The organism is Streptomyces sp. PA03-5A, assembly GCF_033792725.1.
Taxonomy (GTDB): Bacteria; Actinomycetota; Actinomycetes; order Streptomycetales; family Streptomycetaceae; genus Actinacidiphila.
Map to the genome: position 1 here is coordinate 1 of NZ_JARAVL010000006.1, position 113,319 is coordinate 113,319.

Genomic DNA, 113,319 nt, shown 5'->3' on the forward strand with positions numbered 1-113,319 from the left:
CGGGCCGCATGTGGTGGTGCCGCCGTACTGGCCGGCGATGGCGAGTGAGGCGTTGCACTACATCCGTCAGGAGGGGTACGACGGTGTGGTGGCGAAGCGGTTGACCAGTACGTACCTTCCGGGTCGCCGCAGCCGTGACTGGATCAAGGTCAAGAACCTCCACGCCGACGACTCCTGACCCCCACCCGGGCCGCCGCGACCGGTGACCGCCGGGCCCGGGGCGCCCCACACACCTCCCGGGCCCGGCCCGTCCGCGGTCACCGCCGACGGGTGATCGTCTTGTGCTCGACGTAGCCGGTCAGGCCCACCGACCCGTACTCGCGGCCGACGCCGCTGGCCTTGTAGCCGCCGAACGGGCCGTCGAAGCTCATCGGGGAGCCGTTCAGGGTGACGGTCCCGGTGCGCAGCCGGCGGGCGACCGCCAGCGCACGCTCGGGGCTCGTGGTCCAGACGCCCCCCGACAGGCCGTAGTCGGAGTCGTTGGCGATCCGCACCGCGTCGTCCTCGTCGTCGTAGGCGATCACGACCAGCACGGGGCCGAAGATTTCCTCCCGGGCGATCCGCATGCCGTTGTCGACGTCGGCGAAGACGGTGGGAGTGACGTAGTTGCCCGCCTCCAGCCCGCGCGGCACCTCGGGGCCGCCGGTCACCAGGCGGGCGCCCTCCTCGATGCCCAGCTTGATGTAGTCGATCACGCGCTGCTGCTGGTCACGACGGATCATGGGGCCGATGAAGGTGTCCGGCTCGGAGGGGTCGCCGACCTTCAGCGACTCCACCATCTCCTTCAGGGCCGTGACGACCTCCTCGTAGCGGCTGCGCGGCGCCAAGATCCGGGTCTGCAGGATGCAGGCCTCGCCGTTGTTCGCCAGCGACCCGAAGCGCAGCCCCTGCATCACGGCGGGGAGGTCGGCGTCGTCGAGGATGACGGCCGCGGACTTGCCGCCCAGTTCGAGGCTGACCCGCTTGAGCTGCTCGCCGGCGATCGAGGCGATGCGCCGTCCGGCGCGGGTCGAGCCGGTGAAGGCGATCTTGTCGACGTCCGGGTGCGAGACGAGGTGCTCGCTGGTCTCCCGGTCCGCCGGGAGGACGCTGAGCACGCCCTCGGGCAGGCCCGCCTCGTGGAAGAGGTCCGCCAGCAGCATCATGCTCAGCGAGTTCTCCGGGGAGACCTTCAGCACCACGGTGTTGCCGGCCAGCAGGGCCGGGGTCAGTTTGGCCGTGGCCGCGGAGAAGGGCGAGTTCCACGGGATGACCGCGGCGACCACGCCGATCGCCTCGCGCCTGACCACGGTGTCGAAGTCCACCGAGGGGTCGGAGGGTTCGATGACCTCCTCCCAGCCGAGCTCGGCGGCGGCCTTGAGGTAGGCGTCGACCTGGCGGGTCAGGAACGGCTGACCGGCCCGGGTGAACCAGCCCGCCGAACCGTTCTCGGCGGATATGGCCGCGGCGATCTCGTCGGCACGGGCCTCGCGCAGCGCGTTGACCCGGCGGATCACCTCCTGCCGCTCCTTGGGGTCGGTGCGCGGCCACGGCCCGTTGTCGAAGGCCTCACGCGCCGCGGCGACGGCCGCGTCCACGTCCGCGTCGGCCGCCTGGGCCACCCGGCCGAGGACCGACTGGTCGTGGGGGGAGCGGATCTCGAGGATGAGGTCAGGGTCGCTGGGGGTCACCCAGGAGCCGCCGATGAAGAGCCTGTCGCGAAGGGTCATCAGTCACGTCTTCCAGTTGCGGGGGCAAGGCGAGGGCAAGGGCAAAGCCGGGGCGGAGTACGGGGGGCGGGGGGTCACGCGGAGCCGGAAGTGACCGGGTGGTCCGTGGAGCGGCTGAGGTGCGCCCACGTCCTGGCCTCCGTCAGACGTGCCTCCTCGGCGTCCAGCGCGATCTCCAGCGCGTCGCTGCCGAGCAGCAGGCGGCGCGGGGGCTCCTCGGCGCCGACGACGTCGACGATCGCCCGGGCCATGCGGGCCGGGTCGCCGGGCTCGTTGCCGCTGTAGGCCGCGAACCGCTCCTGCCACTGCCCGACGGTCTGCTCGTAGTCGGCGCCGATCGGGCCCGAGGTCAGCGCGGCGCCGGCGGCCCAGCCGGTGCGGATGCCGCCCGGCTCCACGATGGTCACCTTGATGCCGAGCGGGGCCACCTCGTTCGCCAGGACCTCGGAGAAGCCCGCGACCGCGAACTTGGCGGTCTGGTAAGCGCTGAGGCCGGGCGTGCCGCCGACCCTGCCGCCGATGGACGAGATCTGCACGAAGTGCCCGGTGCGCCGGCCGCGCAGGACCGGCAGCGCCGCCCGCGTCACGTTGACGACCCCGAAGAGGTTCGCCTCGATCTGGGCCCGGAACTCGTCCTCCGGGAAGTCCTCCACCGAGCCGTTGGTCGCGTAGCCCGCGTTGTTGACCACGACGTCGAGGCCGCCGAAGCGCTCGACCACCGACGCGACCACGCGCCGGGCCTCCGCGGGCGAGGTGACGTCCAGCGCGAGGCTCTGGAACCGCTCGGGGTGCGCCGCCGCCAGTTCCGCGAGCGCCTCTGGCTTGCGCGAGGTCACCGCGACCCGGTCGCCCGCCTCCAGCGCCGCGACCGCGAGGGCCTTCCCGAGGCCCTGGGAACCACCGGTGATCAGCCATGTACGTGCCATGGGACGTTCCTCCTGTCCTGCGACGAGCGCTCTCGGGCCGGGGGACGGATCCGAGGTCACTGTCGAAGCTCTTCGAATAATTGCAACACCAATGTAGCACTATGCGGGCCCGATGCAGCGGGCGTGATGGTGATGTGCGTCTAACTGCGACTCGCTGTTACCATGACGCCATCATGAGAGCCGATGCCGCACGTAACCTCGCCGTGGTCCTGCGCACCGGGGCCCGGCTGCTGGCCGAGGACCCCGGCACGTCGATGTCGGCCATCGCCAGCGCGGCGGGGGTGGACCGGACGACCGTCCACCGCCGCTTCGCCACGCGCGAAGCCCTGCTCAACGCCGTCTTCCATGCGAAACTCGACTCCGCCGAGCGCGTCCTCGACGAGGCGCGGCTCATGGAGGCGCCCGTGGGTGTGGCCCTCCACCGCTACGTGGAGGGGATCGTCCCCGTCAGCCGTGAGTGGCCCGTCGACACGCGCCGCATGATGCGGCAGGATCCGGAGGCCGACCGCCGGCGTGCGGAGCAGAGTGCGCGGCTGGACGCCTTCCTGCGGCGCGCCGCGGACGAGGGCCATCTGCGCCCCGACGCCTCCCCGGAGTGGGTGAGGGCGGTCCTCGACCAACTGGTGGACACCGTCGCCCACCGCTTTCCCGACGTGGAGCCCCCGCGGGCTGCCGACCTCGTGGTGGAGACGTTCCTCAACGGCTTCGGCCGCTCCTGATCCTCCGGGCGGCCGGAAACGCGGAGGTCACAGTCCGAGGGCGATGGCGGTGCGGGTGAGTTCGGCGGTGCTGTAGATGCCGAGCTTGGCGCGGATGCGGCGGAGGTAGGCGTCGACGGTGTGCTTGGACAGTCCCATGTGGCGGGCGGTCTGGAGGTAGGTGCGGCCCGCGGCGATGTGGCGGAGGGTCTCGCGTTCGCGGGGGGCGAGTTCGGGGACGTCGCCGCCGGTCCCGGCGGTGTCGGCGTCGGGGCTGGTGTCGGCCTGGGGCGTGGTGGGTGCGGAGCTCATGGTGGTGTCCTTCGGCGGTTCGGCGGCTGCGGTCCCTGCTCACGCCCTCGGTAGCAGGAGATGAATGTCCGATTGGGGCGTTTTGCCCTCTATGAACCACCTTCGCGCTGCGACGTCATGACCCCGTCCGCCGACTGTCACAGACGTGTCACACCATGCCCCATGAGGCCGGCCCGGGCGGCCACCTACCCACCGACACCGCCGCCCACGGGGGGAGTTGGAGGGCCGGTCAGTCGAGGGGCGGAACGGCGTCCACGTCGAACGGCTCCGGGAGCGGCACGCCGGCGTCGGGATCCGGCAGCTGCTGCGCCGTCCAGATGCACTTGCCGTTCGGGGTGTAGCGGGTGCCCCACCGCTGGGACAGGGAGGCGACGAGCTGGAGGCCCCGGCCCCCTTCGTCCGTCTCGGAGGCGTGGCGGATGCGGGGCATCGTCAGGCTGTCGTCGGAGACCTCGCAGACCAGGTCGATGTCCCGCAGCAGCCGTAGCGTCATCGGGCCCTTCCCGTGGCGGACGACGTTCCCCACCAGCTCACTGGCGAGCAGCTCCGTCGTCGGCGTCAGCTCCTCCAGACCCCACGCGGACAACTGCTCCCGCACGTGCCCGCGGGCCATCCCCGCCGCCCGCGGGTCCTCGGGGAGCGGCCAGCAGGCGATCCGCTCGGGGTCGAGCGCGTGGACGCGGGCGACGAGGAGCGCGATGTCGTCGCTTGTGGTCCGCCCGACCGGGAGCAGCCTGGAAATGAGGGCGTCGCAGAGCGCCCCCAGGTCCTCGGCGTCCGCGTCGGCCAGCAGGCGCGCCAGATCGCCCAGGCCCTCGTCGATCTCGCGCTCGGAGGACTCGACCAGCCCGTCGGTGAACAGCACGAGCAGGCTCTCCCGGGGGACCTGCAGCTCGACGCTCTCGAACGGCTGCTCCGCGGCCCCCAGGGGCGGGTTCGGCGCCGCCTTCGGGAAGCGCACGGTCCCGTCCGGATGGACGACCGCGGGCGGGGGGTGCCCGGCGCGTGTGACCGAACAGGTGCCGGTGGTCGAGTCGTAGAGCACGTAGAGACAGGTGGCGTAGGAGTCCGCGCCGAGTCCGCCGACGATGTCGTTGAGGTGCCCCATGATCTCGTCGGGGGGCAGTTCGAGACCGGCCAGCGTGTGGACGGCCGTGCGCAGGCGTCCCATGGTGACCGCCTCGGACAGGCCGTGGCCCATCACGTCGCCGATGACGAAGGCGACCCGGCCGGCGGACAGCGGGATCACGTCGTACCAGTCGCCGCCGACGTCCGCGCCCTGCTCGGTCGGCAGGTAGCGGGCGGCGAGGGTGCACGACGGCAGCGCGGGCAGCTCCTGGGGGAGCAGCGCGCTCTGCAGTTCCCGGGAACGGGTGTGTTCGGCGTCGTACAGGCGCGCGCGTTCCAGGGCGTGGGCCACCAGGGCGCTGATGGCGCTCAGCAGGGTGCGCTCCTCGTCCGTCAGGCGCCGCGGCTGGTCGAAGGCGACCACGCAGACGCCGAAGGTGAGCCCGGAGGCGGTCAGCGGCAGGAAGGCCCAGGACCCCTTCCCGGTCAGGTGCGGGCGGTCGGCCATGGCCGGGTACCGCGCCGCGTACTCCTCGGCGGAGGAGACGAACACCGGTCCACTGGTCGAGATGGCGTCCCACACCGGGTCCTTGGCACCCCGGGGGCGGCCTTGGAGGTTGTCGAGGAAGGCCTGCGGGTAGCCGACGGACCCCACGTTGTAGGCCCTGCCGTCCTCGAGCGCCTGCACCAGCAGCCCGGTGGCGCCGAACGGCGGCAGGACGCGCTGGGCGACGGCGTCCACCACGTCGCGCGAGGTCGTCGCCTTGGCGAGGGCCGCGGTCAGTTCGGCGATCCGGGTCGCGCGTTCGCCCGCCGCGCGCTCGGCGGCGGCGCGCTCGGCTTCGTGCCTGCGCCGGTCGGTGACGTCGGTGAAGTAGAGCGTCACCCCGTCGGGCAGCGGGACCAGCCGGACCTGGTAGCAGGAGCCCGTGTCCGGCATCCGTACGTCGAAGCTCGTGGGCGCCGCCTTGGCCGCGGCCTCCCGGCAGCGCGACTCCAGGCCGGGGATCTGCCGCAGCGACGGCAGCGTCCAGAGCACCCGGCCGAACAGCTCCTCCTCGGAGGAGCCGAGCACGTCCTCGGCCTCCAGGTTGACGAAGGTGATGCGCCATTCCTCGTCCGCGGAGAGGAAGCCGTCGCTCATGTACCGCAGGGCGCGGCTCAGCGCGTCACGCGCGGACCGCGACTCGTTGCTCTCCCACGCCGTGCCGATCATCCGGTACGGCTCGCCCCTGTCGTCCAGGACCACCTTGGCGCGGGTCTCGGTCCAGCCGTAGCTCCCGTCGGGGCGGCGCACCCGGTACTCGGCCTCGAACACACCCCGGTCCCGGATCGCCCTCTCGGCGGTGGCGAGCGTCCACCGCAGGTCGTCGGGGTGGACGACCTTCATCCAGCTCTCGACCCGGGGCACGAACTCGGAGGGGTCGGTCCCGTAGACGGCCATGGCCGCGTCGTCCCAGGCGAGTTCGCCGGTGCGGATGTTCCAGTCCCACGTGCCCACCTCGACGGCCTTCAGCGCCTGCCGCAGCCGGCTGCCGCTGGGTTCCTCGTGCGTGGGGCGGGTCGGGGGCGGCGCCTGGTCCACGCGTTCCTGGGCCCAGGCGGTCACCGCCTCGAGGAACCGCCACTGCTCCTCGGTGGGCTCCCCGGCCGAGCCGGTGACGACGGTCAGTGACCCCACCGAACTCACCCCGTCGGACAGGGCCACGGAGGCCAGCCCGGTGCCGGGCCATCCCTTCGCCGTCCCGGGCCGTCCTGCGTCGGCCGATCCGTCGGCCGCCCACACGCGGCCGTGCCGGCGTACGGCGCGCGCCGGGACCGCCGGGCTCTCCTGGTCGATGATCTCCCAGGGGCGTACGTACCCCGGTGACAGCCCGACCGTGGACACCAGGCGCAGCGCCGACATCGGCCCGCACAGGTGGACCGCGCCGCCCAGCCCGTCCAGCTCGGCGACCGCGTGCTGCAGCGCGAGCCGGAGCACCTCGCCCTCACCGATGCCCTTCTCCACATCGGCGAGGAGCGCCAATCGGTCGTTCACGATGTAAATGTACATTTATGGAGCAAAGCTGGCAGGCGAGGCAGGCCTTACTCCGTGGTGGTCCGGTTCCGCTCGGGCTCCCCGGGGCCGCCAGGGCGCGGGGCGTGGCCCGGGGCCTCCTGGACGTGCAGGAGGAAGAGGGCGTTCAGCACGTCGTCCGGCATGCCGGCGAGGAGGGCCTCCGGTGTCGTGGCCATCGCGTGCGCGAGGTCGTCGACCAGGTGCGCCAGACCGTCGATGCCGGACTCCAGCGGGCCGGAGGCGGCGTCGGGGCCGGCGGGGCCGTGGGGAACGGCGGCGTGGCGACGGGAGGTCGTCTGGTTGCTCATGGGCGTCTTCCGAACGGGGCGGGGGTGACCGCGGAGCGCGGCCGTGCGAAGTGTGCCGGACACGGCCAAGGTTGCGTCACCGCGGCCGCGCCGGCCACGGAACGCTGTTCCTATGCCTCCCGGTACCAGGCAGGGGCGGGGGAGCCGTGTCCCGCCCGGTGCGGGCAGGACACGGCCCGGGGTCAGGCGGCTGCGACGCGCTGCGCGACTTCCTTGCCCTTGGTGGTCGCGTCCTCCAGTGCCCGGGTCCACGAGGCCTCGGCCAGCGGGACGAGCTCGGCCATGGCGGGGTTCGAGGCCGCAGCGGTCAGTTCGGGGACGATGAAGTCCAGGTCCAGGCCCATGTACTCGCCGAGGATGGACCGCAGGTAGTTCTGCACGTACTCGGAGGACTCCCGCGGGGTGCCCGGAGCGTAGGAGCCGCCGCGGCTGGCGATGACGGTCACCGGCACGCCCTTCACGCTGGAGGTGTCACCGGTCGTGCGTCCGACCATGAGCACGTGGTCGATCCAGCTCTTGAGCGTCGACGGGATCGTGAAGTTGTACATCGGGGCGCCGAGGAGCACGGCGTCGGCCTTCTCCAGTTCCTCGATCAGGGCCAGACGGCCCGCGAAGGCCGCCGCCTGTTCGGGGGTGTGCGACGGGGCGTCGACGAAGGCGGCGGAGAAGCCGTGCACGTCGAGGTGGGGGAGCGGGTCCGCGGCGAGGTCGCGGTAGACCACGGTGCCGTCCGGGTGCTGCTCCTGCCATGCGTCGCGGAAGGTCAGCGCGACGGTGCGGGAGCGGGAGTCGGAGCCCGGGTGGAGGGAGGAGTCGAGGTGCAGCAGGGTTGCCATGTGAGTTCCAGGTGCGTCAGACGTGTGCGTGTCCCCGTGGGGCGGCTCCCCGGCGTCATGGCGCCGGGGAGCCCGGTGGCCCGCGTCGCCGGGGGGTGCGAGGTGCGGGTCCCACGGCTCCACCGTGATGCACCCTGGCCCCGCGGGCCAAAGAGGGGATTAGCCGCTAACTTTTGGTAAGTACCCGGCCATGGGGCGGTGAAGTGCCTTCGGTGGAAGGGGAGTCGAACCGCGAGTGCGGCGGCACGCCGAAGGCTCCCCGGTCCGGAGGAGTCAGGACGGGGAGCCTGGGCGGTTTTCCATGGAGGGGTGCCGGGGCGCGCGGTGTGCGCGGCGGACGCGCGGCCAACTCATCTCCGGGGCAGCGGAGTTGGTTGTTCCCTCTGGGGTCGATCCGGCGCAGGTGCAGGTGCAGGTGCAGGTGCAGGCGGGTTGGTGAGGTCTTGGGTGGGGCGGCGCCGGCTGTGTTCAGGCCTGGGCGGCCGTGTCGCCGGAGTCGGGGGCATCGAGCGGGCGGCGGTGGGCGCCCATGCCCCGGACGCCGATGGAGGTGATGCGCTCACCGGCGGGCCGGCCGCGGTGCCGTCCGGTACCGGAGGTGGTGGCCGGGGTCTGCAGGCGCCGTACCGCCACGAAGGCGTTGTTGAGCAGGCCGCCGGACTTCGTCGTCGGGATGGGCATGGTGGTCTCCGGGTCTTTCGGTGTGCCGCTGGCGGCACGGGTGGGGGAGGGGCGGGGGCCGGTGCCGGTGCCGGGCCGTGCGAGGACGGGGCGGCTCGGCACCGGCGTGGCTTCCTGCCTGTCGGCGGGGCGTGCGCGGCCCGGCGGGGTGCGCCGGATCCGGTCGCGCCTCAGCGGACGGGCCCGTGGCCGTGGGACTGCCAGACGGTCACCCAGTGACCGTGGGACCAGCGGGCCAGGCGGTGGCCGTCGTACCGGTAGAGCTTGCCGTCGTACCCGTACCAGTACTGCACCTGGTGGTGGCCGTAGTCGTAGTGGTGGCGGGTGATCTCGTCGTTCCAGCGCCGGTCGTCGTTCCCGGTGCGGTCGGCGTACCTGTCCCACGCCGTGCTGCTGACGCTCACGGCGTGCTGGTCCCCGGCGGGCCGGGGGGCGGCGGAGGCGGAGCCCGTGGCTCCGAGCAGGGCGGTGCCGGCGAGTGCCACCGAGGCGGTGGAGGTGGCGATGATGCGCGTCCACTTGTTCATGACTGGTGTCTCCTAGCTGTGCCCCGGTGTGCGGGGCGTCGGACGACGGTCCGGCCGGGTGGGCCGGTCCCCGTCGTGCGGGGGCGATTCCGTGGTGCCGCCGGGGCGGGGCGCCTGGTTCGCAGGTGCTGGTTCCGCGGGGCCGGCGTCGCTGTGGATCGCTGGTGAATGGAACCTAACAGATGATTGAGGAGGGTCAATCATTTATGGGATGTGACCATCGCCTCGCGCAAGGAATCGGGAGAAGTGGAATAACGGGGCACGAACGACCGCTGGGAGCGACCTCGTCCGTGGGGGTCGTGGTGGGGTCGTGGTCGCGAAATCGTTGAAGGTCATGGATTACCCATCGATCACGATGGTTGGTGGCGCGCTATCATGCAGGCATGGCAGTGAACGAGATCGCGGTTGAGGGTGCTGCCGGCGGCGACCCGCTGGAGCAGCTCGGTTTCCTGCTGGCCCGGCACGGCGCCATCGCGAACGGCCGCGTCCAGCGCGCCTTCGCCTCCTGCGGCCTGGCGCCGCGGGCCGGAGCCACGCTGATGCTGCTCGGCGGGTGCGGATCCATGGGGCAGCAGGGTCTCGTCGCGGCGCTCGAGGTGGATCCCAGCATCATGGTCGCGATCCTCAACGACCTCGAGTCCGCGGAGCTCGTCGAGCGCCGTCGCGACCCGTCCGACCGCCGTCGGCACATCGTCGCCATCACGGACCGGGGGCGGGGCGTGCTGGCCGAGGCCCAGGCGGCGGTGGAAGAGGTCGAGCGGGGGCTCTTCGGGGACTTGTCCCCGGAGGAGGTCACGGCGCTCCGCGGTCTCCTGGCCCGGGTGCGCACCTCGCCGGGCGACGAGCTCTGCGCCGAGGAGTGACCCGTGGGCCCGGCCGGCGCCTGTCCGTGCACGGGGACGGGAACAGCACCCCCGGTGGCCGGAGGTGCTGGTGGTTTCGGGTCGGCGGGACGGACGCGACGCTCAGTCGAAGATCACGCCGTTGTTGACGGTGCCGTTGTTGATGTTGGTGGAGTTGTTGTCACCGACGACGATGATGATGCTGCCGTTGCCATTGGCGTTCGGGCGGTTGCCGCCCTGGTCCCAGCCGCCGCGACCCCAGCCATCGTCGTCGTGGCCCCGGCCTCCGCCGTGACCGCCACCCCGGCCGGACTCCTTCGCGGTGGCCGCGTGCGCCTCGGCCGGCGCGGTGGCGGCGAACGCGGTGGTGGGGAGCAGCGCCCCTCCCGCGGCCAGGGTGGCCACGGCGGTGAGGGTGACGAGGCGCTTCGTGCGGAGGGTGGGGGTCATGGTTGTCGTCCTTCGTGAGCGGGTGTGGAGGGGGTTCCGGTGGTGGTCCGGTGGGCCGCCCCTGGGGGGTGGAACCCGATGTCTCCAGTAAGCCGGGTACGGCCTCCGGCGTCATGTCGCTGCAATTCGGGACTTGACAGGAATTTTCGGCTCGGGATATAAGCTGCACGCCCGGTCCGCTCTCAGCCCGTGACCATCCCGGCGACCAGGTTGATGGTCGTGGCCAGGATGCTGGTGCCGAAGACGTACGACAGCAGCGAGTGCCGCAGCACCGTCGCACGGATCGCCGGGCTCGAGACGTCCGTGTCGGAGACCTGGTAGGTCATGCCCAGGTTGTAGCTGAAGTAGAAGAAGTCCCGGTACGTCGGCGGGTGCGGGGAGTTGAAGTCGATCCCGCCCGCCGCGGCCGCATAGTAGAGGTACCCGTAGCGCGCGGCGTACATCAGGTGGAGCGCCGCCCAGGCCATGAACACCCCGCCCAGCGCGGTCGCCGCCGCGGCGTGATCCTTGTCGGTGCCACCGCGCAGGAGCAGGACGACGATGGCCAGCAGCCCGCACAGGGCCGCGGCGACGACGACCAGCTCCTCGACGACGGGCCGGAAGTCCTCCCGCCGGGCGTTGCGGTGGGTGGCGGTCGCGTCCATCGGCCACAGCACGAGCCAGCCCGTCACGACGAAGACCGTCTCCGTCGCCGCGATCCCGGCGAGGACGCCCAGCGACGCGTCGGTCAGGACACCGACGACCACGCCGGTCACCGCGCCGACGACGATCGCGCCTGACAGCCGGGGGACCGCGGAGAGCGGCGAACTGGTCCTCATGCCGCATCACGCTACAACCCGGCGTCCGCGGCCCGTGGCAGCGGCACTTGGGATCGCCCGGAGGGTGCAGCGGCGCCCCGGCCCGTGGGCACGGGCCGGGGCGCCCGCCCTCAGCCGAACTGGCCGGGCCGGTAGTCGCCCGCGGGTTGGCGGTTGATGACGTTGACCCGGTTGTAGGCGTTGATGACGGCGATGAGGCCGATCAGGGCGACGAGCTGGTCCTCGTCGTAGTGCTTGGCGGCGTTCGCCCAGACCTCGTCCGTGACGCCCCCGGCGGCGTCCGCGATGCGCGTGCCCTGCTCGGTGAGTTCGAGGGCGGCGCGCTCGGCCTCGGAGAAGACCGTGGCCTCGCGCCAGGTGGCGACGAGGTTCAGGCGCACCGAGGTCTCACCGGCCGCGGCGGCCTCCTTGGTGTGCATGTCGGCGCAGAAGGCACAGCCGTTGATCTGACTGGCGCGGATCTTCACCAGCTCCTGCGTCGCGGTCGGCAGCCCCGACTCTGCGGGCACCTTGCCCGCCGAGTTGAGGTGCTTGAAGAACCTGAGCGCGAGGTCGTTGCCGAACAGGTTCACGCGGGCTTCCATGATGGGCTCCTCTTGCGTGGTGACGGATACGCAGCCATGACGGACGGGCCGGTGGAAACGTGACGCGGGTACGGATGTGACGTGGGTCCCACCGCGGGTAGCGTCGCCCCCATGGCTGACGAGGAATTCCGGGACCCGCGGCTCGCCGCGCTGTACGACGCCCTCGACGATCCCGGTCGCGGCGACCTCGACGCGTACACCGCGTTGGTGCGGGAGTACGACGCGCGCCGGGTCCTGGACATCGGCTGCGGAACGGGGGTGTTCGCCCTGCGCCTGGCCGGCCTCGGCATCGAGGTCGTCGCCGTCGACCCGGCTGGGGCGGCCCTCGACGTCGCCCGGGCCAAGCCGGGGGGTGGGCGGGTCCGGTGGATCCGCGGTGACGCGACGGCGCTACCGCCGCTGCGCGTGGACCTGGCGACGATGACGGCCAACGTCGCCCAGGCGATCGACGACCCCGCGGCGTGGCGGGACACCCTGCGGGGGGCGTACGAGGCGCTGCGGCCGGGCGGCCGCCTGGTGTTCGAGACCCGGGACCCGGCGAAGCGCGCATGGGAGGGCTGGAACCGCGAGGCCTCGCACCGGGTGGTGGACGTGCCGGGCACAGGACCGGTCGAGCACTGGGTCGACCTGCTCGACGTCAGCGGGCCGCTGGTGACGTTCCGTTGGACCTACGTCCTGGCCGCCGGCCGGGAGGTGCTGACCTCGACCTCCACCCTCCGGTTCCGGGAGCGGGAGGAGGTCGAGGCGGCGCTCACCGCGCAGGGGTACGACCTCGACGAGGTGCGGGACGCCCCGGACCGGCCCGGCCGGGAGTTCGTCTTCCTCGCGCGCCGTCCGGAGGCGTGACCGGCCGGGCTCGCACGGGCCCGATGCGTACGGGCCCGCCCCGTACGGCCGCCGGCGGACCGGCGGCCGTACGGGGGAGGGCGTCGCGGAGGATCAGCGCTGCCCGAAGACCTTCCTGCCGGAACCGAGGTCCAGGAAGACCGTCTCGCCGGTGGCGTCGGCCAGGGCGTCGTTGTCGGTCACGGCGTAGACGTGGCCGTCACCGCCCACGGTGAGCCCCTCGAGCTTCTCCTGGGTCCACCCGTTCGTCGACCGGAGGTCGGGCAGCACGTCGTGGGCGAGCTTCTTGGGCAGCACCTGGAGCGGGCCCGACGGGGCGGCGGACTTCGGCATGTCGACCGTGTACACCCGCTTGAGCTTCGCGGCCGGGCCGTTCAGCTTGTCCCGCTCGATCAGGGCGAGCTTGTCGCCGACCGCCGTGATCTCGGACAGGCCGATCCAGTCGCCCGGGGTGTCCGTGGTGCCGATCCGGTAGCCGAACCAGCTCCAGGTGCCCGACTGGACGTCGTAGCGGCCGATCCGGACGACCCCGGCAGGGTCGCCCTTGACCTCGCGCTGCAGTGTGGCCCACACGACCTCGCGGCCGCCCCGGTCGGTGGTGGCGGTGACACCCTCGAAGCCCTGCTTCGCCAGGCCCGCGGCGACGTCCGCCGGGAGCGTGACGACCTGGCGGGTCACGCCGTCGCGGTCGAGCCGGACGAGCTTGTTGCCGTCGCCGGTCGCACCCTCGACGGCGAGCCAGAAGCCGCCCTGGGGACGGGCGTGGATGCCCTCGGCGTCGTAGCCGACCGGCTTGCCGTCGGCGCCCTTGACGGTCAGGGCCCGGGTGATGACCGCAGGCTTCCGCGAGGTGTCGATGGTCATGATCTTGGTGACGGAGTACGCCGCGTCGGTGACCGTGTACAGCTCGTGCGGCCGGCCGGGGACGGCGGACAGCGCGCCGAGCGCGCCCCAGCCGATCGGCGCGCCGGTGGAGTCCGAGGCCGAGACGATGCCGGGGAAGGACGGGGTGCCCTTGCTCAGCTGGAACAGGCTCACCGAGGCCCGCACGTTGACCGAGGCGTCGTCCTCCTCGCTGGAGACCGCGAGCAGGTCGCGCGACGGGATCGGCAGCAGTCCCTCGGGGCCGTTGGTGGTGGCCAGCATCTGGCGGAAGACCGGGGCGGTCGGCCGGCTGACGTCGTAGACGGCGACGAAGTTGCTGCGCTCGGAGCCGACGAAGGCGTACCGCACGCCGTGGAAGGAGGCGACGACCACGCCCTCCGGCTCGGTGCCCTTCTTGCCCGCGCGGTCCTCGTTGTGCAGGCCGTAGCGGACGGCGAGGCGCTCGAAGCTGTTGCCCGCGTCCCACACGACCTTGCCGGTGCGGCTGTCGAAGACGGTCCAGCCGCGCGTGCCGCCCTTCCAGTCGCCCTCGTTGGCGGTGGCGAAGTAGCGGTCGTCGATCCAGTTGACGGCGTCGGGCTCGCGCCGCACGTCGGTGATCGAGCCGGTCTGGTCGATGACGCCGTCCTTGACGGTGTCGATGCCGTGCACGGTGGCCGTGCCGGCGCTGAAGGCCTTGGTGATGCGGCCCGTCGGCAGGTCCACCAGGACGAGCCCGTTGTTCTCCTGCAGCGTCACGACCAGCTGGTTGCGGCCGTTGACGGCGACGTACTCCGGCTCCGGGTCGGTGGGCTCCACGATCCCGGCGGCGGTCAGCACGGGCAGCGCGCCGCCGTCGGGCCGGGTCAGCGGTACGGGCCGGGTGCGCCAGTGCTGCGGCGAGCTGCCCTTGAGGTCGACGATCTGCACGAAGCCGGCCGGGGCCTGGGGCAGGTCGCCCTCCTCGCCGCCGGGCGGGGTCGCCTCCTCGTCGCGCTCGTTCTCGATCGCGATTGCGGCGTACCGCTTGTCCTTGGTGATGGCGATGGAGTCCGGCTGGCCGCCCAGGTCGATGCTGGTGACCCGCTTGCGGTCGCGCAGGGATATGACGTCGAGACGTCCGGAGGGGGTGGAGTAGCCGCTGCTGGTGTTGACCACGACCAGCACGTACCGGCCGACCACGGCCACGGAGGTGGGCTCGTCCTCGGCGTCGCCGAGCCCGGCCAGCGACAGGGTGCCGAGGCCGCGCGGGCTGCCCGGCCTGCTGATGTCGAGGAAGCCGATCCGGCGCGCCAGGGCGTCGGTGTAGACCAGGGTGCGGCCGTCCTCGCTGACCGCCGAGATCTCGGCGACGGTCGCCGTTGCCGGGTCCTCGCCCGCCGGGCGGTTCTGGAAGACCGGGTAGGTGGCGGTGCGCTGGAAGGCCGGCGTCACGTGCGGGTGGTGGGCACTCGCGGGGCTCGCGGCCACCAGCGTGCCGGCAGCGACAGCCGCGGTCGTGAGCGCGGCGTAGGTTCTCTTGGGGAGCATCGTCTCTCCGTTGCGCTACGGTCGGAATGCCGATCATCTCGCCGCCGGACCAGCGTAATCGGGCGCGCAGATGAACAAACGACGAAGATCGTCCGGACGTAGTGACCGGATCGCCCCGGTCCGTACGGGTGCGGGTGCGGGGCCGGCCCCGATGCGGCGCGATCCGCACGGTGATGACGCACCGTCAGGTCCGGCCGCGCGCCGGTGCGGTGGGAGCCGCGGCGGCGGTGGCACGCGGTGACATCGGCCGGAGAACGGGACCGGCTCGCATCGTACGGCGGACCGGTCCTCCGTTCCGGGCGTGGCGTCCGATGCCGCGCGAGAGGGCGTGAAGCTGTCCGGGAGGCGGTCTGGCCTGGTCCGTGGCGCTGTGCTTCCCTGGGAGGGACACTTCAGCAGTCAGCACGGGGGAGCCGGCGGTGACACCCGAGGGCTCCAGCCACGTCCGATCACGCACGCGTCGGCAGGGTCGAGCCACCGTGGGCGGCAAGGGGTACCGGGGGCATTGGTCGATGGAAACGGCACCACGTGACGCGCACGGCGATGTCATGCACCTGCGCATCGAGCCGGAGCGCCTCCGCGCGCTCCCACCGTGCGCACTGGTGGAATCGCTGCTCCGCGTCGCGGAGGACCGGTCGGAGCACGTTCCCGACCCGCACACCGGATTCGATTCCTCGTTGTGACCCCGGGACGGGGGTGAGGGCCCGGCGGGAGGTCGGTGATGGAGGGGACGCGGCCCATCCACGAGTTCGTGGTGAAGGTGCACGGCCTGTGCAACCTCGCCTGCTCGTACTGCTACGTCTACGAACTCCGCGACAGCAGCTGGCAGCGCAAGCCCGCCGTGCTCTCGCGTGCCCTCGCCGAGCGCCTGGCCACACGGATAGCCGAGCACGCCGGGCGTCACCGGCTGCCGTCCGTCCGGGTCGTCCTGCACGGCGGTGAGCCCCTGCTGGCGGGACGGCGACGGGTCGAGCACCTGCTGCAATCGGTGCGCGAGGCGGCGCACGGAATCACGTCCGTGGAATTTGCCGCACAGACCAACGGGACGCTGCTGAACCCTGGTTGGATGGACCTGTTCCGCCGCTACGGTGTGCGCGTGGGGGTGAGCCTCGACGGAGGCAGGGACGCCAGCGACCGCCACCGGCGCACACGTGGGGGGCAGAGCAGCCACGTTGCTGCCGAGAGGGGGATCGGGCTGTTGCGGCGCGCGGAGAACGCCGGCTTATACGGCGGCCTGCTGTGTACGGTCGACCTCGCCAATGAACCCCTCGGTGTCTACGAATCGCTGCTGAGCCACCGGCCCCCGGTCATCGACCTGCTGCTCCCGCACGCGACCTGGGAGTTCCCGCCACCGGGCCACGACCCCGCGACGGCCCCCTACGGCCGGTGGCTGCTCGCGGTCTTCGACCGCTGGTACGCGGCGCCGGTCCGCGAGACCCGGATCCGGCTGTTCGAGACGATCATGGATCTGGTGCTCGGCGGCAAGGCGACCGCCGAAGCCGTCGGGCTCGACCGCCCGCCGTTTGTGGTCGTCGACACCGATGGGTCGATCGAACAGCCGGACTCGCTCAAGGCGGCGTACGAAGGCGCCACCGCCATGGGCCTGGACATCGGCGCGGACGACTTCGACACCGCCGCCGACCATCCGCTGCTGCGGGAGCAGGGCCGCGGGCTGAGCTCCCTCTCCCCGGAGTGCCGGGCCTGCGGCGTGGTGCGGCTGTGCGGGGGCGGGCTGCGGGCGCACCGCTACCGCCCCTCGAGCGGGTTCGCCAATCCGAGCGTCTACTGCGCCGATCTCAAACTGCTGACCGAGCACATCAGGGACCGGGTGACCGCCGACGTCCGCGCTCTGATCGGAGGGGCGTCATGAGCGCCCCTCCACCGTCCGCCGGGATGGCCGAACGGTCCATGGCGGGTACCCGTCCGGATGAACCTCCGGCGCACCGCGCCGGTGGTCGCGCGCCCCGCAGCCCCCGCGGCCGGCCGGGCCGCCCGCCGGGTGTGTTCCCCTTGTCCCCGCAGCGCACGGGCACGCCGAGCAGGCTCCCCGACGGACGGTGCGGAAAGCCTGATCAGGAAGGGGTGACGGTCCCGATGCGCGCCCGTCTGCGGTGCCCGGATGTGGTATTTATCCGCTATTGCTCGAATAGTGATGCCTACGGCGAGCCGTTGGTCCCTATCGAGTCGTCCCCGCTGCCGCGCTCGTTGCGGGGCGTCCCGACACGCGCGACGGAGTCACCATGAGCCGGTTCTACATGAGCCATATCCGCGGGGTCGACGACGAGTGGACGGCGACCTTATTCCGGGACCTCCGCAACGCGGTCGCCGCCCGGACCGGTGAGTCGCCCGAGTCGGTCGGAGTGAGCGGCACACCCCGGTCACCCGAGGCCACGGTGGAGCGCATGCGCGGTGCGACCACCATGGTGGCGCTCTATACACCGGCGTATTTCGGCCAGTCCTACTGCGCCACCGAATGGTCCTACTTCGAACACCGGGCCGAGGTGCTGTGGTCCCGGACGGGACGCAGCGCGGACGCCATCATCCCGGTGGTCTGGGCGCCGGCCACCGAGCCGCTGCCGCCCGTCGTCCGGCGGAAGGGTCCGCTGACCGCCGACTCGGCCGCCTACGCCCGTGAAGGACTGCTCCACCTCCTGCGGCTGAAGGCCCGGTACGCCGAGGACTACCGGCTGGTGGTGGCGGCCCTCGCGGACCGGGTGGCGGCCGCCCTCGGGCAGCACCTCCCGGACGCCGCCGGTTTCGACGCCACCGGCAGGCGACAGGGTGCCCCGCCGCTCCCGCCGTACCCGGGACACCAGACGGTGAGCTTCGTCGTGGCCGCAGCGGCCGCCGACGACCTGCCGGGCGAGCGGACCGCTCGCGAGTACTACGGCACCACGCCCGTCGACTGGTCCCCGTACGCACCCGGGCGGCCCGGTGAGCTGGCCTCCCTGCTCTGCGACACGGCGGCGGAACTGGACCTCGCCCCCGACGTCCTGGCGCTCGAGGAGAGCACCGTGGAACAGGTGGGCTCAGGACCGCGGCCGGAGGAACTGGTCGTCCTGCTGGTCGACGCCTGGGCGGCCAAGGCCGAGCGGCAGCAGCGCCTGCTGACCTCGCTCGACGCCGCCGTGCCCGAGGGCACGGCCGTGCTGGAACCGCGCAACCAGGACGACACCCAGTCGTGGCAGCACGCCGAGGATCTGGACGCCGCCCTCGACGAGGTGCTGCCCACGCTGCGCGGCCAGGCCACGGAACTGGAGCGCTGGGGACTGCCCGACGAGGAGAAGTTCACCGCCGCGCTCCGCAAGGCCCTGGTCCGCGCCCAGAACGACGCCATGAAGTCCGCACAGGTCGCTCAGCGCCTGCCCACGCCCACAGGTGGCCTCGACTCGTTCCCCCTGCTCGGAAGGTCTTCCTCATGACGCACGACTCGGGCGGTCCCGGCGCCCAGGGGCCCGGCACCGTAGTGACGTTCTACTCGTTCAAGGGCGGTACGGGCCGCACCATGGCCATGGCGAACGTCGCCTGGATCCTGGCCACGAACGGCAAACGGGTCCTGGTCATGGACTGGGACCTGGAGGCGCCGGGTCTGCACCGCTACTTCGCCCCCTTCCTGCGGGACCCCGAACTGAGCTCCACGCCGGGCGTGATCGACCTCGTCCGCGAATTCGAGCGGATGAGCCCGCACCTGACGGACGGCCTGCGGACGTACGCACGCGTCGACCGTCACGCGCACTCGCTGGAGTGCTCCTTCCCCGGCGGCGGCTTCATCGAGTTCGTCTCCTCGGGCCGCCGCACCCCGGAGTACTCCGAGAACGTCAACACCTACGACTGGCGCGGCTTCTACGAGAACCGGAACGGGAAGGCGTTCCTGCACGCCCTGCGCGAGGACATGCAGGCGGGCTACGACTACGCGCTGATCGACAGCCGTACGGGCTTCAGCGACACCTCGGGCATCACCACGCTCCTGCTGCCCGACGTCCTCGTGAACTGCTTCACCTTCAACGTCCAGTCCGTAGACGGCGGCGCGAACGTCGCGCGCGACGTCCGCAGGTTCGCCCCCCATGTGACGATCCTGCCGGTGCCGATGCGCGTCGACCCCGCCGAGCAGGACCGGCTGGACACCGCCCGGCAGCACGCGCGCAGCCGCTTCCAGGAGTTCCTCGACGAATCCGCGCACCCGGACCCGGACCGGTACTGGGGTGACATCGAGATCCCCTACCGCCCCTACTACGCCTACGAAGAGGTCCTGGCGACCCTGAAGGACCCGATCCGCAACCAGGGCACGCTGCTCGCCGCCTACGAACGCCTCACGTCCGTCATCACGCGCGGCGAGGTGACCGCGATCGGGCACATGGCGGAGGAACAGCGGGCGTCGCTGGTCAAGCGGTTCGACCGGGTGCCCGTGGCCGGCGCGGCCACCCCGCGGGTCCGCATCGACCACGCCCTGCGCGACCGGCTGTGGGCCGAGTGGATCGCCGACCAGCTCAAGGCGGCGGGCGTGGCGGTGACACTGCGCCCCAGCAGCGCCACCGCGCTGGCGCCCGTCCCCGCGACCGCCGCGGACACCGTCCTGGCGCTGCTGTCACCGGACTTCGTGAACACCAACGTCGCCGAGGAACTGGTCACCCTGGTCGAGGCCGCCGACCGTCGCGGCGACGGTCCGCGGATCCTCGGCCTGCGGACTCGCGAGTTCCAGACCCCGACGGCGCTGGCGAGCCTCCCCGGGTTCTCCCTGGTCGGCATGACGGCCGCGACGGCGCTGGAGCGGGTGACCGCGCTCATCGGGGTGCCGGCCCTCAACGAGCCCGTCGCGGGCCGCACCCGGTACCCGGGCGAAGCCCCCTCGACGTTCAAGGCCCCGCCCCGGTACAACCTGTTCACGGGCCGGGACCAGGAGCTCGACAAGTTCTGGGACGACCTCGGCCAGGACTCCCTGGACGACGTGCACACGCCGGCGGACCGGCTCTTCCTCTACGGGCTCGGCGGCATGGGCAAGACGCAGATCGCCCTGGAGTACGTCCACCGCTTCGGTGCCCAGTACGACCTGGTGCACTGGATCCCGGCGGAGCAGACCGACCTGATCCCGCAGAGCCTGGCGAACCTGGGCGTCCAGCTGGGCGTCCAGGGCGAGACCGCCGAGGACCTGGCCATGGCGACCCTGGCCGAGCTGGAGAGCGGCAGGCGGGGCAAGTGGCTGCTGGTCTACGACAATGCGGCGAACGACGAGGAGACCCGCCAGAGCGGCCGCCGGCTCGAGGACTACCTGCCCTCCAACGGGCCGGGGCACGTCATCATCACCGCACGTGAGTCCGACAGCGGCCCCGCCACCGTCGAAGTGGGCGTCTTCCGGCGGGCGGAGAGCGTCGCGCTGCTCCGGCGCCGCGTGGAGAACCTGACCCGTCAGGACGCGGACCGGATCGCCGAGGAACTCGGCGACCTGCCCATGGCCGTGGAACTCGCCGCGGCGTGGCTCCGGGAGACCGGGATGCCGGTGGACACCTACCTGGAACAGGTGCGCAGCCGCGTCGGTGAGGTGCTGAGCGCCGGCCCCGCGGGGGAGTTCGAGCGGCAGACCCAACTGCCCGCCGTCTGGCGGCTGTCCGTGGAGCGGCTGCGCGCGGAGCGGCCCGCGGCCGTCCGCCTGCTGGAACTGTGCTCGTTCTTCTCACCCGAGCCGATCGCGGACTCGCTGCTCTACAGCGACGGCATGCGGAACGAGCTGGCCCAGTCCGACTCCGCGCTCCGCGACCCGATGATCATGGGCTACCTCATCCGCGATCTGAGCAGGTACGCCCTCGCCCGCCTGGAGGGACGCTCGCTGCAGGTGCACCGGCTCCTGCAGGCCCTCGTCCGCGAGTGGATGGCGGTGGACCCCGACGCCCTGGCGCGTACCAGGAGCCAGGCCCACCTCGTGCTGGCCAGCGCGCTCCCCTCGCCCTCGCAGGGGGAGGACCACCCGGCGTCGCTCCAGCGTTTCGCGGAGCTCCGCCCGCACCTCGAGCCGTCCGGAGCCATCGAGAGCGTCGACCCGCAGGTCGGTGAGTGGGTGGTGAGCCAGGTCCGCAACCTGTGGCTGGTCAAGGACCACCTGGCGGCGATCGGTCTGGGGCGCCGGGCCCTGGACGCGTGGACCGCGAACCGTGGCGCCGACGACCCGCTCACCCTGCGCCTGGCGGCGCAGCTGGCCAACCCGCTCCGTTCGATGGGCCGTTACGCCGAGGCCTTCGAACTGGACTCGGACACCCTGCGCAGGCAGCGTGAGCACCCGGCGCTGGGTCTCGCCCACCCGCACACCCTCATCACCGCCCGCAACGTCGGCGCCGACCTGAACGGACTTGGCCGCTACGCGGAGGCCTGCGAGTCCGACGCGGACACCCTGGACCGGTACCGCCGGTCGGTGGGGAACGACCACCCGGACACGCTCCGCGCCATCAACAACTACGGCGTGTCGCTGAACCTCATCGGACGCCCCCGTGAGGCGCTGGCACTCGCCGAGGAGGCCTACCAGACGGCCCGTCAGGTGCTGGGGGTCAGGAGCCCCGCCTGCTCGCGCTACGCGCTCGGTGCCGCGCTGGACCGCCGCGAGATGGGCGACTACCAGGGCTCGCTCGAACTGCTGCTGGAGACCAGGCAGCACTACGTCGCCCTGTCCGGGGAGCACTCTCCCGAGGTGATGCGCACCGACGCCTCGCTCTCCGTGACCCGTCGCCGGCTCGGCGAGTTCCGGGCGGCGGAGGCCCTGTCCCGCACGACGTACGACCAGTACCGGCGCCGGTACGGCGATCGGCACCCGGAGACGCTGGCCTGCGCGGCGAACCTCAGTTGCGACCTGCTCGCGCTGGCCGGCACGCAGAGCGACCCGTCCTTCGACGAGGGCCGGGAGATCGCCGAGCGCAACCATGCGAACTACCACACGACGCTGGGCGCCGAGCACCCGTTCACGCTCGCCGCGGCGACCAACCTGATCATCGCCCGCAGGCTGGGCGGAGAACCGCTGGCCGCCCTCGACCTGGGACGTCCGACGCTCGCCGCGCTCGAACGGCGCGTGAGCGGCGGGCATCCGGCGGCGGTCGCCTGCCGGGCCGACGTGGCGGGGGTCCTCGCCCAGCTGGAGCGGTACGACGAGGCGGTGGCGGAGGACGAGCGTGCGCACCGGGAGTTCCTGTCCCTCTTCGGCGACCGGCACCCCCGCGTGCTCTGCGGTGAGTACAACCTCGCGGTCGACCGGATGCGCCTCGGCGACCCCGGTGCGGAGGACCGCGTGCGGGAGATCACGCGCCGGTCCGCCGCCCGGTTCGGGGACACCCACCCCACGACCGTCGCCATGAGGGAACAGCGGCGCATCGACTTCGAGTTGGAGATGCCGCCGATCTGACCCGGCGGCCGGACCGCCGCCACGACGAGCCGCTCCCGGATCCCGGGGGCGGCTCGTCGTCAGTTGCGGCCCGCGTAGCGGCGCACGAAGGTGCGTATGGTGCGGTTCATCTCCTCCTCGTGCGGGCGGGGCAGCCCCTGCAGCCGCGGCAGCGGATCGGGCGCGGTGCCGAGCAGGTCGCCGTCCACCACGAAGAGGAAGAGCACGCCCGCCGGGAACTCCTCGCCGAGCCGCGCCACGAGGTCGGGGTCCGGGGGATGCGGCACGATCACCACCACCGGGCCGAAGTCGTGCTCGTGCTGCAGCAGGGTCTCCAGGTCGTGGACGTCGACCTCGGTCAGGTGGTCCCGGACTCCGGCGATGAGGCTCTCCGCGACGCCGGAACCCACGTCGATGGGCACGACGAAGTGGTCCCAGGCCACGGGCTGTCCGCTGGCGCGGTGGACGAAGCGCCGGGCGGTCTCGGTGGAGTGTGCGGGCAGGACCGCGGCCCGCGGGGCGGCCGGGGCCGTGAGCACCTCGTTGATGCGCCGGGAGTCCGATGCGGGGACCCGGGCATGGGTGACGCTGAGTTCGATCACCTCGCGCGATCCGGAGGTCGCCTGGAGCGGCAGGAGTTCGGTGAGGGCCGCGCGCAGCGGATCGTCCTGGGGCTCACTGCGGCGTTCCGTGAGCAGCCCCTCGGCGACGCGGTGGTGCATCAGGGGCAGCAGGATCTCCCGCGAGACACCGAGCCGGTCCCCGGCACGGCTGAGGACGGGCCCGTCGACCTCGCGCAGGTGCTGGACGACCCGCTGGTGCACCCGGTCCTCGTTGACCTGGGCCCGCATCAGCTCCAGTTGGGGAGTGATGTCCCTGACGACGTCGGCCAGGTCCCCGTCGACGGGCCAGTCGATGTTCTGCCGCCGGGTGGGACTGAGCGAACCGAGCCTGCTGGCCTCCAGGCCCTCCCGGTCGACCTCGGGGAGCAGCACGAGGATGATCGGGAAGCCGTCGTGCCGGTTGCGCAGCTCCGCCATGGCCAGTTCGTTCTGGACGTGCGGTGACTCGACGGCGTGCGGCGACGCGAGCAGCACCATGCCGTGGGCGTTGCCCATGCCGTCGGATATGGCCTCCATCCAGTCCTGGCCCGGCACCAGGGTCTGCCGGTCGATCACGATCGGTTCGCAGCCGGCGGCCTCGAGCAGGCCGATCACCGATCTCCTGGCCGGCCAGCAGGTGCAGGTGCAGCCGGGCGGTTCGCTGCGGCTGAGGAAGACCAGCGGGCGCGACGTCGTCCCGTTCATGCGCCCGGCCGCCATCCGGGGTCGGTGCTCTCCCACAGGCTCAGCCAGTGGGTCGCACCGGGGGCCACGGTGATCGTGTACCCGCCGGCCGACGGGCGTACGGTGGAGAGCGGCCGCGGCTCCCCCGCGGCGGCGCCGAGCGTCGCGATCCCGACCAGCTCGGGCCCGTCGGGCGGCGCCGGTACGGTGACCGTGACCGGCGCGTCGCCGGCGTTGCCCAGGCACAGGATGGCCTCGCTGCCGTGGCGCCGCCACAACGCCGTCACCCCGGGCACCGGTTCGGGCAGCGCCGCGTCGACGGAACCGTGGACCAGGGCCTGCTGCCGTGCCCGGACGGAGAGCAGGACGCGCAGCGCCTCCGCCCGGTGCCCCGTGGCCGTCAGCAGACCGGCGGGGACCTCGTGGCAGCCGGGCAGGGCCAGCAGGACCCCCGGATCGGCCGGCGGCCGATCCGGGAGCACCCAGGCCGTGCCCGGCGGGACCGTCCAGGCCCCGGGTCGCGGGAGCGGCGCAGGGCCCACGGTCAGATGGACGGCGCTTCGCGGGGCCGCTTCCTCCGGCCCGCCGGTGGTCCCCGGGCCGGCGATGCCGATCAGGCCCGCACCGGTGTAGGCGTCCGTCAGGTGCCGCAGGTCGTCCAGCAGGTGGGCGGGCCAGGCCGCCAGGTCCTCCAGCAGCAGTGCGTCGACGCGGGCGTCGAGGAGACGCTGCGCGTCGAGCAGCACGTCGGCGGGCGCGGCTTCCGGTGGGGGAGCGGGAAGGCCGGCGACGACGCGCAGTCCGGCCTCCCCGGCCCGCTCGACCACGAGGTCCGTGCGACGGGGGTCATGCGGGTGCGGCCCGGAGAGCCGGATGTGGCCGATGCCGCAGCGGCGGGCGGCTCGCAGCACATCCTCGGGCGGCGCCTCCGGACCGGGGCCGGGAAGCGCGACGCCGACCGATGCGCGCAGCCAGGAGGGCCCCGGCCCCGGCGCCTGCGACGCGGAAGTGGACGCGGCGGCGGGGTAGGGCAGGACGAGGTGCACCCTGCCGTCTTCGGACCGTATCTCGACCGGCCCGCCGGTTCCGGTGAGCATCAGGCGGCCCCGGCCGGCCGCGAACACCTCGCGCACCTGGAACGGCAGCCGGGCGCCGGGGAGCGGCGCGGAGCCGGGGTCCTCCGGGTCGCCGGCCGCGGGACGACGCAGTCGCAGCAGGTGGCGTCCCCCGTCCGCGGCGACCACCGTGGCGTCGGAGGAGGAGACGGCCAGTGAGGTGGCCGGCCGGGGCAGCCGGCCGAGCGGCACCGGATCGCGCGCGTCGTCCTCCGGGCTCCGGGCCAGCCACACCCGGCCGTCCTCGGTGGCCCAGACGACGTCCCCGGTCAGCGGGTCGCCCGCGAGCGCGGTCACCGGGGACCCCCCGGTGGCGAACCGGCGGGAGACCATGCCGTTCCCGGGAGCGGCGTGACGTGCCACGACCCTTCCCTCGGCGTCCGCGACCGCGATCAGGGCCGCCGAGACCGAGGTCCACATGTGGGTGACGTCGGCGGGGTGATCGAGGGTCAGCACCACGCGCCGCGGATCGCCGTCGTCCAGCAGGTGCACCTTCCGGCCCTCCGCCACGCAGAGGACCGCCGGGCCGCTGCCCGGCCCGCCCGGCGCCGCCCAGCCCAGGGCCGTCGGCGCCGGGGACCACGGATGGGCGGTCACCTCGCCCGAGGCGTCGAGGGCCGCTCCGACCACCTGGAGCCCGGAGCCGCCGGCCGCGGCCGCCCTCGGCGGGCCCGCGTCGGCGACCGCGAGCAGGTCGGGGGGCACCGGGAGGTCCGCGACCAGCACCCGTCCGGCCGCGTCGACCCGGATCTCGGTACGGCCCGCCGCGCTGACCGCGAGCGCTCCGTGCTCCCCGGCCCAGACGCAGCGCACCACGTCCCCCAGTTCGGCCCGGGCGCCGTCCAGGCTGCCGTCGAGCCGGGCCGCAGCCACCACGTCCAGGGGCGCGGCGGCCCGTCTGCGGTCGTGCAGGTCCAGTTCGTGCCAGGCCGCTCCGGGGAGCGCGGCGCGCAGGCGCAGCCTGACCCGGGCGGCCCCGCTCACCTGGCACACCTGGGCGTCGCGTTCGGGAGGTCTGGTCAGCACGATGCCGCCGGGCTCGGCTCGGATCCCGACGTCGACGTCACGGTGGACCATCCGGCGGACGGCCGTCACCTCCTCCGGGAGCAGGCCCGCCGCGGCGGGCGTCAGCTCCAGGCCCAGGCGCTCGGCCGCGGCGATGCGCAGGCGCCTCGCGGGTGCCGAGTCCCGTACGGCGTCGGGCAGCCGGGGCAGGTGACGGATCGCCCACCGGCCGGCCTCCAGGGCCTCGGGGCCGTCGGAGAGCACCTGGGCGAGGAAGGGTTCGAGCTCCCGCCGGATGTCGCCCTCCGCCGGCACGGCCTGCGCCGTGCCGGCCCACAGGAGGGTCTCGAAGGTGCGCACCGCCAGCGGCGCGTCGTGGTGGGCGCGTTCGGTGAAGCTGCGGACGGAGGCCAGCAGGGCGCGGTCGTTCGTGGCGAGGTCCCGGCGCAGGACCGCAGCCACCGCGGGGTCGAGCACCATGGTCAGGCCGCCTGCGGCCTCGACCAGGGGCGAGAACCACAGCTGGGCCTCCAGCCCGGCGCTGCTGCGCGGCACGAACCGCAGGCGCGCGGCACGCACGACGTACGGTTCGGCCTGGGCCGCCAGGCTCAGCGACTGGGCCAGCCGGACCACGTCCGGTTCCTCCTGGCGCTGTTCGTGGATCAGCCTGGCCGCGGAGGTCCGTCCGGCCGCCGCCGTCACCATGCCTGCCTCCGGCGGCGCAGCCGTCTGATCTGGGAGCGCGCCGACCACACCGAGGTACGGCGGTCCAGCGGGACGAGGGCCACCAACCGGCGGACGGCGGGCGGGTAGAGGTCAGGACTGAACGGGGTCAGGCAGGTCACCGGGTGGCCGGCGTGCTTCAGCCGGCCGAGGAAGGCGAGCCAGTCGGCCGGTGACGCCTGGTTGCGCACCGCCACCGGAGGGCGCAGCCGGCCGAGGTCGGACACGAGCAGCACCGGAGTGCCGGGTGCCGGGCGGACCGCCGCACCCCAGGTGCGGCCGCCGTCCGCGCTGGCGCCCTGGGGCAGCCGGAAGTCGAGTATCCGCAGCTGGTCGGGGGCGAGTACCTGCCGCGCCAGCCGGGCGACCCACTGGTGGTCGTGGCGGAACGGCCGCATGGAAGGGCTCCGGTCCAGCAGCACGTGCAGCCCTGCCCGGGTGGTGGGGCGGGGCCGGTAGGGGAGGCGAAGGCCGGACGACGGCCTGCCGCCCAGGCGCCGGACCATCAGGTCGATCAGCCTGCGGTGGTCCAGATCCCTGCCGAGCGCCTCGGTGGCCGCCACCGTGAGCATGATCGCCTGCTGGGTGCGCGGATTCCACGGCGGCGACGGCGGCTGCTCGGTGACCTCCCCGCGGTCGGCGAAGAGCGGCTCCTCAGGACCCGCCGGCTCACCGGCCGGTCGCCCGGGTCCCGGCGGGGTCCGCGGAGGCGCGAAGGTGATGACCGACCGGCCCGCGGGGTCGGCGCCGGTGGCGGTCCGCGGGGACGGCTCCGGCACGCCGCCGCCGTCCCCGGGCACCGTCCGGCCGACGGGACGGGCCGGCGGCGCGGGTTCGGTGCCCCGCCGGGGTTCCGTCGCCGGGCCGTCCGGTTCCGGGGGCCGGGGTCCGGGGCCGGGCAGACCCATGGCGCGCACCAGGGAGAGGACGCCGGCGGGGTCGGCGATGCCCAGCGCGGCGGCGGCGCGCACGACGTCGCCGGCGTGCACCGGACCGCGGCTCACGCGAAGGCCGTCGGCTCGTAGGTGTCCTTGACCATGGCGAACCGCGCGACGCTGCGCCACAGTTCGGAATCGGCGGTCAGCCCCATCTCGTGGCACGCCCGCAGCGTGTCCAGGTATTCCGCGGTGCTCGCCGCCGCGAGACGTCCCGTACCGGAGCCCTGGGCGAGGAAGAGGTCGGCCACCTCGGCGCCGAGTTCCGGATCGAAGTCCGATCCCATGTGCAGCCGGGCGACCTCCAGCAGGTGGGCGCGCCCGGGGACCTGCAGCCGCAGCGGGATGCAGCGCCGCCGGAACGCGGCCGACAACTCGCGTTCCTCGTTGCTGGTGATGACGACCAGCGGCGGCCCGATCTCGGGGCGCACCGTGACCCGGGAGCGGTCCGGGCCCTCGAAGCGCAGGTTGTCCAGCGGGTCGAGGAGCGCGTTGGGGAGGTCGGGGTCCGCCTTGTCGATCTCGTCGATGAGGACCACGGCGGGACGGTCGCGCAGACCGTCGGGCGCCGTGTCGTCCTGGGCGGGGTCCAGTGCCTTCCACAAGGGGCCGGGCCGGTGGTACGGCTGGTCGCCGGGCGAGCCGAGTTGGCCCCGGGAGGCGTCGTTGAGCTGACGGAACGCCTCCTCGCGCCAGAGCAGGTCGGGTGCCTCCGTGCGGGCGGTGACGACCTCCGCGTAGAAGCGGTAGCGCAGGACGCGTGCCACGTTGGGGGCGAGCGTGGACTTGCCGGAGCCGGGCGGGCCGAGGACGAGCAGCGGACGGCGCGTCACCAGCGCGACGTTGACGGCGAGCACCGTGTCCTCGTCGAACAGGTACACCTGGTCGTCCTGACGCCCCGAGGATGCGTCGGCGCCGGTCTCCCCGACGGCGCCGGGCGCCTGCGGGTCGAAGACCTTGGTGTACCGCATGTGCCCCCCGAGAACGTCATGCCACCACACGCTGTGGCGCCACTGTAACGGACCGCGTCGCGGCTGATCTACAGGCCGGGAGGCCCTCCCGGGGGCCCCGGCGGCGCGAGCACGCGCACGTCGGCCCGCCCGACGCGCGGGGCGCGGACGGCGTCGTCGCCGCCCCGCGGAGCGGCGGTCACCAGGTCGATCCTCCGTAGCCAGGGCGCACGCCGAAGCGGGCTCAGGTCCAGGGACGGGAGCCAGGGCGCGATGGTCAGGAACATCACCGGGGAGGCGCCGAGGGAGGTCAGGTCGTGCAGCCGGGGGCAGTTCGACAGGCGCAGCGACCGGAGCGCGGCGCAGCGGCTCAGGTCCGGCACCGCGGTCATCTCCGGGTGGTCCAGGATCACCAGGTTCCGCAGTCCGGGGATCCCGGGCAGCACGGCCTCCAGTTCCCCGAGCGGCCCCTGGCACCAGACCTCGGGCGCGGCGTCCCGCCGCGCCGCCAGGCCCGAGAGTTCCTCCGCGGACCGTACGACGACGGGACCGGTGGCCCGCATCCCCGGCGCCGCCGATGCCGTCAGGCGCCGGCCGGTGGCACCGTGCTCCAGGAGACCGGGGACGTCCGGGAGCGACTTGCGGACCGCGCTCAGTTCGGCGACCAGACGGGCGAGCCCGGCGGACCCCGTCCGTTCGAGGTGCTCGGCGAGGATCCGGTCGCCGTCGGGGCCGGGGTGGGTGGCAAGGTGCTCCGCCGCGAGGTACTGCCGTACGGACTCGCCGGCGAAGGCGATCGTCGCGGGAGCCGGCGCGTACAGGATGCCCGCCTCGTCGGCCAGTTGCGACAGCAGCCGGGCGGGGGGAACGCTGCCGGTGAGGCCGGGCGCGTTGAGTCCGTACAGCGCGTCGAGCGCCGTGTCGGCCGGGAGCGGGGCGTCGCCGGACCCGAGCGTCGCGGCGGCCAGGCCGCCGGCCGCCGCCCGCAGGACGCTGTCGCGCACTCTGGTACGCGCGTTGGCGGCCTCCCGGTCGGGACGCCAGACGGCGGCCACCGCGGCGCGCAGCAGATCCATGCGGTCCGGCCCGCGGTCCCCGGCGGCTCGGGCCGCGTGCCGGACCGCGACCGCGGCGGACGGCCAGCGCACGGCGTCGGCGAGCAGCGGGTCGTCGGCCAGGGCCGTGAGCGCGGAACTGCCGCCGGGGGCGCCGGCGAGGGAATCGCCCCCGGCGAGGAGGGCTTCGCGTTCCGCGGGGTCGAGGGGGTCGAGGAGGACCGGGGTGAAGACACCGTCGATCCGGTGCCAGGGCACCGAACTGCCGTTGGCCTCCACCAGGATCACGGCGTCGGGGTAGTGCTCGGCCGTGCGCAGCAGCCATTCCCAGGCCGCGGGGCGCATGTGGACCGGCGCGCGGTCCAGGCCGTGGACGGCCAGCAGCGCGCGCCCGCCGCGCAGTTGCCGGGCGGTCCAGCCCGCGGGCTCCCGGGCGGCCAGCGAGGGGGCGGCCGCCTGGACGATCCCGTCGGGGGAGGGCAGGCCGCCGGTGTCCGCCCGCAGGGTGAACGCCACCTGGCAGCCCCAGGGCGCTCCGCTCGGGCCGGCCGCGACGCGGTCCGCCAGGTGCCCGAGCACGGCGCTGCGCCCGGAACCCGCCGGGCCGACCAGCAGCAGCCGCCGTCCCGCGGCCGCCGGCTCCCCGGACGGGGTGTGCCGTCGCGACGGACCGTCCTGCCAGCTCAGTCGCCGGCCCAGGGGGCGCCCGCCGGTGAGTCCGGGCGCGGTGCCGGTCAGCTGGCCGCGGTACAGGGCGGTGAACCGGGTGTCGTCCGAGGTCAGGGCCGGGGGGAGTTCGGCGGGGATGTCCTGCGGGGCGGGGCCGCTTCCGGTGGGGGGAGCGGTGGTGAGCCATCGGGTGAGGTTGCCGAGAACCTCGTCGAGGGCGGCCCGGTGGCGCGCGGCCTGCATCGTCATCAACGCGAGTCCGTGGGTCCGGTACTCGGGCGGCTGCCCCGCCGTGAACGTGTCCGCCTCGGCGACCACCGCCGGCATCCGCTGGAGCACGGGTTCCCAGAGCAGGGGCAGCACGATGCCGTTCTCCGCCGCTCCGCGGGCCCGGTCCAGGCTCGTGCGGTGGGCCAGCATCGCCCAGTCCGCGTCCGCGGGGCCCTCGCTGAAGTAGGCCGGTGAGCACAGGACGAGGACGCGGTCCGCCGTCGCCACCCCGGGCGAGGCCGGGCCCCGGCCGCCGTCGGTGGCCGCCCTGACGAAACGGACCGGGGAGGTGCCCAGCCGCCGGTCCAGGTCGTCCAGGAAGCGCGCCACCCAGGCCTCGTCCCTGCCATGCAGGTAACTCACGGCGTAGGTGTACGTATTCTTCATCCCCCACCCGTCCGAACCGGTACGAACGGGCGCGGTCACGGACGCCCGCACTGGCGTCATCATGGAAGAATCCGCTGACGTCTCGTCATGACCCGTTCCGCAGCACACGTATGACTGGCTATCACTTTATATGTACGACTCATTGATGGGTGGGGTCGACCCCGCGACGCTCTCCCGTCCCGGCCCGCGGCCGGCGCCCTCCCCTTCCGCGCCCCCGGGCCTGGGCAAGCGGCAGGAGAACCTGCTGACCGCGGTCCTGCGCGGAATCCCGCTGATGGGACAGGACACCATGGTCCCGTTCGCCGAGGCGGACGTCCGTTCGTGCCTGGCCCGGTTCCGGCCCTCGGAGTACGGAGCCGCCGCGGGGGTGGTCAACCGGGTGCGCCCGGCCCTCCTCGACGCCGTCGTCGGCCGTACGGCCCGGCTGCAGGGGTACGTCCGCGGGCTGCCGGAGGGGGGAGTGGAGCCGCTCCTGGACGTGGTGGGCAAGGCCGCCGTGTACGGACCTCCGGCCCTGCGGGTGGTGTTCGGTGCGTCGGTGCGCATGCCGCTGCGTGCCCTGAGCTACGTGCTGCCCGCCGTGCTCATGGCGGAACGGGTCCAGGCGGTCACGGGCCGGCTGCCCTACCTGCAGGTGCTCTACGTGGGCGAACTGGGCGCGCGGATCAACGCCCTGCCCGCCGCGGTCGTCGCGGAGGAGGGCCGGCTCCTCGCCGAGCACCTGTGCCGCGTCCTGGACCGGGGGCCGATGGCGGGCCACTACGGGCTGTTCGCCGACCTCCCCCTGCCCGCGGGCGAGGATCCGATCGAGGACACCATCGCCCGGCTCGGGGAGGAGCCGCGCGAGGAGATCGCCCGGCGGCTCCAGGGGAAGGGCGGCAGCCTCTCCGACCGGCAGACCCTCGCGTACGCGGCCGCCCACGTGCTGCTGCACGACCTCGGCCGGCTGCCGCTGCGAAGAATCGGCGGCACGACGCCCTCCGACGCGGAAGCCGTCGGCGTCATCGACATCGGCGGCGTCCAGGAACGTCATTTCCACCGGGTGCGCGCGATCTTCGCCGAGGCGCTCGGGCACGCCGGACCAGGGCCCCTCGTGCTCACCCGGCACTCCGTTCCGCCGTACACGATGTCGCGCGTGGGCGACGTCGGCCTGCGCGACTTCCTGGACGGCGTGCCGTACGACGAGGCCGCGCTCCCCGCGGCCGTACGGCACGACCTGCACCTCCTGCGGGCCGGCAGGGTCCTCGACCGCGTCAGGTGAGCCCGGGCCCGGCACCGGGACCGGTCCGGGCCCCGGTGCCCGCCCGTCGCGGCCGGTTCACAGGCATCCAGCGCACCGCGAAGTCGACGGCCTCCCGCAGGTCGAGCAACCGGCACCGGAGCCCGCTCACGGTGCCGGTCCTGGTCGTGCCCTCGGCCTCGTACGCCGCGCCCAGGGCGGCGAAGTCCGAGTCGTCCAGGGCCACGTCCTCGTAGCTCCACCAGGAACGCCGCCCGCCCCTGACGACCACGCAGCGGTAGGTGCGCAGGGGCGGCCGGGGCACCCGGTACTCGGCCAGGTGGAACGCGCTGCACACGTCGAACCCGACACCGAGGAGCAGGACCCGGGCACGGGCCCGGTAGAGCGCCGCCAAGGGGGACCGCTCGCCGAGGTGGCAGTCGGCGCCGTGCTCCGCCGTGATGGCGTCCCCGGCCGGGCCGTACGCCACGAAGGAGGTCTGCGGATGGGCGCTGCGCACCGCACCCTCCACGGTGCGCAGGGTCTCCGAGAGCACCCCCATCCCGGGCGCTGGTGTGGACGCCGGATCGAAGGGCGGCATCGCGCCCCGCACGGCGGCGGCCTCCCGCGGGTCCAGCCCCGCCACACGCGCCCGGTGGGCGGAGGAGGAGTCGGAGTTCTCGGGTGTGAAACTGGGCGTCACCAGCGTGCCGCGCGGTCCCAGCACCCGTAGCAGCGCGTCGAGCATCGTTCCCGCGCGGGTGCCGCCCGCGCCGCGCAGCGAGGCGTGCACCAGGACGACCCCGCCCGCTTCCAGGCCGAGTGCCGTCAGGGATCCCGCCAGAGCCGTCACCTCGGTGGAGCCGACCGCCATCCCGTCCCCCTTCCCCCTCCGCGCCGCGGGACCCACCCGCCCCCCGCCCGGCACGACCGCGCAGTCAGTGTCCCGCCCGGGCCCGGCCGCCCGGTAGGGGGCCGGATCCGCTCAGGGAGCTCCACGCACGGGCCGGGGTTCCGTATCGCCCCACCCAGCACATCCGTGAACTGGGCACGCTGCTCTGCATGGTCGAGGCCGGCCTCGGCGTCGCGGTCGTCCCCTCCCTGGCGGGGAGCATGCTGCCCGGCGGCCTCACCCTCGTCCCCGTACTGCCGCGCGTGGAACGGCGGTTGCTCCTCACCGGGCCGGCCACGCGCCCCTGGCACCCGCACGTGACCGCGATCCGGGACCTGTGCCAGGGGACCGGCCCCGTGATGTGACCCCGCGCGCGGCGTACGGCGGACAGGGGCTCACCCCGTGGGCGCGAGCACGGTCGTACGGCCTCCCAACGCGGCGGAGAAGCGGTCGGTGACCTGTGTCAGGGCCTCGGCCGTGGCGGGCGCGACGGTCAGCGTGCCGTCGTCGGCCACGGTGAGGTCCTTGTCGAGCGTGAACCACCCCGGGACGATGTGGGCGGCGCCCATGGAGCTCAGCACCGGGCGCAGCGCGTAGTCGATGGCCAGGACGTGGGCCGTGGTGCCGCCGGTGGCCAGCGGCAGCACGGTCTTGTCGGCGAGGGCGAACTGCGGGAGCAGGTCGAGCAGCGACTTCAGCAGGCCCGAGTAGGCGGCCTTGTAGACGGGCGTGCCGATCACCACCCCGTCCGCCCGCTGGAACAGGGCCGCGGCCCCGGTGATGGCCGGGTGGTGGACGTCGGCGCCGAGCAGGGCGTCGGCGGGCAGCGTACGCACGTCCAGGGGGACCACCTCGTGGCCCTGGAGCCGCAGCCGGTCGTCCAGGTGGCGCAGCAGCCGTGCGGTGCGGGAGGTGGCGGAGGGGCTTCCGGAGACGGACAGGATGACGGCCATGGGGACCTTCCGGGTTCGGGCGGGCGGGGTGGGGGCGAGCGGGGACCTCGGCGCGGTCACCAGGTGCTGGATTCGACGGCCACGACGGGCACCAGACCGTTGCGCAGCGTCTCCAGGAAGGTGACGACCTCGGCTGCCACCGAGCGGTGCTGTACGTCGTTGAGCACGTCGTGGTGGGCGCCTCGGACGACCGAAAGCCGGGCGCGGCGCTGGGACTTGGCGGCGCGTGCGAGCGCGTCGTGATCGGCGAGCGGGTCGGCGTCACCGGCGAGGAAGAGCGCGGGCGGGGCGAGTTCGGCCTCGTACGCGGCTGTGAGCAGGGCGTCGGGCACCGCCTCGCCCAGCGAGCCCCGGCGTACGCGCGGGTCCCGGGTGAGCGTGTCGCGGTGGGTGGGGCAGGACGTGCGCACGTCGAGCTCCCCGTCCCAGCCGCTGTCCTCGGCAGGGGCCGCACGGCCGGGAAGCCCTGCGAGGACGACGCCGTCCGGCCGGACGCCGGCCCGGCCGGGGCGGCCCAGGAGCGCGGCGACGGCGACGGCGCCGGAGTCGGCGCCCACCAGGACGACGGGGGTGGCCGGCGCGCCCTCGGCGGCGGTGCCCTCGACGGCGTGCGCGAGGCGCTCGTCGAACCGGGTCAGGGAACCGGCCGGGTCGTCCGCGTCCGGCTCCGGGGGGTCGACGACCCGTACGCGGTAGGCGTCGGCGGCCAGCCGCCGCGCGAAGCGGGCGTAGGTCGCCCGTGTCTCGCCGCGGCCCGGCACCACGACGACCGTGCCGCGGACGAGCAGGCCCTCGGGGCCGTGGTGGTCGGTGTGGTCGGCGTGGTCGATGCGGTCGGTCTGCTCGGTCATCTCAGACTCCTGCCGGCTCGGGCCGGGGCTCGGGTTCGGACGCGCGCCGCCAGCCCAGCGCCGGCGCCACTTCGGTCGCGATGAGCTCCAGGGCGCGCAACGCCGCGTCGTGGTCGGGGACGGCGGGGTTGAACTGGGTGATCAGGTCGGTCGCGACCGGCAGGACCCGCTCCCGCCGCAGCGCCGCGACGATCTCCTCGGGATGCCCGAAGAAGGAGTGGAAGCGGCGTAGCGCCTCGTCCAGCTGCAGGCCCTTCGGGAAGGCGCCGCCCTCCGCCATGCGCAGCGCCGCCCGGTGGACGTCCTCGCCGATCTGCCCCAGCGCCGTCCGCCGGTCCTTGGCCGGGAACACGAACCGTGACAGCCCGATCCGCGGGCGGCGCGGCCGGTCCCAGGCGTCGAGGTACGCGTCCGCCCATGGGCGCTGCACCGCGTCGGTCGGGGAGTCGAAGCCGTACGCCGCCCGGTTGAGCAGGAGGTTCGACCCGGCGGCCGCCGCGTACGCGGCGCCCTGCGTGCTGAAGGCGCCCTGCCAGATGCGGTCGCCGAAGTCGCCGGCGGCCGGCTGGATGCGGAAGCCGGGCGCGCCGACCTCCTCACGTGCCAGCGCGCTGCGCAGTACGTCGAGGTGTTCGCTGGTCAGTTCGCGCTTGCGGGCGACGTCCCGGCCGAAGGCGGCGTACTCCAGGCCGTTGTAGCCGCTGCCCACGCCGATCTCGACGCGGCCGCCGCTGAGGGTGTCGACGGTGGCGACGTCCTCGGCGAGCCGGATCGGGTCCTCCAGCGGGAGGATCGTGACGGCGGTGCCGAGCCGGATCCGGGTGGTGCGTGCCGCGGCGTGGGCGAGGAACGTCCAGGGCGAGGACAGCCCCCCGCCGCCCAGGGAGACGTGGTGCTGGGCCACCCAGCCGGCGTCGAAGCCGAGTTCGTCGGCGGCGACGAAGAGTTCCAGGGCGTTGCGGTAGGTGCGGACCGGGTCGTCGTCGCGGCCCTGCACGTGGGTGAGGAAGCCGAGTCGCAGGCGCGGGTGCTCGGTGGTCATGGCCTTGTCCGTCCCGTCCCGTGCTCAGTCTGCCACGAGCAGGCGCTCGTGGGTGTGGCGGTTGGCGGGGACCGGCAGGCCGAGGTTGCCGCGCAGGGTGTCGGCCTCGTACGCGGTGCGGAACAGGCCGCGCTGCTGGAGGAGGGGCACGACGCCGTCCACGAAGAGTTCGAGCTCGTCGGTGGTGCGGAAGGCGAGGTTGATGCCGTCGAAGGTGCCGGCGTCGAACCACTGCTCGATGGTGCCGGCGACGGTCCGCGGCGACCCGACGAAGGGGGAGGTGCGGAACTCGTTGGCCGACTGGGCGACCTGGCGCAGGGTCAGGTTCTCCGCCCGGGCCCGCTCGATGATCCTGGCCGCGCCCGTGCGTCCGCCCTTCTCGGCGAGGTGCGCGACGTCGGGGAAGGGCGCGTCCAGGTCGTGCACGCTGAAGTCGTAGGCGCCGAAGGAACGTCCCAGCAGCGCGAGGTTGCGGTCGAAGTCGTTGTCCTCCTCGAAGATCTCCCGCTCGCGGCGCCGGGCCGCCTCGTCCGTGGCGGCGACCACCGGACCGCCGTGGATGAAGATCTTGATGTGGTCGGGGTCGCGGCCGTAGGAAGCGGTGCGCTGCTTGATGTCGGCGTAGTACTCCTGCGCCTGCCGGAGGGTGCCCCCGGGCGCGTAGATGCCCTCGGCCACCTGGGCGGCCAGGTCGCGGCCCTCCTCGGAGACGCCGGCCTGGAAGATCACGGGCTGGCCCTGCGGGGACCGGGACAGGTTGAGGGGGCCGGCGACCCTGAAGTGCTCGCCCTCGTGGTCGAGCGCGTGCAGCTTGGCCGGGTCGAGGAAGACGCCCCGTTCCACGTCGGCCGGGAAGGCGTCGTCCTCGTAGGAGTCCCACAGGCCGCGGGCGACCTTGACGAACTCCAGGGCGCGGCCGTAACGGGAGGCGTAGTCCAGGTGCTCGTCGAACCCGAAGTTCCTGGAGGTGCCCGTGTCGAAGCTGGTCACGACGTTCCAGCCGGCGCGGCCGCCGCTGATGTGGTCCAGCGAGGCGAAGCGGCGGGCGAGGTTGAACGGCGAGTTGTACGTCGAACTGGCCGTGCCGACCAGCCCGACGTGACGGGTGTGCGTGGCGACCGCCGACAGCAGGGTCAGCGGCTCCAGCCGGTTGAGGTAGTGGGCGGGGTAGGTGGCGTTGATGAACTGGCTGTCGACGATGAACAGGGCGTCGAAGAGGGCGTGTTCGGCCGCCTTGGCCTGAGCAATGTAGTAGTTGATGTCGGTGCTGGCGTTCTTGGCGACGCGGGCGTCCTTCCACAGGCCGTGCTGGCCGGGGCCGCCGACGCCGTAGGGGTGGAGCGCGAGGTGGATCCTGCGGGACATGGTGGCTGTTCCTGTCTGTCGTGGGGTCAGGTACGCAGCAGCGCGCGCAGCGCTTCGCGTTCGGCCCGGTCCGCCGGGGCGGAACGCAGGGTGGGCGCCGAGCCGACGAGCAGGCGCGTGTAGGGATGGCGGGGGTGGTTGACGACGTCGTGCGTGGTGCCGACCTCGACCAGTTCGCCCTGGTAGAGCACGGCGAGGCGGTCGCAGACCCCGGCCACGGAGCCGAGGTCGTGGGAGATGAAGACCAGGGCCACTCCGGAAGCGCGCAGCTCCTTGAGGATCTCCAGGACCTGCACGCGGTTGGCCGCGTCGAGGGCGCTCACCGGTTCGTCGAGGATGACCAGGCGCGGTCCGGTGACCAGCGCCCGGGCCACCGAGACCCGTTGGCGCTGCCCGCCGGAGAGCTCCCCGGGCAGCCGGCCGAGGAGCTCCTCGTGCAGGCGGACGCGGGGGAGGAACGCCCGCGCCCGGTCGGCCGCCTCCTCGCGTGGGACGCCCTGCAGGAGCAGCGGTTCGGTGAGGGACTCCTCGACGGTGAGGTCCGGGTCGAGGCTGCGCAGGGGGTCCTGGAAGACGTACTGGACGACGCCTCGGCGGCGCAGGGCGCGCCACCGGCGTGGGCCGTGCCGGGCGACGTCCTCCCCGCCGACGACGACCGACCCGGCCGAGGCGCGCACCAGGCCCAGCACGGCCCGGGCCAGGGTGGACTTCCCGGATCCCGTCTCGCCGATGAGGCCGACGGCCTCGCCGGGCGCGACGGTCAGGGACACCCCGCGCAGTGCCTGGCGGCGCCGGCGGCGCAGGCCGTAGTGCACGTCGAGGCCGGTGATCTCCAGCACGGGACCGGCGGGGTCCGCACCGTCGGCCGGCGCCGTCCGCGGCGGTTCGCCGGTCGTCATGCGTCCTCCTTCACGGTGAGGAACGTGTCCAGGCCGTACTGCTCGTGTTCGGCGATCAGCAGACGGGTGTACTCGTGCCGCGGGTCGTGCAGCACCGCGCGGGTCGGGCCCTGCTCGACCACCACGCCCTCCCGCAGGACGACGACCTCGTCGCAGAGCTGGGCGACGACCGCGAGGTCGTGGGAGACGACGACGAGGGCCAGCCCCGCCTGTTCGCGCAGTTCGGCGAGCATGTCGAGGATCCCGGCCTGGACGGTGACGTCGAGGGCGGTGGTGGCCTCGTCGGCGATGAGGATCCGCGGGCCGGCGGCGATCGCCGCCGCGATCAGGACGCGCTGGAGCATGCCCCCGGACAGCTCGTGGGGGTAACTGCCGTAGACCAGCTCCGGATCGCGCAGTTGCACCGTCCGCAGCAGCTCGACGGCCCGCCGGCGGGCCTCGCGGCGCCGCTGCCCCTTCTTGGCGCGCACGACCTCGGCGATCTGCGGGCCGACCCGGATCGAGGGGTTGAGGTAGGAGGCCGGGTCCTGGAAGACCGCGCTGATCGTGGCGCCCCGCAGGGCCGTCCACCGAGCCCGTGTCAGGGTGGCGATGTCGGTGCCGTCGATCTCGATCGACCCACCGGTGACCTCGAAGTGCGCGGGCAGGATGCCGAGTGCCGCGCGGCAGGTGAGGGTCTTGCCGCTGCCGGACTCCCCGACGATGCCGACCGCCTTACCGGGTGCGAGCTCGAAGCTCACCCCGTGGACGATCTCGCGGTCGCCCGCGCGGTCGCCGATGCGCACGCCGCGGAGGGACAGCACCGGCGGTGCCGGGGTGCCCGGCGCGGCGTCCGGGGCAGGCAAGGGGAGCAGTCCTTCGGACACGGTCGTCATCACGCACCTCCGGCGGGGGCGGGGTCGGGCTTGTCGAGGCGGTTGGCGCGGGCCCTGCGGCGGTCGAGCAGTGCGCGTCCCGCCTCGCCGGAGACGTCGCGGATCGCGTCGGCGAGCAGGTTGCTCGCCCAGACGGTGGCCATGATGAGCAGGGCGGGGGCCACCGGGGCCCACGGCTGGTGGCTGAGGTAGCCCAGGTCCGAGGCGAGCAGGCCGCCCCAGGTGGGCGCCGGCGGCTGCACGCCGATGCCGAGGAAGGTCAGGCTGGAGACGATCACGAAACCCACGCCGATGGTCTGGGCGAGCGCGACCGCGACCGGCGGGAGGATCTTGCCCCACACGTGGCGGCGTACGATCCAGCCCGTCGAGGCACCGGAGACGAGCGCCGCCTCCACGTACGGCGAGCGCGCCACGGCCAGGGTGGCGGCGCGGGCCACCCGGTAGAACAGCGGTGACACCAGCACGCCGGTGACCAGCATGGCCTGGGTGAGGCCGTTGCCGAGGAGCGCGACCACGGCGACGGCGAACAGCAGGAAGGGCAGGGCGACCAGCGTGTCGGCCAGGCGCAGGGTCGCCCACTCGAAGACCCGGCCCCAGTAGACGGACAGGATGCCGGGCACCGCGCCGACGACCAGGGCCGTCAGGGCGACTTCGAGCGAACCGAGCACGCTGACGCGCGAGCCGTCCAGGAGCCGGCTGAGGACGTCACGGCCGAGGTAGTCCGTGCCCAGCCAGTGCGAGCCCGAGGCGGCGGCCAGGGTGTTGTCGCTGGTGGCCAGGGGATCGTGCGGTGCGAGCCAGGGACCGAGCAGCGCCAGCAGCGCGATCACGGTCAGGACGACCGCGGCGATCCGGCCGGAGGTGAGGGAGAGGACGCGGCGCACCATGGTCAGACCCCCCGCTGGGACGCCGGCGTCACGCGCGCCAGCACCAGGTTGACGATCAGGTTGAAGGAGACGACCAGGACGATCGACACCACGAGGACGCCCTGGACGGCGGGTACGTCCCCGGCCTGGGCGGCGTCGTTGGCGAACCTGCCGAAGCCCTGCAGACCGAAGATCCATTCGGTGACGACGGAGGCACCCACCAGGGCCGGGAACTTCAGTCCGAGGGTGGCGAGCGCCGGTCCGAGGCCGTTGCGCAGGACGTGACCGAAGAAGATCCGCCGCGGGCTCAGGCCGCGCACCACCGCGCCCGTGACGTAGTTCTCGCGGTGGGCCGCCACGAGGCCCGCGCGCAGCTGGCGGGCGACGTCGGCGACCACGTCGAAGCTCAGCGCGATCGCCGGGAGGGTGATGTGCGCCAGCCACGGCCCGACGCCCTGCTCCGCCGGGACGTAGCCGCCGGAGGGGAACCAGTGGAGACCGACGGCGAAGACGACGACCAGCACGATGCCCACCACGAACGCCGGCATCACCGAGATGACCGTGACGAATCCGGTGATCGCACGGTCGATCCAGGTGGTGCTGCGCAGCGCCGCCACCGTGCCCAGCGCGAAGCCCACGACCACCCCGATGAGCAGGGCCAGCGTCGCGACCGAGAGGCTGACGCCCAGGCCGAGCCCGATGAGGGTGGAGATGTCGGCGCCGTTGGCCCAGCTGGTGCCGAGCCGCCCGTGCAGGATGCCGTCGAGCCAGTCCCCGTACTGGACCAGGAACGGCCGGTCGAGCCCCCACTGGGCCTCGACCCGGGCGATGGCCTGCGGTGTCGCGTCCTCGCCCAGCTGGATCCGTGCGGGGCTGAGCCCGCTCAGCGCCCGCAGCGCGAAAGTCACGAAGGTCGCGACCAGGAACACGGGCACGATGATCGCGACGGACCGGGCGAGGGCGGCCAGGACCCGGCCCGCGGCGTGCCGGGCCCTGGCCGCGGCGACGCCGCGACGGGGGGTGAGGGCGACCGGCGCGGCGGTCGTCGTCATGAGGTTGCCTCCCCTTCGGTGGTGGACGGTGGTCAGCTGCCGCCGGCGATGGTCACGCCGGTCCAGTCGATGTGGGCCGGGTTCTTCGGCAGGTCCGAGATCGCCTTGCTCTTGGCGAAGAGGTTGGGCGAGGAGTAGGTGAAGACCAGGGCCTTGCTCTTCAGCCCGGCGCGGGTCGCCGCCTGGAGGTTCCCCACGTAGTCGGGGGAGTCCAGCGGCGTGCGGCGGACCTTCGCCACTGCAGTGTCGAAGCCGGCCGGCTCGTACGGAGTGCTCAGGTTCAGCGGGCCGTTGGGGCCGAAGTGCGCGGTGAGGGTCTGCACCGCTGAGTCCCGCCCCGTGGTGCCGTAGAGCGAGAACGTCAGGTCCTTGGCGAAGAACGGGGTGGCCCAGTTCTTGTCGACCTTGATGCGGACGGTGATGCCGACCGCGGCCAGCTGCGCCTGCACGATCTCGGCCTGCGGGTCCTCCGCCGGGATGACGAGGTCGAGCTTGACGTCGCCCGCCTTGTGGCCGGCCTCGGCGAGCAGCTTGCGGGACGTCGCCGGGTCGTACGGGTACGGGTCCCGGGACGTCGGGTCGTAGGCCAGGTACCCCGGCGGGAAGGGCTGGTCGGTCGCCTCGCCGTAGCCGAAGGTCAGCTTGTCGACGAACTCCTTGCGGTCGACCGCGTGGCGGACGGCGTCGACGACCCTGTCGTCGTCGAACGGCGCCTTGTTGACGTTGAGGCTGAGGTTCGAGGCGTTGAAGCCGGGTTGCACGAAGACGTCCAGGCCGGCCTTCTCGGCGGCCTCCGCCTGACTCGGTTCGAGGTCGGCGAAGTTGTAGACGCCGGTCTGGAGGCCGGAGACGACCGTCGACGCGTCGGGGGCGGAGGTGAGCTCCACGTCGTCGATGTGGATGTTCTTCGCGTCCCAGTAGTCCGGGTTCTTCTTGAGCAGCACCTTGGTGCCGGGGATCAGCTGCTCCACCACGAACGGACCGGCGCCGACGGGGTGCTGGTCCAGCTTCTGCGGGGCCGCGGCCGCCTTGGGGCTGGCGATCTGCAGGACGCGCTCACCGAGCAACTGGGGTATCTGGTAGTCGACCTGGGTCAGGTGGACGACCGCGTCCAGACCGTTGGCGTCCACCGACGCGATCGAGGTCAGGTCGCCGAAGAGCGCCGAGTTCTTCTGCTTCTTGGCCCGCTCGATCGCCGCCTTGACCGCCGCCGCGTCGACCGGCTCGCCGTCGCTGAACTTCAGGCCGGGGCGGAGGTGGAAGGTGATCTCGTCACCCTTGTCGTTGTACTCCCAGCTCTTCGCGAGGTCGGGGACGGCCTTGCCGTTCTCGTCGGTACGCGTCAACGAGGCATAGACCAGGGCGAGTTCGCGGAACTGGGCGCCGCTGCCGGAGACCACCGGGTCCCAGTGGGCGGGGAAGTAGGAGGAGGCCCACTTCAGTGTGGCGCTCCCCGTCGACGCGCCGGCGCCGCCGCCGCACGCGCCGAGGGCGGGGACGAGGACGGAGGCGAGGGCGGTTCCGAGGGCCGCGGTGCGCAGCCGGCCCGGGCGCCGGGCGGCAGGGGAGGCGGGTCCGGGGCGGCTGGGCGTGAGTCGTCCGGGCATGTGAGTGCTTTCTTCGAGGGCCCCCGGACCGGCTCAGGGCAGGCGGGGGCGTGGCGGCGGGCACGGCGCGCACCCGCGCCCGAGGCCGTCCCGTGCCGGTACGGCCGTGCCGACGGGGTCTGGCGGGCAGACGCCGGGCACGCCGCGCTCAGGGCAGGGCGTTCGGGGGTACGCGGGGGCTCACCGGGATGCGGTGGGAGAAGGCGGCGAAGCGCGGAAGGGGCGGCGCGGACGGCGGGCGCGGCTCGACGGGGCGGCGGCGCGGCCGGTGCTGACGGATGCGGTCAGGCGCCTGTGGGCCGTGGTGGGCGGCCGGTCAGCGACAGAGGGCGCTGCAGGTGCGCCGCAGGTCCACGTAGCGGCACACCACACCGGGGTGCGTCGTGAGCATGCTGCTCATCCTGGCGAGCGCCGCGAGCGGCTGTCAATAGACACCAATTGGTGTCTCATTTGGCGGGACGGGTCCGTGACGGCGGATCAGAGCCCCGTCAGCGCACGGCGCGAGCACCGCGAGCGGTGGCCGGGTGCGTCGCGGCCTCCTCGGGGTGCAGCCACAGGGGGCCGCTCCCGGTGTCCACCCGGACCGCCTCCGGTGGCGGCCAGGCCCCGGTGACCAGCAGGGCCCGCTCGGGATCGGTGAGGCTCCGGTAGCGCCGCAGCGCCTCGTCCGGCGGCAGCGGATCCGGGGTCCGCAGCAGTCCCGGGCACAACTCCTCGACGGCGGAGGCGTACTCCTCGTAGGGCCGCCAGCCGGGCACCACGCGCTGCCCGGCCGGGGCGCGTACGAGCAGCGTCGGCAGCGCGTACCGGTACCCGCCGCCGCCGGTCTCCTTCGCCGCTCCGGGGTGCGGCGACGGGCCGCGCGCCGCCAGCGCCTCGCGCACAGGGCGCCGTGCCTCCGCCCGGTCGGCCCGTACCCGCGCCAGGACGTCGTCGGCCGCCGCGTCGGCCGCGAGCCGTACCGGGTCCAGTCCCGGCGCGCCCCGTACCGCGGCCAGTGCGAGCGCGGGCGTGTCGGCCGGCTCCCCGAGCACGAACACGGTCTCCCGGAGCCGGCGCAGCACCCGCCCGGCCACCTCCTCGCCCTGCAGCTCGGCCGCCTTGGCGGCCAGCGAGGCGGGCCAGGAGCTGGCCGCCACCCGGCTCAGCCGCCGCGCCCGCGGCGCCCGGGTGTGCGCGCTGATCTCCTCGACGTGCCGCGCGTACCAGGCGGTCTCCGCGGCCGGGTCGGGGGCTGGGTCGTCGTCGGCGTCGAACAGGACGCCGTGCACGCGGCGCCAGCGCACCCGGCCGCCCAGCGCGGCCCGCAGCCTGCGGAACACCGGTTCCGAACCCCAGGCCCAGGGGCACAGCGGATCGGTGTACTCCACCACCTCCACGGCGGGCGGGGCAGGCGGGGCCGTCACGCGGCTCCCTTCCGGTCCAGCCGCTCCGCGGCGGCCGCGGGCAGGAGCGAGGCGAGGGTCACCCCGCCGAGGACCGCCGCCGCGCCCGCCTCGACCTGGCGCCACACCCCGGGTAGTCCGGCGGCCGGACCGGGGTATCCGAGCCCGGCCAGCGACTCCCCCCGCAGGGTGATCAACTCGCCGTCCACCGCGCGCGCCACGTCCAGCAGGGTGATCTCGCCGGCGGGCCGGCCGAGCCAGTAGCCGCCCTCGCAGCCGCGCTGACTGCGCACCAGGCCGGCCTTGCGCAGTTCGCTCACCACGGACTTCAGGAAGCGGAACGGGATCTGCTGCGCGGAGGCGATGGCCTCGCAGGTCAGGGGGCGGGCAGGCTCACAGGCGAGCTCCAGCAGAGCCCGCGTGGCGTAGTCCGCCTTCGCGGAGATATGCATGGGCCCATCATGCCCCAACCGGCCCGCCCGGCCCGGGGGTTCGGCCGCCGTGCTCCGTACATTGCGGCAGCATTGCCGCAGGTGAAGCACAAAGGACACTTCTTGACATCCTTTTCGGGGCCGCTCTAGCGTCCCGGCCATGAGCGAGCCCCTGACGAACCCCGGTGAAGGCTTCCACCCCCATCTCCACGACGCGCCCGGGCAGGCGGCTGCGCCCCTGCGGACCCGGCTGCACCACATCCGCGCGGGGGCCCTGGACGGCGGGACGGCGCAGACCGGCGGGATGCGCAGGTTCGCCGCCGTCAGCGGACGGACCGTGGGCTCCGAGAAGCTGTGGATGGGCCAGACCCACGTGGCCCCGGCGACGGCGTCCTCCGACCACCACCACGGCGCGTCCGAGACCGCGATCTACGTGGTGAGCGGGCACCCCGAGTTCGTCTTCCTGGACGACTCGGGCGACGCGCCCGAGGAGGTGCGCCTGCGCACCTCGCCCGGCGACTACGTCTTCGTCCCCCCGTTCGTGCCGCACCGCGAGGAGAACCCGGACCCCGCGCAGGAGGCCGTGGTCGTCATCGCCCGCAGCACCCAGGAGGCCGTCGTGGTCAACCTCCCCGGTCTGTACGCCCTTCCGGCCGAGGACGCCTGAGCGGCCGGACCCGCGGACGCACGCAGCCGTCCCCGACCTCCGCCCCCGTGGCGAGGGCGGGGACGGCTGTGTGCGTCAGGGTGCGGACGCGAGATCGGCGGCCGTCCGCTGCGCACGGAACGCCGGGTGCCCGCCGAGACGGGCGACGTACGCCGTGAGGCGGCCGTAGGAGCAGAGCAGACCGCTCGCGAGGTGGGAGAGGGCCACCCACACGTCGACGTCGGCGGCGGTCAGGTGGCCACCCAGGACGTAGGGCCCGCAGGCCAGCCGGCGGTCCAGCAGGTCGAGGGTGGCGTGCAGGGTCCGCAGGGTTGCGTCACGGTCGGCCGGTGCCCCGTCCGCGGCCAGTTGGGCGGCTCTCGTCACGCCCGTGTCGACCGTGTGCCGGAGGGCCTCGATGTCGGGCAGGAGGGCCGGGGAACACAGCGGGGGTACGGAGGCGCAGCCCTCGGCGCCGAGGCGGCCCGCGAGGTCGCCGAGGATGTCCGGGGTGTGGTTGCTGACGACCCGCCCGGTCCACCGGTCGCACAGCGCGGGCACGGTGAGCGGTCCGTCGTAGTGGTGCCACGTGGCCTCGTAGGCCGCGCGCAGCGCGGCGAGGGCGGTGTCGCCGGCGGCCCCCGCGGGGACGGGCGTCGTGACGACGGAGTCGCGCAGCCCCAGCAGGTCGAGGGTGATGGCGACCCGTTGCGAGAGCGGGCACCCCGGCGACAGGAACAGCTCGTACCGGCGTGGCGCGGGGTAGAAGCCGCCGGCGAGGTCGACACCGATGCGGCTGCGGAAGCGGTCGGGACGGGACGCGCGCGGCAGCGCCGAACAGGAGACGTGGAGTGCGGGGTCGAGCGGGATCGTCTCGGTCATGCCCTCTCCAAGGCGTGGCGGGCCGCCGGTCGACCCCTGGGGGCACCGGCGGCGGGACGGCTGAAGGTCCTGGGTGGAGGTCAGCCGGCCGCGCCGAACGAGCTGCAGACGCGCAGGAAGTCGATGTGCAGACGTCGGGTGAGGAGGAGGGCGCGTGCCCTGGGCATGTCCACCTCCCCGGCTCGGGGCCCGCAGGACGCGGGACCGCGCTTGCCCCGCCGCGCCGGCGGGACCAGGTCGTCACCCGGGGCACCCCACCGCGATGTGAGGGTTGCCGGTCAGCGGGCCGGGGCCGATGACCCACCGTGCCGCGGGGCGGTGTGGTGGGCGCTGACGATCGTGACCTGCCCATCAGTGTCGAGTCGTCAAACCCCGTGCGTCAAGGGACGCGTACGCGTCTCATCGGACCGTTCACGATGTGAGACGGCGTCGTTGACATTCCCAGTGGGCCGTGCCTAACTTACGCCGCAGATCGGTCATGAGCTCCGGCGCGAGCCCGGCTCGCCGGCCGGCGGCCCCCGTGTCGCGGTGGGACGCCCCGGATGACGACCGGACCGGACGGTCCGATGACGACGGCGGACGCGAGGCCCCGCGGGGCGGAACGGTGACGACGATGCACGCAGCCCCGGGGACGGCCGCACAGCGGCCCCACGGCCGCGTCCCGTCGCACCCGCGGCTCCCCGTCGCCGCGCACCACGTCCCCGGCGCCTCCTGTTGCGCGTGTACCGCGCACTGTCGCGCCCTCTGTCAAGGCTGACGGCTTCCTGAACCCCGGCCCCCGCCGCTGACGCGGGGGCGTGCCCTCCCGCCCGGGCCCGCCCGGGCCCGCTCCGCCCGCCTCCCCGTCCCATCGCCACGCCCGCCGGACACCCGATCCCGGCGGGGCCGCTGCCGCGTGCGCGACCGGGGCGTACCGAACCGCTGGAGTCCCCCATGACCGAACCATCCGGCATCGCCGTGTCCTCCCGGCCGGCGCCGCCCCCGCCCGGAACGCCCGCCGGCGGAACGCTCCCCGCACCACGACCCCCCACCGCACAGCGGGTGTTGCCGCTGCGGCGGCGCGGACGCTGGATCGCCACCGCGGTCGTGCTCGTGTTCGTCGCCCAGATCGCCCACGGCCTGGTGACCAACCCCTTCTACCAGTGGGACCGCTTCGCGTACTGGTTCGTCCGGCCGGTGATCCTGGACGGGCTGCTCATCACCCTGGAGGTGGCCGCGTACAGCGCTGTGCTCGGCCTGCTCGGCGGGATCGCGCTCGCACTGGCCAGGCTCTCCGGCAGCCCCGTGCTGCGCGCCGTCAGCTGGACGTACACCTGGCTGTTCCGCTCGGTGCCGCTCATCGTCGTGCTGCTGTTCCTGTACAACTTCAGTGCGCTGTACCGGACGTTGAGCCTGGGCGTGCCCTTCGGGCCGGCCTTCCTCACCTTCGACGAGTCCAGGCTCGCCACCGACCTGGTGGTGGCCGTCGTGGGTCTGAGCCTGAACGAGGCGGCCTACGCCTCCGAGGTGGTGAGGGCCGGAATCCTCTCGGTGGACCAGGGCCAGCACGAGGCGGCCGCCGCACTCGGCCTGCCGAAGCGCTACCAGTTCGCCAGGATCGTGCTTCCGCAGGCATTGCGGTCCGTCGTCCCCAACTACGTCAACCAGCTCATCGGGCTGATCAAGGGGACCTCGCTGGTCTTCTACGTCTCGCTGCTCGACCTGTTCGGCTCGGTCCAGAGCATGGGCAGCACCTACCCCGGCGACATCGTGCCGCTGCTGCTGGTCGCCACCGTCTGGTACGTGATCCTCACCAGCGTCGTCTCCGTCGTCCAGTTTTACGTCGAGCGGCACTACTCGCGCGGCGCGCTGCGCACCGTCCCGCCGACCCCCCTGCAGAAACTGCGGATCGCCCTGGGCGACCTGCGGGCCCGCGTCCGGACGGAGACCGCGACATGACCACCGACATACGGCCGGCCGCCGTCGAGGTCCACGACGTGCACAAGTGGTACGGCGCCCACCGGGTGCTGGACGGGATCAGCCTGACGGTCCGGCCCGGGGAGGTCACCGTCGTCATCGGGCCGTCCGGTTCCGGCAAGTCCACGCTGCTGCGGGTCATCAACCACCTGGAGAAGCCCGAGGCCGGTCACGTCAGCCTGGACGGGGAGCTCATCGGCGTACGCCGGCACGGCACCCGCCTCAGGGAACTGAGCGAGCGGGTGATCCTCATCCAGCGCAGCCGGATCGGCTTCGTCTTCCAGAACTTCAACCTCTTCCCGCACCTCACCGTGCTCGACAACGTGGCCGCCGCCCCGGTGGCGACCGGCCGGTTGCGCAAGCCGGAGGCGCGCGAGCTGGCCCGCACCCTGCTTGGCCGGGTGGGGCTGGCCGACCGGACCGCGGCCTATCCCCGGCAGTTGTCCGGTGGCCAGCAGCAGCGCGTGGCCATCGCCCGGGCCCTCGCCCTGCGCCCCGGCGTGATCCTCTTCGACGAACCCACCTCCGCCCTCGACCCGGAGCTCGTCGGCGAGGTGCTGTCCGTCATCAAGGACCTGGCCACCAGCGGCACCACCCTCGTGATCGTCACCCACGAGATCGGCTTCGCCCGGGAGGTCGCCGACCGCGTCGTCTTCCTCGACGAGGGCCGGATCGTCGAACAGGGCCTGCCCGACCGGGTGCTGAACCACCCCGAACACGAGCGGACGAAGGAATTCCTCAGCAAGGTCCTCTGACCGCTTCCCCGCGCTCCACGGACCACCGAACGACGAACGACGAACGACGAACGACGAACGACAGACAACGGACAAGGACGGCCATGCGCACTCTTCGCCCTCGCGGCAGACTCATCCGTACCCTGACGGCCACCGCCGCCCTCACCCTCCTCGCCGGCGGACTCGCCGCCTGCGGGAGCGACAGCGAGGCCTCCGCCACCATCGGCGCGGGATCCTCCACCGGAACGGTCACCGTGGGCAGCCTGTCCAACGGCGCGGCCAAGGAGACCACGCTGAAGGTGACGGAGGTGAAGTCCATCAGCGCCGGACTGCCCAAGGCCGTCGCCGACAAAGGTGAGCTGGTCATCGGCGTCGGCGCGCTGCCCGCCGGCTTCGCGCCGCTGGCGTACGTCGGCAGCGACCAGAAGACCCTCACCGGCGCCGAGCCCGACCTCGGCCGTCTGGTCGCGGCGGTGCTGGGGCTCAAGCCCCGGCTCAAGAACTCGACGTGGGAGAACCTCTTCGTCGGCATCGACAGCGGCAAGGTCGACGTGGCCTTCTCCAACGTCACCGACACCGAGGAACGCAAGCGGAAGTACGAGTTCGCCTCCTACCGGGAGGACAACCTGGCCTTCGAGGTCCTCAAGGACAGCACCTGGAACTTCGCCGACGACTACCGGAACCTCGCCGGGAAGACCGTCGCGGTCGGGTCCGGCACCAACCAGGAGAAGATCCTCCTGGAGTGGCGGAAGAAGCTCCAGACGGAGGGCAAGGAGCTGACCGTCAAGTACTTCCCCGACAACAACAGCACCTATCTGGCGCTCAGCGGCGGGAAGATCGACGCCTACTTCGGCCCCAACCCCGGCATCGCCTACCACGTCACCCAGGTCGCCACGACCCCCCACCCCACCCGCAACGCGGGCAAGTTCTCCGGCGCCGGTGCGAGCCTGCAGGGCCTGATCGCCGCGACCGCGAAGAAGGACAGCGGGCTCGCGAAGCCGGTCGCGGCCGCGGTCAACCACCTGATCGAGAACGGGCAGTACGCCAAGTGGCTCGCCGCCTGGAACCTGTCCAACGAGGCCGTCGGCACCTCGGAGGTCAACCCGCCCGGACTGCCGCTCGACAACTCCTGACGCCCCGTCCGCCGCACGACCGTACGGAGATCCGGCAGCCATGTCCCTCAGCATCCCCGCGGACCGCCCGCACAGCCCGGCGGCACCGCACGTCCTGGACAACCCCGCCTGGGCGGCGCTCACCGGTCCGCACGCCCGGTTCGCCGAGCGCGTCGGCCTCGCCGCCCGCTACCCCGCCGACGTCTCCCCGTTCACCGCGCTGTCCGACCCGGCCGATCCGCGGGCCTGGGCGGACCTGACCGTGCTCGCCGGGCCGGGGGCGGCCGTCGCGGTCACCGGCGCCCAGCAGCCGCCGGACGGATGGGAACTCGTCGAGGGCGGGATGGGGGTGCAGCTCGTCGACACCTCACTGCGCGCCGAACACGCCCCGGAGGCGGTGCGACTGGGCGCCGCCGAGGTCCCCGAGATCCTGGAACTCATCGCCCTCACCAAGCCGGGCCCCTTCCTCCCCAGGACCGTCGAACTCGGCACCTACCTCGGCATCCGGGACGGCGGACGCCTGGTCGCCATGGCCGGGGAACGACTGCGGACCCCGGGATGGACGGAGATCAGCGCGGTGTGCACCCACCCCGGTCACCGTGGCCGGGGCCTGGCGACCCGGCTGGTACGGGCCGTAGCCGCGGGGATCAGGGACCGCCGGGAGACCCCGTTCCTGCATGCCGCCGCCGTCAACACCGGTGCGATCCGGCTCTACGAGTCGATCGGGTTCACCCTGCGCCGCCGGACGACCTTCCTCTTCCTGCGAACCCCGGGCGGCCCGGGGGAACAGACCGGCTAGGGAAGGCGTTTCCGTCGACAGGAGAAGTACGGGCGCGCCGTGCCGCCCGCCGCATCCGGACAGAGCGGAGGTGAGGTCCGTGCCGACGCCGTCCCGCGTGTCCCTCGTGGTCCCCGCCCCACACCGCGCTCCCCTGCTCTACTCCCGCGCGCACATCGACCTGCAGCGCGTGGCCGCCTCCCTCTGTCGTTCCTGACCCCCGTTCCCGCCGCCGGCCCTCCCGACGAGGGCCGCTGAGACCCGTGGTCGATCAGGAAGGCCCCTCCCATGTCCTCGGACATCCCTTCGCCGTACCCTCTTCCCGCTTCCTCGCCGAACGCCCCGCTGCACCTGGCCGTGGCCCTCGACGGGGCCGGCTGGCACCCGGCCGCCTGGCGCGAGCCGACGGCCCGGCCCCGTGAACTGCTCACCGCCCGCTACTGGCAGGACGTGGTCACCGAGGCCGAGCGGGGGCTGCTCGACTTCGTGACGATCGAGGACTCCCTCGGTCCGCAGTCGTCCCACTTCACCGAACCCGACGGACGCACCGACCAGGTGCGCGGTCGTCTCGACGCCGTCCTGATCGCCGCGCGCGTGGCCCCGCTGACCCGGCACATCGGTCTCGTGCCGACGGTGGTCGCCACCCACACCGAGCCGTTCCACCTCTCCAAGGCCATCGCCACCCTCGACTACGTGAGCACCGGCCGGGCCGGACTGCGCGTCCAGGTCTCGGCCCGGCGGAACGAGGCCGCGCACTTCGGCAGGCGCGCCATCCCCCCGTTCGGCATCGAGGACCTGGACACCCCGGCGGTACGGGAGCTGGTCACCGACCTCTTCGACGAGGCGGCCGACTACGTCGAGGTGGTGCGCCGCCTCTGGGACAGCTGGGAGGACGACGCCGAGATCCGCGACGTCGCCACCGGCCGCTTCATCGACCGCGACAAGCTCCACTACGTCGACTTCGAGGGCCGGCACTTCAGCGTCAAGGGCCCCTCCATCACGCCGCGGCCGCCCCAGGGCCAGCCCGTCGTCAGCGCCCTCGCCCACAGCGACGTGCCGTTCCGGCTCGTGGCCCGCTCCGCGGACATCGGATACGTGACCCCGCACGACGGCGACCAGGCCCGCTCGATCGTCACCGGGATACGTGCCGCCCAGGAGGCGGCCGGCCGGGAGCGCGAGCCCCTGCACATCTTCGGCGACCTCGTGGTCCTCCTCGACGACGACGCCGGAGCGGCGCGGGCCCGCCTGGAGCGACTGGACGGCCTCGCCGGCACGTCGTACACCAGCGACGCGAAGGTCTTCGCCGGCACGCCCGCAGGCCTCGCGGACCTCCTGCTGGAGTGGCGGCGGGCCGGGCTCACGGGCTTCCGGCTGCGCCCGGGGGTGATCGGCCACGACCTGCCGGCCATCACCCGGGGGCTCGTGCCCGAACTGCGGCGCCGCGGCGCGTTCCGGGACGCCTACGAGGCCCGCACCCTGCGCGGCCTGCTCGGTCTGGCCCGCCCCGCCAACCGCTACGCCGCCACCAGCGCGACCGCCTGAGCCGGAGGAACCGTACGCCATGAGCAAGCCGCGCAAGCAGATCCACCTGGCCGCCCACTTCCCCGGTGTCAACAACACCACCGTGTGGAGTGACCCGCAGGCCGGCAGCCACATCGAGTTCGGCTCCTTCGCGCACTTCGCCCGGACCGCCGAACGCGCCAAGTTCGACTTCCTGTTCCTCGCCGAGGGCCTGCGCCTGCGCGAACAGGGCGGCAGGATCTACGACCTGGACGTGGTCGGCCGCCCCGACACCTTCACCGTCCTCGCCGCGCTCGCCGCCGTCACCGAGCGCATCGGGCTCACCGGCACCATCAACTCCACCTTCAACGAGCCCTACGAGGTGGCCCGGCAGTTCGCCAGCCTCGACCACCTCTCCGGCGGGCGCTCCGCCTGGAACGTCGTCACCTCCTGGGACGCCTTCACCGGGGAGAACTTCCGCCGCGGCGGCTTCCTCCCGCAGGAGGAGCGCTACTCCCGCGCGAAGGAGTTCCTGGCCACCGCGGGCGAGCTCCTCGACTCCTGGCGGGGCGACGAGATCGTCGCCGACCGGGCGACCGGCACCTTCCTGCGCGACGCGCGGGCCGGATCCTTCGTGCACAAGGGGCACCACTTCGACATCCACGGGCAGTTCAACGTCCCGCGCAGCCCGCAGGGGCGCCCCGTGATCTTCCAGGCCGGCGACTCCGAGGAGGGCCGGGAGTTCGCGGCAGCCGACGCCGACGCCATCTTCAGCCGGTACAGCACCTTCGAGGAGGGCCGGGCCTTCTACCGCGACGTCAAGGGCCGCCTGCCCAAGTACGGCCGCAGTCCCGGCCAGTTGCTCATCCTGCCCGCCGCGACCTTCGTCCTCGGCGACACCGACGCCGAGGCCGCCGAACTGGCCCGCGAGGTGCGGCGGCAGCAGGTCAGCGGGGCCACCGCGATCAAGCACCTGGAGTTCGTCTGGAACCGCGACCTGTCCGCCTACGACCCGGACGGCCCGCTCCCGGACGTCGACCCCGATCCCGGAGAGCACACCGTCGCCCGCGGCCGTGCCCAGGTGCGCATGTACCGCGACCCGCTGACCACCGCCCGCGAGTGGCGGGAGCTCGCCGCCGCCAACAAGTGGTCGATCCGCGACCTGGTCATCGAGACCGGCAACCGCCAGTCCTTCGTGGGATCCCCGGCCACCGTCGCCGCGACCATCGACGACTTCGTACAGGGCGACGCCGCCGACGGCTTCATCCTCGTCCCGCACGTCACCCCGGGTGGCCTGGACGGCTTCGCCGACACCGTCGTCCCGCTGCTCCAGGAGCGGGGTGCGTTCCGCGCCGACTACGAGGGGACGACGCTGCGCGACCACCTCGGTCTCGCCCACCCCGACGCCGGCGCCGCGGCGGAGCGGGACGCGTCGTGAGGTTCCTGGCCATCACCCTGATCGTGCACGCCCCGGACCCGGTGACCGGGGCGCTGAAGCCGACCGCCGCGCGGTTCCGCGAGGTGCTCGACAACGCGCTGCTGGCCGAGGAACTGGGCTTCGACGGCTTCGGCGTGGGGGAGCGCCACGAGCGGCCGTTCCTCTCCTCCTCACCGCCCGTCGTGCTCAGCCACATCGCCGCCCTCACCTCCCGGATCCGGCTGTTCACCGCGGTGACCACGCTCAGCCTCCTCGACCCGGTGCGGGCCTACGAGGACTACGCGACGCTGGACCACCTGTCCGGCGGCCGCCTGGAGCTGATCATCGGCAAGGGCAACGGCACGGCGCAGCGCGAGCTGTTCCACGTCACCCCCGAGGACCAGTGGGACCGCAACGCCGAGAGCTACGAGGTGTTCCGCCGGCTCTGGCGGGAGGGGAAGGTGACCGCCGACACCCGGTTCCGTCCCGCGCTGAAGGACGCGCAGGCATGGCCGCGGCCGCTGCAGCAGCCGATCCGGGTGTGGCACGGCAGCGCCACCAGCAAGGAGTCGGTGGACCTCGCCGCGCGCTACGGGGACCCCCTGTTCTCGGCGAACGTCACCCACCCCGTCGAGCCGTACGCGGAACTGATCCGCCACTACCGCGAACGCTGGGCCCACCACGGCCACGACCCGGCCCGCATCGCGGTCGGCGCCGGGACGGCCGGCCTGTACGTCGCCCGCACCTCCCAGGAGGCGGTCGCCGCCTACCGCCGGGTGTTCGAGGCGCAGTCGGCGTTCCAGAAGCGGCTCGGCCTGGAACCGGTCTTCCCGACGCTGGAGGACTTCGTGGCGCGCAGTTCGGCGCTGGTCGGCAGCCCGCAGCAGGTCGTCGACAAGGTCCACCGTTACCACGAGCGGTTCGGCCACACGGTGCTGCACGTCCACGCGGACGCGGGCGGGCTGTCCCCCGACCGGCACCGCCGCTCGCTCGAGCTCTTCCAGTCCGAGGTCGCCCCGGTGCTGCGGCGCGCCATCCCGGACCCGCCGTTCGCCTGGGGCCCGGCCCCGGCCCCGGCCCCGGCCCCGGCCCCGTCCTCGCCCGAACCCGCCCATCGCTGAGGAGAACGCCCATCGTGTCCCGCACACCGCTCGGAGTCCTCGACCTCGTCCCGATATCGTCCGGCTCCACCGCCGCCGACGCCCTGCGTAACAGCATCGACCTCGCGCGGCGGGCCGAGGAGTCCGGCTACGCCCGCTACTGGTTCGCCGAGCACCACCTCAACCCCGGTGTCGCCGGCACCTCGCCCGCCGTCCTGCTGGCCCTCACCGCGGCCGCGACCTCCACGATCCGGCTCGGCTCGGGGGCCGTCCAGCTCGGCCACCGCACCGCCCTGTCCACGGTCGAGGAGTTCGGCCTCATCGACGCCCTGCACCCGGGGCGGCTCGACCTGGGGCTCGGCCGCTCCGGCGGACGCCCGCCGGGCGGTACGCCGGACCCGGTGCCGACCACGACACCCGTCGTGGACGGCCGGACGCCGGGCGGGCTGCGGATCCCGCCGAAGTTCTCCTTCGAGCACCTGCTCGGCTCACCGCGCATCGCGCTCCAGCGGCACCTCCTCCAGCAGCCGGGCGCCCGCTCCCAGGACTACGGCGAGCAGGTCGACGACATCCTGGCGCTGCTGCGCGGCACCTACCGCTCGGCGGACGGCGTCGAGGCGCACGTCGTGCCGGGGGAGGGTGCCGACGTCCAGGTGTGGATCCTCGGCAGCAGCGGCGGCCAGAGCGCCGAGGTCGCCGGCCGCCACGGACTGCACTTCGCCGCGAACTACCACGTCAGCCCGGGCAGCGTCCTGGAGGCGGTCGACGGCTACCGTGCCGCCTTCCAGCCGGGCGGCGTGCTCGACAAGCCCTACGTCAGCGTCTCCGCCGACGTCGTCGTCGCGCAGGACGACGCGAGGGCCCGTGAGCTCGCCACCGGCTACGCCCCCTGGGTCCGCAGCATCCGGACCGCCGAGGGCGCCATCGAGTTCCCCACCCCCGGACAGGCCCGGGCGCACCCGTGGACGGAAGCGGACCGGGCGCTGGTGGCCGACCGGGTCGAGACCCAGTTCGTCGGGTCGCCGCAGCGTGTCGCCGACCAGCTGGAGCAGCTCCAGGAGGCCACCGGCGCCGACGAGTTGATCGTGACCACCATCACCCACGACCACGAGGACCGGGTCCGTTCCCACCGGCTCCTGGCCGAGGAGTGGCACCGCCGCTGACGGTCCGGCGCGGCGCGGTCAGTCCCGCCCGGGCAGCAGGCCGCGCCGGAACGCTGCGACGAGGTGGACCGGCACCAGCTGTTCACGGCCGTCGGCGGTGACCGGGACCAGGTGGGGAGCCGCCGCCTTCCACCCGGCCCGGCGGTGACGGGTGTTGCTGCGGGAGGTCTTGCGTTTGGGTACGGCCATCGGAGTCTCCTGTACGGGTGGTGGGCGTGCGGTCAGCGGGAGGCGTACGGCAGCAGGGCCATCTCGCGGGCGTTCTTCACCGCCCGCGCGAGGGCCCGCTGCTGCCGGGCCGTGACGTGGGTGACCCGCCGGCTGCGGATCTTGCCCCGGTCGGAGACGAACTTCCGCAGCAGGTCGGTGTCCTTGTAGTCGACGTACTCGATGCCCGCGGCGATGAGCGGATTGGGGCGGGGCTTGCGGGCGTCCTTGCCCCGGCCCCTGCCCCTGCCCTTGGCCGTGGCCGTGGGGTGTGGACGGTCGTCATGGTGCTGTCTCCGGTGGTCGTGGCGGCGTGCGGTTCAGGCCGCGTGGTCGAGGAAGTCGTCGAAGGCGTGGGGGAGGCGGCGCCAGCCGGCCGGTCCGATCGCGTACTCGGCGTCCGTGAGCAGGCAGCGGTCGAGGGTGGCCGTCAGCCCTTCGCGGTCGAGGCCGGGCGAGGTGAAGGCGAGGTGCTGGCCGCGGTCGCCGTGTTCGGGATGCCAGTCCAGGGCGGCCGCCACGCGCCGTTCGGCCGGCACGGTCTCCCATGCCGTGTCGGGCAGTGCGGCGAGCCACGGCCCGACGTCCTCGATGCACAGCGCACCACCGGCCGCCTCCCAGGAGAACAGGGTGTCGGGGTGGTCGGCCAGCCAGAAGCGGCCGCGGCTGCGGGCGGCGGCGCAGCTGAGATCCTCCAGCGCCGCGTGCAGCCGGCCAGGGTGGAAGGGGCGGGCGGCGCGCCACACCAGGGTCCATGGCGGATACTATACAGAACTGGTTTTCATTTCCAATAAGCTCGGTGGGTGCTCCGCCGGCCCACCGGACGACAGAACGGACCGTCATGCCCGCACACTGCCAACTCACCGGCCGCAAGCCCGGCTTCGGCAACTCCGTCTCGCACTCGCACCGGCGCACCAGGCGCCGCTTCGACCCGAACGTCCAGCACAAGCGCTACTGGCTGCCCGGCGAGGGCCGCACCGTCCGGCTCACGCTGAGCGCCAAGGGCATCAGGACCGTGGACCGCATCGGCATCGAGAAGGCCGTCGCCGTCATCCGCGCGCGGGGAGGGAAGGTCTGATGGCCAGGACCGGCAAGATCGCGAAGAACGAGCGGCGCAAGGCCGTCGTCGCGCGGTTCGCCGCACGCCGCGCCGAGCTGAAGGACGTCCTGCGCCGGCCCACGGCCACCCCGCAGGAGAAGGCCGCGGCGCGGCGGGTGCTGGACCGGCAGCCCCGCGACGCCAGCGCCACCCGGGTCCGCAACCGGGACGCCCTCGACGGGCGGCCCCGCGGTCACCTGCGGGCGTTCGGCCTCTCCCGGATCAACGTGCGCGCCCAGGCCCACGTGGGCCACCTCCCCGGCGTGCGCAAGGCCTCCTGGTGACACCGCCCTCGGCACGCCCCACCCCCGGCACGCCCCACCACCGGCCCCCGCGGGCCGCACGACACGTCTCGGAGAACCCGTGAAACCCGGCATCCACCCCGACTACCGTCCCGTCGTCTTCCGCGACCGGGCGGCGGACTTCGCCTTCCTCACCCGCTCCACGATGACCAGCGGGAAGACCGTCGTCTGGGAGGACGGCAACGTCTACCCCGTCGTGGACGTGGAGATCTCCTCCGCGAGCCACCCGTTCTACACCGGCACCGCCCGCGTGGTGGACACCGCCGGCCGCGTCGAGCGGTTCCGGCGCCGCTACGGGAACGGGGACGCGGCACACGACGCAAGCTGACGCTCGCCGCGCTCCTCGGCGGCGCCCGGACACCGGCCCCCCGGTGCCGGGTGCCGCCCCGCCCCGCGCGCGTACGCGGGACGCGCGCTCAAGAACGCCGGACGGACGCGCATGGTCCGCCGCAGGCCCCGGAACTACGGTCGGTGACGGAGGGCGTCACCGACGTCCGCGTTCCCGACCGTGTACCAAAGGCCTCACATGACCACTGCAGACAACAGCCGGCCCGCCATCCTCCTCGTCCACGGCGCCTGGCACGGCGCCTGGTGCTTCGACAGGCTCGTCCCCGAACTCACCGCGCTGGGCTGGCGGGTCGAGACCGTCGACCTGCCGAGCGCCTCGGCCGACGAAGGGAACACGGCCGGGATGCACGACGACGCGCGGGCCGTCCGCGAGCGCCTGGACGCCGTCGCCGGCCCGGTGACCGTCCTCGCCCACTCCTACGCGGGCATCCCCGTCACGCAGGCCGCCGCGGACGCGCCGAACGTGTCCCGGATCGTCTACCTCTCCGCCTTCGTGCTCGACGAGGGCGAGTCCATCGACGGCATGAGCGGTGGCAAGATCTCCGGCGCCGGCGTCGCCTCGCTGTCCGCGCACGGGCACTACGAGGACGCCAAGGCCGCCTTCTACGGGGACGCCGCACCGCAGGACGCGGAGGACGCCACCGCGCGCCTGGTCCTCCAGACGGCCAGGTCCTTCTGCGAACCCCTCACCGCCGCCGCCTGGAAGACGGTGCCCTCCACCTACGTCCTCACCGAGCGGGACACGGCGCTCGCCCCGGAGTTCCAGGAGACCATGGCGGCCCGCGCGCAGCGCACCCACCGGCTGCCCTCGGGCCACTCGCCCTTCCTGTCCATGCCCGGGGAGCTGGCCAAGCTGATCACCACCGACGCCGGCCACTGACCGGCGCGCCCCGGCCGGTGAGGGCCCCGGAGATCTCCGGGGCCCTCACCGCGCCCCTTCGGGGCGGTGCGGTCCCGCCGCGCGGTAGCGTCCGGGCGAGGACCCCATGACGCGCTTGAAGGCGTGGCTGAACGAACTCTCGGAGCCGTAGCCCCAGCGCGCCGCGATCGAGGCGACGGTGCGGTCGCCCGTCCTCAGCTCCCGCGCCGCGGAGCGGATGCGCCAGCCCGCGAGGTACTCCAGCGGCGGGACGCCCACGGTCCTGGTGAACCTGTCGGCGAACCGGGACCTCGACATCCCGCTCTTCCCGGCGAGTTCGGCGACGGTCCAGGGGTGTGCGGGCCGGTCGTGCATCAGCCCCAGCGCGGCCCCGACGTGCCGGTCGGCGAGCGCGGTGAGCCAGGCGCCGCCCTCTGGCCCGTGCTCGGCGACGTGCGCCCTGAGCAGGTGGACCAGCAGGACGTGCGCCAGCCGCTCGGTCACGAAGGGGGTGCCGAGCGCGGGCTCGCCGGTCTCCACGCGGAGCAGTTCGAGCGCCGCCCGGATGCCCTCCGCCGCGGTGGACCCGGCGCCGACGTGGATCAGGGGCGGCAGCACGTCCAGGAGTACGGCGGCGTTGGCCTCGTCGAGGTCGAATCCGCAGCCCACCAGGACCGCGTCGGGCGCCGTGCCGATCCGGACCGTGTTCCCGGGCCTGAAGCCGGCGAAGACCTCGTCGCTCGGCACCGCCGGGACCTCGGGACCGCCCGCCAGTTCGTAGCCACGGCCACCGCCGATCAGGTAGCAGTCGCCCTCCTTCAGGGTGACCGGCTCCGGGGCCCCGGAGCCGGTCACCGCGATCCGGCAGCTGCCGAGGAGCACGGCGCCGAACTTGATGTGCCGGTAGCCGGGGAAGCCGACGGCCCACGGCTCCTGGGCCTCCAGCCGGGCGAAGTGTGCGCTGCGCAGGTCGAGCAGGCCCAGGACGTCGGTCAGCGGATCGGTCACGTGTCCTCCGGCGCTGTCGGCGCTGCCGCGGGGTCCGTCCTTCAGCGGGTGGCGGCGGCGAGAGCGGCCCGGATCGTGTCGGCGGACGTTGGGGTCGCCGTGGCCTTCGAGAAGTCCGCCTCGCCGCCCGCGTAGGGCAGGCCGTACACGGGGGTGCCGGGCTGCGAACGCCAACTGTCGGCGAGGGTGCCGTAGCCGACCGCGTCGTAGCCGAGCACGTCGAGGAGTTCCGTGGCGTGCGCGACGGCGACCGGGTCGTCGCCGGCGATCGGCAGGGCGGTCCGGTCGGGCGAGCCCTTCGGGCGGGCGAGTGCGGCGAGGTGACGGAAGAAGATGTTGTTGAACGCCTTCACCACGTGGGCGTCGGGCAGGTGGCCCTGGAGCAGTTCGCTCTCCGTGCTGGTCCCGTCCTCGAGCGCGGCGATCCGGCCGTCGCGCTGGGGGTAGTAGTTGCCGGTGTCGATGACCGTCTTCCCGGTCAGCGGGGCCGCGGGGACCTGGTCGAAGGCCCTGAGCGGGATCGTCACCACGACCCAGTCGCCCGCCGCGGCGGCCTCCGCCGGGGTCGCCGCGCGTGCCCGGGGGCCCAGATCGGCCACCAGGCCGTCGAGGGTCTCCGGTCCGCGTGAGTTGCTGAGCACCACGTCCAGGCCCGCGTCCACGGCGAGCCGCGCCAGGGTGCCGCCGATGGATCCGCTGCCGATCAGTCCAAGAGTCGCCATGTAGGTCGCAACCCCGGACCCCGCGATTCTGTTTCCGCGGAGCCGCAAAGACCGGGCAAAACGGGAGTGTGGTCAGCCGTCGAGGAGCAGGGCGAACACCTGTTCCAGCCTCCGGGCGAGGGCCGCCTCGTCGGTGCCGTTGATCGCGGTGCTGCCGATGATCGTGCGCATCAGCCAGAAGCCCGCGACGACCGAGAGGGCCATGGCGGCGCGGTCGGTCCCCCGCAGCTGCGGTGCGGCGTCGAGCAGATGGGCCTCGACGTGGTTCTCGATGCCGGCCCGCAGGATCTCCGCGGCGCGGGGGTTGGGTGCCGAGCGCAGCATGAGGAGGAACGGGTCGAGGCTGTCGGCTTCCGGCGCGGTCCGGCGGACGAGTGCGGCGGCCACGTCTCGGGCGAGGGTGGCCGGGTCGCTGGTGAGGACCGTGCGCTCGGTCATGGACGCCTCCACCACCTCGGCGAAGAGCCCTTCCTTGGAGCCGAAGTAGCGGCCCACCAGCATCGCGGTGACCCCGGCGGCCTTGGCGATCTCCCGCACTCCGACGCCGTCGTAGCCGTGCCGGGTGAAGGCCTCGATGCCCGCACGCAGGATGGCCTCCTTGGTGGCGGCCGCGTCGCGGCGTCGCGGAGTCGTCATGTTGACGAGTGTAGACTGGAGTCATGTCTACGGGTGTATACATGATCGGAAGGACACTGCGATGGATCTGAACCTGACCGGCCGCCGGGCCCTGGTGACCGGTTCCAGCTCCGGCCTCGGCGCGGCGATCGCCGCGCTGCTCGCCGCGGAGGGCGCCGACGTCGTGGTGCACGGACGGGACGAGGCGCGCACGCGCGAGGTGGCGGAGAGGACCGGGGCCGTCGCCGCGGCGATCGGCGACCTCGCCACGGACGAGGGCGCCGACGCGGTGGCCCGGGTCGCCGGCGAGGTCGACGTCCTGGTCAACAACGCCGGTTCGTACGACCACGTCGGCTGGGCCGAGGCCACCGCGGTGGAGTGGCTGCGGACGTACGAGGTCAACGTGGTCTCGGGCGTCCGCATGATCCAGCGGCTGGTGCCCGGAATGCGCGAGCGCGGCTGGGGCCGGGTGATCCAGATCGGCGGCGGGCTCGCCTCGCAGCCGATCGCGATGCAGCCCCACTACAACGCGTCGCTCGCCGCGCGGCACAACCTGGCCGTCTCCCTGGCGCGGGAGCTGAAGGACACCGGGGTGACCTCCAACGTGGTCTCCCCCGGGGCGATCCTCGTCGACGCGGTGCAGGACCTGATCACCGGACTCGCGCCGGAGCGCGGCTGGGGCCGGTCGTGGCAGGAGATCGAACGCAACGCCGCGCGGGACTTCGTGCCCAACGACATCGGCCGCTTCGGCCGGCCCGAGGAGATCGCGGGCGCCGTCGCCTACCTGGCGAGCCCCTACGCGGACTACGTCAGCGGCGCCACGATCCGCGTGGACGGCGGCACCATCCGCTCCGTGACGTGACCCGGGCCCCCGCGGAGCCTGGCGGCGCCCGGTGCCGGGGCGTCGGTGCCGGGTGAGGGCCTGACAGATCGTGACGGGAACGCTATGCTCCCCGCGATGACAACTGACTCTCCTTCCAGATTGGGGGCCCCGTCCGCGCAAGGTGAGTGCTGATGCTCACTCAGACCGCGAACGAGGATTCCCGCCTCTCCTTCTGGCTGCGCGTGCGCGAGTTCGCCGTGCCGCCCTCCATGGTCGAGACCGCGACCGCCCGCCGCCGAGGCGGTGACTGGGCCGGGGCCTGTGCCGCCGCCGGCATCGACGTCGACCTCAACCTGCGTTCCCTCGCCCGTACCCACGGCCGGGAACTCGCGGCCCGGGTCCGGGCCGACCTCCGGCATCTGGTCCCCGACCTGCTGCGCTGGCACATGCCCAGGGTCGCCCCCGACGGTCTGCTGCGTCCGGGCCTGACCATCTCCCTGGCCGGGTACGGGGCCGCGGAGCCGGAGGGCGGCGACCAGGTGCACCTCGTCGTCCGGACCCCGCCGGCGTGGGCGGACGGCGGGCAGCGGATCAGCCTCGCCCTGTGGGACCCGGACCACCCCGGCGCGGGTGCCCTCCACCATCCGCACGCCCGTCCCCACCGGCGGTTCCGTCTCGACCTGCACCGCCACCTGTGGGACGCGCGCAGAACCGGTGAACTGCCGCTGCGCGCCGGAACCGGCCGCGGGTCCGCCGACCTGCCTCCCCTCCCGGACCCGGAACCGCCCGGGCCACTGCCGCCGTACCAGCGCTGCGCGGTCGACCGGTGGGCGGACGAGGCGCGGAGGGTGCTGCGTGCCGAGGGCCGCACCAGCGGTGCCGTCACCGTGCGCCTGGGCTCCCGCCACCGGCTGCTGGTGGAGGTGACCGGCGACGGTGACGGCACAGGAGCGCCCATCGCGTGGATCTCGGCGGCGCCCGCGGACCGTGGCGGCGCCCGGGCGCTGCCGGTGCTGCCGGACGCGGCGACCTGGGTGCCGCCGGACCTCGAACTGCTCGACGCCGGACTGATCGGCGCCGACGGGCTGCACCCGCTGGTCGCCGCCGCGCTCGTACCGGATCACACGCCGTCCGGTCCGTCCCTGCCGCGGGGGCGGCCGGGACGACCGCGCGTCGTGGAGTGCCGGGGCGCACCGCACCGGATCGGCCTGGTCGACGGCGTCCTGACCGCGCTGGACCATGACCCGGAAGAGATCCGCCGCGAGGAACTGCTGGTCGCGCTGACCGGTACCCCGCTGCCCTGCCTGCAGGCGATCGACCGGGCGCACCGGCGTCCGGAATCCCTCGCCGACGTAAGGGCACGCCTCGACCACGGCGACACCGCCGGCGCGCTGGCCGTCGTCGAGGGACTGCTCGGTCCCGGCGCGGTGCTCCGCGACGGACCGCTGCGGGACGAACTGGAGGCGGCCGCCCAACGGCGCATCGTCTACGGCCTGTTCAGGGCAGGTCTCGCCGGGCCCGCCCCCGGGCGGGTGCCGCCGCGCGACCGCTTCCCGGCACCCCGCACCCGTTCCCGCCCCGGTCGGCCGCACCCGCGGCAGCGCGCCTCCCGCTGACCCCGGGGCGTGCGCGGTGTCCCCGCGCACGCTCCCGTACCCCTTTTCGGCTTTCGGCTTCTCAGACCCCCGAGGTGATCACCCATGCCCACGTCCGCCCTGTCCACCCTGCCCGCCGACCCGGACTCCGCCCCCCAACTCGACGTCGCAGACGCCCTTTTGACCCTGCTGCGCGACACCACCACCGAACCGCGCCCCGACACCCAGCTGGAGGCCCTCACTCTGGCCGTCGCCGCCGACCTGCCCGTGCTCCTGTGGGGCGAGCCCGGGGTCGGCAAGACCGCGGCGCTCACCCAGCTCGCCGCCGCCCTCGACCTCCCGCTGACCACGGTGATCGCCAGCGTCCACGAGCCGTCCGACTTCTCCGGGCTGCCCGTCGTCGGGGACGACCCCGCCGAACAGGGCGTCCCGATGGCCCCGCCGGACTGGGCGGTCCGGCTGGTCCGGGCCGGCCGGGGCCTGCTCTTCCTCGACGAGCTGTCCACCGCGCCGCCCGCGGTGCAGGCGGCCCTGCTCCGTCTCGTGCTCGAACGGCGGATCGGCGCCCTGCGGCTGCCGCCCGGGGTCCGGATCGTGGCCGCCGCGAACCCCCGCTCCTCGGCGGCCGACGGCTGGGAACTGAGCGCGCCGCTGGCCAACCGCTTCGTCCACCTGCAGTGGACGCACGACCACGACGTGGTGGTCCGCGGCCTCGGCGGCACCTGGCCCCGGGCGACGCTGCCACGGCTCGACCCCGGGAAGCTGCCCGGTGCCGTGGACTTCGCCCGCCGCGCGGTGTGCGGGCTCCTCGCCGCCCGCCCAGGCCTCGTCCACCGCCTCCCCACCAACGAGACCCGCCGCGGCGGCGCCTGGCCGTCCCCCCGGAGCTGGGAGATGACGCTGTGCCTGATCGCCTTCGCGACCGCGGCCGACGCCTCCCGGGACGTGCTCTCCCTGCTCGTCAGAGGTGCCGTCGGGGACGGTCCGGGGCTGGAGCTGCTGGCGAGCATGGACCGCATGGACCTCCCCGACCCCGAGGAACTGCTCGCCGACCCGGCCGGCGCCGTCCTGCCCGAGCGCGGGGACCTGCGCCAGGCCGTCCTGGACGGTGTGGTGGACGCCGTCCGCAACCGGCCGGAGAAGTCGCGCTGGGACGCGGCGTGGGCCCTGCTGGTCCGGGCCCTGGAGACCGGGGCCCCGGATCTGGTCGTCGTCCCGGCCACCACGCTCGCCTCGCTGCGCCGCGAGGAATGGGACGTCCCCGCGGCCATCGAGCGGCTGGCCGCAGTGGTGTCCCTGTCCCGGCGCGCCGACCGGGCCGCCGACCGGACCGGGGCCGGGCTCGTCGCGAAGGCCGGCCGGTGAACGCGCAGGCGCCGGTGGCGCTGGACCTCGAGAAGCTCTTCGCCGCCCGGCTGTACGCCGCCCGGGTGCGCCCCTATCTGGCGACGGCCCTGTTCGCGCTGCACGTCGTGGAGTCCCGGCGGGTGCCGACGATGGCCGTCGACGCGCACTGGCGGTGCTACGTCTCACCGGGGTTCGTGGACCGCACGCCGCTCGAAGAACTGGCCGGGGTGTGGGTGCACGAGGTGTCGCACCTGCTGCGCGACCACCACGGGCGCGGTGACCGCGTCGCACGGGAGCAGGGACTGGAAGGCCCGGCGGAGCGGCTGCGGATGAACATCGCCGCGGACTGCGAGGTCAACGACGACGCCTTCGGGGACGGGCTGGACACGCCTCAGGGCGCCGTCCTCCCCAGGACCCTGGGACTCCCCGACGGGCAGCTCATGGAGGACTACCTCGGGCGGTTCGGGATCGGCCCGCTCACGCAGGACTTCGTCTGGCTGGACTGCGGCAGCGGCGCGGACGGCCTCGAACGCGAGTGGGACCTGGGCCCGGAGGGCGCCCACGGCCTGAGCGAGCAGGAACGGGACGGCGTCCGCTTCCGCGTGGCGCAGGCCATCAACGGCCGCCCGGGCCATGCGCCGAAGAGCTGGCGGCGGTGGGCGGAGGAGGCGTTCCATCCGCCGCAGCAGTGGCGGGAACTGCTGGGCGCGGCGGTGCGCTCGGCGGCCTCCGGTTCCGGCGCGGGCCAGGACTACAGCTACGGACGGCCCTCGCGCCGGTCGGCCGGTGTGCCCGGCGTCGTCCTGCCGAGCCTGCGGCGCAGACCGCCCAGGGTCTGCGTGGTCATCGACACGTCCGGCTCGGTCAGTGACGCCGAACTGGGCAGCGCGCTCCTCGAAGTGGCCGCCATCGCCCGCGCCGTGGGCGGCCGTCGCGACCTGGTCACCGTGGTGCCGTGCGACGCCGCGGCCCGGATCGCCCACCCGCTGTGCCGTGCCGAGGACATCCCGCTGGTGGGCGGTGGCGGTACGGACCTGCGCAGCGGCTTCGCGCGGGCGCTGCGCACACGGCCCCGGCCGGACGTCGTCGTGGTGCTGACCGACGGTCAGACGCCCTGGCCCGACGCGCGCCCGGCCTGCCGCACGGTCGTGGGCCTGTTCCCCCGCCAGGGCGGGCGCCGCTCGTGGCGCGAGCACGATCCCGACTACGTGCCGGACACGCCGCCCGACTGGGCGCGCGTGGTCGTCATCGGGTCGTCCGGCCCCGCCGGGTGACGGTGCCCGGGAACATGTCATGTTCCGTCAGAATCCCTGTGCACAGGCGTTCCCCTGCGTCGGCCGCGGACCCTAAGATCACCCCGCCAGTCAGGGGACCGCGGCCGCCGGGGAGGCGACGTGAGCGACAGCGCACCTCAAGGGCAAGATCTCGAGAAGTACGGCTACACCCAGCAGTTGGCGCGGTCACTCGGCTTCCGGGACCTGGTGGTCTACGGCCTGGTCTTCATGGTGCCGATCGCGCCCTTCGGCATCTTCGGCGGTGTCTTCCAGGGCTCGGGCGGCATGGTCGCCCTCGCCTACGCCATCGGCATGCTGGCGATGATGTTCACCGCGCACTCCTACGCGCAGATGTCCCGGGCCTTCCCGATGGCCGGGTCGGTCTACTCCTACGCGGGGCGGGGCATCGGCAGGCCGTTCGGCTTTCTCTCCGGCTGGATGATCCTGCTGGACTACATCCTGGTCCCGGCGCTGCTCTACCTGATCGCCGCGGTGGCGATGAACTCGCAGGTCGAGTCGGTGCCCGTGTGGATCTGGCTGATCGGGTTCGTCGTCCTCAACACCGTCGTGAACTGGCTCGGCATCGAGATGACCGCCAGGATCAACAAGATCATGCTCGTGGCCGAACTGGTCGTCCTCGCGATCTTCCTGGCCTTCGGGACCGCCGCGCTCGCCCAGGGCAAGGGCAGCTTCAGCCTGCACGCCTTCTACGACTCCGGCACCTTCTCCTGGTCCCTGATCTTCGGGGCGGTGTCGATCGCCGTGCTCAGCTTCCTCGGCTTCGACGGCATCTCCACCCTCGCCGAGGAGAACCGCGAATCCGCCCGGGCGATCGGCAGGGCCATGATGGCCGCGCTGCTGCTCGCCGGTGCGCTGTTCATCGTCCAGACCTGGATCGCGGCGATGCTGGTGCCCGAGGCGCCGACGCTGATCAAGGAGGGGGACCCGGACGGCACCGCCTTCTACGACGCGGCCCAGGTCGCCGGAGGCCGCTGGCTGAGCACCCTGAGCGCACTGGCCACCGCGATCGCCTGGGGCTTCGCCAACTCCCTGGTCGCGCAGGCGGCGACCTCCCGGCTGCTGTTCGCGATGGCCCGCGACCGTCAACTACCCCGTTTCCTGGCGGAGATCGACCCCCGTCGCCGTGTCCCGGTCAACGCGACGCTGCTGGTCGCCGTGGTCTCGCTGGGGCTGGGCCTGTACATGAACTCCCGCGACGACGGCATCACCCTGCTCAGCTCGCTGGTCAACTTCGGGGCGATGACCGCGTTCCTGGTGCTGCACGTCTCGGTCGTCGTCCACTACGTCGTCCGGCAGGGCAGCCGCGACTGGTGGCGCCACCTGATCGCGCCGCTGATCGGCTTCGGGATCCTCACCTTCGTCGTCGTCAACGCGAAGGTCACCGCCCAGCGGCTCGGCTTCCTGTGGCTGGCGATCGGTGCGGCCCTGCTGGTGGGGCTGCTGATCGCGGGCCGGCGCCCGGAACTGCCCGCCGAGCCTTCCGAGACCACCCTGGCCGAGGAGGCCGAACCGTCATGAGCGACCTCGAAGTGGTACGCCTCCACCCGACGCCCGAGCAGTACGCCTACGCCTTCGGCGGCCGCGAGCCCCTGCTGCGCGTGCGGCCGGGGACGATCGTGGAGCTCTTCACGGAGGACTGCTTCGGCGGCCTGGTCCGGGGTCCCGAGGACCTCCCGAGCAAGGTGTGCGAGTTCCCGTACCTCAACCCGGTCACCGGCCCGATCCACGTCGATGGGGCCGAGCCGGGCGACACCCTGGCCGTCCACTTCGTCGACATCGCGCCGGCCCGGGACTGGGCGGTGTCCACCACCTTCCCGCACTTCGGCGCGCTGACCACGACGCACGCCACGGCGATGCTGCACGACCCGCTGGAGGAGGTCGTCTGGCGGTACGGGATCGACCGCGAGCGCAACAGCTGCCGGTTCCAGGCCCGCTTCTCCGACCACACGGTCGAGCTGCCCCTCGACCCGATGCACGGCACCGTGGGGGTCGCCCCCGCCGCCGGCGAGGTCGTCATGAGCATCACCCCGGGCGCGCACGGCGGGAACATGGACACCCCGGAGATGCGCGCCGGCACCACCCTCTACCTGGGCGTCAACGTGCCCGGGGCGCAGCTGGCGATCGGCGACGGGCACTGCCGGCAGGGCGAGGGCGAGGTGTGCGGCACCGCGGTCGAGGCAGCGATGCACACCGTGGTCGTGATCGACCTGCTCAAGGGCGGCGCGCCCGCCTGGCCGCGCCTGGAGGACGACCGCTTCCTGATGTCGGCCGGGTCGGTCCGGCCGCTCGAGGACGCCTACCGGATCAGCCAGCACGACCTGGTCGGCTGGACGTCCTCCCTGACCGGTCTGCACCAGCTGGACGCGTACCAGCTGGTCAGCCAGGCCGGACTGGCGCCCATCGGGAACGTGGTCGACACCAACTACACCGTGGTCGCCAAGCTGCCGAAGACCGTGCTGGACGGCTCGCCCGCGTACGACGGCCTGCACCGGTCGCTGCGCGAGAGGGGGCTGGAGTACCTTCGTACGCGCTGAACCGCCGCCGGCGCCGTCGGGGACGGCCGGGAAACGCCGTCCGTCCCCGCCCCGCGGTCGGGAGCGGGAGGGGGACGGACGGCCTGGCCTGTGCGGCGCCGGCGGCGGGAACCGCGGATCAGCCGAACATGCCGAGCTGGTAGCCGCCCGCAGGCTGCTGGTTGATCACGTTGATCCTGTTGTAGGCGTTGATCACGGCGATGAGCGAGATCAGGGCGACCAGCTGGTCCTCGTCGAAGTGCTTGGCGGCGTTCCCCCAGACCGCGTCCGAGACGCCACCGGCGGCGTCGGCGACACGGGTGGCCTCCTCCGCGAGCTCCAGGGCGGCACGCTCGGCGTCGGTGAAGACCGTGGCCTCGCGCCAGGCGGCGATCAGGTTCAGGCGCACCGAGGTCTCACCGGCGGCGGCGGCCTCCTTGGTGTGCATGTCGGTGCAGAAGCCGCAGCCGTTGATCTGGCTGGCGCGGATCTTCACCAGCTCCTGGGTGAGGACCGGCAGCGTGGACTCCGCCAGCACCTTGCTCGCCGAGTTCAGGTGCCTCATGACCTTGCCGGCGAGCGGGTGGCCGAAGTAGTTCACGCGGGCTTCCATGGTGATCTCCTCTGCTGTGGGGTGCGATACGCAGTGATGACCGGGCTGCCCCGCGGAATGTGACAGCGCGGTGAGCGTGGCGCGGGTCTGCGTCCCGCGCGGGGCACGACGGCCGGCACACCCGGGGGCGCACCGGCCGCGTGGTGGGGCGGGACCGGCTCAGGCGCCGACGACCGAGCGTCCCGCGGCGTAGATGCGGGCCTGCTCGGCGACCCGGCGGCCGAGGTGCGCGGCGGTCGCGATGTCGGCCTTGTGGACCTCGTCCGCGCCGACGTCGGTGTGCGTCTGGGCACCCGCGCCGAGGTAGATGCCGAGGCGGTTGAGGTCGTCCTCGGAGGCGGTGGAGCTGTTCCAGCCCGGGTGCAGGCCGAGGTTGACCCAGGTCATGCCGTGCTGGGCCGCGAGGATGGAGAAGTACTGCAGCGTGTGGAGCTTGTCGCCGCTCTTGGCACCGGAGTTGCTGAAGCCGGCGGCCAGCTTGTCCTTCCAGGAGTGGACGAACCAGCGCTTGGAGGTCGTCTCGGCGAACTGGTGGAAGGCACCCGAGGCCGTGCCCATGTAGGTCGGCGAACCGAAGACGATCGCGTCGGCGGCGTCGAGCAGCTCCCACTGCTCCTCGGTGATCTCGTCGACCTTGACCAGGTGGACGACGGCGCCGGCTTCCGCGGCGCCGTCACGCACGGCCTCGGCGAGGACGGTCGTGTGGCCGTAGCCGGAGTGGTACGCGATCGCGACGACGGGTGTGGTCATGGACGTTCTCCTCTTGCGGGGGTGTCTCCGGCTCCCCTGGGGGAGCCCTCACCCACCACGACCGGACAGTGCCCGCCGCTATGACACCGACCGGCCGTTTGTGACCAGGAGCACCTTGCCGGCCGATGCCGACCTCGGTCCGGCACCGGGCGCCCGCGGGATCAGCGGCCCGCGGCGCCGGGCTCGAACGGGCCGGTCTCGGGGGCCGCGACGAACTCGACGTCGGTGTACGCGCCGGCCGCCGTGCCCTTCAGGCCGAGCGCGCCGCCCATGACCCGCAGGTCGATGGAGAACCGTGTGGTCGCACCGGACCGCTTCAGGCCGTGGATGCGCTCGTCGATGTACCCGAGACCGTTCAGGACCCGCCTCACCTTGTCGGGGGTCGGGTCCGCCACACCCATCAGCGCCTGCGTGATTCGCTCGACGTGGAGGTGCCCCGCGCACCACTCCACGGCGTTCGGCTCCACCTCCGGGCCCGCGGTCGGCAGCGCGGGCGCGCCGTCACCGGTCGGCAGTGCCTCCGCCGGACCGGTCCGCGGCTTCTCGCCCGGGGCGACGGGCTCGTCCTCCCCGGACGGGACCTCCAGGGCGCAGGGCCGCGCGACCGTGTTCACCCTCTCGATGAACGCCCGCTCCGGATCCTCCGCAGCCGACGGCGCCCCGGCGGGCCGCACCTTGACGGCGTCGGCGGCGTTCGTGTGCTCGGTGCCGCAGGCGGCAAGCGTCAGGGCGGTCAGAACCGCCATCGCGAGTGCGGGAGTTCGTGTCATGCGGACAGCCTCGGACCGGGCGGCGCGGGGCGCTTGAGTACGCGTACTCAGCCGCGTGCGCGCACATGCCCAAGTCACCGCTGCGGCCACGGCACCCCCGGGAGCCGACACGCCGGGGCCGCCGCGGGGGCGGGACGGCGGGCGCGGCCGTGGATACTGCGGCCATGCGCGTCGACTTCGATCCCGAGGCCATGGGCGGCTTCGCCTTCTACCGCTTCCTGACCTCCGTGGTCGTGCCCCGGCCGATCGCGTGGATCTCCACCGTCACCCCGGACGGCCGGTACGAGAACCTCGCGCCGCACTCCTTCTTCAGCATCGCGAGCACGGATCCGCCGATCGTGCAGTTCACCTCGATCGGCCGCAAGGACTCGCTGCGCAATGTCGAGGACACCGGGGAGTTCGTGGTGAACTTCGCCTCCGAGGTCCTGATGCCGCTGGTCAACGTCACGGCCACCGACTTCCCGCGGCACGTCAGCGAGTTCGACCACGCGGGCATCGAGCGCGAACCGAGCCTGAGGGTGCGTCCGCCCAGGGTGGCGGCCTCGCCGGTCGCCCTGGAGTGCCGCTCGCACACCACCGTGCGGATGGGCAATTCGACGCTGGTCTTCGGGCGGGTGGTGCACGCCGTCGCGGACCAGGAGGTCCTGGCGGACGGCCGCCCGAGCGCCCCGCTGCTGCGGCCGCTCACCAAACTCGGCGCCGACGAATGGGGCACGCTCGGCGAGATCCGGCACCTGAACCGCATCCCGTACGAGGAGCCCCGACCCCTGTGATCGTCGCCGGCCGTCGGGGCCGGGGGAGGGGTGTGGCTCGTGGACGGGCACGGGTCGGTGCGCGAGGTCGTCTGGGGGGCGAGAGCTGCCCCTGCGGTTCGCGCTCGTCCACGAGGAGGGGGACGCGGAGCGGACGGTATGGGCGCGGTGCGTCGACGCCGAAGGACTGTTCGCGGACCGGGCCGCGTTCCGGGAGAGGCTGACCCTCCTCGGCTGCGCACCCACCGGCCGGCTCCTGCGTGCGCCGGACCGTCCCCCCGCACGACAGAGACCGTCCGCGCGCCGGACGCCGCAGGGCGGGGGCGCCCGGCGGCGGCGCGGGCCTACGGGATGCGGTCGGTGAGCTCCAGGACCGGCGGGTCGACCCGGAAGGTCTCCGGGTACTTGGCCGCCGCCCCGGTGTTCAGCACCACCACCTCCTCGTCGCCGGACAGCCAGCCCTGCTCGCGAAGGACCCGCACCGCCGACAGCGTCGCCGCGCCCTCCGGGCACAGCAGGGCACCGTCGGCGGCGGCGCACCTGTCGCGGTCGGCGAGCAGCTCCTCGTCGTCGACCGCGACGGCCCGGCCGTCGGTCTCGTACAGCGCGTCCAGGACGAGGAAGTCGCCCAGCGCCTTGGGCACGGTGATGCCGAACGCGACCGTGCGCGCGTCCTGCCACGGCTCACTGGTGCGCTCGCCCTTCTCGAAGGCGCGCACGATGGGGGCGCAGCCGGAGGCCTGCACGCTCACCAGCCGCGGCATCGGCCCCTGCAGCCACCCCAGGGCCCGCAGTTCGACCAGGGCCTTGTGGATGCCGATGAGGCCGACGCCGCCGCCGGTGGGGTAGACGATGACGTCCGGCGCGCGCCAGCCGAGCTGCTCGGCGATCTCCAGGCCCATGGTCTTCTTGCCCTCGATGCGGTACGGCTCCTTCAGGGTCGCCGCGTCCATCCAGACACCGGGCTCGGCGGCGATCTTCTCCGCCACCAGCCGGCCCGCGTCGCCGATCAGGCCGTTCACCAGGTACAGGTCGGCCCCGGCGGCAGCGCATTCGGCCCGGGTGATCGACGGCGCGTCCGCCGGCATCGCGACGAGCGCGTCCAGGCCCGCCCGTGCGGCATAGGTCGCCCACGCGGCCCCCGCGTTGCCGTTGGTGGGCATGGCGATCCCGCGTGCGCCCAGTTCGAGGGCCCTGGCCACGCCGACGGCCGCGCCCCGCGCCTTGAAGCTGCCGGTGGGTATCAGCCCCTCGTCCTTCATCACCAGTCCCGGCACGCCGATCGCCGCGCCGTACCGCGGCAGCGGCACCAGGGGCGTCATGCCCTCGCCGAGGGTGACGACGTGTGCCGGATCGCGTACGGGCAGCAGTTCGTGGTAGCGCCACAGGTTCTGCGGGCGGCCCGCGAGGTCCGCGGGCGTGAGGGAGTCCCGGACCCGGTCCAGGTCGTAGCGGGCGAGGAGCGGAGATCCGCACGCGCACAGGTTCTGCACCCGGTCGGCGTCGTGGCGGCGGCCGCACCGCGCGCACTCCAGATGCGTCAGCACACTGAATGGCAAGGTCATGGTTCCCTTCATACCTCCTCGGGTGCCCGTCGCCAGCATGGGAAGGCGCCGCCCACGCGGCGCACGAGGTGCCGTGGACGACGCGACGACCGGCCCCCCGCCCGCGGAACGCCGTGCGGGCGAGGTGGTCACCAACGACGGAGTGCGCCTGCGCTACACGGAGGCGGGCGCCGGGGAGCCGCTCGTCCTCGTCCCGGGTTTCGCGCAGAGCGCCGCCGAGTTCGGCCCGCAGATCGACGGGCTGAGCGGCCGCCGCCGCGTGATCGCGCCGGACCACCGCGGGCACGGCCGTCCGCCAGACCCGCCCACGGCTACCGGATCGCCCGGCTGGCGACGGACCTGCACTACCTCCTGGAGGCCCTGGCCCTGCGGGACGTCACCCTGCTCGCCCACTCCATCGGCTGCCCGGTCGCGTGGTCCTACTGGGACCTCTTCGGCGGCGAGCGGATCGCCCGCCTCGTCATCGTCGACCAGCCGCCCGTGATCTCCTCGGCGCTCGCCGGCGCCGGGGACGAGGCGCCGCCGTCGGCGGTGTTCACCCCGGAGATGTCCCAGGGCATCGTCGCCGGGTTGCGCGGCACGCCCGACAGCGCCGCCGCCACATCACGCGCCATCGTCGGCATGCTGCACGGCCCGTCCCTCCCGGACGCGGACGTGGAGTGGCTCGTGGAGCAGAACCGGCTCCTCCCGCCGCGGCACGCCGCCGCGCTGCACCTGGACCACTACGGGGGCGACTGGAGGGACGTCCTGCCGCGGATCGACGTCCCCACCCTCATCATCGGCGGCGAGCTGAGCATCTTCCCGCCCGGCACGGCCGCATGGGTCGCCTCCCTGATCCCCGGTGCGCGGGCACGCGTCCTCTCCGCGGCCGAGGGCGGCAGCCACCTGATGTTCCGGGAGAACCCGGCCCTGTTCAACCGCGTCGTGGCCGACTTCCTCGACGAGCCGTGACCCGCCGGCCGGAGCGCATACTGGGGGAGCAGGGACCGGGGATGCCCGGCCGGTCGGGAACGGGTGCGGGAAGCGCGGTGAGAGGACCGGGGATCGACTACCAGGCCGTCTTCGAGGCGTCACCCAGCGCGATGCTGGTGCTGGACCTCGCGCTGGTCATCGTGGACGCGAACGCGTCCTACCGGCGGCTGTTCGACCGTAGCCGGGACCAGCTCGTCGGCCGTCACGTCTTCGACGCCTACCCCGACAACCCCGACGACCCGCACGGTGCCGGACGCGGGGACATGGAGGCGTCGTTGCGCCGGGTGGTGGAGACCGGCGCCCCGGACGCCGCCGGCCCCCTGCGCTACGACGTCGAGGATCCGGCCCGGCCGGGGGAGTTCGCCGAGCGTTACTGGAGCCCCATCAACGCCCCCGTCCTGGACGCCGCGGGACGCGTCGTCCTGCTCGTGCACCGGCTCGCCGAGCTCACCGACCTCGTGCGCTCCGGCGGTCCCGCCGTCGACGACCGCCGGCTGCAGATGGAGGCCGACCTGTACGCCCGCTCCCGCGAGTTGCGGCAGGTCAACGAGCGGCTGCGCCAGTCCCACGCACGCGAACGCGAGGTCGCCCTCGCCCTGCAGGAGGCGATGCTGCCCGCCCCGCAAGCACTGGCCCACCACCGGGCAGCGGTCCGCTACCGGCCCGCGGTCCACGCCCTGGGCGTCTGCGGTGACTGGTACGACGTGACCGAACTGCCCTCCGGCGACGACGCCGTGGCGGTCGGGGACGTCGTCGGTCACGGTCTGGCCGCCGCCGGGGTCATGGGTCAGCTGCGCAGCGCCCTCAGTGCCGCGATCCGCGTCGTGGGCGGCCCAGCGAAGGCGCTCGACGGGCTGGACCTGTACGCCCGCTCCGTCGACGGGGCCCTGTCGACCACCGCGGTGCAGACCGTCGTCGCCCGGTCCGGCCACCGCATCACGTACAGCAGTGCCGGCCACCCGCCGCCGGCCCTGGCCGGCCCCGACGGCACCGTGCGCTTCCTGGACCGGGCGACCGACCCACCGCTGGGTGCCGCCTCCGACCACACCCCCCGCCCCCAGGCCACCACCACCTACGTGGACGGCTCCACCCTCGTCCTGTACACCGATGGGCTGATCGAACGCCGCGGGGAGGACATCGACCTCGGCCTGCGGCGCCTCGCCGACCGGCTCGCCGAACACCGCCGGCAGGGCCCCGAGGACCTGGCGGACACCCTGATCGCCCTGAGCGCCGGCACCGACGACACGGCCGTGGTCGTCGTCCGCCTCTGAGAGGCCGAGCCGCCCACCTGCCGTGAACGGCCGGAGCGGGGCTCGCATCCCAGGACGAGTTGGTGGTCCGGACCAGTTCAGGGCGGATGTTCAAGATCGCTTTGCCGGGTCCTCGCCCGGGCCGCGCACGATCCGTGCTGACAGCAGTTCCCCCCAGCACGGAGACGTACATGAGCAATCCCCGCCACCCCAGCCCGGGACGCCGATCGCTGCTGCAGGCGGCGGTCGCGGTGCCCGCGGTGGGCGCCGCGGCGTCGGTCCTCGGCACCGGCACGGCGCAGGCCGCGCCCCGGCACCAGGTCCCCGGCACGGCCGGCTCCCGGGACCGCGGCTTCGACGAGGAGAGCCCCCGCTTCGCCCTGGCGGTGCTGCCCGACACGCAGTACCTCTTCGACGCCGACAGCGCCGACCCCGAGCCGCTGAAGGCGACCTTCCGCTACCTGGTGGCGGAGCGCGAGGAGGTCAACATCGCGTTCATGACCCACCTCGGCGACGTCACCGAGCACGGCACCGAGCAGGAGATCGAGCTCGCCGCCGACACCTTCCGCACCATCCACGGCAAGGTCCCCTACAGCGTCCTCGCGGGCAACCACGACATCAACGGCGGCACCGACGACCAGCGGGGCGACACCGCGTACCTGCGGGCCTTCGGGCCGGAGCGGTTCACCGCCATGCCGACGTTCGGCGGCTCCTCGCCCGACGGCTACAACAGCTACCACGTGCTGCGCGCGGCCGGCCGCGAGTGGCTGGTGCTCGCCCTGGACTGGCGCGCCTCGGACAAGGGCCTGGCGTGGGCGCAGGGCGTCCTCGACGCCCACCCGACCCTGCCCGCCGTCCTGACCACGCACGACATCGCCTGGGCCGAGGACGACGGCGAGGCGCACCTGTCCGACAACGGGCAGCGCCTGTGGGACCGCATCATCCGCGGCAACGACCAGATCTTCCTCGCGCTGGGCGGCCACTACTGGCCGCCCGGCCGGACCGTGCTCACCAACGACGCCGGGCACGACGTGCACGTCCACATCACCAACTACCAGGACCGCTACTACGGCGGCGCCGGCATGGTCCGGCTCTACGCCTTCGACACGGTGCGCAACGTCGTCGACGTGGAGACCTTCTCCCCCTGGTTCCTCGCCCGCGACCCCGCCAAGCGGACGCCGCTGGAGGCGGAGACCATCGAACTGACCGGCGACGTGGACCGGTTCAGCCTCGCGATCGACTTCGCCGAGCGCTTCCGCGGCTTCGACCAGGTGACCCCGCCGAAGCCCCGTCCAGCGCACCGCGTGATACCCAAGGGCACGGTGGCGTACTGGCGTTTCGACGCCGAGGGGCTGGCCGGCGCGGGCCGCCCCGGTTCCACCGTCGCCGCGGGCACCGTGGCGCGCGACCTGAGCGGCAACGGCAACGACCTGGCGGTGCGGCTCCTGCACGACAGCTCCGCCGAGGTCCTCACCTGGTCGGCGGAGCACCACACCGGCCAGCCGGCCCACGCCAGCCTGCGGTTCGACGGCGGCAAGGGCCCCGACCGGGGCGCGGTCCTCACCACGAAGGCCACGGCGCCGCTCAACAGCATGAAGTTCCGCAGGGGCTTCACCATCGAGACCTTCATCAGGCTGCCCGAGCCCTTCGAGGGCGACCACGCCTGGATGGGCATCCTCAGCTGGGAGGGCCGCAACGGCGACGCCGGGAAGACCACGGGCTGGTCGACCGACGAGCCCACGTGCAGCCTCAACGTCACGCCCGAGCGGTTCCTGCAGTTCGTCCTCTACCCGGACGTCCAGGACGCCGACCCGACCTCGTGGAGCCACGCCCTGCCCGTCGGCCGCTGGACCCACATCGCGGTCGTCAACGACGGCCGTCGCACGGTGATGTACGTCGACGGCTCGAAGATCGCCCGCAACCCGTCCCAGCCGGCCACCGGCATCGAGACGCTGGGCAAGCCCTTCGTCATCGGGGGGACGCAGTTCGCGGAGCAGTTCGGGCAGGGCTTCTACGGCTGGATCGGCGACACCCGCATCGTCGAACGCGCCCTGGCACCGGCGGAGTTCATGACGCCCCGCGCGTGACCACGCCCGCCCCTGCCGCCTGACGCGGTCCTGCCCCGGGTTCAGCCCGGGCGGGACCGCATCGGCGCACCAGGACCGAGGCAGGACGCGGCCCCTCAGTCCTGCGTCCAGCGGCTCCGCAGCCGGGCGAGTTCCGCGGACCACCGGCTCCGGCGGTCGTCCACCGCTTCGGAAGCCTCCGGAGGGGACACGGGCAGCCTGACCGATTCGCAGTACGTCTTCCACGCCTGGTACCAGTTGGGCGCCAGGACGGCGGCGAGCATGATCAGCGGGACGAGCACGGCGGATATCAACACGGCTGCTCCCTTCCGTGCGGCCGTCGCGCCGGCGGTGGCGCGAACAACGGTCGGTGGACGCTGGTCCGCCGACCGGACCGGATGAAACGGGCTCCGTCCGTTATCGTCCTCCCGGACGTGTCGTACGCAAATCGAGTGAACCGCCGCCGCCCGTCCCACTGCTGGTCACGCCGCCACCGCGAGGTCGCGACGAGGGCCGCGGCCCCGACGCCCCGATGCTCCGAACGGATGACGCGGTACGACCCCTGGCCACAGGTTGTGGGGCCCGCGGCCCGGCTAGGTCCGGCGGTCGTCGGCCCGGTACAGCTCCATGGCCAGCGCGACGGCGGCGTGGGTGGCCGGGTGCGGGTCGTGGCGGCGCCAGACGAGGCGCACGGGCACCGGGGCGGCGTCCCGCAGCGGGCGGTAGACGATGCCGTCGCGGCGGTACTGGGCGGAGGTGGACCGCGGGGTGACGCCGACGCGGCGGCCGGTGGCGATCGCGGCGAGCCAGTCGTCGATGTCGTGGGTGTGCTCGACGGCCGGCCGGTCGCCCTCGGGCCACAGGTCGGGGCTGGTCGTGCCCGTCCGCCGGTCGACGACCAGCGTGCGGGCGGCGATCTCGGCGAGCCGGACGCTGCGCCGTCGCGCCCAGGGGTCGTCCGCGGCGAGGGCGACGTAGCGCGGTTCGTGACCGATGAGCGCGTGGGACCAGCGGTCCAGGTCGATGGGGGCGCGGACGACCGCGAGGTCGCAGAGGCCCTCGGCAAGACCGGCGGTGGGGGTGTTGTGGCGGATGAGCTGGAGCTCCACGCCGGGGTGGCGGTCCCGCCAGACGCGCTGGAACTCGGTGGTGCGGCGGCCGAAGGCGGACCAGGCGTGGCCGATGTGCAGGCGGGTGTGACCGGTCGCGGCCTCCCTGACGAGTTCGTCGGCACCGCCCAGCAGGACCCGGGCCCGGGCCAGGACCTGCACGCCCGCGGTGGTCGGGGCGACCGTACGGCTGGTGCGGTGCAGCAGTCGCACCCCGAGGACGCGCTCCAGCGCCAGCAGGTTGCGGGAGACCGCCGCCTGGGAGATCCCCAGGTCGATGGCGGCGTCGGTGAAGCTGCCCGCGTCGAGGATGGCGACCAGGCAGCGCAGGTGCCGCAGCTCGAGTCCGGCGGCTCCTCCACGATGCTCGTCCATGCGTCCAGCGTATCGATGGTGCGTCGTATGCATTTCGCGCATGGCCACCCGCGGCGGGACAGTGGTCCGCATGACGATGGAGACCTCCGGCGACCTCGCGCCGGCCGCCCAGGCCCAGGCCCAGGCCGGGGCCGGGGCCGGGGCTGGGGCCGGGGCCGCGGGACGCCTCGGCGGGGTGGCGCTGATGCTGGGCAGCGGCCTGTCCAACCAGGTCGGCGCGTCCGTCGCCGCCCTGGCGTTCCCCGTGATCGGGCCGCTGGGCGTGGTGGCGGTCCGCCAGTGGGTGGCCGCGGCGGCGCTGTGCGGGGCGGGCCGGCCCCGGATGGGCGCCTTCACCGCCGCGCAGTGGCGCCCGGTCCTGGCCCTGGCGGTGGTGTTCGCGGCGATGAACCTCTCCCTGTACACCGCCGTCGACCGCATCGGCCTGGGGCTCGCCGTCACCCTGGAGTTCCTCGGGCCGCTGGCCGTAGCCCTGATCGGCTCACGCCGCCGCACCCATGTGCTGTGCGCGCTGGCCGTCGCGGCCGCGGTGGTCGTCCTGACCCGCCCCCAGCCCTCCACCGACTACCCGGGCATCGGCCTCGCACTGCTCGCCGCGGCCTGCTGGGCCTGTTACATCGCGCTCAACCGCGTCGTCGGCGGACGGCTGCCCGGACTGCAGGGCCCGGCCGCCGCCGCTGCCGTCTCCGGCGCCGCCTACGTCCCCGCCGGCGCGCTGGCCCTGTGGTGGCATCCGCCCACGCTCACCGCCCTGGCCTGCGCCGTGACCGCCGGGATTCTCTCCTCCGCCGTACCGTTCCTGTCCGACCTGCTGGCGCTCCGCCGGGTCCCGGCGCACTTCTTCGGCGTCTTCATGAGCGTGAACCCGGTCTTCGCCGCGCTCGTCGGCCTGGTCGTCCTCGACCAGCACCTCGACCCGGCCGCCTGGCTCGCCACGTTCGTGATCGTCGCCGCGAACGCGGTCGCGGTCGGCACGGACGCGCGGTCGCCACGGAGCACTGGCGGCGCCAACTGACCGCCGCCGGGTTCGCACCCGACGACGCGGCGGTCGCCGTCCGGGCCGAGTTCGGCGGGCTGACGATCAGGAGCTCCCCGGTTCGTCGCCCCGGTTCCTCCCTGCACGTGGACCCCGTCGACGCCTGCGTCGACACCCGCCGAGGAGGCGTCCACGCCGTGGCGGCATCGCGGGGAGGACCACACCCCGCTGGGGGATGTGGTCGTCCCGGTTCCGCTGCTGCCTCGCGGCCGGCGGCCACGTCATCGCCGCGGGGCCCGAACGTCCTGTGGCACCTGGGCGCGACCTTCTCCGAGGCCTGGCCTACCTCGTGGACGGCGACGGCGGAGGCGGCCGCGGCGAACGTGCGGACTGGCTCGCCAACTGCCCCACCCCGGGGTGAGACTGTCCCGCGTGAGCGAATCTTCCGACGACCGGGCCTGCAGGAAGTTCCTGGCCGGGATCCGCGTGGGCGACGTCTGCGGCGGGACGGCGGCGGAGGTCACCGGCCATGGTGTGTCGGTGACGCTGGACGGTTTCCCGGGGCGTCCGCTGGGGACGGTGGGGTCGCTGGACGCGTCCTGGATCCGGCGTCCCAACCTCGAGCCCGGGCAACGGATCACCGCCCGGGTGCTGTCCGTCGACGTGGACAGGGCAAGGGTCTTCCTGTCGACGGCAGCCACCGCGCACTCCGAACTGTGGGCGTTCCTGGCGTCGTTGCACCCGGGCGAGCGCATGACCGGCACGATCGCGTCGATCGAGCGGTTCGGGGTGTTCGTGGCGCTGGACGAGGGCCCGGGCCACCCGGTCTTCCCCGGCGTGGGGTTCATCACCTTTCCCGAACTCTCCTGGCGCCACTTCGAGGACCCTTCGGAGGTCGTCCGGGTCGGAGAGCGCGTCACGTGTGAGTTCCTCCAGTTCGACACGACGAACGGGGAGGCCCGGCTCTCCCTGCGGGCCACCCTGCCGGACCCCTTCGGGGAGTTCGCGGACCGCACGGAGGTGGGCCGGACGCTGCGCGGACGGGTCACCAAGCTGGTCCCGTTCGGTGCCTTCGTCGAGGTCGCCGACGGGGTCGTGGGGCTGGTGCACCTCCGGGAGCTCGCGGACACGGCCGTGGAGGCGCCGGAGGAGGTCGTCAGGACGGGCGACGGGATCACCGTCGTCGTCATCGAGGTCGACCGCCCGGGCCGCAGGCTCCACCTGTCCCGGCGGCGGGTTCCCGGGGCCCGTCAATCCGACGGATGACGGAGGCGGCCGACCCCGGCGGTCGTAGGTGACGGCCGCGCGGGGGGTGGTTCCGCGCCGTCTTGCGCCGGGGGTGTTTCCCACGGTGGGCGGGTTGGGCAGCCAGCAACTGTGCGTGCGTTCCCCGGGGTTCGTTGACACGTGGAGATGAGGGACCAATGCCTCCTGAGATAGTCGGGCGTCGAGGCTCGTTGGCAGGGGAGAGGTTCGGGATCGGCGACAAGCCCCTGACGTTCGGGCGCAAGGCCGGGAACACGGTGGTGATCGCCAGCGTCAGCGTCTCCCGTCTGCACGCGGAGGTGCGCCGGGAGGGCCACGGGTTCGTGCTCTACGACCGGGCGAGCAGCAACGGGACGCGGGTCAACGGGGAGCGCGTGACGTCGCACGTGCTGCAGCCGGGCGACGAGATCTCCATCGGCGACGAGACCTTCGGCTTCGAGGCCGCCGACGCGATGGAGACCATCCTGGACCTCTCCCTGCTGGAGGCGCTGATGCCGCCGGCGGAACCGGAGGAACCCGGGCCGGTGCTGAAGGTGACGGTGGCGGGCGGCGGCCCGGTGGGGCTGGCGTTCGCCCTGCTGCTGGAGAACCTGATGGGCCGGCGGGTCTGCGTCACCGTCTACGACGCCCGCTGGGCGCAGGACGGGGACCGCGTCGTCTGGAAGGACGAGGGGCAGGGCAACGTCCGCCGGCAGCAGGTCGTGACGGTGCAGAGCCGGCAGTACCTGAACCTGCCCGAGGAAGTGCAGGCCCGGCTGTTCACGGAGGGCACGTACACCGAGATGTGGCCCGCGGGGCCCGACTCGATCCGCGGTTTCAACCCGCGCAACATACGCATCGCCTACGTCGAGGACACGCTGCTGGACCTCGCCAACGCCAAGCGCGACCGCATCCGCCTGGTGCCCGCCCGGTTCGACGCGGCCGAGCGGCAGGAGTCGAGCCAGGACCACGTCCTGGCGATCTGCGAGGGCGGCCGGTCCCGCACGCGCGAGCACTTCGCCGCCAGGTTCGGGACCGCCGACACGTCCATCTACTCGCTGGACGGCGAGCACCTCCAGGACGTGGTGCTGGGCCTGCGCGTGAAGTCGGGGCTCTCCGACCCCATGACGGTCCTGCTGACCGTCGCGCAGAATCGGTTCCTCCTCAACTCCCTGCGCGGCGAGGGCTTCCTGAACATGCGCCTGACCGACGCCGAGGCGCAGGAGGTCGTCGGGATCGACCCCGTGCGGCAGGTCTTCGAGCAGTGCATCGCCTCCCGCCCCTGCGTGATGAGCCGCGACGGGCACGGGGACTTCCACTGCTCCACCCACAGCACGTTCTTCCTGCCCGCCCTCATCAAGGGTTCGGCGCTCTGGCAGCGCGTCAAGGAGGGCCTGACGCTCTTCGACGTCGACGAGCAGGACCTGACCGCGATCACCGCCTTCCGCCTGGACATGGTGCAGCGGCCGCGTTTCACGGCCCGCCTCCACCCGGCGACCGCGGCCACCCCGGGGACGTACGGGTTCCTGCTCGGGGACGCCGCCAACGCCATCCACTTCTGGCCCGGGCGCGGCCTGAACAGCGGCCTGGCCTCGGCGGTCTCGCTCGCCCGTACGCTCAGCGGCACCTGGCGCGGCAGGCCGTTGCGCGACGCGGACTTCGTACGGCACGAGGCGGCGATGTCGATGCTCCAGTACCGGCACAAGAGCCGCGCCTGGAACGCGATGATCACCACGGACGAGAACGGGGTGGGCCAGGCGATCAAGGACAAGATCGCGCGGAGCATCGAGGAGTCCGCCGCCGGGAAGCCGGACCGCGAGGCCGACCTGGACGCCCTCATGGAGCAGTTCCGCGTGATCCGGGAACGGCTCGCCCCGCGCATCGCCGGGATGCCGGACGACGCCACCCTGAGGGAGCACCTGGAGACCCTGGGGAGCGAGACGCTGCGCACCCTGCGGGACAGCGGTCCGTGGGACACCGTCACCGTCGGCGGCGAGGAGGTCGACATCGACATCTTCTACCGGGACGCACGGCCCGCGTCGCGTACGGCCCCGGTGGCCGGCTGAGCCGCCCGGTCAGGACCCGACCGGCCCGGGCGGTGCGGCGCCCGGCTCGTCGAGGACGGCGGTGATCAACCCGGGGAAGCGGCGCTCCAGGTCCTCGCGGCGCAGGCTGACCAGGCGCTGCCGGCCGTGCGGGTCGTTGCGGACGACGCCGGCCTCGCGGAGCGTCTTGAGGTGGTGGGAGAGCGTGGACTTGGGGATCTCCCCGTTGACGGGCTGGCAGGCCGACCCCTCCAGGGGACGGTCCGCCAGCCGGCGCACCAGCTCCAGCCGTGAGGGGTCGCTCAGGGCGAAGAGCACGTCGGTCAGCACCAGGTCCGCGGCGTCGGGGTGCGGCAGCTCCCGGGGGGCTCCAGTCATGGTTCGATAATAGTTGAACAATCGGCGCGTGTGTGCTTACCCTCGAATGGTTCGATATTTTTGGAACCGTTCGGGAGTACCGATATGCACACCCAGCGCACCGCGAGGCGGATGCCGCGTCCGGCCGGCTTCTGGCTGCTGGCCGCCACCCTGCTCGCCTTCCTGGCCGCCTCCAGTGCGCCCTCCCCGCTCTACGTGGTCTACCAGCACCAATGGGGCTTCTCGCCGATCGTGCTCACCACGGTCTTCGCGGTCTACGTACTGGCGCTGCTGGTGGCGCTGCTCACCGTCGGAGGGCTGTCCGACCACGTCGGCCGGCGGCCGGTGCTCCTGGCGGCGCTGGTTGTCGAGGCCGCGGCCATGGTCGTGTTCCTCACCGCGGACGGCGTCGGACCGCTGTTCCTGGCCCGCATCCTGCAGGGCGTGGCGACGGGCGCGGCAGCCGGCGCCATCAGCGCGGGGCTGATCGACCTGCAGCCCTCGCCCACCTCGCCCCTCGGCTCCCTGCTGAACACCGTGGCGCCGGCCACCGGGCTGGCCGCCGGGGCGCTGGGTGCGGGTCTGCTGGTGCAGTACGCCCCGGCCCCCACGCGGCTGGTCTTCGTCGTGCTGACCGCCGTGTTCGTGGTGCTGGCGGCGCTGGTGCTGTTCCTGCCCGACCCCGTCTCGCCGCGCCCGGGGGCCTGGGCCTCGCTGCGGCCCCGGGCGGCCGTGCCGGTCCAGGCCCGCCGGACCTTCCTGGCGGCGACGCCCTGCCTCGTCGCCACCTGGGCGATGGGCGGTCTCTACCTCGCGCTCGGCCCCTCCCTGACCGCCGGGGTGCTGCACATCGGCAGCCACCTGGTCGGCGGCCTGGTGGTGACCACCCTCTTCGGCGTGGCGGCCGTCGCCTCGCTGGTGGTGCGCGACGTGACGCCGCGGCGGATGATGACCGGCGGCTCGGCGGTTCTCGCCGTGGGCACCGGACTCACGCTGCTCGCCCTCGCCGGGCCCTCGACGGCGCTGTTCTTCCTCGGGACCGGCCTCGCCGGGTTCGGCTTCGGCGCCGCCTTCCTGGGTGCCTTCCGCTCCCTGGCGGCACTGGCCCGGCCCACCGAGCGGGCGGAACTGTTCGCCTCGGTCTACGTCGTGAGCTACCTGGCCCTGAGCGTTCCCGCCGTACTGGCCGGGCTCGCCGTGCCGTCCTTCGGTCTGCACGCCACGGCGACGGTGTACGGCGCCGGGGTGGTCGTGCTCGCGCTGCTGGCGGTCGTTTCGGGAGCCGTCGTCCGCAGGCCCCCCGTCGTGGTGCCGGCGGCGGCCCCGCCCGCGCAGGAGCCGGCCGCCGCCACCCGCCGGCTGACCGCGACCGCCGTGACCGCCGCGGTCTCCGGTCCGGCCCGCGGGCCCGGGTCCCCGGCGGACGTCTGACCGCGGAGCGGCCCGCCAGTGCCTGTCGTCGCAGGTCACGGGCGATGGTCGCTGGGCCGCGGCGTACTGGCGCCGGAGACCGCCTTGCCACCCGGCAGCCCCTGGTGGCGGGCCGTCAACGAACGGTTGCTGCGCGACAAGACCGAGGCCCAGCTGCTGTCCGCCGGAGCCGCGGGCACCCCAGGTGCCCGCAGCGTCGAGTTCTGGCTGGACTTCATCCGCACGCCGGAACCCCGACGCTGGTACCGCGCGCACAACGCCAGCATCGTCGCCGGCTACCTGCAGCACGAGGAACTGGCCGCCGCCGAGCTGAAGGTGGAGCGGTTCATGATGAACGTCGCGCTGCTGCGCGTCCTGTTCACGCACGCGATGCTCACGCGGCCCCGGCTCGCGCTCGGCCCGCTGGCCGCGTTCGGCCCGCTCATGGCCGACCCCCGGCACCGGGCCGTCCAGATGTACCTCGACCTGGGCCAGTCCTTCCCGCCCGAATACCCGGTCAGCACACCCGTCGAGGACACCGTCCTCGACGAACACGCCCTCGCCCGCATGCTGGACTCCGGGGTGATCGCCCCGCGGCTGTCCGAGCTCTACGCGTTCTCGGCCGCCTCGCTGGAACAACCCCGGCTGACCACCCTGCTGGACGACGGCGTCCCGGCCTACGCGTGGCCGCACGCGGACCGGCGGATCTGGTACGTCGGCAACACCGGCCCGCACCTGCGGGCCATCGCCCGCCTCACCGGAGTCCGCCTGCGCTGGGAACCGTCGCCACGGGCCCGCGTGCGCCGGGGACCGCGCGGACCGCGCCGGGCCCGCTCTCGAGGTGGACAGGAAGCTCCGTCCTCCCGTTGAAGACGAACGCGGGCAGGGGCCGCAGGTCCTCCAGCGGCACCGCCGGCCGCAGGCCGGGGAAGCGCCCGAACAGGTCGGGGAGGGCGGCCTCCGCCTCCAGCCGTTCCAGTGGTTCGCCGACGCAACGGTGGACGCCGTGGCCGAACGCGACGTGGTCCTTGTCGCGCCGGCGGACGTCGAAGGCGTCCACGTCGTCAGGGTGCCTGCGCGGGTCGCGGCCGCCCGCGGCGGATCAGCACGCCCTCGCCGAGGTCGATGTCCTCCACGGTGTACCGCAGCGGCATGTGTCCTCCGCGCGACACGCCGTACTGCCTGCCGGAACTCCGCGGGGGGCGACCTGAGGTGCGCTGCCATGGTGGATCCGCGCATGAGGTGAAGCAGATCGATGGATCTCATGCCGTGATGCGGCGAGCCGATGAACAGGGCCGCTGACCCGCAGCTGAGTTGCTGCGGGTCAGCGGCTGCGGGTCAGCGACTCGCCGAGGCGAAGGGGCCGGTGCCCGCGAACACCAGCCGGGCGAAGTTCCCGCCGATGCGCCGGTGTCCCGCGGGATCGGGGTGGACCTCGTCGGGCAGCGGCAGTTCGGCGTAGTCGGCCGCACCGTAGAGCGCGCGCCCGTCGAGGTGGTGGAGGTTGGGGTCGTCGGCCGCCCGCTGTGCGACGATCCGGGCCAGCTCCTCGCGGATGACGTTGAGGGTCAGCCGGCCCGCGGCGCGTTCCGCCGGGTCGCCGGTGGCCTTGAAGCGCAGCCTGCCGCCCTCGAAGTCCGGGGCGAGCGGGCCCGGGGTGTCCTCCTGGACGGGGCACAGGATGGGGGAGACGACCAGCAGCGGTGCCGTGGGATGGCCCTCGCGGACGATGTCGAGGAAGCCGTGCACCGCCGGGGTGAAGGCCCGCAGCCGCATCGCGTCGGTGTTGACGATGTTGATGCCGATCTTGAGGCTGAGCAGGTCCGCCGGAGTGTCGCGCATCGCGCGGGCGGTGAACGGGTCGAGCAGCGCGCTGCCGCTGAACCCCAGGTTGACCAGCTCCACTCCGCCTGCGGCGGCTGCCAGTGCGGGCCAGATGCCGGTCGGGTGCGCGGCGTTGGAGCCGTGGCTGATGGAACTGCCGTGGTGCAGCCACACCTTGCGGCCCCGCGGCGCGGGCGGCTCGACGGGGGCGTCGGTGCGCAGGGCGATCAGCTCGGTGATCTCCGAGTGCGGGAGCCAGATCTCGACGTCCTTGTCCCCCGGGGGCAGTTCGCCGAACCGGGCCGTGCCGGGCGGCCCCTCCCGCAGCTCGGCGGCTTGGGTGACCATGTCGACGATCTCGCGGACGTTGCCGCCGGCCACGGTGGCCTGGGCGGCGAGACGCCCGTCGGCCAGCAGGTCGTAGACGCCGTCCGGCGGGGCCGCGAAGCCCCGGTAGACCCGTTTGGTGGGCAGCGTGTCCAGTTCGACCGTGGTGGCCCGGGTGCGGAACACCAGCCGCACGCCGGACGGCTGGGCCTCCGCCACGGCCAGTTGCCCGTCGGGGATCTGCCGGCGCGCCGCGGCGGGCAGGCGGTGCGGGAGCAGCCCGTGGCGGGTGCGCTCCACGTCGAGGGCACCGCGCAGCAGTTCCTCGGTGACGGGGGTGGTGATCAGGTTCCGGTGCGTGTGCATGGTGCGTTGCCTGTCCGATGGCTGTCCGTGGGCTGGGTGCCCGTCCGTTCGGTGGGAGGTGCCGGGGCGCGCCCTCAGGACGTCGACCGCTGCCGCAGCAGGGCGTCCAGGGAGTCCAAGGCCCACGACCACGACTCCTCGGCGGCCACGGGTGTGTGGTCGAAGCCCCCCGCCAGTTCGAGGCTGACGTAGCCGTGGAAGACGCTGCCCAGGAGACGGACGGCGTGCGTCTGGTCCGGTTCCGGGAGGTCGTAGCCGCGCAGGATGGCCCGCGTCATCTGGGCGTGCCGGACGCCGGCGCTGGCGGCGGCCGTCTGCGGGTCGAGCCTCAGCTGCGCCGCCGCGTAGCGGCCGGGGTGCTCCCGGGCGTACGCGCGGTACACGTTCGCGAAGGCGACCAGGGCGTCCTTGCCCGCGCGGCCGGCGAGGGCCTCGGCCGCCCGGTCGGCGAGTTCCTCCAGGGCGAGCAGGGCGATCCGGGTCTTCAGGTCCTGCGAGTTCCTGACGTGCGAGTACAGGCTCGCGACCTTGACGCCGAACCGCTCGGCGAGCGCCGAGACGGTCACCTGGGCGAAGCCGACCTCGTCGGCGAGTTCCGCCCCCGCCCGGGTCAGGCGTTCCGCGGTGAGTCCTACGCGTGGCACGGTGTGGCTCCCTTCCTCCGTAAGCGATTATGCGCATACCTAAACTGATTAGGCAAACGCCTAGCATTGGAACCCAAGGTGCGCACGCTCCGCTACGAACGGCCCACCCAGGATGCGGCCCACGTCACCGCATGTAACGGTCGTCATGTGCATTTCGGGTTCGGCTGGGACCAGGGGACTCGTGGGCGGCTCCGGCCGTCGCATGACCGTCCGCCTCGCCCACGACGTCGAGGTCAACTCCCCCGGGAACGACTCCTGTCGTACGGGAGGCAGTGACCTCGAACGCATCCCCTGCACGATCCACCACCACTCACGAAGTTCTGCTGAAACGCGAAGGGTCACGACTCGGCGGCCGCCGTGTCGTGCCGCGCTGCCGTGCGCCGCGCGGCGCACCGGCACGGGCGGCGCAGCGGGCCCTTCGGCTACCCGGAAGGAATGGGCTGTGAAGGCTCGTCTTGGCTTGAGCCGGGGAAGGACGCTCGTGGCCGTTGCGCTCGCCACGATCGTCACCTCGGCCCTCACGGGATCGGTGTCCGCCGTCGCGGACGGACACTCCGGAGGCACCATAGACTCCGGCCACTGGGGCGTCATCGCCCGCAACACGATCGGTTCCCCCGTCGCCGACCTCAGGGAGGGCCCGTTCGGCTCGTACGGTGTGACGGGATCCCCCTCCAGGCCGCCCTACGGCAACGGCAGCCTCGGAATCGCGGTGGCGAACGAGTCCACCACGCTGAGTCCCCCCAGCGAGAAGGTCGACTTCGGCAACGAGGTCGACTTCTACGGCAGCCGCGTCCGTGACCTGACCGCGCTCGGGTTCCACGTCTTCCAGACCCAGGAGAACGTCGGCTACGGCGGCACACGGAACCTGCCGAACATCAGGATCGAGATCAATCCGAGGCTGACGGCCGGCGACACCTACTCCACCATGGTGTGGGTCCCGCCCGCCGTCGCGCCGGTGAACCAGTGGAGCGGGTTCCTCGACGCCACCACCGTGAGCGGCGAGTGGTTCCTGTCGGGCAACGAACTCGCGCCCCTGTGCACCCAGTCCAGCCCGTGCAACTTCACGACGCTGAAGAACGCGCTCCCGCAGGCCACCGTCTACACCGTCGCCGTCGGCAAGGGCCGCGACAACATCTGGGTCGGCGCGGTCGACGGCCTCCGGATCAACCGGTACGTCTACGACTTCGAGGCCAGCGGCGTCAGGGCCCGGCGCGTCGGCTGAAGGCCGTCACTCCTCCCGCCGGGAGGGACCCGGGGCATCACCTGAGCGAGCCGGCCGGTGATGCCCCGGGCGGTGTCAACCGCCGTTCCGCCGCGCCTGGATGAGCAACAGGGCGACGTCGTCACTGCGGGCGGCGGACTGCTCGGCGTGCTGGACGAGGGCGTCGGCGAGTTCGTCCCCGGCCCCGGCCCCTGCCCCGGCGCGTGCGAGGCGCCCGGCGAGCGGCGATGCCGTCCTCGATGTCGGCGCCCGGTGTCCCGACGAGACCGTCGGTGTACAGGGCGAGCACCGCCCCGGGCGGCAGGGGTGCCCCGGGTGGCCCGTGCGCTCCGGCGGTCGGCGCGGTCCGTGCAGAAACTGGACCGTTCGTTCCTGATAGGCGTATACTCCGGCTCATGGCACGCGTGAGGGAGTTCGACACCGACAGGGCCGTGGAGGCCGCGATGAACGCCTTCCGCAGCAAGGGCTACGAGGGCACGTCGGTGCAGGACCTGGTCGACGCCACCGGCGTGGGGCGCGGTTCGCTGTACGCGGCCTTCGGCAGCAAGGAGGGGCTGTACCTGGCGGCCATGGACCGCTACCGGGAGAGGTACGCCCTGCCCCTGGTCGAGGCCCTGCGGGCCGGGGCGCCCGGCCGGGAGTTGCTGCGCGAGGTCCTGGTCGCGGCGGTCGACGAGATCGCGCGCGACGGCAGCCGGCGGGCCTGTCTGATCGTCGGCGCGGCCATGGAGCGCGTCGCGCACGATCCTCGGGTCGCCACGCACGTGGAGTCGACGACCGCGCTGCTGGAGGATGCGCTGGCCCAGGTCGTCGCGGAGGCGCAGGCGGACGGCCAGGTGTCCGGCAAGCGCGACGCGCGGGACCTCGCCCGGTACCTCGTCGTCACGATGCACGGCCTGCGGGTCATGGGGGCCGTCAATCCCGACCGGGAGGCGCTGACGGCCGTCGTCGACGCCGCCTTGGACGCCCTCGGCTGACCCGAGCCCGCCGGGCCGCTCACTGCGCGGTGAAGCCGCCGTCGATCGCGAGCGCGGCGCCGTTGACGAAGCTGCTCTCGTCGCTGAGCAGGAAGGCGGCGAAGGCGGCCACGTCCGCCTCCGCGCCCGCCCGTCCGGCGGGGATCCGCTCCAGGAACCGGTCCTCGATCCCGGGGTAGGCCTGGACGGCGGCACGCCACAGCGGGGTGTCGATCAGCCCGGTGACCAGCGCGTTGACGCGGACGCCCGCCTTGGCCGAGTCCAGCGCCGCGGAGCGGGTCAGGCCCACCACGCCGTGCTTGGCGGCCACGTAGGCCGGCATGCCCGCGTCGCCGACCACGGCCGCCGTCGAGGCGTTGTTCACGATCGACCCGCCTCCCGAAGCGGCGATCGCCGGGAGTTCGTGCTTGAGGCTGTAGAAGACGCTGGTCAGGTTGGTGGCGATCATGTGGTGCCAGAAGGCCGCGTCGGTGGTGCCGAAGGTGCGCTGGTTGTCGCCGCCGCCGGCGTTGTTGAACGCCCCGTGCAGGCCGCCGAACTCGGTCACCGCGTAGTCGACGAGACGGGCGACGTCGTCCTCGGCGGTGACGTCCGTCGGCAGGAAGGATGCGCGGCCGCCCGCGGCCTCGATCCCGGCCACGGTCGCCTCGCCGCGGGCCTTGTCGCGCGCGCCGATCACGACGGTCGCGCCCTCGGACGCGGCGCGCCGGGCGAAGGCGGCGCCCATCCCCGATGTTCCTCCGGTGACGATGACGACCTTGGATTCCAGACGGTGGGACATGTGCGCTCCATGCGTGTGTCGAGGGGGTTTCCGCGGGCTCGGTCCCGCCTGTCATCGGAGGCTAACACAATCTGGAACGAACGGTTGGTAAAGAAAAAGTATGAGATGATCTTGGTTCGTGGCGCGTGGAGATCTGACGGACGAGCAGTGGGCTGTGCTGGAGCCGTTGCTGCCGAAGGGCAAGAAGGCCGGTCGGCCGCCGATATGGACCCGGCGGCAACTGATCGACGGCATACGGTTCCGGGTCCGCACCGGGGTCCCCTGGCGGGACGTGCCAGGGCAGTACGGATCGTGGGCCCGGGTGTACGACCTGTTCCACCGCTGGCAGCGGGACGGGACGTGGCAGCGGATCTTCACCCAGCTCCAGGAGCGGGCGGAGGCGACGGATCTGATCACGTGGGACCTCGACGCCGACTCCGCCGACCGCCGGGCGCATCAGCGCGCCGCCAGGGCGAGGAGGAGGGGGAGCTCCGGATGGAGCCACCCGGCGGTCTCCTCGCCGAGCCGGACGATCACGGGCTCGGACGCCGGGACGGTGTGACCGCCGGGCCCTACGGCGTGCCGGGAAGCCGAATGGTGACGAGGAGACCGCCGGCGGGGCGGGGGGCCAGGTCGAGGGTCCCGTCGTGGGCGCGGACGATGCTCTGCACGATGGCCAGGCCGAGGCCGACGCCGGCGTGCTCGTCGGTGCGTACGCGTACCGTTCCGCGCTGGAAGGGTTCGGTGAGGGTCGATACCAGGCCGGGGGGAGCGGACGGCCGATGTTCAACCGGCTCGGGCTGGAGGTGCTGCCGCCGGACGGCCGGTACGCCGTCGCCCGGTTGCGGCTGCTGGTCGACGGGGAGGACCTGGTCGCGGAACTGCTCGGACCGGGCGGGCGCGGTCCGTTCGCGGCGTGGGCGCTGCCGCCGGGCCGGCCGGGCCCGCTGGCCGCCACCGTCGTAGGCGGTCGCGTCGAGCTGGGGGAACCCGAGTGCACCGGCGGCTGCTGCGGTCACCTGTCGGTCCACGTGCGCCGCAGCGGCGCCGTCGTGGAGTGGACCGCCTGGCGGGGGCCGTTCACGCGGCCCCCGCCGGAACTGCACTTCGACGCCGGACAGTACGACGCCGAGCCGGCCCGCGCGGCGCGCACGGCGGGTCAGTGACCGCGGCCCAGGGTGGACTCGCGGACGACCAGGTCGAACCCGGGGCGCACGCGGCGCGGCGGGGCGTCCGGCGCGCCGGTCAGGCGCTGCACGAGGCAGTCGACGGCCTGGCGGGCGATGGCCTTCTTGTCCGGCGAGATCGTGGTCAGGGTGATCGTGCCGTAGCGCCCCTCCTCGATGTCGTCGAAACCCACGAGCGCGACGTCCTCCGGCACACGCAGCCCCCGGGTGACGAGCACCCGCAGGGCCCCTATGGCCTGGAGGTCGTTGTAGGCGAAGACCGCGTCCGGCAGCGCCCCGCGGTCCAGCAGGTCGGTCATCGCCTGGGCGCCGTCGGCCCGGCCGTACCCGGAGGCGGTCGCGACGAGGTCGTCGCCGTGCGGGAGCCCGCAGGCGGCCAGCTCCTCGCGCCAGCCGCGCAGTCTCAGGTGCGCGGGCTGCCGGGCGACCTCGCTGCGGGCGCCGATGAAGGCGATCCGCCGGCGTCCCGTCCCCGCCAGGTGCCGCACCGCGCTGCGCGCCGCGGCCACGTTGTCGATCACGATGTGGTCGTACGGGGCGTCGTACTCGCGCTCCCCGAGGAGCACCAGGGGTGAACTGTCGTCCCGGGCGAGCAGGTCCGACGCCTCCAGTTCGATCGGCGAGAGGATCAGCCCGTCGATCACATGGGTGCGGAAGCCCTGGGTCACCAGGATCTCCTTGCGCCGTTCGCCCGCGGTGTGGTCGAGCAGCACGGTGTAGTCGTGGCGTGCGGCGGCGTCGATGACGGCGCCGGCCAGCTCGGCGAAGTACGGGTTGCCGAGCTCGGGCAGGGCCAGCGCGATGATGCCGGTGCGGCCCTTGCGCAGGTGCCGGGCGGTGAGGTTGGGCCGGTAGCCCAGTTCGTCGATCGCCTGCTGGACCCGCGCGCGCATCGCGGGTGTGACGTGCGGGTAGCCGTTCACGACGTTCGAGACGGTCTTGATGGACACTCCCGCGCGCTGCGCGACGTCCTTGAGGCTGACGCCCACGGCGCTCCCTCCGGGTTGGGCCGGTGCCGGAGGGCCGCGCGCGGTCCACCGGCACCGGCACGGTCATGTGGTGCGCGGTCCCCGCGCGAGATACCGCTGGGCCACGACCACCACGATAAGGAAGCCGCCGCTGACCACCGATTGGTACGAGGAATTGAGGGAGCCGATCTGGTTGATGAGGTTCTGGATCACCGCCAGGACCAGGACGCCCCACAGGGTGCCGCTGACCGATCCCGCACCGCCGATCAGCAGGGTGCCGCCGATCACGACCGCGGCGATGGCGTCCAGCTCCATGCCGACGCCGATGATGGTCACGCCCGAGGAGAGCCGGGCGGCGTTCAGGGCACCCGCGAACCCCGCGAGCAGTGCGCTGATCGTGTACACCAGCACGCGGGTCCTGGCCACCGGCAGGCCCATCAGCGTGGCCGCGTCCGGGCTGCCGCCCACCGCGAACAGCGACTGCCCGAAGGAGGTCCGCTGGAGCACCAGCCCGCCGACGGCGAACAGCACCAGCGCGACCAGGACCGGGAGGCCGAACCCGGCCACCGTGCCCTGCCCGAGTTCGGCGAAGGCCGAACCGTGCGGTACCAGGTAGGTGTCGGCGCCCTCGTCGGTCAGGGCCAGCAGCAGTCCCCGGGCGGCCAGCAGCCCCGCCAAGGTGACGATGAACGGGGCCATCCCCGCCCGCGCGATCAGCAGACCGTGCACGGTGCCGAGCAGACCGCACACCGCGAGCGGCAGCAGCAGCGCCGGCAGCATCCCGTACTGCGAGGCCCACGCCGCGAGGACACCGCCGAGTGCGAAGACCGAGCCGACCGACAGGTCGATGCCGCCGGTGATGACGACGAGGGTCATGCCGAGCGCCACGATCGCCAGGAAGGAGGCCTGGACGGTGACGTTCTGCGCGTTGGCGAGGGTTCCGAAGGACGGGAAGACGAAGGAGGAGACCAGCACCAGCAGCAGGAGGACGGCGAGCACGCCCTGCCGCTGCACCAGCACGGCCAGCCGCCGCCGGTCCCCGGCACGGGCCGCCGCCACGGCGGGCGGCTCCGGCGTCGCCCCGGCGGAGCGGGGCGTGATGAGTGACTTCATCGGGATCGACGCTCCCGGGCGACGTAGACGGCGACGAGGATGATGACGGCCTGGGCCATCTGCGCGGTGGAGTCGGGGAGGTCGTGCTTGACCAGGGTGGCCCGCAGCAGCTGCATCAGCAGCGCTCCGCAGACCGTGCCCAGGACGCGCACGGAGCCGCCGGTGAGCGGGGTCCCGCCGACCACCACCGCGGTGATCGCGGACAGTTCCATCAGGGTGCCCAGCGTGGACGGGTCACTGGCCGTCAGACGGGCGGTGGCCAGCACCCCGGACAGGGCCGCGAGCACCCCGCACACCACGTACACGCCGATCAGCACCCGCTTCACCGGCAGCCCGGCCAGCCCGGCGGCCGCGCGGTTGCCGCCGATCGCGACCAACTGGCGGCCGAAGGTGGTGCGGTGCACGACCCCGGCGACCAGCAGGGCGAGCACCCCGGCGATCAGCACGACCACGGGGACGCCCAGGACGTCGTCGGTGCCCAGGCCCAGCAGACCCGGGTTGGCGATCTGCTTGAGCTGCCCGTCGGCGAGGACCAGGGCCAGGCCCCGGCCGCCCACGAACAGCGCGAGGGTGGCCACGATGGGCTGCAGACCCACCACCGCGACCAAGGTGCCGTTGACCGCGCCCACCACCGCCCCGGCGGCGAGCGCCATGAGCAGCGCGGACAGCAGTCCGTACCCCAGGTACAGCGGCAGCAGGGCCGCGGCGAGGGCCATGACGGACCCCACCGACAGGTCCACCCCCTCCGTGCCGATCACCAGCGCCATGCCCAGCGCCACGATGACCACCGGGGCCACCTGGACGAGCTGGGTGCGCAGGTTGGCCGCGGTCAGGAAGTGGTCGGTGAAGACGGCGTTGAACAGGACCAGCACGGCCACCGCCGCGTACACCCCGTACGCCTGGAACCAGGCGGGGGAGGGGAGCCCGACCGGGCCCCGCTGCACGGCCGGGGAGAGCTCAGCCATCGTGCCGCACCTCCCCGGCCGCGGCGGCGTCCCGGACGGCGGGCGCGTGGGCCGCGAGGACCCCCAGGAGGTCCCCCTCGCCGACCTGCTCGCCGGTCAGTTCGCCGGCCACGGCGCCGCCGCGCAGCACCACGAGGCGGTCGGCGCCCTCCACGAGTTCCTCGATGTCGGAGGAGATCAGCAGCACCGCCAGTCCCTCCTGGGCCAGTTCGTCCACCAGCGCCTGCACCTCGGCCTTGGCGCCCACGTCGATGCCGCGCGTCGGCTCGTCGAGGAGGAGCACCTTCGGCTCCAGGCAGAGCCAGCGGGCCAGCAGCACCTTCTGCTGGTTGCCGCCGGAGAGCTCGCCGACCTTCTGCTCGGGTCCCGAGGCCTTGATCCGCAGGCGCTCCATGAAGATCTCGACCACGCGGTCCTGGCGGGCCCGTGAGACGACGCCGGCCCGGGACAGCCGGGGCATGGCGGCCAGCACGATGTTCTCGCGCACCGACAGCCCCGGGACGATGCCCTCCGCCTTGCGGTCCTCGGGCAGCAGGCTGATGCCCGCGCGGATCGCGGCGGCGGGGGAGGGGCGGCCCAGCCGCTTCCCGGCGACCGTCACCGATCCCGAGTCCAGCGGCAGCGCCCCGGCCAGCGCCTTGGCGGTCTCGCTGCGCCCCGAGCCCAGCAGCCCCGCCAGGCCCAGCACCTCGCCGGGGTGCAGCTCCAGCGAGATGTCGTCCAGGACGTGACGCCGGCTCAGCCCGGCGGCGGTGAGCACCGCCTTGCGGTCGGGGTGGTGGTCCTCGCCGAAGCCGGTCCGCCCGTGCCGGCGCACCTCGGAGACCTCGCGGCCCAGCATCATCGCGACCAGCTGCATCCGGTCCAGGTCCGCGAGGTCGCCGGTGTGCACCAGGCGCCCGTCGCGGAGCACCGTGACCCGGTCGCAGATCCGGTACAGCTCCTCGAGCCGGTGGCTGACGTACAGGACGGAGATGCCCCGGTCGTGGAGGTCGCCGATGACCCGGAAGAGCGTCTCGACCTCGCGCGGCTCCAGCGCCGAGGTCGGCTCGTCCATCACGACGACCTTGGCCCGCACCGACACCGCGCGGGCCAGCGCCACCATCTGCTGGGTGCCCACCCCGAGGCTGCCGAGCGGGCGGCGGACGTCGGCGGTGACGCCGAAGCCCGCGAGCAGCGCGGCCGCCTCCCGGTGCATCCGCGGGAAGTCGATCAGACCGAGGCGGTTCTTGGGCTCGCGGCCCAGGAAGATGTTCCGCGCCACGCTCATCAGCGGGACGAGGTTGACCTCCTGGTAGATCGTGGTGACCCCGGCGTGCTGGGCTTCGGAGGGCCGCGCGAAGGCGACCGCGCGGCCGTCGAGCCGTACCTCGCCGGCGTCCGGGCGGTGCACTGCGGTGAGGACCTTGATGAGGGTGGACTTGCCGGCGCCGTTCTCGCCGACGAGCGCGTGGATCTCGCCCCGGCGCAGGGTGAAGGAGACGTCGTCGAGCGCCACCACACCGGGGAAGCGCTTGCCGATGCCGACGGCCTCCAGCACCGCGGGGGCGGTGGGGCCGCCCGGGCCGGGCGGCGGTGCGGCGGGTGCCGCGTCGGGGGGTGCCATAGCGGGCCTTCCGTGGGTTCGCGGTGTCGGGAGCCGAGGAGGGACGGGCCTGCCGCCCGGCCGGGGAGGAGGACCGGGCGGCAGGCGCGGGGGCTCAGTACGCCCCGGCCAGCGAGCCCTTGGCGTTGGACGCGTCGTACTCGCGGTCGGAGATGATCACGTCCTCGGGGATGGCCTCGCCGGCGAAGAACTTCTGCGCGGTGGCGAAGGCGAGCGGCCCGAAGCGCGGGTTGGACTCGATGACGCCGTTGTACTGGCCGTTCGCCAGCGCCTGCACGGCGTTGCGGGTGCCGTCGATGGAGACGATCTTGACGTCCTCGCCGGGCTTCTTCCCGGCCGCCTTGAGCGCGGTGACCGCGCCGAGGCCCATCTCGTCGTTCTCCGCGTAGACGGCGGTGATCCCCGGGTTCGCCTGGATCAGCTGCTCCATCACCTGCTGGCCCTTGTCGCGGGCGAACTCACCGGTCTGCTGGGCGACGATCTCCAGGCCGGGGGCCTGCGCCTTGATCTGGTCGACGAAGCCCTTGGTCCGGTCGGTGGTGACGTTGTTGCCGGAGGCCCCGAGCAGGATCGCGACCTTGCCCTTGCCGCCGGTGACCTTGATCATCTGGTCGGCGGCGCGCTTGCCCTGCTCGACGAAGTCCGAGCCGAGGAAGGCCACGTAGTCCTTGCACGCGGTGGCGTTGATCTTGCGGTCGATGGTGATGACCGGCACGTGCTTGGCCGCCGCCGCGCGCAGTGCGGGCTCCAGGCCGTCGGAGTTGAGCGGGGCGACGATCAGCAGCTGGGCACCCTGGGCGAGCATGTCCTGGATGTCGCTGATCTGCTTGGGCAGTTGTGACTGCGCGTTGGTCGTGAGCAGCTTCTTGACGCCGAGCTTCGCCGCCTCGTCCTTGATGGACTGGGTCTCGGCGATGCGGAACGGGTTCGCCTCCTTCTCCGACTGCGAGAAGCCGACGACGGCGTCCTTGAGGTCGAGCTTGCCCGCCCCGTAGGTCTGCAGGGTGCAGCCGCTGCCGGCGGCGTCGGTGGCCGCGGTCGGGGACTGCACGACCTGGGCGCCCTCGGAGGAGGCGGAGGAGGCGCTGCCGGAGCCCTCCTCCTTGGCGCAGGAGGTGGCGGTCAGGGCGGCCGCGGCGGTGAGGCACACGACGGCAAGGAAGCGGGTGGAACGGGAGGTGCTCATGGACGTTCAACTCCTCGGAGAGCGGTGTGCGACCTGATCAGGGGGGTGCGGTGGTGCCGCCGTCGCCCCGGGGGCACGGCCCGGGAGGCGGCCCGCCCCGCCCCGTGCCAGGGCGGGCCGCTCAGGTGGTCGGTACTCGGTCAGCGCTTCGCCGGCACGGCGGGCTCGCCGGAGGCCAGCGACGCCACCTCGGCGGCGGTCAGCGCGCGGTCGTAGGCGTGCACGTCGGAGATCGCGCCGCCCCAGTAGTCGACGAGGTTGCCGCCGTACTTGCCGCGGCCGATCACCAGGTGGCCCGAGGGCCCCTCGGCGTTGCAACCGCGGACGGAACCGGCCTCGCCGCCGTCCACGTAGATGCGCAGCCGGCCGTCGCGGTGGCTGTAGCTGCCTACCAGGTGGTACCAGCGGCCGGCCTCCGGCTCGCCGATGGTGCCCGCGAGGGCCCGGCTCCCGGCGAAGCTGAACGCGAACCGCTTGTCGGCCTGCGAGTACTGCAGGTAGAAGGCGCTGTTGGTGTCGCCGTCGACGGACACCGCGGTGCTGAAGTGCCCCTTGTCGTCGAGCCGGACCCAGGCGGCGACCGAGTAGTCGTGGCGGTCGGTGTCCAGGACGGTGGCGCCGGTGTCGACCGATCCGGTGCGGCCGTCGAACTGCAGGGCGGCGCCGTTCGGGCCGGTCGTCCAGCTCGTGCCGCCGGTCAGGGTGCCGTCGTGGTCCCCGGCGACGTCCTTCGCGACGGTGCCGGAGCCCTCGTGCAGCGGCCACCAGCCGACGCCGTTCGGTCCGGGTGCGCCGGGCGGCACGTCGGCCCCGCCGGCGGTGGCGCCGGCCGCGATGACCTGCCGGTTGACGTCCCGTACCTGTTCCGGGATCACCTTGACCACGTCGCGGTCGTAGGTGAGCAGGCCGTTGAGCTCGCCCTCGACGTCGGTGATCTGCGTGTAGACCGAGCCGGACAGGCCGCAGGCCGCCGGCCGGAGCAGCTTGCGCGTGTTCTCCACGTAGGCCGCGGTCAGTTCCTCCTTGCTGTGGGCGGCGTCGCCGTAGTCCTGGCCGCCCGCGGTGCCCAGGATGTGGCCGGGGACGAGGTAGGAGTAGCCGCCGTGCTCGCCGTCGACGGCGGCGCGGGTGTCGTCCGGGGCCGGACTGGCGGGGCCGTGGTAGTCGTGGAAGTCGATCAGGTCACCGCGGCCGGAATCGCCCTTGGAGGCACAGCAGTTGACGCCGGAGTGGGCGTCGACCAGGCGCGAGGGGTCCTGCTCCCTGACGGCGTCGGCGAGTTCGCCGGTGGCCTGCTTGCTCCACTCGCCCCAGCCCTCGTTCATCAGCGTCCACACCAGGACGGACGGGGTGCTGATGTGCTGGTCGACGATCTGGTGGACCTGGTCGACGAAGGTCTGGGTCTCCGGGGTGCCGGCGGCCGCCGTGCCGCGGCTCGGCATGTCCTGCCACACCATCAGGCCCAGCTTGTCCGCCCAGTAGTACCAGCGGGCGGGCTCGACCTTGATGTGCTTGCGGACCGCGTTGAAGCCGAGCTTCTTGTGCTGGACGAGGTCGTACTTCAGGGCCTCGTCGGTCGGCGCGGTGTAGAGGCCGTCGGGCCAGAAGCCCTGGTCGAGGGTGGCGAGCACGAACACCGGCTTGCCGTTGAGCTTGATCCGGTTGGTGCCGCCGGCCGGGGACACCTCGATCGACCGCATGCCGAAGTAGGAGCCGACGCGGTCCTTGCCGCGGCCGTCGGTGAGGGTGACCTCGAGGTCGTACAGGTACGGGTCGTCCGGGCTCCACAGGTGGGCGCGGGGGACGGGCAGCCGCAGGGCGGTCCCGGCGGCACCGGTGACCGAGCCGGCCTTGCGACCGTCACGGGTGTACGCGGTGGCCGTGACCTTCGCGCCCGGCGAGGTGCCCGCGCCCGGCCGTACGGTGACGGCGAGCGAGGAGTCCGCGACGTCCGGGGTCAGCACGAGCGAGTCGACCGACGCCTCGGGGACCGGCTCCATCCACACGGTCTGCCAGATGCCCGAACTCGGCGTGTACCAGATGCCGCTGGGGTTGCGGGACTGCTTGCCGAGCGCGTAGCGGTCGTCGGTGGTGTCCTTGACCTTCACCAGCAGGGTCTGCGGACCGCGCCCGGCCAGGGCGTCGGTGACGTCGGCGGTGAACGCCTGGTAACCGCCGGTGTGGTGGGCCACCTCGCGGCCGTTGACGTACACCCAGGCCTCGTAGTCCACGGCGCCGAAGTTGAGCTTCAGCCGGTTGCCGGAGCTGACCCGCCAGTCGTCGGGGACGGTGAAGGTGCGCTGGTACAGCGACCAGTCGTGGTGCCGCGCGACGCCCGACAGTCCCGACTCCATCGGGTACGGGACGACGATGCTGCCGCTCAGCTTGCCCTGGGGGAGTGCGGCGTCCTGCGCGGTCGGCTGGAACTGCCAGGTCCCGTTGAGGTTCTTCCACTGCTTGCGGGTCAGCTGCGGCCGCGGGTAGTCGGGCAGCGGGCGGGACGGGGAGACGTCCTTGGCCCACCTGGTCTGGAAGTACCAGGTCGATTCGTTGCGCGCGATGACCGAGAAGGGACCGAGGTCGCCGTCGGCGGTGGTGATGCCGCCCTTGCCGTCGTAACTGATCCGCACGTCGGCGTTGAGCGAGACCGGGGAGTCGGCCTCGGCGGGCTTCAGGACCAGCCGGGTGGGGTGCTTGGGGTCGCGGGAGACGGTGGCGGACCAGCGGGTGCCGCCGGACAGCAGGGCGAGGTGCGGGGCCGCGTCCACGGGGAGGCCGGTCACGCGGGAGCCCAGTTCGACGGTGGCGCTGCGGCCGCTGGTGGCCACCGACGCATCGGCGTCCGCCGGGGCGAACCCGGCCGGCAGGTGCAGCGCCGAGTCCGGTACGGGGCGGCGGTCGAAGCCCGGCCCCGACCACTCGGTGTGCAGGTAGGCACCGCCGTTGCCCTGGTTGTAGTCGTAGGCGAGCTCGTGCAGGCCCGCGGTCAGGGTGATCGGCTGCGAGGTGGTCTGGACGTCCCAGTCGGTGGTCCAGTGGTCGATCACGCTCGCGCCGTCCAGGGACATGCGGAAGCCGTTGTCGCCCTTGATGTAGAAGGTGTACGTGCCGTCGTCGGGCACCTCCAGGCGGCCCGTCCAGCGCACGGCGACGTTGTCCGTCGTGCCGGCGTAGGCCCGCAGCGTGGGCAGGAGGTCGTCCACGTGGAGGGAGCTGTCGATCCGGGTGCCGGTGTACCGGGCGAAGTCCAGGGCCGTGCCGCTGGACATCCGGTAGTAGTCGCCGCGCAGGCCCGCGTCGGCGGAGGCGGCGGTGACGTCGGTGGGGACGTCGGTCGTGGCGGAGGGCCGGGCGGACGCCGGGAAGGGCGTCAGCAGGGCCGCACCGAGGAGGAGTGCCAGTAGGGCGGTGAACCGAGCAAAGCGGTGGGTACGTCGTCGGCCAGGACTCATGGTGCACCTTCCGTGGGAGTCGTCGACGCCTTGACGGGAAAGTTGCGGGTCAGGAGTGTGCGGTGCCTGGGACCAAGAGCGCTACGCGCCGGAAACGCGGTTGTACAACGTTGGAAATTTTCGGCGCGGAGAGCATGAAAGCAGGGCCCCGCCGCCCTGTCCAGACCTCGCGTAGAAGCCCGTCAACGGGCCGTACGGGCATGGGAGAACGTGCCGCGCACGCCACCGTGCCCGCTCCGGCGCAGAGCGGAGCGGGATCAAGGGGCCGGATGGGCCTTCGTGAAGTGACCTCCAATTGGGGTGTGTTGGCGTGATGCGGGGCGCCCTCATGGCGAACCGGAACGTGTTCAACGTTGGAAACCGGCGCGATGGAAGGACCGCCCGGGGCCGGGCACGGAAGCCTGCCCCGGAGCGGTCCTCGATGGGTCAGCCGGCGGGTCAGCCGATGGTCAGGTTCTGCACCAGGGTGTTGGCCGCGAAGCCGTTCACCCCGAACAACCCGCCCGCGTAGGTGTCGTCGGTGGCGTCGATGACGGGGTCGGCGCCACCGCCGAGCCAGACCCGGATGCGGGAGCCGTCCGTGCGCACCTTCAGGTGGTAGGTGCGGCCCTCGACGATCTGGGTGGCGTAGGTCGCGATGTCCCGGCCCGGCCGCCACAGCTTGACCACGCCGCTGGAGTCGATGTTCGCCGTGTAGCCGGCGCCGTCGTCGCGGGCGCGGAAGGTGAGCCCGGCCGCCGTGCCGTTGGTGACGGACAGGTCGCCCTCGTACGTGAAGTCACCTCCCGTGCGGTCGCTGAGGTAGAAGCCGTCCTGGGACGAACTCCCCCTCAGCCCGGACGGTGTGACCGTCCAGGTCCCGCCCCGCGGGATCCACCGGCCGGCGGGGAAGGCAGAGAAACCGGCCGTTCCGGTGTTGAGGTTCTGCACCGTCGCCGTGCCGTTGAAGACGTTCACCCCGAACACGCCGGTGGTGTAGGCGGCGTCGGTGGCGTCGATGACGGGGTCGGTGCCGTTGTCCAGCCAGACCCGGATGCGGGAGCCGTTCGTCTGCACCTTCAGGTGGTAGGTGCGGCCCTTCGTGACCGGGGTGGCGTAGGTCGCGATGTCCCGGCCCGGGCGCCACAGCTTGAGGACGCCGCTGCTGTCGATGTTCGCCGTGTAGCCCGCGCCCGAGGCGTTCGCGCGGAACGTCAGGCCCGCGGCCTGCGCGGTGTCCAGCGTGAGGTCGCCCTGGTAGACGGCGTCACCGCCGCTGCCGGCGCTCAGGTAGAAGCCGTCGCCGCCGGTCGAGGCGCGCTTGCCGCCGCTGACGTCGGTCCACGCCCCGCCCGCGGCGTGCCACGGGCCCTTGAGGTTGCTCTCCAGGGTGGACTGTGCCGTGCCCCAGCTGGTGTTGAGGCGGGTGAAGGTCGCGCTGTCCAGCTTCACCTTGCCGCCGACGGCGAAGAGCCGGATACCCTGGCTGTCCGCAGCGGAGTCGAAGTCGACGTTGTCGGACAGGGAGTAGAGCCCGCCGTCGGCGAACGTCTCCAACTGCCCCCGGTCCACCAGCAGCCGCATCGTGACCTTGCCGTTCCGCGGCTTGAGCGGCTTGCCCCGCAGGGTCTGCGCCTTGGTGTCGTAGACGACGCTGCCGTCGGCCGTCCCGTCGGAGCGGGCGTGCAGGTCGAAGCCGAACTGCGTGGCGGTCGCGCCCTTCACGTCGAACTGGGCGGTGATCTCGTACGTGTCGGCCTTGATGCCCCCGAAGAGGTTGTCGTCCTTGACCGCGTTGACCGTCTGGTTCTTCCAACTGCGGGTCTCCGAGCCCAGTGAGGCCAGCTCGGCGACCGGTGTCCGGGTGATCCGCGGTCCGTCGGGGGTGCTGACCAGGCCGAGGGAGGCGGGGAAGGTCGAGTTGCCCGTCCAGGTGCTGCCGCGGTTGCCGCCCTGCCAGGCCATCTGCACGGTGCGGCCGTCGGGCGTGTTGGTGAACGTCTGGGCGGCGTAGAAGGTGCCCCCGGCGAAGGTGGTGCCCAGGTCCATCTGCTGCGGGCCGGTCCAGTCGGTGCGGAAGGTCGTGCCGTCGAAGGAGCCGACGACGTACTGACCGGACGCGGAGGTCAGGACCCACCGCTGTTGCCCGGCCTTGCCGTCCAGGGCCAGGGGGTACATGTCGGGGCACTCGAAGAGCCACGGTGCCTTGAAGCGGCTGGCGAAGGTCCAGTCGAGGAGGTTCGGGGAGGTGTAGACGGACACACCGTTGCCGCCCTCGTTGGACCAGACGACCATGGCCCAGCGGTGGCGTGCCGCGTCCCAGAAGACCTTGGGGTCACGGCTCTCGGCGGGGATCTCGATCTGCTTGCGGCCCTTGTCGTAGGCCTGGAAGGTCCGGCCGTCGTCGTTGCTGTAGAAGACGCTCACGCCGTCGGTGTTGGAGAACACCACGATCGGGTCGAGGGAGCCCGTCTTCAGCCCCGAGGTGTTGTCCTTGTCCACGACGCCGCCGCCCGAGAAGAGCGTGCCGGGGTGGACGCCGGGTTCGAGCGCGATCGGCTTCTGGGTCCAGTGCACCAGATCCGGGCTGGTGGCGTGGCCCCAGTGCATGGTGTCCCAGGCCAGGCCGTGCGGATTGTGCTGGTAGAAGAAGTGGTAGAGCCCGTTGGCGTACACCAGGCCGTTGGGGTCGTTCATCCAGCCCGACTGCGAACTGAAGTGGAACTGGCCGCGGAACGGCTCGCTGTAGGTGGTCGCCGGATACGGGAACTCCGGGTATTCCCCCACGGTCCCGGCGACCGCGGGGGTGCCGGGCAGCAACGCGGCCAGGCTCGCGATCAGGGCGACGAGCAGCGCCCCGACTCTTCGACGCATGTGAACCCACTCTCTGCACGCCGGTGATGTCATCGTTGACACATGTCATCGCTGACATCCGATCGATGACCGATGATGGGCCCCTGCCGGGAGCCCGTCAACGCCCCGTGCAGGATCGGCTGCGGCCCCTCATGAGGTCGGACGGCCTGTCAGATCGGCAGCATCCGGCTCCAGTTGGTGGGCCCACGGCGGGTTCGGCCCGGCGACGGCGCAGGTCAGCGCGGCCACGCGGGTCCCATACGCGCAGGCCTCCACGACGTCGTCGGTCCGCAGCCGGTCGAGCCGGCCACCCAGCAGCCCGCGGCCGCCGAGGTGGTGGAGGAGCCCCGCCGTGAAGGAGTCCCCGGCACCGACGGTGTCGACCACCCGCGCCGGCACACCGGGCACGGAGACCCGCCGGCCGTCGAGCGAGGCGAGGACGCCCCGCGCCCCGAGGGTGACCACGACCAGGCGGGCCCCCGACGCGTGGAAGTCGTCACAGGCCGCCTCCGGCGTGGTGCCCGGGGCCAGCACGGCGAGGTCGTCCTCGCTCAGCCGGAGGATGTCGGCCGTCGCGCACCACGTCCGGATCCGGTCCCGGTAGACCCGCGGATCGACCAGGGCGGGCCGGACGTTGGGGTCGATGCTGACCGTCGCGTGCTGCCGTGCCCCGGCCAGCACCTCCTCCACGAGGACGGCGCCCGGTCGTCTGACCAGGGCGAGCGAACCGGAGTGGACGCAGGCCGCATCGCCGAGTGCGGCCCGGCTCAGCTCCTCGCGCGTCCACTGCCAGTCCGCGGTGCCCTCGGCGTGGAAGGAGTACGCGGCCTGCCCGTCGCCGTCGACGTCGGCGACCGCCAGCGTGCTGGGTTCGGGAGCGTCCGCGGCCGCCGACAGGTCGACACCCGATGCCAGCAGATGGGTGCGGAACAGGCGGCCGAAGACGTCCCCGGACAGCCGTGCCAGCAGCCGGGTCGGCGTGCCGAGACGGGCCAGGCCCACGGCGGTGTTGGCCGGACCGCCGCCCGGCAGGACGCGCAGCCGCAGCTCATGCGACCCGTCCGGGGAGCGGCCGTGCGCACCGGACGGGGCCGCCCCGTGCCCGGGTGCGGGGAAGACATCGGCGACGCACTCTCCGAGCACGGTGACCTGACGCGGCTGCATGGGGTGGTTCCTCCAGGTGGGAGCGGGGACGTGGGCCGGCCCCGGCGGTGGCCCGGGCGGGGTGTCGGGGGCGGGCGCCACGTGCTGCCAACGGGCTTCCTCGGCAAAGGCATTGACGTTGCCGGAGCGGGAGTCCATCATCCTCCGCATGCGGTGTCAACGATGACATGTGTCAACGTTGGCATTCTCCTGGCGAGATCCTTCGCCGAACGCAGCGCCATACGGCTTTCCCCGCTCACTGCTTCCCGTAGGAGTCGCAGATGTCCCGTAGAGCCCGTCCGGTCCTCGTCATCGGTGCCGCCGGCCTCGCCCTGTCACTGGCCGCGTGCGGTTCCGGTTCCGGCGGCGGCTCCCCGTCCGGGGGCAAGGTGAAGGTCGGCCTGATCACCAAGACCGACACCAATCCCTACTTCGTCAAGATGAAGCAGGGCGCAGAGCAGGCCGCCAAGAGCGAGAACGTCGAACTGACCACCGCGGCGGGCAAGTTCGACGGCGACAACGCCAGTCAGGTCACGGCGCTGGAGAATATGGTCGCCGCCGGCGTCAAGGGCGTGCTCATCACCCCCAATGACTCCAAGGCCATCGTCCCCGCGATCGCGAAGGCGCGTGCCAAGGGCGTGCTCGTCATCGCCCTGGACACCCCTCCGGAGCCGCAGGACGCCGCCGACGCGCTGTTCGCCACCGACAACGTGAAGGCAGGCGAGCTGATCGGCGCGTACGCCAAGGCCGCGATGGCCGGCAAGACGCCGAAGATCGCCACGCTGGATCTCGCCCCCGGCGTGTCGGTCGGCGTGCAGCGCCACGAGGGCTTCATCAAGGGGTTCGGGGTCGGTGCCTCCGACCCGTCGATCGTCTGCTCCCAGGACACCGGCGGCGACCAGGCCAAGGGCCAGACCGCCATGGAGACCTGCCTGCAGAAGGCACCCGACATCAACCTGGTCTACGCGATCAACGAGCCGGCGGCGCTCGGCGCGTACACCGCCATCAAGGCCAAGGGCCGCGAGAAGGACGTCACGATCGTCGCCATCGACGGTGGCTGCACCGGCGTGCAGGCGGTCAAGGACGGCAAGATCGCCGCGACCTCCCAGCAGTACCCCCTGAAGATGGCCGCCGACGGGGTCAAGGCGGTGGCGGCGTTCGCCAAGGACGGCAAGAAGACCAGCGGCTACACCGACACCGGCGTCACCCTGATCACCGACAAGGCGCAGACGGGCGCGGAGTCCAAGGACACCGGCTTCGGCCTGCAGAACTGCTGGGGCTGAGCCCGGTGACCGCATCCACCTCGCTCCCCGCCGTGGGCAGGGAACCGGCCGCGCTGCGCCGGTTCCTCACGGCGCCCGCCGCGGGACCGTTCGCGGCCCTCGTCCTCGCCTCGGTGTTCTTCTCCCTGGCCACCGACCAGTTCCTCTCCGGCGGCAACTTCTCGCTGATCCTCCAGCAGGTCATGGTGGTCGGCACGCTCGCCATCGGCCAGACGCTGATCATCCTTACCGCCGGCATCGACCTGTCGTGTGGGGCGGTCATGGCCTTCGGCGGCATCCTCATCGCCAAACTCGCCGTCCAGGGGCCGCTGCCGCCGCTGCTCGCCATCGCCCTCGGCATCCTGGTCTGCGGAGCGTTCGGGCTGGTCAACGGGCTGCTGGTGCGGACGGTTCCGCTGCCCCCGTTCATCGTGACCCTGGGCATGCTCAACGTCGCCTTCGCCCTCACCCACATCTACTCCGACGAACAGACCGTCACCGGCCTCCCGGAACCGCTCACCGCTCTGGGCCGCACCTTCCCGCTCGGCAGGACCGACGTCACCTACGGGTCGCTGGTCACGATCGCCCTCTTCCTGGGCTTCGCCTACGCGCTGAGCAGCACCGCCTGGGGCCGCCACGTCTACGCCCTCGGCAACAGCGCGGAGAGCGCACGGCTCAGCGGCATCCGGGTCTCCCGGCTCACCGTCGGCGTCTACACGGTGGCCGGACTGGTCTACGGCATCGCCGCCCTGCTGCTGGTGTCGCGGACCGGGGTCGGCGACCCCCAGGCGGGGCAGACCGACAACCTCGACAGCATCACCGCCGTCGTCCTCGGCGGCACGAGCCTGTTCGGCGGCCGCGGCACCGTCCTCGGCACGTTCGTCGGTGTGCTCATCGTCGGCGTCTTCCGCAACGGCCTGCAGCTGATGGGCGTCTCCTCCGTGTACCAGACGCTGGTCACCGGCGTGCTGGTGATCCTCGCGGTGACCGTCGACCAGCTCTCGCGAAAGGGGACCCGATGACCGGCTCCGGCCCCCAGGACCCGGCCCCCCAGGACCCGGCGTCCCCCGCACCAATGGCCCCGGCGCCCGCCACCGGGCCCGAACCCGTGCTCAGCGCGCGCGGGCTGGTCAAGCGCTACGGGCACGTCACCGCCATCGACCACGCGGACTTCGACCTCATGCCCGGCGAGGTGCTGGCCGTCATCGGCGACAACGGCGCCGGCAAGACCAGCCTGATCAAGGCGCTCACCGGCGCGCTCGTCCCGGACGCCGGCGAGATCCGGCTGCACGGCAGGCCCATCAGGTTCGCCGGGCCGCAGGACGCGCGGGCGCACGGCATCGAGACGGTGTACCAGGACCTCGCCGTCGCGGCGTCCATGGACATCGCGTCCAACATGTTCCTGGGCCGCGAGATCCGCCGCCCCGGCGTGCTCGGCTCGGTGCTCCGCCTGCTGGACAAGAAGGCGATGCGCCGTCAGGCCGCCGACCACATGGCCGCGCTCAAGGTCGGCGTCGGCTCGATCACGCAGCCGGTGGAGACGCTCTCGGGCGGCCAGCGCCAAGCCGTCGCCGTGGCGCGCGCGGCCGCCTGGGCGCGCAGCGTCGTGGTGATGGACGAGCCGACCGCCGCCCTCGGCGTCAAGGAGTCCGGACAGGTCCTCGACCTCATCCGCCGGGTACGGGACAAGGGCATCCCGGTGATCCTCATCAGCCACAACATGCCCCACGTCTTCGAGATCGCCGACCGCGTCCACGTCCACCGGCTGGGCAGGCGGGAGGCCGTCATCAAGCCGTCGGACTACTCGATGGCCGAGGTGGTGGCCATCATGACCGGCGCGCTCGGCGTGCGACCGGACGGCGGTACGGTCGTGGCGGACAGTGACGCAGCCTCGGCCGCAGGGGTCGGGGGGAGCTGACCGACGGACCCCGGCATCCGCGGGGCCGACATCCGGAGAAAAGGTGGTCCATGACAGCGACCCGCAGACCGACCCTCGCCGACGTGGCCCGCGAGGTGGGTGTCAGTGCCAAGACGGTCTCCCGGGTGCTGAACGAGGACGGTCCCAGCTCCGCGGAGACCAGGAGGCGGGTGCTGGAAGCCGTGGCGAAGCTCGGCTTCCAGCCCAACCTCATGGCCAGGAGCATGCGGGTGGGCGGCCCCGACACCACCGTGGGCCTGGTGGTGCCGGACCTGGGCAACCCGTTCTTCGGCGCCGTCGCCGGCGGCATCGAGGATGCCGTGCACGGGCACGGACTGACGCTGCTGATGGGCTCGTCGGACGACGACCCGGAGCGGGAGCACGCGCTGATCGGCACCTTCCTGGCCCGCCGGGTCAGCGTGCTCATGGTCGCGCCCGCGGTGGGCGCCGACCACGCCCACCTCAAGTCCCACCGGGCCGCCGGGCTGCCGGTGGTCTTCCTCGACCGGCCCGGCAACGGCCTGACCGCCGACACCGTGGTCAGCTCCAACCGGGCCGGGACGCAGGAGGGCGTCGCCCACCTGATCGCCGGCGGGCACCGCAGGATCGGGTTCATCGGCGACCTCCCGGCCCGGCTGTACACCCGTCGCGAGCGGCTCGCCGGCTACCGCGCCGCGCTCGCCGAGGCGGGGCTGCCCCACGACCGTGCCCTCGTCGCCGACGCGCACGACCCGGCCGGCGCCGCCGAGGCGACGGCCCGGCTGCTCGCCCTGCCCGACCCGCCGACCGCGCTGCTGTCGGGCAACAACGTCATGACGATCGGGGTCATGACCGAGCTCTCCCGCGGCGGGCGCAAGGACGTCGCGGTGGTCGCCTTCGACGACGTCCCCATGGCCGCCATCCTCGAACCCGCCCTCACCGTCGTGGCCCAGAATCCGGTCACCATGGGCGAGTTGGCGGGCTCCACCGCCCTCGAACGCCTCGACGGCGACCGCACCCGGGCCCGTACCCTCCTGGTCGAGACCCGGCTCGTCCCCCGTGGCTCGGGGGAGCTGCCCCCGCCCGCCCGTACCCGCTGACCGCCGGGCGCCGCGCCGGGGGACCGGCCGGACCGCGCCCACCGAATGGGTCATCGGCCCCCGCCCGCAGTGCGCATTCCCGCCCATACCGATCGTCGTGACCTAGGGTGAGCGTCCTGTCACGAAAGGGTCGTGGTCGATGTGATGGCGGTGGCGTGCACGGGGGGCCCAGGCCGGAAGCCCCCAGCTGACCGGCGGTGCGGGCGATGACGGGGGCCTGGCAGGAGCTGGCGCAGGGCCTCGGGTCGGCGGGTGATCCGGCGCAGTTGCTGCCGGCCCGTCAGCAGATGGCCTTCACCCTGGGCTTCCACATCATCCTGGTGCCGTTCGGTGTCGCCCTCACCACGCTGATGCTCATCGCGAACCACCGCGGTCTGCGCCGCGGGGACGCCGACGCCATACTGCTGGCGCGGCGCTGGTCGAAGGTGGCCGCGGTGCTCTTCGCCGTGGGGGCGATCACGGGCACCGTCCTCTCCTTCGAGCTCGGCATCCTCTGGCCGGGCCTGATGCGCGGGTACGGCCCGGCCTTCGGGTTCCCGTTCGCCATCGAGGGGCTGTTCTTCTTCCTCGAGGCGATCTTCGTGTCCCTCTACATCTACGGCTGGGACCGGCTGTCGCCGTGGGCGCACTTCTGGACGGGCGTACCGGTGGCGCTCTCCAGCATCGGGGGCGCGGCCGCCGTCATCGCGGCCAACAGCTGGATGAACCAGCCCGGCGGCTTCACGATGCGCGACGGGAAGACCGTGGCCGTCCGGCCGGCGGAGGTCTTCTTCAATGGGGCGTTCCGGTGGGAGTTCCTCCACATGCTGCTCGCCGCGTACATCGTCGCCGGTTTCGCGGTGGCGAGCGTCTACGCGGTGGGCATGCTGCGGGGCCGTACGTCCCGCTACCACCGCACCGGGTTCCTCATCGGCTTCGTCACCGCCGCCGTCGCGCTGCCCCTGCAGGTCGTGGTGGGCGACACCATCGCCCGGTACGTGTACCAGGCCGAGCCCGCCAAGTTCGCCGCGGTCGAGCTGCTGCCGCGGACCGGCACGCACGTCCCGGAGACGCTCGGCGGGGTACTGGTCGACGGCGAGGTCCGGTACGGGCTCCCCGTACCGGACATGGCCTCCCTGCTGGCCGGATTCCACCCGTCCACCGAGATCAAGGGGCTCGAAGCGATCCCCGCGGACGTACGCCCCTCGGACCGGATCGTCAGCACCGTCCACCTCGCCTTCGACGTCATGGTCGGGCTGTCCTTCGCCCTGCTGGCCCTCGTCGTGTGGTTCCTCTGGCTGTGGTGGCGGCGGCGCTCCCTTGAACGGCAGCGGTGGTTCCTGCGCTGCTGCGCGGTCAGCGGGCTCGCCGCCGTGGCCTGCCTGGAGACCGGATGGATGGTCACGGAGTTGGGCCGCCAGCCGTGGACCGTCGTCGGCCACCTCCTCACCCGCGACGCGGTGACCACCCAGGGCAACCTGTGGCCGTTCTTCGGGTCGGTCGTCGTCATCTACGCGGCCGTGGGCGCCGGCGCGGTGACGGTGCTGCTGTCGATGAAACGGCGCTGGCAGGCCGGGGACGACGACAGCGTGGACGTCCCCTACGGTCCGCGCAGCGGTCCGGAACCCGTCGGCGCGCGAGCCGGGACGGAGGAGTGATGCCGGAAGCCGTCGCGGCCTTCCTCTTCCTCGGCGTCATCGCGTACTGCCTCTTCGGCGGCGCGGACTTCGGCGCCGGTTTCTGGGACCTGACGGCGGGCGGGGCCGAGCGGGGCCGGCGCCCCAGGCACCTGATCGACACCTCCGTCGGCCCGGTGTGGGAGGCCAACCACACCTGGCTCGTCTACTGCCTGGTCTTCCTCTGGTCGGGGTTCCCGGCCGCGTTCACCGCCATCACCACGACCCTCTACGTCCCGCTGGGCATCGCCGTCCTGGGCATCGTGCTGCGCGGCGCCGGCTTCGCCTTCCGCAAGGCCTCACTGCGCACCCCCGAGCAGCGGGTGTACGGGGTCGCCTTCGCCGCGTCGTCCGTCCTGACCCCGTACTGCTTCGGGTCGATCGCCGGGGGCATCGCCTCCGGGCGCGTGCCCTCGGCGGGCAACGGGAACGCCGTCACGAGCTGGCTGAACCCCACCTCGGTGCTCGGCGGCGTGCTGGCCGTCCTCGTCTGCGCCTACCTCGCCGCCGCCTACCTGTACGTGGCGGCCCGTCAGCAGCGTGACCACACCCTGCAGCGGCACTTCCGCAGCAGGGCCCTGTGCGCCGCCGTGCTGACCGGGGCCGTCAGCATCGCTGGCGTCTTCGTCCTGCGGCAGGACTCGCCGCACCTGTTCCGCCGCCTCAGCCACGGCGCCCTGCCGCTGGTGCTGCTGGCGGCGCTCTGCGGGGTTGCGACCATGGTCATGGTGTGGCGTGAGCGGACGAGGTTCCTGCGCGGGCTCGCCGCGGCCGCGGTCGCCCTGGTCGTGCTCGGGTGGGGCGTCGCCCAGTACCCGTACCTCCTCGGCACCCATCTGGAGATCGGCGAGGCCGCGGCCCCGCAGGCCACGCTGGCGGTGACGATCGGCGTCGCCGTCGTGGCCGGACTCCTCATCTTCCCCTCCATCGCGCTCCTCTTCCGGCTCGCCAACCGGGGCGCTCTGCGACCACCGGAAGGGGAACCGGCCGAGCCGCGGGCCTGAGGGCACGTCCTCCCGGTGCTCGTGAACGGGAGGCGATCGCGCGCCGGGTCACCGGCGGGCCCGGGCGCGCGCGGACGGGGAGATCGTGTCTCGCCGGGGTCACACCGGGCACTTCCGTGACCCCGACGAGCGGACCGAGGCCGCGGGCACCGTGGCGCGGGTTCCGGCCGTCATGCCGTCGCCGAGGGGCGAGTCCCGGGCCGAACGCCCCATCGGCGCCAGCACGCTGCCGGAGAGGAAGGTGCCGAGGCCGACGCGCGGCGCGTGGGTGGCGGTGGAGCGGGCGTCCAGGGGCGCGGGCAGGGTGACGGCACCGGACGTGCCGGCCCACATGATGACGTGGTCGCCCTTGTTCCGGACGGCGCCCACCCGCGCCTGGGCGGTGCGGCGCTGTCGGGGTGCCGGCTCCCGCTCGCCGGGACCGCGCGCCCCGTGTTCCGGTGTCCCCGGGCATGGCCGTACCGGTGATCCGGTCGGCGGGAACGCATCCGGTGATGACCGCGGCCCGGCCGGCGTACCCCCTGGGGAGGGCACGCCGGCCGGGCCCACCGGTCAGCCGGAGACGCCGAGCACGGTCTCGCCCGAACGGCCCGCACCGGTTCCGGTCACCCGTACCGTCAGCGTCCGTCCGTGACCGTGCGGGACCGTGACGAACGCGTGGGCGAAGCCCGCGGCCGTCGCGCGGCCGGAGCCGACGACCCGGCCGTCGAGCCGCACGGTGAACCGTTCACGCGACGACAGGCCGGCCGCGGTGACCGACGCCGTGGAACCGGCGGCCGCCTCCCGGGGCATGGTGTCGACCACGAACGGCGACCGGGACCCGGAGCCGTGCACCGGTTCGAGGTCGTCCCCGTCCACCGGCGGCACGAGGATCCGCCGCACCGCCAGGGCCTGGAAGATCGGGCCCTGGATCTCGTAGTACGCGGTGGCCCACAGCGGCCGCCCGGCGGGCACCGTGACGGTCCGGGAGATCGGCGCCCCCTCCTGCGGGCTGCGCGTGGTGGGGATGCGCTCGTCGAGGAGGAGCGAGCTGCCCGCGTAGATCTCCGGGCCCTCGCCGACGGTCAGGGCGAATCCCCCGCTGTACGCCGCGGGACGGTTGGTCACCGTCATCCTCAGCGGCGCGGGGCCGCCGTGGTGCTTCGCCGGGGTGCCGCGCCGGAAGGTCGCGTAGAACGGCTCCACCATCGCGGGCCGGCCGGTGCGCCCGGCACGGTCCTTGTTCCGGTACGTGGCCACGGTCGTCCCGTCGAGCACGAGGTCGAGGCGGTCCACCCCGGTCGTGTCGTAGGAGCGGGTGAACGTG

Annotated in this window: 101 protein-coding genes, 3 pseudogenes and 2 riboswitches (1 of these 106 only partly in view); of the genes and pseudogenes, 47 read left to right on the plus strand and 57 right to left on the minus strand. The window is 73.2% G+C overall.

Annotated elements, in window-relative coordinates; all coding sequences use genetic code 11:
• Positions 1-37 precede the first annotated feature (37 nt).
• Positions 38-178 carry an ATP-dependent DNA ligase gene (locus PV410_RS08755; RefSeq protein ID WP_500323706.1) on the plus strand — a complete coding sequence of 47 codons (141 nt, stop codon included), beginning with the start codon at positions 38-40 and terminating at the stop codon, positions 176-178.
• Between the two features lie 79 nt (positions 179-257).
• Here the strand turns inward: PV410_RS08755 and PV410_RS08760 are convergent, their stop codons facing one another.
• Both PV410_RS08760 and PV410_RS08765 read right to left on the minus strand, forming a co-directional pair.
• A complete protein-coding gene (locus tag PV410_RS08760; RefSeq protein WP_500323422.1) occupies positions 258-1,709 on the minus strand; it encodes an aldehyde dehydrogenase in 1,452 nt (483 codons plus the stop codon).
• Positions 1,710-1,783: 74 nt separating this feature from the next.
• Positions 1,784-2,635, minus strand: coding sequence for an oxidoreductase (locus PV410_RS08765; RefSeq protein WP_500323424.1), 852 nt, complete (start codon positions 2,633-2,635; stop codon positions 1,784-1,786).
• 173 nt (positions 2,636-2,808) lie between these two features.
• Here PV410_RS08765 and PV410_RS08770 point away from each other — a divergent pair, with 173 nt between their 5' ends.
• Entirely contained in the window at positions 2,809-3,354 is a 546-nt protein-coding gene (locus PV410_RS08770; RefSeq protein ID WP_500323425.1) for a TetR/AcrR family transcriptional regulator, read from the plus strand.
• A gap of 27 nt (positions 3,355-3,381) precedes the next feature.
• Here the strand turns inward: PV410_RS08770 and PV410_RS08775 are convergent, their stop codons facing one another.
• The 6 genes from PV410_RS08775 to PV410_RS08800 all read right to left on the minus strand — a co-directional run bounded on the left by PV410_RS08775 (position 3,382) and on the right by PV410_RS08800 (position 9,124).
• A complete protein-coding gene (locus PV410_RS08775) occupies positions 3,382-3,645 on the minus strand; it encodes a response regulator transcription factor (RefSeq protein ID WP_500323426.1) in 264 nt (87 codons plus the stop codon).
• 229 nt (positions 3,646-3,874) lie between these two features.
• Positions 3,875-6,751, minus strand: a complete 2,877-nt coding sequence (locus tag PV410_RS08780; RefSeq protein ID WP_500323427.1) for a SpoIIE family protein phosphatase — start codon at positions 6,749-6,751, stop codon at positions 3,875-3,877.
• Between the two features lie 47 nt (positions 6,752-6,798).
• Positions 6,799-7,080 (minus strand): hypothetical protein, encoded by a 282-nt coding sequence (locus PV410_RS08785; RefSeq protein WP_500323428.1) that lies wholly within the window; start codon positions 7,078-7,080, stop codon positions 6,799-6,801.
• Positions 7,081-7,262: 182 nt separating this feature from the next.
• Complete coding sequence (locus tag PV410_RS08790; RefSeq protein WP_500323429.1) at positions 7,263-7,916, minus strand: FMN-dependent NADH-azoreductase; 654 nt, start codon at positions 7,914-7,916, stop codon at positions 7,263-7,265.
• A 468-nt stretch (positions 7,917-8,384) separates the two neighbouring features.
• Positions 8,385-8,597 carry a hypothetical protein gene (locus PV410_RS08795; RefSeq protein WP_500323430.1) on the minus strand — a complete coding sequence of 71 codons (213 nt, stop codon included), beginning with the start codon at positions 8,595-8,597 and terminating at the stop codon, positions 8,385-8,387.
• A 170-nt stretch (positions 8,598-8,767) separates the two neighbouring features.
• A complete protein-coding gene (locus tag PV410_RS08800; protein ID WP_500323432.1) occupies positions 8,768-9,124 on the minus strand; it encodes a hypothetical protein in 357 nt (118 codons plus the stop codon).
• A 383-nt stretch (positions 9,125-9,507) separates the two neighbouring features.
• Between PV410_RS08800 and PV410_RS08805 the strand changes: the two genes are divergently transcribed.
• Positions 9,508-9,987, plus strand: a complete 480-nt coding sequence (locus PV410_RS08805; RefSeq protein WP_500323434.1) for a MarR family winged helix-turn-helix transcriptional regulator — start codon at positions 9,508-9,510, stop codon at positions 9,985-9,987.
• 102 nt (positions 9,988-10,089) lie between these two features.
• Here the strand turns inward: PV410_RS08805 and PV410_RS08810 are convergent, their stop codons facing one another.
• From PV410_RS08810 to PV410_RS08820, 3 genes are all read right to left on the minus strand, one after another.
• Entirely contained in the window at positions 10,090-10,416 is a 327-nt protein-coding gene (locus tag PV410_RS08810; RefSeq protein WP_500323435.1) for a hypothetical protein, read from the minus strand.
• Between the two features lie 182 nt (positions 10,417-10,598).
• Positions 10,599-11,234, minus strand: coding sequence for a DUF1345 domain-containing protein (locus PV410_RS08815; RefSeq protein WP_500323436.1), 636 nt, complete (start codon positions 11,232-11,234; stop codon positions 10,599-10,601).
• A gap of 110 nt (positions 11,235-11,344) precedes the next feature.
• Positions 11,345-11,818 (minus strand): carboxymuconolactone decarboxylase family protein, encoded by a 474-nt coding sequence (locus PV410_RS08820; RefSeq protein ID WP_500323437.1) that lies wholly within the window; start codon positions 11,816-11,818, stop codon positions 11,345-11,347.
• A gap of 111 nt (positions 11,819-11,929) precedes the next feature.
• On the opposite strand from PV410_RS08820, the gene PV410_RS08825 reads away from it, so the two are divergent.
• Entirely contained in the window at positions 11,930-12,664 is a 735-nt protein-coding gene (locus PV410_RS08825) for a class I SAM-dependent methyltransferase (RefSeq protein WP_500323439.1), read from the plus strand.
• Positions 12,665-12,757: 93 nt separating this feature from the next.
• Here the strand turns inward: PV410_RS08825 and PV410_RS08830 are convergent, their stop codons facing one another.
• Complete coding sequence (locus PV410_RS08830) at positions 12,758-15,058, minus strand: esterase-like activity of phytase family protein (RefSeq protein WP_500323440.1); 2,301 nt, start codon at positions 15,056-15,058, stop codon at positions 12,758-12,760.
• A 721-nt stretch (positions 15,059-15,779) separates the two neighbouring features.
• Between PV410_RS08830 and PV410_RS08835 the strand changes: the two genes are divergently transcribed.
• From PV410_RS08835 to fxsT, 3 genes are all read left to right on the plus strand, one after another.
• Entirely contained in the window at positions 15,780-16,928 is a 1,149-nt protein-coding gene (locus PV410_RS08835) for an FxsB family cyclophane-forming radical SAM/SPASM peptide maturase (RefSeq protein ID WP_500323441.1), read from the plus strand.
• Between the two features lie 370 nt (positions 16,929-17,298).
• A complete protein-coding gene (fsxC, locus tag PV410_RS08840; RefSeq protein ID WP_500323442.1) occupies positions 17,299-18,480 on the plus strand; it encodes an FxsC protein in 1,182 nt (393 codons plus the stop codon).
• Positions 18,477-22,436: an FxSxx-COOH system tetratricopeptide repeat protein gene (fxsT, locus tag PV410_RS08845; protein WP_500323443.1), complete on the plus strand. Its 3,960-nt coding sequence runs from the start codon at positions 18,477-18,479 to the stop codon at positions 22,434-22,436. Before fsxC ends, fxsT begins: the two co-directional genes overlap by 4 nt.
• A 59-nt stretch (positions 22,437-22,495) precedes the next feature.
• Here fxsT and PV410_RS08850 read toward each other — a convergent pair whose 3' ends face one another.
• The 5 genes from PV410_RS08850 to PV410_RS08870 form a co-directional block, all read right to left on the minus strand.
• Complete coding sequence (locus PV410_RS08850) at positions 22,496-23,722, minus strand: toll/interleukin-1 receptor domain-containing protein (RefSeq protein ID WP_500323444.1); 1,227 nt, start codon at positions 23,720-23,722, stop codon at positions 22,496-22,498.
• The gene (locus tag PV410_RS08855) at positions 23,719-26,526 is read right to left on the minus strand and encodes a hypothetical protein (RefSeq protein ID WP_500323446.1); all 2,808 of its coding nucleotides are present in this window, start codon (positions 26,524-26,526) and stop codon (positions 23,719-23,721) included. Before PV410_RS08855 ends, PV410_RS08850 begins: the two co-directional genes overlap by 4 nt.
• Positions 26,520-27,548, minus strand: a complete 1,029-nt coding sequence (locus tag PV410_RS08860; RefSeq protein WP_500323447.1) for a hypothetical protein — start codon at positions 27,546-27,548, stop codon at positions 26,520-26,522. Before PV410_RS08860 ends, PV410_RS08855 begins: the two co-directional genes overlap by 7 nt.
• Positions 27,545-28,450 (minus strand): AAA family ATPase, encoded by a 906-nt coding sequence (locus PV410_RS08865; RefSeq protein ID WP_500323448.1) that lies wholly within the window; start codon positions 28,448-28,450, stop codon positions 27,545-27,547. Before PV410_RS08865 ends, PV410_RS08860 begins: the two co-directional genes overlap by 4 nt.
• A 68-nt stretch (positions 28,451-28,518) precedes the next feature.
• On the minus strand, positions 28,519-30,786 hold the full coding sequence (locus PV410_RS08870) for a large ATP-binding protein (protein ID WP_500323449.1): 2,268 nt from the start codon (positions 30,784-30,786) through the stop codon (positions 28,519-28,521).
• A gap of 169 nt (positions 30,787-30,955) precedes the next feature.
• Between PV410_RS08870 and PV410_RS08875 the strand changes: the two genes are divergently transcribed.
• Entirely contained in the window at positions 30,956-32,071 is a 1,116-nt protein-coding gene (locus PV410_RS08875) for a hypothetical protein (RefSeq protein WP_500323450.1), read from the plus strand.
• Here the strand turns inward: PV410_RS08875 and PV410_RS08880 are convergent.
• Positions 32,064-32,903 (minus strand): AAC(3) family N-acetyltransferase, encoded by an 840-nt coding sequence (locus PV410_RS08880; RefSeq protein WP_500323451.1) that lies wholly within the window; start codon positions 32,901-32,903, stop codon positions 32,064-32,066. The genes PV410_RS08875 and PV410_RS08880 overlap by 8 nt on opposite strands.
• Between PV410_RS08880 and PV410_RS08885 the strand changes: the two genes are divergently transcribed.
• Positions 32,852-33,286, plus strand: coding sequence for a LysR substrate-binding domain-containing protein (locus PV410_RS08885; protein ID WP_500323453.1), 435 nt, complete (start codon positions 32,852-32,854; stop codon positions 33,284-33,286). The two genes, PV410_RS08880 and PV410_RS08885, sit on opposite strands and share 52 nt — an antisense overlap.
• A gap of 30 nt (positions 33,287-33,316) precedes the next feature.
• Here the strand turns inward: PV410_RS08885 and ssuE are convergent, their stop codons facing one another.
• The 11 genes from ssuE to PV410_RS08940 form a co-directional block, all read right to left on the minus strand.
• Positions 33,317-33,874 carry an NADPH-dependent FMN reductase gene (ssuE, locus tag PV410_RS08890; RefSeq protein ID WP_500323454.1) on the minus strand — a complete coding sequence of 186 codons (558 nt, stop codon included), beginning with the start codon at positions 33,872-33,874 and terminating at the stop codon, positions 33,317-33,319.
• A 56-nt stretch (positions 33,875-33,930) separates the two neighbouring features.
• The gene (locus tag PV410_RS08895; protein WP_500323455.1) at positions 33,931-34,725 is read right to left on the minus strand and encodes an alpha/beta hydrolase; all 795 of its coding nucleotides are present in this window, start codon (positions 34,723-34,725) and stop codon (positions 33,931-33,933) included.
• A gap of 1 nt (position 34,726) precedes the next feature.
• Entirely contained in the window at positions 34,727-35,767 is a 1,041-nt protein-coding gene (locus PV410_RS08900; protein ID WP_500323456.1) for an LLM class flavin-dependent oxidoreductase, read from the minus strand.
• A gap of 24 nt (positions 35,768-35,791) precedes the next feature.
• Positions 35,792-37,132 carry an NtaA/DmoA family FMN-dependent monooxygenase gene (locus tag PV410_RS08905; protein ID WP_500323457.1) on the minus strand — a complete coding sequence of 447 codons (1,341 nt, stop codon included), beginning with the start codon at positions 37,130-37,132 and terminating at the stop codon, positions 35,792-35,794.
• 26 nt (positions 37,133-37,158) lie between these two features.
• Positions 37,159-38,031, minus strand: coding sequence for an ABC transporter ATP-binding protein (locus tag PV410_RS08910; protein WP_500323458.1), 873 nt, complete (start codon positions 38,029-38,031; stop codon positions 37,159-37,161).
• On the minus strand, positions 38,028-38,906 hold the full coding sequence (locus PV410_RS08915) for an ABC transporter ATP-binding protein (RefSeq protein ID WP_500323459.1): 879 nt from the start codon (positions 38,904-38,906) through the stop codon (positions 38,028-38,030). Before PV410_RS08915 ends, PV410_RS08910 begins: the two co-directional genes overlap by 4 nt.
• Positions 38,906-39,793: an ABC transporter permease gene (locus PV410_RS08920; RefSeq protein ID WP_500323460.1), complete on the minus strand. Its 888-nt coding sequence runs from the start codon at positions 39,791-39,793 to the stop codon at positions 38,906-38,908. Before PV410_RS08920 ends, PV410_RS08915 begins: the two co-directional genes overlap by 1 nt.
• A 2-nt stretch (positions 39,794-39,795) precedes the next feature.
• Positions 39,796-40,824, minus strand: a complete 1,029-nt coding sequence (locus tag PV410_RS08925) for an ABC transporter permease (protein ID WP_499516029.1) — start codon at positions 40,822-40,824, stop codon at positions 39,796-39,798.
• A 32-nt stretch (positions 40,825-40,856) separates the two neighbouring features.
• Positions 40,857-42,431, minus strand: a complete 1,575-nt coding sequence (locus PV410_RS08930) for an ABC transporter substrate-binding protein (RefSeq protein ID WP_500323461.1) — start codon at positions 42,429-42,431, stop codon at positions 40,857-40,859.
• 488 nt (positions 42,432-42,919) lie between these two features.
• A complete protein-coding gene (locus PV410_RS08935) occupies positions 42,920-43,837 on the minus strand; it encodes a DsbA family oxidoreductase (protein WP_500323462.1) in 918 nt (305 codons plus the stop codon).
• Positions 43,834-44,268 carry an RrF2 family transcriptional regulator gene (locus PV410_RS08940; protein ID WP_326570637.1) on the minus strand — a complete coding sequence of 145 codons (435 nt, stop codon included), beginning with the start codon at positions 44,266-44,268 and terminating at the stop codon, positions 43,834-43,836. Before PV410_RS08940 ends, PV410_RS08935 begins: the two co-directional genes overlap by 4 nt.
• Before the next feature lie 139 nt (positions 44,269-44,407).
• On the opposite strand from PV410_RS08940, the gene PV410_RS08945 reads away from it, so the two are divergent.
• Positions 44,408-44,914, plus strand: a complete 507-nt coding sequence (locus PV410_RS08945; RefSeq protein ID WP_500323463.1) for a cupin domain-containing protein — start codon at positions 44,408-44,410, stop codon at positions 44,912-44,914.
• Positions 44,915-44,989: 75 nt separating this feature from the next.
• On the opposite strand, the gene PV410_RS08950 is transcribed toward PV410_RS08945, so the two are convergent.
• Positions 44,990-45,775, minus strand: a complete 786-nt coding sequence (locus PV410_RS08950; protein ID WP_500323464.1) for a glutathione S-transferase C-terminal domain-containing protein — start codon at positions 45,773-45,775, stop codon at positions 44,990-44,992.
• 201 nt (positions 45,776-45,976) lie between these two features.
• Positions 45,977-46,080, minus strand: a riboswitch (SAM riboswitch).
• Positions 46,081-46,249: 169 nt separating this feature from the next.
• A riboswitch (SAM riboswitch) is annotated at positions 46,250-46,349 on the plus strand.
• A gap of 359 nt (positions 46,350-46,708) precedes the next feature.
• Here PV410_RS08950 and PV410_RS08955 point away from each other — a divergent pair.
• The 8 genes from PV410_RS08955 to PV410_RS08990 all read left to right on the plus strand — a co-directional run bounded on the left by PV410_RS08955 (position 46,709) and on the right by PV410_RS08990 (position 55,535).
• On the plus strand, positions 46,709-47,713 hold the full coding sequence (locus tag PV410_RS08955) for an amino acid ABC transporter permease (protein WP_500323465.1): 1,005 nt from the start codon (positions 46,709-46,711) through the stop codon (positions 47,711-47,713).
• Entirely contained in the window at positions 47,710-48,486 is a 777-nt protein-coding gene (locus PV410_RS08960) for an amino acid ABC transporter ATP-binding protein (RefSeq protein WP_500323466.1), read from the plus strand. The genes PV410_RS08955 and PV410_RS08960 overlap by 4 nt, the downstream gene beginning before the upstream one ends.
• Positions 48,487-48,569: 83 nt before the next feature.
• Positions 48,570-49,598: an ABC transporter substrate-binding protein gene (locus PV410_RS08965; protein ID WP_500323467.1), complete on the plus strand. Its 1,029-nt coding sequence runs from the start codon at positions 48,570-48,572 to the stop codon at positions 49,596-49,598.
• 40 nt (positions 49,599-49,638) lie between these two features.
• A complete protein-coding gene (locus PV410_RS08970; protein WP_500323469.1) occupies positions 49,639-50,376 on the plus strand; it encodes a GNAT family N-acetyltransferase in 738 nt (245 codons plus the stop codon).
• Between the two features lie 267 nt (positions 50,377-50,643).
• Entirely contained in the window at positions 50,644-51,897 is a 1,254-nt protein-coding gene (locus PV410_RS08975) for an LLM class flavin-dependent oxidoreductase (RefSeq protein ID WP_500323471.1), read from the plus strand.
• Between the two features lie 19 nt (positions 51,898-51,916).
• Positions 51,917-53,293 carry an NtaA/DmoA family FMN-dependent monooxygenase gene (locus tag PV410_RS08980; protein ID WP_500323472.1) on the plus strand — a complete coding sequence of 459 codons (1,377 nt, stop codon included), beginning with the start codon at positions 51,917-51,919 and terminating at the stop codon, positions 53,291-53,293.
• Entirely contained in the window at positions 53,290-54,393 is a 1,104-nt protein-coding gene (locus PV410_RS08985) for an LLM class flavin-dependent oxidoreductase (RefSeq protein ID WP_500323473.1), read from the plus strand. The genes PV410_RS08980 and PV410_RS08985 overlap by 4 nt, the downstream gene beginning before the upstream one ends.
• Before the next feature lie 14 nt (positions 54,394-54,407).
• Positions 54,408-55,535 (plus strand): LLM class flavin-dependent oxidoreductase, encoded by a 1,128-nt coding sequence (locus tag PV410_RS08990; RefSeq protein WP_499516042.1) that lies wholly within the window; start codon positions 54,408-54,410, stop codon positions 55,533-55,535.
• Positions 55,536-55,553: 18 nt separating this feature from the next.
• Here the strand turns inward: PV410_RS08990 and rpmF are convergent, their stop codons facing one another.
• The 3 genes and pseudogenes from rpmF to PV410_RS09005 all read right to left on the minus strand — a co-directional run.
• Positions 55,554-55,724 carry a 50S ribosomal protein L32 gene (rpmF, locus tag PV410_RS08995; RefSeq protein ID WP_500323475.1) on the minus strand — a complete coding sequence of 57 codons (171 nt, stop codon included), beginning with the start codon at positions 55,722-55,724 and terminating at the stop codon, positions 55,554-55,556.
• Positions 55,725-55,756: 32 nt separating this feature from the next.
• Positions 55,757-55,939: a 30S ribosomal protein S18 gene (rpsR, locus tag PV410_RS09000; RefSeq protein ID WP_500323707.1), complete on the minus strand. Its 183-nt coding sequence runs from the start codon at positions 55,937-55,939 to the stop codon at positions 55,757-55,759.
• A 123-nt stretch (positions 55,940-56,062) separates the two neighbouring features.
• A pseudogene (locus PV410_RS09005) lies at positions 56,063-56,494 on the minus strand (CobW C-terminal domain-containing protein); the annotation flags it as partial.
• Positions 56,495-56,583: 89 nt separating this feature from the next.
• On the opposite strand from PV410_RS09005, the gene rpmB reads away from it, so the two are divergent.
• From rpmB to PV410_RS09025, 4 genes are all read left to right on the plus strand, one after another.
• Positions 56,584-56,820 carry a 50S ribosomal protein L28 gene (gene rpmB, locus PV410_RS09010; RefSeq protein ID WP_499516046.1) on the plus strand — a complete coding sequence of 79 codons (237 nt, stop codon included), beginning with the start codon at positions 56,584-56,586 and terminating at the stop codon, positions 56,818-56,820.
• Positions 56,820-57,125, plus strand: coding sequence for a 30S ribosomal protein S14 (rpsN, locus tag PV410_RS09015; protein ID WP_500323477.1), 306 nt, complete (start codon positions 56,820-56,822; stop codon positions 57,123-57,125). The genes rpmB and rpsN overlap by 1 nt, the downstream gene beginning before the upstream one ends.
• Before the next feature lie 79 nt (positions 57,126-57,204).
• Entirely contained in the window at positions 57,205-57,471 is a 267-nt protein-coding gene (locus PV410_RS09020) for a type B 50S ribosomal protein L31 (protein ID WP_500323479.1), read from the plus strand.
• A 198-nt stretch (positions 57,472-57,669) separates the two neighbouring features.
• Entirely contained in the window at positions 57,670-58,371 is a 702-nt protein-coding gene (locus tag PV410_RS09025; protein WP_500323481.1) for an alpha/beta fold hydrolase, read from the plus strand.
• A 45-nt stretch (positions 58,372-58,416) separates the two neighbouring features.
• Here PV410_RS09025 and PV410_RS09030 read toward each other — a convergent pair whose 3' ends face one another.
• The 3 genes from PV410_RS09030 to PV410_RS09040 form a co-directional block, all read right to left on the minus strand.
• Positions 58,417-59,358 carry an AraC family transcriptional regulator gene (locus PV410_RS09030; RefSeq protein WP_500323483.1) on the minus strand — a complete coding sequence of 314 codons (942 nt, stop codon included), beginning with the start codon at positions 59,356-59,358 and terminating at the stop codon, positions 58,417-58,419.
• A 41-nt stretch (positions 59,359-59,399) separates the two neighbouring features.
• Positions 59,400-60,080, minus strand: a complete 681-nt coding sequence (locus PV410_RS09035; protein WP_500323485.1) for an NADPH-dependent F420 reductase — start codon at positions 60,078-60,080, stop codon at positions 59,400-59,402.
• 72 nt (positions 60,081-60,152) lie between these two features.
• Positions 60,153-60,716, minus strand: a complete 564-nt coding sequence (locus PV410_RS09040) for a TetR/AcrR family transcriptional regulator (RefSeq protein ID WP_500323486.1) — start codon at positions 60,714-60,716, stop codon at positions 60,153-60,155.
• Between the two features lie 61 nt (positions 60,717-60,777).
• Between PV410_RS09040 and PV410_RS09045 the strand changes: the two genes are divergently transcribed.
• The 6 genes from PV410_RS09045 to PV410_RS09070 all read left to right on the plus strand — a co-directional run bounded on the left by PV410_RS09045 (position 60,778) and on the right by PV410_RS09070 (position 68,289).
• Complete coding sequence (locus PV410_RS09045) at positions 60,778-61,557, plus strand: SDR family NAD(P)-dependent oxidoreductase (protein WP_500323488.1); 780 nt, start codon at positions 60,778-60,780, stop codon at positions 61,555-61,557.
• Between the two features lie 152 nt (positions 61,558-61,709).
• Complete coding sequence (locus PV410_RS09050; protein WP_500323489.1) at positions 61,710-63,134, plus strand: hypothetical protein; 1,425 nt, start codon at positions 61,710-61,712, stop codon at positions 63,132-63,134.
• An 84-nt stretch (positions 63,135-63,218) separates the two neighbouring features.
• A complete protein-coding gene (locus PV410_RS09055) occupies positions 63,219-64,478 on the plus strand; it encodes an AAA family ATPase (protein ID WP_500323490.1) in 1,260 nt (419 codons plus the stop codon).
• Positions 64,475-65,734, plus strand: a complete 1,260-nt coding sequence (locus PV410_RS09060; RefSeq protein ID WP_500323492.1) for a vWA domain-containing protein — start codon at positions 64,475-64,477, stop codon at positions 65,732-65,734. The genes PV410_RS09055 and PV410_RS09060 overlap by 4 nt, the downstream gene beginning before the upstream one ends.
• A 120-nt stretch (positions 65,735-65,854) precedes the next feature.
• Entirely contained in the window at positions 65,855-67,273 is a 1,419-nt protein-coding gene (locus PV410_RS09065; protein ID WP_500323493.1) for an APC family permease, read from the plus strand.
• The gene (locus PV410_RS09070; protein ID WP_500323494.1) at positions 67,270-68,289 is read left to right on the plus strand and encodes an acetamidase/formamidase family protein; all 1,020 of its coding nucleotides are present in this window, start codon (positions 67,270-67,272) and stop codon (positions 68,287-68,289) included. Before PV410_RS09065 ends, PV410_RS09070 begins: the two co-directional genes overlap by 4 nt.
• Before the next feature lie 118 nt (positions 68,290-68,407).
• On the opposite strand, the gene PV410_RS09075 is transcribed toward PV410_RS09070, so the two are convergent.
• The 3 genes from PV410_RS09075 to PV410_RS09085 all read right to left on the minus strand — a co-directional run bounded on the left by PV410_RS09075 (position 68,408) and on the right by PV410_RS09085 (position 70,401).
• Complete coding sequence (locus tag PV410_RS09075; RefSeq protein ID WP_499516057.1) at positions 68,408-68,881, minus strand: carboxymuconolactone decarboxylase family protein; 474 nt, start codon at positions 68,879-68,881, stop codon at positions 68,408-68,410.
• A gap of 159 nt (positions 68,882-69,040) precedes the next feature.
• A complete protein-coding gene (locus tag PV410_RS09080) occupies positions 69,041-69,631 on the minus strand; it encodes a flavodoxin family protein (protein ID WP_500323495.1) in 591 nt (196 codons plus the stop codon).
• 161 nt (positions 69,632-69,792) lie between these two features.
• Complete coding sequence (locus PV410_RS09085) at positions 69,793-70,401, minus strand: hypothetical protein (protein WP_500323496.1); 609 nt, start codon at positions 70,399-70,401, stop codon at positions 69,793-69,795.
• A 164-nt stretch (positions 70,402-70,565) separates the two neighbouring features.
• On the opposite strand from PV410_RS09085, the gene PV410_RS09090 reads away from it, so the two are divergent.
• Complete coding sequence (locus tag PV410_RS09090; RefSeq protein ID WP_500323498.1) at positions 70,566-71,174, plus strand: flavin reductase family protein; 609 nt, start codon at positions 70,566-70,568, stop codon at positions 71,172-71,174.
• Between the two features lie 323 nt (positions 71,175-71,497).
• On the opposite strand, the gene PV410_RS09095 is transcribed toward PV410_RS09090, so the two are convergent.
• A complete protein-coding gene (locus tag PV410_RS09095; RefSeq protein ID WP_500323500.1) occupies positions 71,498-72,718 on the minus strand; it encodes a threonine synthase in 1,221 nt (406 codons plus the stop codon).
• A gap of 37 nt (positions 72,719-72,755) precedes the next feature.
• Between PV410_RS09095 and PV410_RS09100 the strand changes: the two are divergent.
• The 3 genes and pseudogenes from PV410_RS09100 (at position 72,756) to PV410_RS09110 (ending at position 77,027) form a co-directional block, all read left to right on the plus strand.
• Positions 72,756-73,669 (plus strand): annotated as a pseudogene (locus PV410_RS09100) (alpha/beta fold hydrolase).
• A 77-nt stretch (positions 73,670-73,746) separates the two neighbouring features.
• Positions 73,747-74,961: a PP2C family protein-serine/threonine phosphatase gene (locus PV410_RS09105; protein WP_500323502.1), complete on the plus strand. Its 1,215-nt coding sequence runs from the start codon at positions 73,747-73,749 to the stop codon at positions 74,959-74,961.
• Between the two features lie 170 nt (positions 74,962-75,131).
• A complete protein-coding gene (locus PV410_RS09110) occupies positions 75,132-77,027 on the plus strand; it encodes a LamG-like jellyroll fold domain-containing protein (protein ID WP_500323503.1) in 1,896 nt (631 codons plus the stop codon).
• 95 nt (positions 77,028-77,122) lie between these two features.
• On the opposite strand, the gene PV410_RS09115 is transcribed toward PV410_RS09110, so the two are convergent.
• Both PV410_RS09115 and PV410_RS09120 read right to left on the minus strand, forming a co-directional pair.
• The gene (locus PV410_RS09115; RefSeq protein ID WP_500323504.1) at positions 77,123-77,323 is read right to left on the minus strand and encodes a hypothetical protein; all 201 of its coding nucleotides are present in this window, start codon (positions 77,321-77,323) and stop codon (positions 77,123-77,125) included.
• A 276-nt stretch (positions 77,324-77,599) separates the two neighbouring features.
• Positions 77,600-78,490 (minus strand): LysR family transcriptional regulator, encoded by an 891-nt coding sequence (locus PV410_RS09120; protein WP_500323505.1) that lies wholly within the window; start codon positions 78,488-78,490, stop codon positions 77,600-77,602.
• A 184-nt stretch (positions 78,491-78,674) separates the two neighbouring features.
• Between PV410_RS09120 and PV410_RS09125 the strand changes: the two genes are divergently transcribed.
• The 3 genes from PV410_RS09125 (at position 78,675) to PV410_RS09135 (ending at position 82,777) form a co-directional block, all read left to right on the plus strand.
• The gene (locus PV410_RS09125; RefSeq protein WP_500323708.1) at positions 78,675-79,505 is read left to right on the plus strand and encodes an EamA family transporter; all 831 of its coding nucleotides are present in this window, start codon (positions 78,675-78,677) and stop codon (positions 79,503-79,505) included.
• 393 nt (positions 79,506-79,898) lie between these two features.
• Complete coding sequence (locus PV410_RS09130) at positions 79,899-80,732, plus strand: S1 RNA-binding domain-containing protein (protein ID WP_500323506.1); 834 nt, start codon at positions 79,899-79,901, stop codon at positions 80,730-80,732.
• 191 nt (positions 80,733-80,923) lie between these two features.
• Positions 80,924-82,777, plus strand: coding sequence for an FHA domain-containing protein (locus PV410_RS09135; RefSeq protein ID WP_500323507.1), 1,854 nt, complete (start codon positions 80,924-80,926; stop codon positions 82,775-82,777).
• Positions 82,778-82,786: 9 nt separating this feature from the next.
• Here PV410_RS09135 and PV410_RS09140 read toward each other — a convergent pair whose 3' ends face one another.
• On the minus strand, positions 82,787-83,134 hold the full coding sequence (locus tag PV410_RS09140; RefSeq protein ID WP_500323508.1) for an ArsR/SmtB family transcription factor: 348 nt from the start codon (positions 83,132-83,134) through the stop codon (positions 82,787-82,789).
• 84 nt (positions 83,135-83,218) lie between these two features.
• Here PV410_RS09140 and PV410_RS09145 point away from each other — a divergent pair, with 84 nt between their 5' ends.
• Positions 83,219-84,544: an MFS transporter gene (locus PV410_RS09145; protein WP_500323509.1), complete on the plus strand. Its 1,326-nt coding sequence runs from the start codon at positions 83,219-83,221 to the stop codon at positions 84,542-84,544.
• Between the two features lie 18 nt (positions 84,545-84,562).
• Entirely contained in the window at positions 84,563-85,393 is an 831-nt protein-coding gene (locus PV410_RS09150) for a hypothetical protein (RefSeq protein ID WP_500323510.1), read from the plus strand.
• A 468-nt stretch (positions 85,394-85,861) separates the two neighbouring features.
• On the opposite strand, the gene PV410_RS09155 is transcribed toward PV410_RS09150, so the two are convergent.
• A complete protein-coding gene (locus PV410_RS09155; RefSeq protein ID WP_500323511.1) occupies positions 85,862-87,040 on the minus strand; it encodes a GDSL-type esterase/lipase family protein in 1,179 nt (392 codons plus the stop codon).
• A 74-nt stretch (positions 87,041-87,114) separates the two neighbouring features.
• Positions 87,115-87,684 (minus strand): TetR/AcrR family transcriptional regulator, encoded by a 570-nt coding sequence (locus PV410_RS09160; protein WP_500323513.1) that lies wholly within the window; start codon positions 87,682-87,684, stop codon positions 87,115-87,117.
• A gap of 481 nt (positions 87,685-88,165) precedes the next feature.
• On the opposite strand from PV410_RS09160, the gene PV410_RS09165 reads away from it, so the two are divergent.
• Positions 88,166-88,906, plus strand: coding sequence for a hypothetical protein (locus tag PV410_RS09165; RefSeq protein WP_500323514.1), 741 nt, complete (start codon positions 88,166-88,168; stop codon positions 88,904-88,906).
• A 395-nt stretch (positions 88,907-89,301) separates the two neighbouring features.
• Positions 89,302-89,883 carry a TetR/AcrR family transcriptional regulator gene (locus tag PV410_RS09170; protein WP_500323516.1) on the plus strand — a complete coding sequence of 194 codons (582 nt, stop codon included), beginning with the start codon at positions 89,302-89,304 and terminating at the stop codon, positions 89,881-89,883.
• 19 nt (positions 89,884-89,902) lie between these two features.
• Here PV410_RS09170 and PV410_RS09175 read toward each other — a convergent pair whose 3' ends face one another.
• Positions 89,903-90,664, minus strand: a complete 762-nt coding sequence (locus PV410_RS09175; protein ID WP_500323517.1) for an SDR family NAD(P)-dependent oxidoreductase — start codon at positions 90,662-90,664, stop codon at positions 89,903-89,905.
• Between the two features lie 118 nt (positions 90,665-90,782).
• Here PV410_RS09175 and PV410_RS09180 point away from each other — a divergent pair, with 118 nt between their 5' ends.
• Complete coding sequence (locus PV410_RS09180) at positions 90,783-91,205, plus strand: transposase (RefSeq protein WP_500323518.1); 423 nt, start codon at positions 90,783-90,785, stop codon at positions 91,203-91,205.
• A 10-nt stretch (positions 91,206-91,215) separates the two neighbouring features.
• Here PV410_RS09180 and PV410_RS09185 read toward each other — a convergent pair.
• Positions 91,216-91,410 (minus strand): annotated as a pseudogene (locus PV410_RS09185) (ATP-binding protein); the annotation flags it as partial.
• A 264-nt stretch (positions 91,411-91,674) separates the two neighbouring features.
• Between PV410_RS09185 and PV410_RS09190 the strand changes: the two are divergent.
• Positions 91,675-91,809: a hypothetical protein gene (locus tag PV410_RS09190; RefSeq protein ID WP_500323519.1), complete on the plus strand. Its 135-nt coding sequence runs from the start codon at positions 91,675-91,677 to the stop codon at positions 91,807-91,809.
• Here PV410_RS09190 and PV410_RS09195 read toward each other — a convergent pair.
• From PV410_RS09195 to PV410_RS09230, 8 genes are all read right to left on the minus strand, one after another.
• Positions 91,803-92,819 (minus strand): LacI family DNA-binding transcriptional regulator, encoded by a 1,017-nt coding sequence (locus tag PV410_RS09195; protein WP_500323520.1) that lies wholly within the window; start codon positions 92,817-92,819, stop codon positions 91,803-91,805. The two genes, PV410_RS09190 and PV410_RS09195, sit on opposite strands and share 7 nt — an antisense overlap.
• 63 nt (positions 92,820-92,882) lie before the next feature.
• Entirely contained in the window at positions 92,883-93,911 is a 1,029-nt protein-coding gene (locus PV410_RS09200; protein WP_500323522.1) for an ABC transporter permease, read from the minus strand.
• On the minus strand, positions 93,908-94,876 hold the full coding sequence (locus tag PV410_RS09205; protein ID WP_500323524.1) for an ABC transporter permease: 969 nt from the start codon (positions 94,874-94,876) through the stop codon (positions 93,908-93,910). Before PV410_RS09205 ends, PV410_RS09200 begins: the two co-directional genes overlap by 4 nt.
• Positions 94,869-96,482, minus strand: a complete 1,614-nt coding sequence (locus PV410_RS09210) for a sugar ABC transporter ATP-binding protein (RefSeq protein WP_500323525.1) — start codon at positions 96,480-96,482, stop codon at positions 94,869-94,871. The genes PV410_RS09205 and PV410_RS09210 overlap by 8 nt, the downstream gene beginning before the upstream one ends.
• Positions 96,483-96,576: 94 nt before the next feature.
• On the minus strand, positions 96,577-97,668 hold the full coding sequence (locus PV410_RS09215; protein WP_500323526.1) for an ABC transporter substrate-binding protein: 1,092 nt from the start codon (positions 97,666-97,668) through the stop codon (positions 96,577-96,579).
• A gap of 140 nt (positions 97,669-97,808) precedes the next feature.
• Entirely contained in the window at positions 97,809-101,120 is a 3,312-nt protein-coding gene (locus PV410_RS09220) for a LamG-like jellyroll fold domain-containing protein (RefSeq protein ID WP_500323527.1), read from the minus strand.
• Positions 101,121-101,558: 438 nt separating this feature from the next.
• On the minus strand, positions 101,559-103,973 hold the full coding sequence (locus tag PV410_RS09225; RefSeq protein WP_500323528.1) for a glycoside hydrolase family 32 protein: 2,415 nt from the start codon (positions 103,971-103,973) through the stop codon (positions 101,559-101,561).
• A gap of 129 nt (positions 103,974-104,102) precedes the next feature.
• Positions 104,103-105,116: a carbohydrate kinase family protein gene (locus tag PV410_RS09230; RefSeq protein ID WP_500323530.1), complete on the minus strand. Its 1,014-nt coding sequence runs from the start codon at positions 105,114-105,116 to the stop codon at positions 104,103-104,105.
• Positions 105,117-105,376: 260 nt separating this feature from the next.
• Between PV410_RS09230 and PV410_RS09235 the strand changes: the two genes are divergently transcribed.
• From PV410_RS09235 to PV410_RS09260, 6 genes are all read left to right on the plus strand, one after another.
• On the plus strand, positions 105,377-106,378 hold the full coding sequence (locus tag PV410_RS09235) for a sugar ABC transporter substrate-binding protein (RefSeq protein WP_500323531.1): 1,002 nt from the start codon (positions 105,377-105,379) through the stop codon (positions 106,376-106,378).
• A gap of 5 nt (positions 106,379-106,383) precedes the next feature.
• Positions 106,384-107,379 carry an ABC transporter permease gene (locus tag PV410_RS09240; RefSeq protein ID WP_500323532.1) on the plus strand — a complete coding sequence of 332 codons (996 nt, stop codon included), beginning with the start codon at positions 106,384-106,386 and terminating at the stop codon, positions 107,377-107,379.
• Positions 107,380-107,432: 53 nt separating this feature from the next.
• Positions 107,433-108,275 (plus strand): ATP-binding cassette domain-containing protein, encoded by an 843-nt coding sequence (locus PV410_RS09245; protein ID WP_500323709.1) that lies wholly within the window; start codon positions 107,433-107,435, stop codon positions 108,273-108,275.
• Positions 108,276-108,325: 50 nt separating this feature from the next.
• Entirely contained in the window at positions 108,326-109,354 is a 1,029-nt protein-coding gene (locus tag PV410_RS09250) for a LacI family DNA-binding transcriptional regulator (protein ID WP_500323534.1), read from the plus strand.
• Between the two features lie 206 nt (positions 109,355-109,560).
• The gene (locus tag PV410_RS09255) at positions 109,561-110,991 is read left to right on the plus strand and encodes a cytochrome ubiquinol oxidase subunit I (RefSeq protein WP_500323536.1); all 1,431 of its coding nucleotides are present in this window, start codon (positions 109,561-109,563) and stop codon (positions 110,989-110,991) included.
• Positions 110,991-112,013, plus strand: a complete 1,023-nt coding sequence (locus tag PV410_RS09260) for a cytochrome d ubiquinol oxidase subunit II (protein ID WP_500323538.1) — start codon at positions 110,991-110,993, stop codon at positions 112,011-112,013. The genes PV410_RS09255 and PV410_RS09260 overlap by 1 nt, the downstream gene beginning before the upstream one ends.
• A gap of 99 nt (positions 112,014-112,112) precedes the next feature.
• Here the strand turns inward: PV410_RS09260 and PV410_RS09265 are convergent, their stop codons facing one another.
• Positions 112,113-112,382 (minus strand): hypothetical protein, encoded by a 270-nt coding sequence (locus PV410_RS09265; RefSeq protein WP_500323540.1) that lies wholly within the window; start codon positions 112,380-112,382, stop codon positions 112,113-112,115.
• Between the two features lie 183 nt (positions 112,383-112,565).
• Positions 112,566-113,319, minus strand: partial view of a S8 family serine peptidase gene (locus tag PV410_RS09270; RefSeq protein ID WP_500323541.1) — the end only. 3,791 nt of this gene lie beyond the right edge of the window; only the last 754 of its 4,545 coding nucleotides appear in the window; its start codon lies beyond the right edge, outside the window; the stop codon is at positions 112,566-112,568.

Coding starts and splice junctions, on each gene's coding strand:
- PV410_RS08755 (WP_500323706.1), top strand. CDS start 38: ATGGCGAGTGAGGCGTTGCACTACATCCGTCAGGAGGGGTACGACGGT.
- PV410_RS08760 (WP_500323422.1), bottom strand. CDS start 1,709: ATGACCCTTCGCGACAGGCTCTTCATCGGCGGCTCCTGGGTGACCCCC.
- PV410_RS08765 (WP_500323424.1), bottom strand. CDS start 2,635: ATGGCACGTACATGGCTGATCACCGGTGGTTCCCAGGGCCTCGGGAAG.
- PV410_RS08770 (WP_500323425.1), top strand. CDS start 2,809: ATGAGAGCCGATGCCGCACGTAACCTCGCCGTGGTCCTGCGCACCGGG.
- PV410_RS08775 (WP_500323426.1), bottom strand. CDS start 3,645: ATGAGCTCCGCACCCACCACGCCCCAGGCCGACACCAGCCCCGACGCC.
- PV410_RS08785 (WP_500323428.1), bottom strand. CDS start 7,080: ATGAGCAACCAGACGACCTCCCGTCGCCACGCCGCCGTTCCCCACGGC.
- PV410_RS08790 (WP_500323429.1), bottom strand. CDS start 7,916: ATGGCAACCCTGCTGCACCTCGACTCCTCCCTCCACCCGGGCTCCGAC.
- PV410_RS08795 (WP_500323430.1), bottom strand. CDS start 8,597: ATGCCCATCCCGACGACGAAGTCCGGCGGCCTGCTCAACAACGCCTTC.
- PV410_RS08800 (WP_500323432.1), bottom strand. CDS start 9,124: ATGAACAAGTGGACGCGCATCATCGCCACCTCCACCGCCTCGGTGGCA.
- PV410_RS08805 (WP_500323434.1), top strand. CDS start 9,508: ATGGCAGTGAACGAGATCGCGGTTGAGGGTGCTGCCGGCGGCGACCCG.
- PV410_RS08810 (WP_500323435.1), bottom strand. CDS start 10,416: ATGACCCCCACCCTCCGCACGAAGCGCCTCGTCACCCTCACCGCCGTG.
- PV410_RS08815 (WP_500323436.1), bottom strand. CDS start 11,234: ATGAGGACCAGTTCGCCGCTCTCCGCGGTCCCCCGGCTGTCAGGCGCG.
- PV410_RS08820 (WP_500323437.1), bottom strand. CDS start 11,818: ATGGAAGCCCGCGTGAACCTGTTCGGCAACGACCTCGCGCTCAGGTTC.
- PV410_RS08825 (WP_500323439.1), top strand. CDS start 11,930: ATGGCTGACGAGGAATTCCGGGACCCGCGGCTCGCCGCGCTGTACGAC.
- PV410_RS08830 (WP_500323440.1), bottom strand. CDS start 15,058: ATGCTCCCCAAGAGAACCTACGCCGCGCTCACGACCGCGGCTGTCGCT.
- PV410_RS08835 (WP_500323441.1), top strand. CDS start 15,780: ATGGAGGGGACGCGGCCCATCCACGAGTTCGTGGTGAAGGTGCACGGC.
- fsxC (WP_500323442.1), top strand. CDS start 17,299: ATGAGCCGGTTCTACATGAGCCATATCCGCGGGGTCGACGACGAGTGG.
- fxsT (WP_500323443.1), top strand. CDS start 18,477: ATGACGCACGACTCGGGCGGTCCCGGCGCCCAGGGGCCCGGCACCGTA.
- PV410_RS08850 (WP_500323444.1), bottom strand. CDS start 23,722: ATGAACGGGACGACGTCGCGCCCGCTGGTCTTCCTCAGCCGCAGCGAA.
- PV410_RS08855 (WP_500323446.1), bottom strand. CDS start 26,526: ATGGTGACGGCGGCGGCCGGACGGACCTCCGCGGCCAGGCTGATCCAC.
- PV410_RS08865 (WP_500323448.1), bottom strand. CDS start 28,450: ATGCGGTACACCAAGGTCTTCGACCCGCAGGCGCCCGGCGCCGTCGGG.
- PV410_RS08875 (WP_500323450.1), top strand. CDS start 30,956: ATGGGTGGGGTCGACCCCGCGACGCTCTCCCGTCCCGGCCCGCGGCCG.
- PV410_RS08880 (WP_500323451.1), bottom strand. CDS start 32,903: ATGGCGGTCGGCTCCACCGAGGTGACGGCTCTGGCGGGATCCCTGACG.
- ssuE (WP_500323454.1), bottom strand. CDS start 33,874: ATGGCCGTCATCCTGTCCGTCTCCGGAAGCCCCTCCGCCACCTCCCGC.
- PV410_RS08895 (WP_500323455.1), bottom strand. CDS start 34,725: ATGACCGAGCAGACCGACCGCATCGACCACGCCGACCACACCGACCAC.
- PV410_RS08900 (WP_500323456.1), bottom strand. CDS start 35,767: ATGACCACCGAGCACCCGCGCCTGCGACTCGGCTTCCTCACCCACGTG.
- PV410_RS08905 (WP_500323457.1), bottom strand. CDS start 37,132: ATGTCCCGCAGGATCCACCTCGCGCTCCACCCCTACGGCGTCGGCGGC.
- PV410_RS08910 (WP_500323458.1), bottom strand. CDS start 38,031: ATGACGACCGGCGAACCGCCGCGGACGGCGCCGGCCGACGGTGCGGAC.
- PV410_RS08915 (WP_500323459.1), bottom strand. CDS start 38,906: ATGACGACCGTGTCCGAAGGACTGCTCCCCTTGCCTGCCCCGGACGCC.
- PV410_RS08920 (WP_500323460.1), bottom strand. CDS start 39,793: ATGGTGCGCCGCGTCCTCTCCCTCACCTCCGGCCGGATCGCCGCGGTC.
- PV410_RS08925 (WP_499516029.1), bottom strand. CDS start 40,824: ATGACGACGACCGCCGCGCCGGTCGCCCTCACCCCCCGTCGCGGCGTC.
- PV410_RS08930 (WP_500323461.1), bottom strand. CDS start 42,431: ATGCCCGGACGACTCACGCCCAGCCGCCCCGGACCCGCCTCCCCTGCC.
- PV410_RS08940 (WP_326570637.1), bottom strand. CDS start 44,268: ATGCATATCTCCGCGAAGGCGGACTACGCCACGCGGGCTCTGCTGGAG.
- PV410_RS08945 (WP_500323463.1), top strand. CDS start 44,408: ATGAGCGAGCCCCTGACGAACCCCGGTGAAGGCTTCCACCCCCATCTC.
- PV410_RS08950 (WP_500323464.1), bottom strand. CDS start 45,775: ATGACCGAGACGATCCCGCTCGACCCCGCACTCCACGTCTCCTGTTCG.
- PV410_RS08955 (WP_500323465.1), top strand. CDS start 46,709: ATGACCGAACCATCCGGCATCGCCGTGTCCTCCCGGCCGGCGCCGCCC.
- PV410_RS08960 (WP_500323466.1), top strand. CDS start 47,710: ATGACCACCGACATACGGCCGGCCGCCGTCGAGGTCCACGACGTGCAC.
- PV410_RS08965 (WP_500323467.1), top strand. CDS start 48,570: ATGCGCACTCTTCGCCCTCGCGGCAGACTCATCCGTACCCTGACGGCC.
- PV410_RS08970 (WP_500323469.1), top strand. CDS start 49,639: ATGTCCCTCAGCATCCCCGCGGACCGCCCGCACAGCCCGGCGGCACCG.
- PV410_RS08975 (WP_500323471.1), top strand. CDS start 50,644: ATGTCCTCGGACATCCCTTCGCCGTACCCTCTTCCCGCTTCCTCGCCG.
- PV410_RS08980 (WP_500323472.1), top strand. CDS start 51,917: ATGAGCAAGCCGCGCAAGCAGATCCACCTGGCCGCCCACTTCCCCGGT.
- rpmF (WP_500323475.1), bottom strand. CDS start 55,724: ATGGCCGTACCCAAACGCAAGACCTCCCGCAGCAACACCCGTCACCGC.
- rpmB (WP_499516046.1), top strand. CDS start 56,584: ATGCCCGCACACTGCCAACTCACCGGCCGCAAGCCCGGCTTCGGCAAC.
- rpsN (WP_500323477.1), top strand. CDS start 56,820: ATGGCCAGGACCGGCAAGATCGCGAAGAACGAGCGGCGCAAGGCCGTC.
- PV410_RS09025 (WP_500323481.1), top strand. CDS start 57,670: ATGACCACTGCAGACAACAGCCGGCCCGCCATCCTCCTCGTCCACGGC.
- PV410_RS09035 (WP_500323485.1), bottom strand. CDS start 60,080: ATGGCGACTCTTGGACTGATCGGCAGCGGATCCATCGGCGGCACCCTG.
- PV410_RS09040 (WP_500323486.1), bottom strand. CDS start 60,716: ATGACGACTCCGCGACGCCGCGACGCGGCCGCCACCAAGGAGGCCATC.
- PV410_RS09045 (WP_500323488.1), top strand. CDS start 60,778: ATGGATCTGAACCTGACCGGCCGCCGGGCCCTGGTGACCGGTTCCAGC.
- PV410_RS09050 (WP_500323489.1), top strand. CDS start 61,710: ATGCTCACTCAGACCGCGAACGAGGATTCCCGCCTCTCCTTCTGGCTG.
- PV410_RS09055 (WP_500323490.1), top strand. CDS start 63,219: ATGCCCACGTCCGCCCTGTCCACCCTGCCCGCCGACCCGGACTCCGCC.
- PV410_RS09070 (WP_500323494.1), top strand. CDS start 67,270: ATGAGCGACCTCGAAGTGGTACGCCTCCACCCGACGCCCGAGCAGTAC.
- PV410_RS09075 (WP_499516057.1), bottom strand. CDS start 68,881: ATGGAAGCCCGCGTGAACTACTTCGGCCACCCGCTCGCCGGCAAGGTC.
- PV410_RS09080 (WP_500323495.1), bottom strand. CDS start 69,631: ATGACCACACCCGTCGTCGCGATCGCGTACCACTCCGGCTACGGCCAC.
- PV410_RS09085 (WP_500323496.1), bottom strand. CDS start 70,401: ATGACACGAACTCCCGCACTCGCGATGGCGGTTCTGACCGCCCTGACG.
- PV410_RS09090 (WP_500323498.1), top strand. CDS start 70,566: ATGCGCGTCGACTTCGATCCCGAGGCCATGGGCGGCTTCGCCTTCTAC.
- PV410_RS09095 (WP_500323500.1), bottom strand. CDS start 72,718: ATGACCTTGCCATTCAGTGTGCTGACGCATCTGGAGTGCGCGCGGTGC.
- PV410_RS09110 (WP_500323503.1), top strand. CDS start 75,132: ATGAGCAATCCCCGCCACCCCAGCCCGGGACGCCGATCGCTGCTGCAG.
- PV410_RS09120 (WP_500323505.1), bottom strand. CDS start 78,490: ATGGACGAGCATCGTGGAGGAGCCGCCGGACTCGAGCTGCGGCACCTG.
- PV410_RS09125 (WP_500323708.1), top strand. CDS start 78,675: ATGCTGGGCAGCGGCCTGTCCAACCAGGTCGGCGCGTCCGTCGCCGCC.
- PV410_RS09140 (WP_500323508.1), bottom strand. CDS start 83,134: ATGACTGGAGCCCCCCGGGAGCTGCCGCACCCCGACGCCGCGGACCTG.
- PV410_RS09145 (WP_500323509.1), top strand. CDS start 83,219: ATGCACACCCAGCGCACCGCGAGGCGGATGCCGCGTCCGGCCGGCTTC.
- PV410_RS09155 (WP_500323511.1), bottom strand. CDS start 87,040: ATGCACACGCACCGGAACCTGATCACCACCCCCGTCACCGAGGAACTG.
- PV410_RS09170 (WP_500323516.1), top strand. CDS start 89,302: ATGGCACGCGTGAGGGAGTTCGACACCGACAGGGCCGTGGAGGCCGCG.
- PV410_RS09175 (WP_500323517.1), bottom strand. CDS start 90,664: ATGTCCCACCGTCTGGAATCCAAGGTCGTCATCGTCACCGGAGGAACA.
- PV410_RS09200 (WP_500323522.1), bottom strand. CDS start 93,911: ATGAAGTCACTCATCACGCCCCGCTCCGCCGGGGCGACGCCGGAGCCG.
- PV410_RS09205 (WP_500323524.1), bottom strand. CDS start 94,876: ATGGCTGAGCTCTCCCCGGCCGTGCAGCGGGGCCCGGTCGGGCTCCCC.
- PV410_RS09210 (WP_500323525.1), bottom strand. CDS start 96,482: ATGGCACCCCCCGACGCGGCACCCGCCGCACCGCCGCCCGGCCCGGGC.
- PV410_RS09215 (WP_500323526.1), bottom strand. CDS start 97,668: ATGAGCACCTCCCGTTCCACCCGCTTCCTTGCCGTCGTGTGCCTCACC.
- PV410_RS09220 (WP_500323527.1), bottom strand. CDS start 101,120: ATGAGTCCTGGCCGACGACGTACCCACCGCTTTGCTCGGTTCACCGCC.
- PV410_RS09225 (WP_500323528.1), bottom strand. CDS start 103,973: ATGCGTCGAAGAGTCGGGGCGCTGCTCGTCGCCCTGATCGCGAGCCTG.
- PV410_RS09230 (WP_500323530.1), bottom strand. CDS start 105,116: ATGCAGCCGCGTCAGGTCACCGTGCTCGGAGAGTGCGTCGCCGATGTC.
- PV410_RS09235 (WP_500323531.1), top strand. CDS start 105,377: ATGTCCCGTAGAGCCCGTCCGGTCCTCGTCATCGGTGCCGCCGGCCTC.
- PV410_RS09245 (WP_500323709.1), top strand. CDS start 107,433: ATGGCCCCGGCGCCCGCCACCGGGCCCGAACCCGTGCTCAGCGCGCGC.
- PV410_RS09250 (WP_500323534.1), top strand. CDS start 108,326: ATGACAGCGACCCGCAGACCGACCCTCGCCGACGTGGCCCGCGAGGTG.
- PV410_RS09255 (WP_500323536.1), top strand. CDS start 109,561: ATGACGGGGGCCTGGCAGGAGCTGGCGCAGGGCCTCGGGTCGGCGGGT.
- PV410_RS09260 (WP_500323538.1), top strand. CDS start 110,991: ATGCCGGAAGCCGTCGCGGCCTTCCTCTTCCTCGGCGTCATCGCGTAC.